Origin of the sequence: Orientia tsutsugamushi str. Boryong (assembly GCF_000063545.1) — a bacterium.
GTDB lineage: Bacteria > Pseudomonadota > Alphaproteobacteria > Rickettsiales > Rickettsiaceae > Orientia > Orientia tsutsugamushi_C.
Window position 1 is genome coordinate 230,687 of the sequence record NC_009488.1, and the last position, 115,343, is coordinate 346,029.

The 115,343-nt window shown below is 29.6% G+C and carries 93 protein-coding genes, 2 tRNA genes, 2 rRNA genes and 32 pseudogenes (2 of these 129 running past the window's edge); 61 read left to right on the forward strand and 68 right to left on the reverse strand.

Annotated elements, in window-relative coordinates; all coding sequences use genetic code 11:
- Together OTBS_RS01120 and OTBS_RS13700 are read right to left on the reverse strand one after the other, a co-directional pair.
- Nucleotides 1-1,628, reverse strand: partial view of a hypothetical protein gene (locus tag OTBS_RS01120; RefSeq protein ID WP_011944352.1) — the 5' portion only. Its footprint begins 415 nt before the window's first position; 1,628 of the gene's 2,043 nt are visible here — the first part of the coding sequence; it begins with the start codon at nucleotides 1,626-1,628; its stop codon lies off the left edge, out of view.
- A gap of 307 nt (nucleotides 1,629-1,935) precedes the next feature.
- Nucleotides 1,936-2,032 (reverse strand): annotated as a pseudogene (locus OTBS_RS13700) (IS5/IS1182 family transposase); the annotation flags it as partial.
- A 3-nt stretch (nucleotides 2,033-2,035) separates the two neighbouring features.
- On the opposite strand from OTBS_RS13700, the pseudogene OTBS_RS01125 reads away from it, so the two are divergent.
- A pseudogene (locus tag OTBS_RS01125) lies at nucleotides 2,036-2,239 on the forward strand (IS5/IS1182 family transposase); the annotation flags it as partial.
- Here the strand turns inward: OTBS_RS01125 and OTBS_RS01130 are convergent.
- The 4 genes and pseudogenes from OTBS_RS01130 to OTBS_RS01145 all read right to left on the reverse strand — a co-directional run.
- A pseudogene (locus OTBS_RS01130) lies at nucleotides 2,217-2,555 on the reverse strand (HD domain-containing protein); the annotation flags it as partial. The pseudogenes OTBS_RS01125 and OTBS_RS01130 sit on opposite strands and share 23 nt — an antisense overlap.
- Nucleotides 2,556-3,003: 448 nt before the next feature.
- A complete protein-coding gene (locus tag OTBS_RS15010; protein ID WP_011944353.1) occupies nucleotides 3,004-4,581 on the reverse strand; it encodes an ATP-binding protein in 1,578 nt (525 codons plus the stop codon).
- A gap of 354 nt (nucleotides 4,582-4,935) precedes the next feature.
- A complete protein-coding gene (locus OTBS_RS15740; protein WP_231965344.1) occupies nucleotides 4,936-5,076 on the reverse strand; it encodes a hypothetical protein in 141 nt (46 codons plus the stop codon).
- Between the two features lie 17 nt (nucleotides 5,077-5,093).
- Nucleotides 5,094-5,645, reverse strand: a complete 552-nt coding sequence (locus tag OTBS_RS01145) for a hypothetical protein (RefSeq protein ID WP_011944354.1) — start codon at nucleotides 5,643-5,645, stop codon at nucleotides 5,094-5,096.
- Nucleotides 5,646-6,120: 475 nt separating this feature from the next.
- Here OTBS_RS01145 and OTBS_RS01150 point away from each other — a divergent pair, with 475 nt between their 5' ends.
- Nucleotides 6,121-6,951 carry a DNA adenine methylase gene (locus OTBS_RS01150; RefSeq protein WP_011944355.1) on the forward strand — a complete coding sequence of 277 codons (831 nt, stop codon included), beginning with the start codon at nucleotides 6,121-6,123 and terminating at the stop codon, nucleotides 6,949-6,951.
- Nucleotides 6,952-7,120: 169 nt separating this feature from the next.
- Here OTBS_RS01150 and OTBS_RS13705 read toward each other — a convergent pair whose 3' ends face one another.
- From OTBS_RS13705 to OTBS_RS01170, 7 genes and pseudogenes are all read right to left on the reverse strand, one after another.
- Nucleotides 7,121-7,273 (reverse strand): hypothetical protein, encoded by a 153-nt coding sequence (locus tag OTBS_RS13705; protein ID WP_157866290.1) that lies wholly within the window; start codon nucleotides 7,271-7,273, stop codon nucleotides 7,121-7,123.
- Nucleotides 7,260-7,355 (reverse strand): annotated as a pseudogene (locus OTBS_RS13710) (IS5/IS1182 family transposase); the annotation flags it as partial. The gene OTBS_RS13705 and the pseudogene OTBS_RS13710, both read right to left, overlap by 14 nt.
- The gene (locus tag OTBS_RS17780) at nucleotides 7,339-8,091 is read right to left on the reverse strand and encodes an ankyrin repeat domain-containing protein (RefSeq protein WP_011944356.1); all 753 of its coding nucleotides are present in this window, start codon (nucleotides 8,089-8,091) and stop codon (nucleotides 7,339-7,341) included. The gene OTBS_RS17780 and the pseudogene OTBS_RS13710, both read right to left, overlap by 17 nt.
- Entirely contained in the window at nucleotides 8,051-8,173 is a 123-nt protein-coding gene (locus tag OTBS_RS17420; protein WP_269763900.1) for a hypothetical protein, read from the reverse strand. Before OTBS_RS17420 ends, OTBS_RS17780 begins: the two co-directional genes overlap by 41 nt.
- Nucleotides 8,174-8,386: 213 nt before the next feature.
- Nucleotides 8,387-9,481: a hypothetical protein gene (locus OTBS_RS15015; protein ID WP_232488839.1), complete on the reverse strand. Its 1,095-nt coding sequence runs from the start codon at nucleotides 9,479-9,481 to the stop codon at nucleotides 8,387-8,389.
- Nucleotides 9,482-9,554: 73 nt separating this feature from the next.
- The gene (locus tag OTBS_RS15020) at nucleotides 9,555-10,088 is read right to left on the reverse strand and encodes a hypothetical protein (protein WP_041621090.1); all 534 of its coding nucleotides are present in this window, start codon (nucleotides 10,086-10,088) and stop codon (nucleotides 9,555-9,557) included.
- A 164-nt stretch (nucleotides 10,089-10,252) separates the two neighbouring features.
- Nucleotides 10,253-10,968: pseudogene (locus OTBS_RS01170) on the reverse strand (conjugal transfer protein TraH); the annotation flags it as partial.
- Nucleotides 10,969-11,539: 571 nt separating this feature from the next.
- Here OTBS_RS01170 and OTBS_RS01175 point away from each other — a divergent pair.
- From OTBS_RS01175 to glyA, 6 genes are all read left to right on the forward strand, one after another.
- Nucleotides 11,540-11,614 (forward strand) — tRNA-Asn (locus OTBS_RS01175).
- Nucleotides 11,615-11,712: 98 nt separating this feature from the next.
- Nucleotides 11,713-11,937, forward strand: a complete 225-nt coding sequence (infA, locus tag OTBS_RS01180) for a translation initiation factor IF-1 (protein ID WP_011944357.1) — start codon at nucleotides 11,713-11,715, stop codon at nucleotides 11,935-11,937.
- 37 nt (nucleotides 11,938-11,974) lie between these two features.
- Nucleotides 11,975-12,580, forward strand: coding sequence for a Maf family protein (locus OTBS_RS01185; protein ID WP_041621091.1), 606 nt, complete (start codon nucleotides 11,975-11,977; stop codon nucleotides 12,578-12,580).
- Between the two features lie 127 nt (nucleotides 12,581-12,707).
- Nucleotides 12,708-13,457 carry a YebC/PmpR family DNA-binding transcriptional regulator gene (locus OTBS_RS01190; protein WP_011944359.1) on the forward strand — a complete coding sequence of 250 codons (750 nt, stop codon included), beginning with the start codon at nucleotides 12,708-12,710 and terminating at the stop codon, nucleotides 13,455-13,457.
- A gap of 100 nt (nucleotides 13,458-13,557) precedes the next feature.
- The gene (gyrA, locus tag OTBS_RS01195) at nucleotides 13,558-16,275 is read left to right on the forward strand and encodes a DNA topoisomerase (ATP-hydrolyzing) subunit A (protein ID WP_011944360.1); all 2,718 of its coding nucleotides are present in this window, start codon (nucleotides 13,558-13,560) and stop codon (nucleotides 16,273-16,275) included.
- A gap of 33 nt (nucleotides 16,276-16,308) precedes the next feature.
- The gene (gene glyA, locus OTBS_RS01200) at nucleotides 16,309-17,589 is read left to right on the forward strand and encodes a serine hydroxymethyltransferase (protein WP_011944361.1); all 1,281 of its coding nucleotides are present in this window, start codon (nucleotides 16,309-16,311) and stop codon (nucleotides 17,587-17,589) included.
- Between the two features lie 687 nt (nucleotides 17,590-18,276).
- On the opposite strand, the gene OTBS_RS01205 is transcribed toward glyA, so the two are convergent.
- The 4 genes and pseudogenes from OTBS_RS01205 to rpmH all read right to left on the reverse strand — a co-directional run bounded on the left by OTBS_RS01205 (nucleotide 18,277) and on the right by rpmH (nucleotide 21,830).
- A complete protein-coding gene (locus OTBS_RS01205; RefSeq protein ID WP_011944362.1) occupies nucleotides 18,277-20,769 on the reverse strand; it encodes a DUF3971 domain-containing protein in 2,493 nt (830 codons plus the stop codon).
- Between the two features lie 190 nt (nucleotides 20,770-20,959).
- Nucleotides 20,960-21,055: pseudogene (locus OTBS_RS13715) on the reverse strand (IS5/IS1182 family transposase); the annotation flags it as partial.
- A 100-nt stretch (nucleotides 21,056-21,155) separates the two neighbouring features.
- Nucleotides 21,156-21,695: a ribonuclease P protein component gene (locus OTBS_RS10120; RefSeq protein ID WP_050897493.1), complete on the reverse strand. Its 540-nt coding sequence runs from the start codon at nucleotides 21,693-21,695 to the stop codon at nucleotides 21,156-21,158.
- Entirely contained in the window at nucleotides 21,696-21,830 is a 135-nt protein-coding gene (gene rpmH / locus OTBS_RS11055) for a 50S ribosomal protein L34 (protein WP_011944364.1), read from the reverse strand.
- A gap of 437 nt (nucleotides 21,831-22,267) precedes the next feature.
- Between rpmH and OTBS_RS18145 the strand changes: the two genes are divergently transcribed.
- Both OTBS_RS18145 and OTBS_RS01215 read left to right on the forward strand, forming a co-directional pair.
- Nucleotides 22,268-22,426 carry a group II intron maturase-specific domain-containing protein gene (locus tag OTBS_RS18145; protein ID WP_080571914.1) on the forward strand — a complete coding sequence of 53 codons (159 nt, stop codon included), beginning with the start codon at nucleotides 22,268-22,270 and terminating at the stop codon, nucleotides 22,424-22,426.
- Between the two features lie 192 nt (nucleotides 22,427-22,618).
- Complete coding sequence (locus OTBS_RS01215) at nucleotides 22,619-23,404, forward strand: cytochrome c1 (protein WP_173361686.1); 786 nt, start codon at nucleotides 22,619-22,621, stop codon at nucleotides 23,402-23,404.
- Nucleotides 23,405-23,912: 508 nt separating this feature from the next.
- Here the strand turns inward: OTBS_RS01215 and rph are convergent.
- On the reverse strand, nucleotides 23,913-24,668 hold the full coding sequence (gene rph, locus OTBS_RS01220; protein ID WP_011944366.1) for a ribonuclease PH: 756 nt from the start codon (nucleotides 24,666-24,668) through the stop codon (nucleotides 23,913-23,915).
- Nucleotides 24,669-24,797: 129 nt separating this feature from the next.
- Between rph and OTBS_RS01225 the strand changes: the two genes are divergently transcribed.
- Nucleotides 24,798-25,394: a nucleotide exchange factor GrpE gene (locus tag OTBS_RS01225; RefSeq protein WP_011944367.1), complete on the forward strand. Its 597-nt coding sequence runs from the start codon at nucleotides 24,798-24,800 to the stop codon at nucleotides 25,392-25,394.
- Between the two features lie 347 nt (nucleotides 25,395-25,741).
- Here the strand turns inward: OTBS_RS01225 and OTBS_RS11065 are convergent.
- Nucleotides 25,742-25,882: pseudogene (locus tag OTBS_RS11065) on the reverse strand (transposase); the annotation flags it as partial.
- Between the two features lie 40 nt (nucleotides 25,883-25,922).
- Here OTBS_RS11065 and OTBS_RS13720 point away from each other — a divergent pair.
- A pseudogene (locus OTBS_RS13720) lies at nucleotides 25,923-26,175 on the forward strand (IS5/IS1182 family transposase); the annotation flags it as partial.
- A 20-nt stretch (nucleotides 26,176-26,195) separates the two neighbouring features.
- Here the strand turns inward: OTBS_RS13720 and OTBS_RS13725 are convergent.
- The 5 genes and pseudogenes from OTBS_RS13725 to uppS all read right to left on the reverse strand — a co-directional run.
- Nucleotides 26,196-26,291: pseudogene (locus tag OTBS_RS13725) on the reverse strand (IS5/IS1182 family transposase); the annotation flags it as partial.
- 241 nt (nucleotides 26,292-26,532) lie between these two features.
- The gene (locus OTBS_RS01230) at nucleotides 26,533-27,165 is read right to left on the reverse strand and encodes a ribonuclease D (protein ID WP_011944368.1); all 633 of its coding nucleotides are present in this window, start codon (nucleotides 27,163-27,165) and stop codon (nucleotides 26,533-26,535) included.
- 6 nt (nucleotides 27,166-27,171) lie between these two features.
- On the reverse strand, nucleotides 27,172-27,471 hold the full coding sequence (locus OTBS_RS01235; RefSeq protein WP_011944369.1) for an FtsB family cell division protein: 300 nt from the start codon (nucleotides 27,469-27,471) through the stop codon (nucleotides 27,172-27,174).
- Nucleotides 27,472-27,478: 7 nt separating this feature from the next.
- Complete coding sequence (locus OTBS_RS01240) at nucleotides 27,479-28,129, reverse strand: phosphatidate cytidylyltransferase (protein WP_041621092.1); 651 nt, start codon at nucleotides 28,127-28,129, stop codon at nucleotides 27,479-27,481.
- Nucleotides 28,130-28,131: 2 nt separating this feature from the next.
- Nucleotides 28,132-28,827, reverse strand: coding sequence for a polyprenyl diphosphate synthase (gene uppS / locus OTBS_RS01245; RefSeq protein WP_011944371.1), 696 nt, complete (start codon nucleotides 28,825-28,827; stop codon nucleotides 28,132-28,134).
- 174 nt (nucleotides 28,828-29,001) lie between these two features.
- Between uppS and OTBS_RS01250 the strand changes: the two genes are divergently transcribed.
- Entirely contained in the window at nucleotides 29,002-30,807 is a 1,806-nt protein-coding gene (locus OTBS_RS01250; protein ID WP_011944372.1) for an ABC-F family ATP-binding cassette domain-containing protein, read from the forward strand.
- Between the two features lie 1,281 nt (nucleotides 30,808-32,088).
- Here OTBS_RS01250 and dnaE (OTBS_RS18150) read toward each other — a convergent pair.
- From dnaE (OTBS_RS18150) to OTBS_RS01260, 3 genes and pseudogenes are all read right to left on the reverse strand, one after another.
- Entirely contained in the window at nucleotides 32,089-34,323 is a 2,235-nt protein-coding gene (gene dnaE / locus OTBS_RS18150) for a DNA polymerase III subunit alpha (protein ID WP_410517958.1), read from the reverse strand.
- Between the two features lie 9 nt (nucleotides 34,324-34,332).
- Nucleotides 34,333-35,793 (reverse strand): annotated as a pseudogene (dnaE, locus tag OTBS_RS18155) (DNA polymerase III subunit alpha); the annotation flags it as partial.
- On the reverse strand, nucleotides 35,783-38,347 hold the full coding sequence (locus tag OTBS_RS01260; RefSeq protein WP_011944374.1) for a valine--tRNA ligase: 2,565 nt from the start codon (nucleotides 38,345-38,347) through the stop codon (nucleotides 35,783-35,785). The pseudogene dnaE (OTBS_RS18155) and the gene OTBS_RS01260, both read right to left, overlap by 11 nt.
- A gap of 29 nt (nucleotides 38,348-38,376) precedes the next feature.
- Between OTBS_RS01260 and OTBS_RS01265 the strand changes: the two genes are divergently transcribed.
- Nucleotides 38,377-39,255, forward strand: coding sequence for a UbiA family prenyltransferase (locus tag OTBS_RS01265; protein ID WP_011944375.1), 879 nt, complete (start codon nucleotides 38,377-38,379; stop codon nucleotides 39,253-39,255).
- Between the two features lie 106 nt (nucleotides 39,256-39,361).
- On the opposite strand, the gene OTBS_RS01270 is transcribed toward OTBS_RS01265, so the two are convergent.
- Nucleotides 39,362-40,090 (reverse strand): hypothetical protein, encoded by a 729-nt coding sequence (locus OTBS_RS01270; protein ID WP_041621093.1) that lies wholly within the window; start codon nucleotides 40,088-40,090, stop codon nucleotides 39,362-39,364.
- 372 nt (nucleotides 40,091-40,462) lie between these two features.
- Between OTBS_RS01270 and OTBS_RS01275 the strand changes: the two genes are divergently transcribed.
- A complete protein-coding gene (locus OTBS_RS01275) occupies nucleotides 40,463-41,461 on the forward strand; it encodes an LD-carboxypeptidase (RefSeq protein ID WP_011944378.1) in 999 nt (332 codons plus the stop codon).
- Nucleotides 41,462-43,350: 1,889 nt separating this feature from the next.
- On the opposite strand, the gene OTBS_RS15750 is transcribed toward OTBS_RS01275, so the two are convergent.
- The 6 genes and pseudogenes from OTBS_RS15750 to OTBS_RS01305 form a co-directional block, all read right to left on the reverse strand.
- Nucleotides 43,351-43,533 carry a peroxiredoxin gene (locus tag OTBS_RS15750; protein ID WP_332370174.1) on the reverse strand — a complete coding sequence of 61 codons (183 nt, stop codon included), beginning with the start codon at nucleotides 43,531-43,533 and terminating at the stop codon, nucleotides 43,351-43,353.
- Nucleotides 43,534-43,639: 106 nt separating this feature from the next.
- Nucleotides 43,640-43,969 (reverse strand): tyrosine-type recombinase/integrase, encoded by a 330-nt coding sequence (locus tag OTBS_RS11080; protein ID WP_080571790.1) that lies wholly within the window; start codon nucleotides 43,967-43,969, stop codon nucleotides 43,640-43,642.
- A gap of 20 nt (nucleotides 43,970-43,989) precedes the next feature.
- A pseudogene (locus OTBS_RS11085) lies at nucleotides 43,990-44,804 on the reverse strand (IS5 family transposase).
- 70 nt (nucleotides 44,805-44,874) lie between these two features.
- The gene (locus OTBS_RS01295; RefSeq protein WP_011944379.1) at nucleotides 44,875-46,074 is read right to left on the reverse strand and encodes a hypothetical protein; all 1,200 of its coding nucleotides are present in this window, start codon (nucleotides 46,072-46,074) and stop codon (nucleotides 44,875-44,877) included.
- A gap of 432 nt (nucleotides 46,075-46,506) precedes the next feature.
- Complete coding sequence (gene coxB / locus OTBS_RS01300; RefSeq protein ID WP_011944380.1) at nucleotides 46,507-47,259, reverse strand: cytochrome c oxidase subunit II; 753 nt, start codon at nucleotides 47,257-47,259, stop codon at nucleotides 46,507-46,509.
- A 154-nt stretch (nucleotides 47,260-47,413) separates the two neighbouring features.
- On the reverse strand, nucleotides 47,414-47,890 hold the full coding sequence (locus tag OTBS_RS01305; protein ID WP_011944381.1) for an RDD family protein: 477 nt from the start codon (nucleotides 47,888-47,890) through the stop codon (nucleotides 47,414-47,416).
- 912 nt (nucleotides 47,891-48,802) lie between these two features.
- Between OTBS_RS01305 and OTBS_RS01310 the strand changes: the two genes are divergently transcribed.
- The 4 genes and pseudogenes from OTBS_RS01310 (at nucleotide 48,803) to OTBS_RS11095 (ending at nucleotide 52,757) form a co-directional block, all read left to right on the forward strand.
- On the forward strand, nucleotides 48,803-50,971 hold the full coding sequence (locus OTBS_RS01310) for a type IV secretion system protein (protein WP_232488840.1): 2,169 nt from the start codon (nucleotides 48,803-48,805) through the stop codon (nucleotides 50,969-50,971).
- A gap of 248 nt (nucleotides 50,972-51,219) precedes the next feature.
- Nucleotides 51,220-51,486: pseudogene (locus OTBS_RS18160) on the forward strand (IS982 family transposase); the annotation flags it as partial.
- A 212-nt stretch (nucleotides 51,487-51,698) separates the two neighbouring features.
- Nucleotides 51,699-51,869, forward strand: a pseudogene (locus OTBS_RS18165) (conjugal transfer protein TraI); the annotation flags it as partial.
- Between the two features lie 64 nt (nucleotides 51,870-51,933).
- Nucleotides 51,934-52,757: pseudogene (locus OTBS_RS11095) on the forward strand (IS5 family transposase).
- Nucleotides 52,758-53,130: 373 nt separating this feature from the next.
- Here the strand turns inward: OTBS_RS11095 and OTBS_RS01330 are convergent.
- A complete protein-coding gene (locus tag OTBS_RS01330; RefSeq protein ID WP_011944384.1) occupies nucleotides 53,131-53,505 on the reverse strand; it encodes a tetratricopeptide repeat protein in 375 nt (124 codons plus the stop codon).
- A gap of 349 nt (nucleotides 53,506-53,854) precedes the next feature.
- Between OTBS_RS01330 and OTBS_RS15755 the strand changes: the two genes are divergently transcribed.
- Together OTBS_RS15755 and OTBS_RS15760 are read left to right on the forward strand one after the other, a co-directional pair.
- On the forward strand, nucleotides 53,855-54,085 hold the full coding sequence (locus OTBS_RS15755; RefSeq protein ID WP_232488841.1) for a transposase: 231 nt from the start codon (nucleotides 53,855-53,857) through the stop codon (nucleotides 54,083-54,085).
- A 25-nt stretch (nucleotides 54,086-54,110) separates the two neighbouring features.
- Nucleotides 54,111-54,203 (forward strand): annotated as a pseudogene (locus OTBS_RS15760) (transposase); the annotation flags it as partial.
- Nucleotides 54,204-54,478: 275 nt separating this feature from the next.
- Here OTBS_RS15760 and uvrA read toward each other — a convergent pair.
- The gene (gene uvrA / locus OTBS_RS01340; RefSeq protein WP_041621095.1) at nucleotides 54,479-57,355 is read right to left on the reverse strand and encodes an excinuclease ABC subunit UvrA; all 2,877 of its coding nucleotides are present in this window, start codon (nucleotides 57,353-57,355) and stop codon (nucleotides 54,479-54,481) included.
- A gap of 428 nt (nucleotides 57,356-57,783) precedes the next feature.
- On the opposite strand from uvrA, the pseudogene OTBS_RS10130 reads away from it, so the two are divergent.
- From OTBS_RS10130 to OTBS_RS01355, 4 genes and pseudogenes are all read left to right on the forward strand, one after another.
- A pseudogene (locus OTBS_RS10130) lies at nucleotides 57,784-58,248 on the forward strand (transposase); the annotation flags it as partial.
- 24 nt (nucleotides 58,249-58,272) lie between these two features.
- Nucleotides 58,273-58,368, forward strand: a pseudogene (locus OTBS_RS13735) (IS5/IS1182 family transposase); the annotation flags it as partial.
- A gap of 23 nt (nucleotides 58,369-58,391) precedes the next feature.
- A pseudogene (locus tag OTBS_RS01350) lies at nucleotides 58,392-58,679 on the forward strand (bifunctional (p)ppGpp synthetase/guanosine-3',5'-bis(diphosphate) 3'-pyrophosphohydrolase); the annotation flags it as partial.
- 50 nt (nucleotides 58,680-58,729) lie between these two features.
- On the forward strand, nucleotides 58,730-59,632 hold the full coding sequence (locus OTBS_RS01355) for an Rpn family recombination-promoting nuclease/putative transposase (protein WP_011944386.1): 903 nt from the start codon (nucleotides 58,730-58,732) through the stop codon (nucleotides 59,630-59,632).
- Between the two features lie 78 nt (nucleotides 59,633-59,710).
- Here the strand turns inward: OTBS_RS01355 and OTBS_RS01360 are convergent.
- The 3 genes and pseudogenes from OTBS_RS01360 to OTBS_RS15025 form a co-directional block, all read right to left on the reverse strand.
- Nucleotides 59,711-59,965 (reverse strand): annotated as a pseudogene (locus OTBS_RS01360) (conjugal transfer protein TraD); the annotation flags it as partial.
- Between the two features lie 346 nt (nucleotides 59,966-60,311).
- A complete protein-coding gene (locus OTBS_RS01365) occupies nucleotides 60,312-61,247 on the reverse strand; it encodes a reverse transcriptase domain-containing protein (RefSeq protein ID WP_173361675.1) in 936 nt (311 codons plus the stop codon).
- Complete coding sequence (locus tag OTBS_RS15025) at nucleotides 61,244-61,480, reverse strand: hypothetical protein (RefSeq protein WP_041621097.1); 237 nt, start codon at nucleotides 61,478-61,480, stop codon at nucleotides 61,244-61,246. The genes OTBS_RS01365 and OTBS_RS15025 overlap by 4 nt, the downstream gene beginning before the upstream one ends.
- A gap of 638 nt (nucleotides 61,481-62,118) precedes the next feature.
- Here OTBS_RS15025 and OTBS_RS15765 point away from each other — a divergent pair.
- Nucleotides 62,119-62,301 (forward strand): ankyrin repeat domain-containing protein, encoded by a 183-nt coding sequence (locus OTBS_RS15765; protein ID WP_332370175.1) that lies wholly within the window; start codon nucleotides 62,119-62,121, stop codon nucleotides 62,299-62,301.
- Between the two features lie 17 nt (nucleotides 62,302-62,318).
- Here OTBS_RS15765 and OTBS_RS13740 read toward each other — a convergent pair.
- Nucleotides 62,319-62,414 (reverse strand): annotated as a pseudogene (locus OTBS_RS13740) (IS5/IS1182 family transposase); the annotation flags it as partial.
- Between the two features lie 130 nt (nucleotides 62,415-62,544).
- Here OTBS_RS13740 and OTBS_RS11110 point away from each other — a divergent pair.
- The 4 genes and pseudogenes from OTBS_RS11110 to OTBS_RS01395 all read left to right on the forward strand — a co-directional run.
- A pseudogene (locus OTBS_RS11110) lies at nucleotides 62,545-62,956 on the forward strand (transposase); the annotation flags it as partial.
- A gap of 555 nt (nucleotides 62,957-63,511) precedes the next feature.
- The gene (locus tag OTBS_RS15770; RefSeq protein WP_050897495.1) at nucleotides 63,512-64,171 is read left to right on the forward strand and encodes a lipase family protein; all 660 of its coding nucleotides are present in this window, start codon (nucleotides 63,512-63,514) and stop codon (nucleotides 64,169-64,171) included.
- A gap of 265 nt (nucleotides 64,172-64,436) precedes the next feature.
- The gene (locus OTBS_RS15775; protein ID WP_232488843.1) at nucleotides 64,437-64,706 is read left to right on the forward strand and encodes a hypothetical protein; all 270 of its coding nucleotides are present in this window, start codon (nucleotides 64,437-64,439) and stop codon (nucleotides 64,704-64,706) included.
- 864 nt (nucleotides 64,707-65,570) lie between these two features.
- On the forward strand, nucleotides 65,571-65,912 hold the full coding sequence (locus OTBS_RS01395; RefSeq protein ID WP_232488844.1) for a hypothetical protein: 342 nt from the start codon (nucleotides 65,571-65,573) through the stop codon (nucleotides 65,910-65,912).
- 36 nt (nucleotides 65,913-65,948) lie between these two features.
- Here the strand turns inward: OTBS_RS01395 and murJ are convergent, their stop codons facing one another.
- Together murJ and OTBS_RS15780 are read right to left on the reverse strand one after the other, a co-directional pair.
- Nucleotides 65,949-67,463, reverse strand: coding sequence for a murein biosynthesis integral membrane protein MurJ (murJ, locus tag OTBS_RS01400; RefSeq protein ID WP_011944389.1), 1,515 nt, complete (start codon nucleotides 67,461-67,463; stop codon nucleotides 65,949-65,951).
- 379 nt (nucleotides 67,464-67,842) lie between these two features.
- Nucleotides 67,843-68,052, reverse strand: a complete 210-nt coding sequence (locus OTBS_RS15780) for a transposase (RefSeq protein ID WP_332370176.1) — start codon at nucleotides 68,050-68,052, stop codon at nucleotides 67,843-67,845.
- A gap of 731 nt (nucleotides 68,053-68,783) precedes the next feature.
- Here OTBS_RS15780 and OTBS_RS01410 point away from each other — a divergent pair.
- Nucleotides 68,784-70,538, forward strand: coding sequence for a type I secretion system permease/ATPase (locus tag OTBS_RS01410; RefSeq protein WP_011944390.1), 1,755 nt, complete (start codon nucleotides 68,784-68,786; stop codon nucleotides 70,536-70,538).
- Between the two features lie 37 nt (nucleotides 70,539-70,575).
- A complete protein-coding gene (locus OTBS_RS01415) occupies nucleotides 70,576-72,120 on the forward strand; it encodes an HlyD family type I secretion periplasmic adaptor subunit (protein ID WP_050897496.1) in 1,545 nt (514 codons plus the stop codon).
- Nucleotides 72,121-72,727: 607 nt separating this feature from the next.
- Here OTBS_RS01415 and OTBS_RS11120 read toward each other — a convergent pair.
- The 4 genes from OTBS_RS11120 to OTBS_RS15795 all read right to left on the reverse strand — a co-directional run bounded on the left by OTBS_RS11120 (nucleotide 72,728) and on the right by OTBS_RS15795 (nucleotide 74,809).
- Nucleotides 72,728-73,550, reverse strand: a protein-coding gene (locus OTBS_RS11120; RefSeq protein WP_157866294.1) for an IS5-like element ISOt6 family transposase whose coding sequence is annotated in 2 segments (ribosomal slippage) — nucleotides 72,728-73,163 and nucleotides 73,162-73,550 — 825 coding nt in all. Because the reading frame shifts where the segments join, the coding sequence is not laid out codon by codon here.
- A gap of 584 nt (nucleotides 73,551-74,134) precedes the next feature.
- A complete protein-coding gene (locus OTBS_RS15785; protein WP_050897497.1) occupies nucleotides 74,135-74,302 on the reverse strand; it encodes a transposase in 168 nt (55 codons plus the stop codon).
- Nucleotides 74,303-74,455 carry a transposase gene (locus OTBS_RS15790; protein ID WP_050897498.1) on the reverse strand — a complete coding sequence of 51 codons (153 nt, stop codon included), beginning with the start codon at nucleotides 74,453-74,455 and terminating at the stop codon, nucleotides 74,303-74,305.
- A 33-nt stretch (nucleotides 74,456-74,488) separates the two neighbouring features.
- Complete coding sequence (locus OTBS_RS15795; RefSeq protein WP_080571792.1) at nucleotides 74,489-74,809, reverse strand: helix-turn-helix domain-containing protein; 321 nt, start codon at nucleotides 74,807-74,809, stop codon at nucleotides 74,489-74,491.
- A gap of 280 nt (nucleotides 74,810-75,089) precedes the next feature.
- Here OTBS_RS15795 and OTBS_RS01440 point away from each other — a divergent pair.
- From OTBS_RS01440 to OTBS_RS01495, 14 genes and pseudogenes are all read left to right on the forward strand, one after another.
- A pseudogene (locus OTBS_RS01440) lies at nucleotides 75,090-75,263 on the forward strand (conjugal transfer protein TraD); the annotation flags it as partial.
- 615 nt (nucleotides 75,264-75,878) lie between these two features.
- Nucleotides 75,879-76,127 carry a transposase gene (locus tag OTBS_RS17425; RefSeq protein WP_269763902.1) on the forward strand — a complete coding sequence of 83 codons (249 nt, stop codon included), beginning with the start codon at nucleotides 75,879-75,881 and terminating at the stop codon, nucleotides 76,125-76,127.
- Nucleotides 76,096-76,461 (forward strand): transposase, encoded by a 366-nt coding sequence (locus tag OTBS_RS17430; protein ID WP_269763903.1) that lies wholly within the window; start codon nucleotides 76,096-76,098, stop codon nucleotides 76,459-76,461. Before OTBS_RS17425 ends, OTBS_RS17430 begins: the two co-directional genes overlap by 32 nt.
- A gap of 510 nt (nucleotides 76,462-76,971) precedes the next feature.
- Nucleotides 76,972-78,504: an Npt1/Npt2 family nucleotide transporter gene (locus OTBS_RS01450; protein WP_011944392.1), complete on the forward strand. Its 1,533-nt coding sequence runs from the start codon at nucleotides 76,972-76,974 to the stop codon at nucleotides 78,502-78,504.
- A gap of 154 nt (nucleotides 78,505-78,658) precedes the next feature.
- Complete coding sequence (locus OTBS_RS01455) at nucleotides 78,659-80,203, forward strand: Npt1/Npt2 family nucleotide transporter (RefSeq protein WP_011944393.1); 1,545 nt, start codon at nucleotides 78,659-78,661, stop codon at nucleotides 80,201-80,203.
- Between the two features lie 449 nt (nucleotides 80,204-80,652).
- Nucleotides 80,653-82,008, forward strand: coding sequence for a hypothetical protein (locus OTBS_RS01460; RefSeq protein ID WP_232488845.1), 1,356 nt, complete (start codon nucleotides 80,653-80,655; stop codon nucleotides 82,006-82,008).
- A 19-nt stretch (nucleotides 82,009-82,027) separates the two neighbouring features.
- Entirely contained in the window at nucleotides 82,028-83,044 is a 1,017-nt protein-coding gene (locus OTBS_RS01465) for a polyprenyl synthetase family protein (protein WP_011944395.1), read from the forward strand.
- 574 nt (nucleotides 83,045-83,618) lie between these two features.
- Nucleotides 83,619-83,873: pseudogene (locus OTBS_RS01470) on the forward strand (conjugal transfer protein); the annotation flags it as partial.
- 1,168 nt (nucleotides 83,874-85,041) lie between these two features.
- Nucleotides 85,042-85,350: a hypothetical protein gene (locus OTBS_RS01480; RefSeq protein WP_041621102.1), complete on the forward strand. Its 309-nt coding sequence runs from the start codon at nucleotides 85,042-85,044 to the stop codon at nucleotides 85,348-85,350.
- A 79-nt stretch (nucleotides 85,351-85,429) separates the two neighbouring features.
- Nucleotides 85,430-85,723, forward strand: a complete 294-nt coding sequence (locus OTBS_RS17785) for a tetratricopeptide repeat protein (protein WP_332370162.1) — start codon at nucleotides 85,430-85,432, stop codon at nucleotides 85,721-85,723.
- Nucleotides 85,675-85,884, forward strand: a complete 210-nt coding sequence (locus OTBS_RS17790) for a tetratricopeptide repeat protein (RefSeq protein ID WP_332370177.1) — start codon at nucleotides 85,675-85,677, stop codon at nucleotides 85,882-85,884. Before OTBS_RS17785 ends, OTBS_RS17790 begins: the two co-directional genes overlap by 49 nt.
- Nucleotides 85,885-85,924: 40 nt before the next feature.
- On the forward strand, nucleotides 85,925-86,209 hold the full coding sequence (locus OTBS_RS17795) for a hypothetical protein (RefSeq protein WP_332370163.1): 285 nt from the start codon (nucleotides 85,925-85,927) through the stop codon (nucleotides 86,207-86,209).
- Between the two features lie 5 nt (nucleotides 86,210-86,214).
- Nucleotides 86,215-86,579, forward strand: a pseudogene (locus OTBS_RS13750) (TraD N-terminal domain-containing protein); the annotation flags it as partial.
- Nucleotides 86,580-86,789: 210 nt separating this feature from the next.
- Nucleotides 86,790-87,758 carry an IS110 family transposase gene (locus OTBS_RS01495; RefSeq protein ID WP_080571794.1) on the forward strand — a complete coding sequence of 323 codons (969 nt, stop codon included), beginning with the start codon at nucleotides 86,790-86,792 and terminating at the stop codon, nucleotides 87,756-87,758.
- Nucleotides 87,759-87,816: 58 nt separating this feature from the next.
- On the opposite strand, the pseudogene OTBS_RS01500 reads toward OTBS_RS01495, so the two are convergent.
- A pseudogene (locus OTBS_RS01500) lies at nucleotides 87,817-88,251 on the reverse strand (transposase family protein); the annotation flags it as partial.
- Nucleotides 88,252-88,304: 53 nt separating this feature from the next.
- On the opposite strand from OTBS_RS01500, the gene OTBS_RS11145 reads away from it, so the two are divergent.
- A protein-coding gene (locus tag OTBS_RS11145) for an IS5 family transposase (protein WP_157866298.1) occupies nucleotides 88,305-89,128 on the forward strand; the annotation gives its coding sequence in 2 pieces (ribosomal slippage) (nucleotides 88,305-88,692 and nucleotides 88,692-89,128; 825 coding nt in all).
- A 23-nt stretch (nucleotides 89,129-89,151) separates the two neighbouring features.
- Here the strand turns inward: OTBS_RS11145 and OTBS_RS11150 are convergent.
- A pseudogene (locus OTBS_RS11150) lies at nucleotides 89,152-89,552 on the reverse strand (transposase family protein); the annotation flags it as partial.
- A 98-nt stretch (nucleotides 89,553-89,650) separates the two neighbouring features.
- Here OTBS_RS11150 and OTBS_RS01520 point away from each other — a divergent pair.
- Nucleotides 89,651-90,566: pseudogene (locus OTBS_RS01520) on the forward strand (type IV secretion system DNA-binding domain-containing protein); the annotation flags it as partial.
- A gap of 8 nt (nucleotides 90,567-90,574) precedes the next feature.
- On the opposite strand, the pseudogene OTBS_RS15800 reads toward OTBS_RS01520, so the two are convergent.
- A pseudogene (locus tag OTBS_RS15800) lies at nucleotides 90,575-90,721 on the reverse strand (transposase); the annotation flags it as partial.
- A 64-nt stretch (nucleotides 90,722-90,785) separates the two neighbouring features.
- On the opposite strand from OTBS_RS15800, the gene OTBS_RS15805 reads away from it, so the two are divergent.
- Genes OTBS_RS15805 through OTBS_RS15815 form a run of 3 tightly spaced genes read left to right on the forward strand, consistent with a single transcriptional unit; the run spans nucleotide 90,786 to nucleotide 91,422 of the window.
- Nucleotides 90,786-90,881, forward strand: coding sequence for a hypothetical protein (locus OTBS_RS15805; RefSeq protein WP_232488847.1), 96 nt, complete (start codon nucleotides 90,786-90,788; stop codon nucleotides 90,879-90,881).
- Nucleotides 90,882-90,925: 44 nt separating this feature from the next.
- Entirely contained in the window at nucleotides 90,926-91,186 is a 261-nt protein-coding gene (locus OTBS_RS15810) for an ankyrin repeat domain-containing protein (RefSeq protein WP_232489031.1), read from the forward strand.
- A 38-nt stretch (nucleotides 91,187-91,224) separates the two neighbouring features.
- Nucleotides 91,225-91,422: a hypothetical protein gene (locus tag OTBS_RS15815; RefSeq protein WP_041621107.1), complete on the forward strand. Its 198-nt coding sequence runs from the start codon at nucleotides 91,225-91,227 to the stop codon at nucleotides 91,420-91,422.
- Nucleotides 91,423-91,542: 120 nt separating this feature from the next.
- On the opposite strand, the gene OTBS_RS17435 is transcribed toward OTBS_RS15815, so the two are convergent.
- The 5 genes from OTBS_RS17435 to OTBS_RS17445 all read right to left on the reverse strand — a co-directional run bounded on the left by OTBS_RS17435 (nucleotide 91,543) and on the right by OTBS_RS17445 (nucleotide 93,440).
- Entirely contained in the window at nucleotides 91,543-91,737 is a 195-nt protein-coding gene (locus OTBS_RS17435; RefSeq protein ID WP_332370178.1) for an AAA family ATPase, read from the reverse strand.
- Between the two features lie 80 nt (nucleotides 91,738-91,817).
- The gene (locus OTBS_RS17440; protein WP_269763904.1) at nucleotides 91,818-92,285 is read right to left on the reverse strand and encodes an AAA family ATPase; all 468 of its coding nucleotides are present in this window, start codon (nucleotides 92,283-92,285) and stop codon (nucleotides 91,818-91,820) included.
- A gap of 80 nt (nucleotides 92,286-92,365) precedes the next feature.
- Nucleotides 92,366-92,704: a hypothetical protein gene (locus OTBS_RS15345; protein WP_193777003.1), complete on the reverse strand. Its 339-nt coding sequence runs from the start codon at nucleotides 92,702-92,704 to the stop codon at nucleotides 92,366-92,368.
- Nucleotides 92,670-93,137, reverse strand: a complete 468-nt coding sequence (locus OTBS_RS13765; protein WP_157866300.1) for a MobA/MobL family protein — start codon at nucleotides 93,135-93,137, stop codon at nucleotides 92,670-92,672. The genes OTBS_RS15345 and OTBS_RS13765 overlap by 35 nt, the downstream gene beginning before the upstream one ends.
- Before the next feature lie 180 nt (nucleotides 93,138-93,317).
- Nucleotides 93,318-93,440, reverse strand: a complete 123-nt coding sequence (locus tag OTBS_RS17445) for a hypothetical protein (protein WP_269763905.1) — start codon at nucleotides 93,438-93,440, stop codon at nucleotides 93,318-93,320.
- A gap of 396 nt (nucleotides 93,441-93,836) precedes the next feature.
- Here OTBS_RS17445 and apaG point away from each other — a divergent pair, with 396 nt between their 5' ends.
- The gene (gene apaG, locus OTBS_RS01540) at nucleotides 93,837-94,262 is read left to right on the forward strand and encodes a Co2+/Mg2+ efflux protein ApaG (RefSeq protein WP_011944399.1); all 426 of its coding nucleotides are present in this window, start codon (nucleotides 93,837-93,839) and stop codon (nucleotides 94,260-94,262) included.
- Nucleotides 94,263-94,647: 385 nt separating this feature from the next.
- Here the strand turns inward: apaG and OTBS_RS01545 are convergent, their stop codons facing one another.
- On the reverse strand, nucleotides 94,648-96,117 hold the full coding sequence (locus tag OTBS_RS01545; protein WP_011944400.1) for a PleD family two-component system response regulator: 1,470 nt from the start codon (nucleotides 96,115-96,117) through the stop codon (nucleotides 94,648-94,650).
- Between the two features lie 366 nt (nucleotides 96,118-96,483).
- Between OTBS_RS01545 and OTBS_RS01550 the strand changes: the two genes are divergently transcribed.
- Together OTBS_RS01550 and OTBS_RS01555 are read left to right on the forward strand one after the other, a co-directional pair.
- A tRNA-Ser gene (locus OTBS_RS01550) sits at nucleotides 96,484-96,572 on the forward strand.
- A gap of 26 nt (nucleotides 96,573-96,598) precedes the next feature.
- On the forward strand, nucleotides 96,599-97,162 hold the full coding sequence (locus OTBS_RS01555) for a UbiX family flavin prenyltransferase (RefSeq protein WP_011944401.1): 564 nt from the start codon (nucleotides 96,599-96,601) through the stop codon (nucleotides 97,160-97,162).
- A 49-nt stretch (nucleotides 97,163-97,211) separates the two neighbouring features.
- Here the strand turns inward: OTBS_RS01555 and OTBS_RS01560 are convergent, their stop codons facing one another.
- The 3 genes and pseudogenes from OTBS_RS01560 to OTBS_RS13770 all read right to left on the reverse strand — a co-directional run.
- Nucleotides 97,212-98,126: a transporter associated domain-containing protein gene (locus tag OTBS_RS01560; protein ID WP_011944402.1), complete on the reverse strand. Its 915-nt coding sequence runs from the start codon at nucleotides 98,124-98,126 to the stop codon at nucleotides 97,212-97,214.
- Nucleotides 98,127-98,138: 12 nt separating this feature from the next.
- A complete protein-coding gene (gene ybeY / locus OTBS_RS01565; protein WP_011944403.1) occupies nucleotides 98,139-98,642 on the reverse strand; it encodes an rRNA maturation RNase YbeY in 504 nt (167 codons plus the stop codon).
- A gap of 350 nt (nucleotides 98,643-98,992) precedes the next feature.
- Nucleotides 98,993-99,088 (reverse strand): annotated as a pseudogene (locus OTBS_RS13770) (IS5/IS1182 family transposase); the annotation flags it as partial.
- Between OTBS_RS13770 and OTBS_RS14840 the strand changes: the two are divergent.
- Nucleotides 99,084-99,281, forward strand: coding sequence for a hypothetical protein (locus OTBS_RS14840; RefSeq protein ID WP_041621108.1), 198 nt, complete (start codon nucleotides 99,084-99,086; stop codon nucleotides 99,279-99,281). The pseudogene OTBS_RS13770 and the gene OTBS_RS14840 sit on opposite strands and share 5 nt — an antisense overlap.
- A gap of 797 nt (nucleotides 99,282-100,078) precedes the next feature.
- Here the strand turns inward: OTBS_RS14840 and ftsY are convergent.
- Nucleotides 100,079-101,017 (reverse strand): signal recognition particle-docking protein FtsY, encoded by a 939-nt coding sequence (gene ftsY, locus OTBS_RS01575; RefSeq protein WP_011944404.1) that lies wholly within the window; start codon nucleotides 101,015-101,017, stop codon nucleotides 100,079-100,081.
- 163 nt (nucleotides 101,018-101,180) lie between these two features.
- Between ftsY and OTBS_RS01580 the strand changes: the two genes are divergently transcribed.
- Nucleotides 101,181-101,516 (forward strand): DUF2660 domain-containing protein, encoded by a 336-nt coding sequence (locus OTBS_RS01580; RefSeq protein ID WP_231965474.1) that lies wholly within the window; start codon nucleotides 101,181-101,183, stop codon nucleotides 101,514-101,516.
- A 259-nt stretch (nucleotides 101,517-101,775) separates the two neighbouring features.
- Here OTBS_RS01580 and virB9 read toward each other — a convergent pair whose 3' ends face one another.
- The 7 genes from virB9 to OTBS_RS01615 form a co-directional block, all read right to left on the reverse strand.
- The gene (gene virB9 / locus OTBS_RS01585) at nucleotides 101,776-102,537 is read right to left on the reverse strand and encodes a P-type conjugative transfer protein VirB9 (RefSeq protein ID WP_011944406.1); all 762 of its coding nucleotides are present in this window, start codon (nucleotides 102,535-102,537) and stop codon (nucleotides 101,776-101,778) included.
- On the reverse strand, nucleotides 102,527-103,222 hold the full coding sequence (locus OTBS_RS01590) for a virB8 family protein (protein ID WP_041621427.1): 696 nt from the start codon (nucleotides 103,220-103,222) through the stop codon (nucleotides 102,527-102,529). Before OTBS_RS01590 ends, virB9 begins: the two co-directional genes overlap by 11 nt.
- A gap of 230 nt (nucleotides 103,223-103,452) precedes the next feature.
- Nucleotides 103,453-103,566, reverse strand: a 5S ribosomal RNA gene (gene rrf, locus OTBS_RS01595).
- A gap of 136 nt (nucleotides 103,567-103,702) precedes the next feature.
- A 23S ribosomal RNA gene (locus OTBS_RS01600) occupies nucleotides 103,703-106,518 on the reverse strand.
- 287 nt (nucleotides 106,519-106,805) lie between these two features.
- Entirely contained in the window at nucleotides 106,806-107,708 is a 903-nt protein-coding gene (gene thyX, locus OTBS_RS01605) for an FAD-dependent thymidylate synthase (protein ID WP_011944408.1), read from the reverse strand.
- 43 nt (nucleotides 107,709-107,751) lie between these two features.
- Nucleotides 107,752-108,255 carry a CinA family protein gene (locus OTBS_RS01610; RefSeq protein WP_011944409.1) on the reverse strand — a complete coding sequence of 168 codons (504 nt, stop codon included), beginning with the start codon at nucleotides 108,253-108,255 and terminating at the stop codon, nucleotides 107,752-107,754.
- A 65-nt stretch (nucleotides 108,256-108,320) separates the two neighbouring features.
- On the reverse strand, nucleotides 108,321-108,905 hold the full coding sequence (locus OTBS_RS01615) for a phosphatidylglycerophosphatase A (protein ID WP_232488848.1): 585 nt from the start codon (nucleotides 108,903-108,905) through the stop codon (nucleotides 108,321-108,323).
- Between the two features lie 158 nt (nucleotides 108,906-109,063).
- Between OTBS_RS01615 and OTBS_RS13775 the strand changes: the two are divergent.
- The 5 genes and pseudogenes from OTBS_RS13775 to OTBS_RS01630 all read left to right on the forward strand — a co-directional run.
- Nucleotides 109,064-109,159, forward strand: a pseudogene (locus tag OTBS_RS13775) (IS5/IS1182 family transposase); the annotation flags it as partial.
- Nucleotides 109,160-109,947: 788 nt separating this feature from the next.
- Nucleotides 109,948-110,398, forward strand: a pseudogene (locus tag OTBS_RS17800) (conjugal transfer protein TraD).
- Nucleotides 110,399-110,495: 97 nt separating this feature from the next.
- The gene (locus OTBS_RS01625) at nucleotides 110,496-110,804 is read left to right on the forward strand and encodes a hypothetical protein (RefSeq protein ID WP_041621109.1); all 309 of its coding nucleotides are present in this window, start codon (nucleotides 110,496-110,498) and stop codon (nucleotides 110,802-110,804) included.
- A gap of 41 nt (nucleotides 110,805-110,845) precedes the next feature.
- Nucleotides 110,846-110,941 (forward strand): annotated as a pseudogene (locus tag OTBS_RS18170) (IS5/IS1182 family transposase); the annotation flags it as partial.
- 206 nt (nucleotides 110,942-111,147) lie between these two features.
- On the forward strand, nucleotides 111,148-112,194 hold the full coding sequence (locus tag OTBS_RS01630) for an AI-2E family transporter (protein WP_011944412.1): 1,047 nt from the start codon (nucleotides 111,148-111,150) through the stop codon (nucleotides 112,192-112,194).
- Nucleotides 112,195-112,203: 9 nt separating this feature from the next.
- Here the strand turns inward: OTBS_RS01630 and hemA are convergent, their stop codons facing one another.
- Together hemA and OTBS_RS01640 are read right to left on the reverse strand one after the other, a co-directional pair.
- Nucleotides 112,204-113,415 carry a 5-aminolevulinate synthase gene (hemA, locus tag OTBS_RS01635; protein WP_011944413.1) on the reverse strand — a complete coding sequence of 404 codons (1,212 nt, stop codon included), beginning with the start codon at nucleotides 113,413-113,415 and terminating at the stop codon, nucleotides 112,204-112,206.
- 32 nt (nucleotides 113,416-113,447) lie between these two features.
- Nucleotides 113,448-115,343: the 3' portion of a S9 family peptidase gene (locus OTBS_RS01640; protein WP_011944414.1), read on the reverse strand. 159 nt of this gene lie beyond the right edge of the window; 1,896 of the gene's 2,055 nt are visible here — the last part of the coding sequence; its start codon lies beyond the right edge, outside the window — the gene reads right to left on this strand; its stop codon occupies nucleotides 113,448-113,450.

A 115,343-nucleotide genomic window follows, 5' to 3' on the forward strand; every position in this document is an offset into this window, starting at 1 on the left:
ATCTCATCACTATTCTTTGCAAGATCACAATCTTCTAGATATAAATCAATATAGTTTTCTATATCACAATCTTCTAGATATAAATCAATATAGTTTTCTATCGGTTGAGATTGATTGGCATAGTCACTTTTTGAGTTAAGTAGTATCATTTCATCCATATGATGTATAGCTTCTAGCTCAGAATCTGATATATCTAATTTTTGACTATCACTATGCGTATTTATCTCATCACTATTCTTTGCAAGATCACAATCTTCTAGATATAAATCAATATAGTTTTCTATCGGTTGAGATTGATTGGCATAGTCACTTTTTGAGTTAAGTAGTATCATTTCATCCATATGATGTATAGCTTCTAGCTCAGAATCTGATATATCTAATTTTTGACTATCACTATGCGTATTTATTTCATTACTACTGTTCTCAATATCATCTTCTCTGTGTTTGTCTATTATCTGAGATTGATTATTATTGATTGTTAAGTTATTTGGCTCTTGACTATTGATTTTTTCGAACTCGCTATTTATGACGTTTGCAAGAGCTTGTTGAGTTGTATTTTTCACACTATATAATTTCCGTTCAAATTTTTCAAAATATCTTAAAAACTCTTTGTCATTTTTATGCGCTTTTCTCATTCCATCAAGAATCTCAAATATTTTAGGAAACAAAACTGGCATCTTAGATCCCATACAACTTAACTTACCGGAAATAGTAGAAAAAGGTATTTCTAAGTCGTATAGGGCTTTTAGTATATCAATATTTGAAGTTAATATCTTTAATGTGTCTGCTAATAAATCTAGATCGATCGTATAACTACTACGCATTATACCTGTAATATTGTGAGCTTCTATTAATCTAACTGGTTGTAGTAATTTTTCTAACTTATCTAACTCTAGCTTGTCAATGAATTTATCCAAATTTTCATTTGAGTAATTGAGTCGCTGATTTTTTTGCAAAATTGCGCTTAAAAAAAGTTTCATAGAGCATGAATGATTTTCTAATTTATTGTTGTTAGTAATATATAGGTACAATGGATTTGGATTCATAATATTATTATCAATATCATCATTAGCACTGTTAATATCATAAGACTTTAGTTTCCCTTTTTTGAGAAAATTCAGAACATACGCTTTTCGTTTACATATTTCTTCATATGTATTTCCTGGCCAATTCTCCATCTTTAGCTTACAACTTTGCAATGTATTTTTTAAAAAAACTGGAGCATTACGTACTGTTTCACGTAACCTACCGGAAATAATAGAAAAAGGTATGTGTAAGTCGTATAAGTTTTTTAATATATTAATATTTGAAGTTAATTTTGTTAATGTGCCTCCTAATACATCTAGCTTGGTTCTATAACTTGTACTGCATACCATATTTGTGATATTGTGAGCTTCTATTAATCTAGCTGGTTGTAGTAATTTTTCTAACTTATCTAAGTCTAGATCGTAAACGAATTTATCAAAATTTTTATTTGAGTAAATATATCTTTCATTGTACTGAAAAATTTGACTTAAAAATTTCTTAGAGCACGGATGAGCTTCTAATGTTTTTGTTCCTAAGTTATCTTTGTTATCAAGATATTGGTTGAAAGTATATAAACTATTTTTTTTTTTTTTAGATGGCATATAAGGCCCTTTTATTGATTCATTAAATCAAACCGCTTCCTATGTACTCATTTTCTAAATAATCAATGATGCAAATATAGCATTACTTGATTCAAAATCAAACAAAAAAAACTAACAAAATTAAATTAATTTAAAGCATCTATTAAAATATCTTAAGTTTTTACGTGGGGTTATTTATATAAACTAGAGTTTGATATAAAGTGATAGGCTGGATAATGACAAGAATAAGAATTATATTTGTAACACAGGATTAGGATAAGAAAAAGTTAAAAAGAGATAACGTACAATAGACCTCTTTCGAAACTGGTTAAGGTAGTTCAAAATTATAAATGCCAGAGATCAAATTAAAATCTAAGACCGAATCTTTTACGTCTATTTCGATATTTATCAGTAATAATTCTAAATTAGCAAAAAAAAGCAAAAAAAATCCTTTAACTAAAAATGATAAAAAGAATAATCGTAGATTCGCAGAAGAAAGGGTTGTAAATGAAAACGTTATTGGTATGCTAAACCTGTTCAAAATTATTGCTGATAAATATCGAAATAGACGTAAAAGATTTGGTCTTAGATTTAATTTAATATCTGGCATTTATAATTTTGAACTACCTTAACCAGTTTCGAAAGAGGTCTAATATTATTACCAAATTCTTGACTTATTATTTCTTTAGTTAGTGTTGTGTCTTCGAGTGTATCATGTAGTATTGCTGTAATAATCGTATCAGTTTCAAAGCTGTAGTTTGCAATCATGAGAGCTACTTCTAATGGATGCATATAATAAGGCTCTCCTGTGTCTCGAAGTTGTTTGTCATGATATTTTTTAGTATAAAATATTGCTTTTTCAACTTTATCAAGATCAATTTCAGCGTTAAATCTTACGTTGATTCTAAACAGCTTATTTAGTAAGCTCTCGCTATAAAAGTCTATCATTTTCCATCTCCAAATAATCTTTAATAAATTATACCATAATTTAAACTTTTTATATACTCCAATCTCAGATAAAAACTAGGAAAGAAGCAAATTAAATTGTAAAATTTTTAATCATTAAAATGTGTTATTTTTGATTAAAAAAGTTGAACTGGAATATTGCAAGTAATGGTTGTAAACGCCAATTTAGGATAAGATAAAATATGAAAGGTAGTGAATAAAAGATATACAAGAGATAATGTATAATTATATATTATCTGTAGTGTCAATTAATAACAGTTTATTTATTGCTCATATTTCTACAAATATTCTTTTTGTTTCTTATCCTAAATTTGTATTTACAGACATGTGATTAATAAATAAACTGTTATTAATTGAAACTATATTTAAAGATATTACATAATATTAATTATATACCTTTTGTATTATGCCTTTCATACTTTTTCTTATCCTAAATTGGCGTTGTAAACTTGTCTTTTTCACTCTCTATTTCCATTTCTCCATTAAGTTGATTAATAAGGTAATTTACAAACCATAATCCTGATTCAAGCATTAGCGGACAGTCTCTTACCAAGTCAAAATCAGCTAATTTAGCTTTTATATTCCCTAATTTTTCTTTTGAAATACCGCTTCCTTTATCGTGTATTCTAAATTGTAGTATGTTATCGCTTTTTATATAATTTTTTATAGTAAACAAATGAACTGTAATTATAACCTTGCAGCTGTGATTAAATCTAATCGTGCTGCCTATTAATTGACTTAATATAGCTTGTAAGTGATCACTATTTCCAATCACAATATCCTTCATTTTGTACTGAAAATTGTAATTGATTTTTATATCTTTCTCTTTTGCAATGTCTTCTAGTCTCCTGACGGCATCCTTTACTAGCTTTTGTATGCTAAATTTTTTTAAACATAAATTTTCATTCTCAATTTCGCTTCTAAGCGTGTAAACTACATCGTTACAGTACTCTTGGAGATTTGCTGATCGATTTAATATTGTTTTCAGCTTATCTTTATTTTCAGAATCATTTAACATGATCTCGCTTGCAAGCCTTACAATTTCACTCGTTGCAATATTAAATCTATATTTGATATTCTGTATCAGATTCACACAATATTCTTTCAATGATTCAGCTACCTCGACCTGATACTTAGCTTTTCTTAACTTTGTTATTATCTCTATATATTCATCGATATTCTCCCTTTCTCCATTTACCAACGTAATTAGCATTGAAGGGATTTGTACTATCCATTGGTTACTTATTTTTTTTTCATAACATTCGCCAAAAGAAGAGTTAAAACTAGTTATTTGAACTTCAAATGCAAAAGTTATGTAATTATTTTCCTCTTTTGCTCTTAGCCTTCCTTTTAGCTGATGTATAAGATGTTTAATAAATGCTAATCCTTCTCCTAGTTCTTGATATGTTACCAAATTCAAATTCTCTAGTTCGGAATTTATTCTTTCTAATTTTTCTTTAGAAGGGCTTAGTACTATATTTTGTACTGTAAATTGTAATATTTCTGAATACTGATTGATGTTAATAGTAATCTTGCTATGCTTACTACTATTTATAATAGCACTACCAATTAACTGACTTATTACTGCTTTTATTCTAAAACTATCTCCAATCAGAACCGTCTTTATATCATTTTGAACATTTAGATTTATATTCTCATTTTCAAAATTTTTCCTCATTCTGATAACAGTATTATTTATTAGTGATTCTATGTTAAATGTTTCAATCCTTATATTTGTTGATGCTATGTATTGTCTAAATAAAAAAATTATTCCATTCAGAGAAGCTATTATATTTATCTTTTTTTTATCATAGTTATTTACGATTCGCCTAAAATATTGTATCCAATCTATGAGTTTTATGCTTACTTGCCCAGATTTTTCCAGCTGACAGTATAGTTTTTGCAATTCTGCATCTACCTGTTTTATTGTTGTGCTATTAATTCCTTCTGTAGATAATTTTTCGGTTAATTTATTGATTTTATTTTGACCTTCGTCTTCAATAGGCATAGAATTCTCCTGCTATTTAAGTTGTTAAATTGCTTCCTAGAGATTAAAAAGAAAATTTTGCGGTTTAAGTTTTAATCTCTATCAGAATATTATCTAAATCTTAAATCTCAGATAATATCAGGTATACAGTATCATTTCGATTTTTATCAGTACATGACTTTTTGTCATAATTATGAAAAATTTTTTCATTTTTTTTTAAAATAGATGCGAAATTATCGCATTGTTATTTACATCTAAAAAAACAAAATATCTTTCAAAATGAGATATACAATTGATCCTGAGTTATAAAAAAAGACTTTGAATAATTTAGTATATTAACTGAAAAAGTTCTGAACTTATCTTATTGCTCTTAATTTAAACATCAGGTTCGAGCACGTCTTTAAAACGACCCATAATATCCAAAATATAAAAATCAAGCGCTGTATTAACTAAGTCAAAATCTTTTTTCTCTATCGAATTAAGATCTTCTTTTATTTCAAGTTGTCCTTGAGCCAATAGTAGTTGTTTGATAATTACTTTTCTTTGTTAATGCAATGATAATACTTTAGTGTGCGGTATAGTAGTTTTTGTTCAAGATCAATTATATTCTTAAAATGTTCTGGTGTAATAAATTCCTGAAAGGGTTTGATACCTTTATTTATTAGCATATTGCTAGAACATTTTTTGATTGGTATTTCAAGTGCTATGGAATGCATTCGTATAATTTTATACATACAAAAATCAAGAAAGTTTTGACCTTTCTTATTCCAAATAAAATCATTTTCATTTATTAATTTTAAAATATATTTTTGTTCCTTTCTGGTTAAGTTATAATTTGGATCAGTTAAATAACCAGTTAAACACTTTTTTTGCTGATTTGTTTTTAAATTAGATTTTATCTTTATAAGATGAGTTATTAGAAGTTGTATTAAATTTTTTTGTTCTGTATGACTGTGCAAGTCATTAAAAAAAGCAAACCATTTTTCCTGTGAAACTGAAAAAATTTGTGTTACTTTATTTTGTTTGTATAGGTTAAACATTCGATAGAACAAGTGTTTTGCTGCGCTTAAGACTTGTATATGCATACTTTACCCTTTAAAATCCCGCATAATATTTAACAATTATATATTTATTATTAATCTTGAGTTATAAATTGAGATAGCCTAAAATAATTAGGCCATTAATAACCATAGCATTACTTTTGCTATTTGAAGTAGCAATTAAAGTGTAGCTAGAGATTCATTTATACCTTTAATAGCAGATTTTGAAGTTTTAATGAAATAACCTCTAGCTAAATATTATCTAAATCTTGAATCTCAGATAATATCAGGTATACAGTATCATTTCAATTTTTATCAGTACATGACTTTTTGTCATAATTATGAAAAATTTTTTCATCTTTTTTAAAATAGATGCGAAATTATCGCATTGTATCTCTAGCTACAAAAATATCATTCACAAAAGGTTTATAAAAAAGTTCTACAACAGTTATTATTACTGGCTTTAAGGCTTATTTTCTGCTATAATTCATAGTAGAGATTTAATTAATCAAAAATTCTTGTGTCAACGGCAATTTCTAATGAACCAAAGCCTTTTCTTCACTGGGTTGGAGGTAAAAGGAGAATTGTTAATAAATTAATAGAGCATCTTCCTTCAGGGCCATACTATAATTACTATGAACCATTTCTTGGAGGTGGGGCTTTATTTTTTCAAGTTAGGCATCTGTTTAAACAATGTTTTTTGTCTGATATTAATCTCGACTTAATTACTAGTTATCACGCTGTAAAAAAGAATCCAAATGAAGTCAACAGATTACTGAATCTATATCACAAAAACCATTCTGAAAATTACTACTATAAAATAAGAGACAATTATTATAGTAATGATCCTAATGATATCACGGCAAAATTTATATATCTTAATAAATACTCTTTTAGGGGAATTTATAGGCTAAACAGAGATGGTACATCTGCTCAAACATTTTCTGATAAGCGATATCTTAAGCTTCATATTTGCTCTAGAATAAATAAATGTAGCAAACTTTTAACCGATGTATCAATTTGCGCTATGGATTTTTCGTTTATAGAACCTAAAAAAGGTGACTTCGTTTATCTTGACCCCCCTTATCACCAATCAGGAGAACGTTTCTATACCAGAGTTCCATTTGATGAAAAAGAGCAAATCAGACTACGAGATTTTGTTTATGAACTAAACAATAAAGGTGTTAAAATTATGCTTTCAAATAATAACACTGCCTTCATTAGAGACATATACAAAGACTTTTTCATCACCCATATTGGAGTTACATACTCAATCAATCAAAAACGCAATCTCGTTAATGAGCTAATCATTACTAACTACATCCTAACTAATTCAAATGAAAACTCTTGATCTTCAATGGCATACCCTAGGTTCAGTACAGCAGCACTTCTGCAATTATTGTCTTTAAAAAATTTGTGTAGTTAAAATAATGCACAGAGTAAGAAGATATTTATAAAAACTGAGAATAAAGTACTAATTTAGAGTTTATATATCAGTTAAAAATAATTCCTTAACATAGTTAAATAATATTACAGCCGTCTATGTCATGCGGTCCCTTTTCACCACATACAGCGCGTTCTACACTCTCCATGAAAATGTGCTCTAAAGGAAAAACAGCTTTATCTACTACTCCTATAATAGACCTCTTTCGAAACTGGTTAAGGTAGTTCAAAATTATAAATGCCAGAGATCAAATTAACTCTAAGACCGAATCTTTTACGTCTATTTCGATATTTATCAGCAATAATTTTGAACTACCTTAACCAGTTTCGAAAGAGGTCTAATTTTAACAACACTGCTAATATCACTGATAATATTACTGCTAATATCTGTATCATCAACAACTTCATGTGTATCATCAACAGTTTTATCTTTTTTATAATATAAGTAATATAAGTAAGTATTTCCTGTGTTGTCTTTTATATCTACATCGGCATGATGAGCTAATAATTTATAGATAGAATTCATATCATGATATTTATCACCATATTTGGCAACACATTCAGCAGCAACATGTAAAGCTGTTTTTCCATTTTTATTTTGTGAATCAACTTTAGCACCATTATTCAGTAGCAATGTAAGAGCACCTATGTTATGACACTCAACAGCAGTATGGATAGGAGCATAGCCAAGGGAATCTTGCAGATCGATGTTAGTGCAATAAGATAATAGATGCATAAGAACATCATCATGCCACTTATGTTTAATAGCAGTATGCATAGGAGTTCCAAAGCAGTTATCTTGCACATTGACACTATCATGATCTGATAGATATCTAACAGTCCATTCGTTATTACACTCAAGAGCAGTATGTAAGGATTTACCTCTCATATCAATATTAACAAGATCATTTTTTAATAAAAATGTAATAATATCTTTTTGATTATATAGTACAGCCCAACTTAAAAAATTTACATGACATAAATATCCATTAATACTTCCATCTTTGCTAAGGATAAGCTTCTTTACTTGCTCTATATCTCCATCCATGTTCAATAGCTTTAAAAGCTCTGTGTCCTACATCTTCTACTATGTTTTTACAATCTGACTTAAGCATCATTACTACACGCATTTACTTTATCTGTATTATAAACTTTTTGTATAACCTCGCTTAGCAGCAAAGTATAGAACAGTAAATAATTATGCATAATTTTCCCCTTTTGAAACCTTTGCAATTTATTAAAAAATTAACCATATGTTTGCAGTAATATAACAAAAAACTAAATAAAATGCAATAATTTTATTCTGAGTAGAACTTTGTATTTCACAGCTATTAATCATTAATCTAACTTTCTACAAACTCAACTAATTCAAACGAAAACCCTTGAGCTGCAAAAGCACGCTCTAGAATGGGTTTAAAATTTGATTTGATATAGCTATTTGCAAAGCTTGTTAGAGCCTTAATGAATATCTTTTTATTAACATTATCTTCATTTACAACTTCTAACTTACTAAACCATAGTTTATCAATAACTTGCTCATATTCGTAATGTTGAAGTATGTATTTTCGTACTTTGAACAATATAGAGTTAGAACTTAGCTCTTTACTAAGTTCTGAAAGGTAATCTTCATCACTCATTTGTTGCTGTAAAATTGCTGTTTTTTGATACTCCGTTGTGTTATTGATAACTTGTTTTGATTCATCAAATGGTATAACTTGTAACTGCTCAATATCATTGCTATGCACAGCTCGTACCTCCTGTAATATCTTGAATTTAATATGATCTGATAGTAAAATATTCTTAATCAACTTGATGTAATATTTGTTTTTAACTGCTGCCCCAAAATCACAAGATGTTAAAATTTGATAAGCAGTATCTGCTTCAAAGACTCCAGCTATTTTACGCTTCAACTGAGCCTTCATACTACGATCTGTATCAGATTCAATATTTGCTAGATACTGTTCTTTAAATCTTCCTACATCATTAAATCGAAAATTTCCACTATTAGCCTGATCAGTAGTTAGTAATTCATTTGCTAAGGCTTTTGCCATATAGTTTAGCACTGCTATCTTATTTTCAAAATAACGGAATGAATATTTATTTGATAACTTCAACAGTAATTGATTTATGAAGTATATGTTGAAGCTTCTACTAGACATACGTTGTAGTATAACTGCATCTTCTGGTGTTAGTGGATAATAATCTGCTAGTCTTTTTCTTTTGGGGCAGCATTCATTCTTTTCAACCTCTGAATTATCGATAATAGCTGGAGTTGCTAACTTACTGTTTTGCTCATAATCATTGTTTGATGGCTTGTCATTACTAACATCACTAAGCTCATAGAAATTCAAATTCTGTTGTTGCTGTTGATCTTCTTTTTCATTTCCTACTAACTCAATTTCTATAAAATCATCAGATTCAGTATATTTAAACTTCAAATTTTGCTGCTGATCTTCATTTTTATTTTGATCATTCTCTACTAACTTAACTTCAGTAGATCTAGATCTATTATTATTTTATTATATCTATATATGTAGCTGCAATTTTTTGCAGGTTCACCTGCAAATTCTTGCAAATTGATGTGAAAATTTCCTTGTTGTAGAAGGACAATTTTTTCTTCTTTTTTTCTTTTTCAGTAAAACGCTGAAAATTTTTTAGAAGTTTTATACAAGGAACATTACGCAACTTAAAATTGTTTTTAATTATTGTCCTATTTTCAACTTCAATGAAACCAGCTTTTTGTAGTTCAACTAAGCATTGCCTAACCCTGCGTTGACAAACCTGCAACTCCTTTTCAAAAGAGTGATAACTGTCTTGTAATTCCTCTATATCATTATTGTAATAGATCTGTAGTTTATATACTATCAATGATAGAAGCTGTTTAGATGTCTTGCTTAAAGCTTTAGCATTATCTCCAATCAGATCTTTCCATTCTGCTGGAACAAAATTTCCAATAAAACGATAAAAAACAGTTGCATTATTGCTACTGTTATTATTAGCAATTTTGCAATTATTGCTTGCCAAATTACGCAAATCTCGCACCATTTCAACCTCCAAAAATGTCAGGTATAGCAGGTGATTTAGGCAATTTTTGCTATCAAAAACCACGTTTTTATCCCGCGTAAATATAGCAATTTAGTAGCTATACTCAAAATTTAACACTCTGAAAGGCTTATAATAACAAGTAGTCTTAAACATTGAAATGTACCAACGATAGTGCCAGTCATAGACATGATTGAATCACGCATATTTGATGGTATTCCAACCTTTGCTGCTGCTTTAGTGAAGATGTTATAATCATCCAGCATAACTCTGAATCCTTATTTTGTGCTTGTCGCAGAGCTTGTTTTTGATCTAAATAATTACGACATTTTTTACCAGCAGCAAAATAATCAAACCCGCTTTGTGACTGTATATCACGGCAAACAGCTTCTCTCATAGCTGAGTTTCTTGGTAAAGCTGTAGCAAATAATGCTTTTGTTAATTCGCAATCTCCTTTAGCAAATTGATTCATCTCCATTGCTAGATTACGTAAGTCTTTGAGAGCATTCTCAATTTGAGAAGCAAAGGTTTTTAATCCTAATGAAAAAGCATAGACTTTAGCTTGAGAACCAATGTTTTTCATCAATTGAACTAATTCTTCTCCAGAAATAACAGAGAAGCTACCAAGATAGGCATCAATACCGCTACAGCTCATGTTTAAAGATGGTGGAGTTATAGCAAATGGCTGAAATGATGTTTGGCTTGTTCTGGCAGATAATCCGCCAGCCGCATAATATCCAGCCGCTTGATCTTGATATGATCCAGATCTTGTGACATTAATACTCATTCCTTGAAATACGTTTTCGATATTCCAAGCTAGTGATACTGGAGCTTGTAGCAATAATAGCATTGTAATGGCATAAACTCTGATTTTGGTGCTCATGTAGTCTCCAATTTATGATAATATCTATCGATTGCTAGAATATTGTCGATAATTTTATCTTCAGAGATTATACTTCTAGCTAAGGTACCTATTGTACTAATGGTAATTTCAAGAAAATCTACTGGCTTTCAATAGATTGGAAAGAAATTATACAAAAAGTTAATAATCTTCATAGATATATTTATATGGTAAATTGCTTGAGCAATATGCCGACTTAATTCTCTCGTATGGTTCTTTGGTAGGAAAAGCGTTTTCAGTGCTTACCTACTAGCTCATATTAGTTTTACTTACTTTTTTATTTTTTCTATTTTTTGATATTAAAATACAGTTGTAATACTTACTCTTTTTACAGTTTGGAACGTTCCTTATATCAAACTCGTGTTAATATCTAATATTAAAATTCAGATTACAATAAGAGCTACAGAATAGTAAAGAATGATGTATCCTTTAATTATGTATTTTTGGCTTCTTACCATATATAACTCTAAATTATTTTTAGCATTTTATAGAATGTTTAATAAAAATACTAGACTTAGATAAAAATATTTGCTATAAGTGTACATAATGCAATTCCTCGGTAGCTCAGTGGTAGAGCAAACGGCTGTTAACCGTTTGGTCGCTGGTTCGAGTCCAGCCCGGGGAGCCATGCGTTACTCATGTTACTTAAAATAAGTAAATACACAAGGTTAATTAGTTAACGTGAAAATTAATTACGGTTTATTATAAATGCATAATAATTGAATTATGGCAAAAACAGAGCCTATTATAGTTACTGGCGAAGTTATTAAAGTTTTGCCTAAGGAAACTAAATTTAAAGTAAAGTTGTCTGACAGTGAGCACATTATTACTGCATACATTAGTGGTAAGATAAGAATGCATCACATTAAGATTATAAGAGGTGATAAGGTAGATGTTGAAATGACACCTTATGATTTAAATATGGGAAGGATTACACATCGTCACAAGTAATTTTAATAGTCAATAATAAATATGCTTGGTATATTCTATGGATTTAATGCCTATTATACTAGCATCTCAATCTGAGTCTAGGTTGAGGTTGCTTAAAAAAATTAACATAGTACCGTCTCAAATTATTCCAGCTAATATTGATGAGTCGAGTTTGCCTGCAGAATTACCAAAAAATTTAGCTTTAAGATTGGCTATACAGAAGGCAGATAAAATAGCGCAAAATATAGAAGACGGATATGTTATTGCTGCTGATACAGTAGTAGCAGTAGGAAGACGTATATTACCAAAAACTATTACAGATTTTGATGTTGAATATTGTTTAAAGATGTTATCTGGCAGAAGGCATAGAGTTTTTACTGGAGTAAAAATTACAAAAGTTAAACATAATAATATTATTGCTTTTAATACACGAACAGTTGAGTCTATTGTAAAAGTAAAAAGATTGACGCCACAAGAAATAGCAACATATGTTGCAACTAAACAAGGATTAAATAAAGCTGGCGGCCATTCTATAGAAGGAATGTGGGAGTGTTTTATTCAATTTATGCGTGGCTCTTACTCTAATATAATGGGGCTACCTCTATTTGAAACAAGAAATATGCTTTTCTCTTTAGGGTTCGATTGCATTAGAAGTAATCAATAAGAATAATTCTCTTTTAAAATTTTTGATTTTAATATACGATATATAATAAATTGTTATAGTTACAAGCATATTCTCAAGTTAATTAAAATAATATATTTTTAATGAGTTTACTATTGTATTAATAATAATGGCAGGTCACTCAAAGTTTAAAAATATTCAGCATCGTAAGGGTGCACAGGATAAAAAGAAAGCTAAGCTATTTGCTAGTTTGATAAGAGAAATATCTCTTAGTGCTAAATCTGGAACAGATATTCAATATAATCATAGATTAAGAGCTGCTATTTCAGCAGCTAAATTTAATAACTTGCCTAAAGATAGAATTGAAAAAGCTATTGCACAGGCTAACAATAAAGACAATTATGAAAATTATTTTGAAATAACCTACGAAGGCATAATATTCGATGGGATTGCAATTATAGTTGAAGCCTTAACAGATAATACTAACCGCACTGCAGCAAATGTTAGGGCTATTTTTAGTAAATATGGCGGTAATTTAGTCGGTACTGGTAATGCTAGCTTTTTATTTGATCGTTTAGGAATTATAAAATTTGAATCAAAAGCTAGTACTAGCGAAAAGTTATTTGATGCTGCTATTGAAATTGGAGCAGAAGATATTGAATTAGATGAAGAATATAATGTTGTATACACTCCAATTAAACTTTTTACTAATATCATAGAAGAACTAGCGCAGCTATTTGGTTATCCAGTTGAGTCATATATAGGCTGGAGACCTAGGAATACAGTTTTAATATCAGATACAGAGAAAGCTCAAAAACTAATTAAGTTAGTCAATGCATTAGATGACGATGATGATGTGCAGCGTTTTTTTGGCAACTATGAATTTTCTGAGCAAATCTACAACAATTCGCTTACCTAAAATGTTTTATTATGAAATAATAGAGTATGCTTTATAACAAAAATAATTTATAGTAGTTTAAGTTACTATCAATATTTTTTAATAAATAAATGTAATTGCTTTGTCTGAACAAGAGTATAAAGAATCAAATATAAATATTATTAGTATAAAAGAAGAAATGCAACGCTCATATCTGGATTATGCTATGAGCGTAATAGTAAGTCGTGCATTACCTGATGTTAGGGATGGATTAAAACCTGTACATAGGCGCGTACTTTATGCAATGTATGAATCTGGCTATCACTATAATAAACAATATCGTAAGTCTGCAAGGGTTGTTGGAGATGTGATAGGTAAATATCACCCTCATGGTGAATTAGCTGTTTACGATTCATTAGTTAGAATGGCACAGGATTTTTCTCTAAGATTACCACTAGTAGATGGTCAAGGTAATTTTGGTTCTATGGATGGAGATGCTGCTGCTGCAATGCGTTATACTGAAGTACGTTTAAAAAAAGTTGCGCATAGCTTGTTAGAGGATATTAATAAGGATACTGTTGATTTTCAGGCTAATTATGATGGCTTAGAACAAGAACCAAAAGTTTTGCCAGCTGGATTCCCTAATTTATTAGTAAATGGGACTGGAGGAATTGCAGTAGGAATGGCAACTAATATTCCACCTCATAATTTATGTGAGGTAGTTGATGCCTGCTGCGCTTATATCGATAATAATAATATAACAATTATCGAACTAATGGAATTAGTTAAAGGGCCAGACTTTCCTACTGGTGGGCAAATTATTGGCACATTTGGAATTAAGTCAGCATATAACACAGGCAGAGGTAAAATTATTGTTCGTGGTAAAACCGATATTGAAAGCGATAGTTTAAAACATGCTATTATTATTACAGAAATACCTTTTATGGTTAATAAAGCTAGTTTAGTTGAAAAAATCGCTGAACTTGTGAATGATAAAAGGATTGAAGGTATTAGTGCTATTAGAGATGAATCTAATAAATCTGGTATAAGGGTAGTAATAGAGCTTAAAAAACATGCTAATACTGATCTTATTCTAAATCAATTATATTCCTATACTAGTCTGCAAACTACATTTAATGTTATGATGCTAGCCTTAGATCAAGGCATACCAAAAACAATGACATTAAAAGATATTATTGTTGCTTTTACTAATTTTCGTGAAGAAGTTATTACTAAGAGAACTATATTTTTGCTCAATAAAGCTCGAGATAAAGCTCATATTTTAGTAGGCATAATTATTGCTGTTAGTAATATTGATGAAGTAATCAAAATTATAAGATCATCTGCTAACTCGGAGGAAGCAAAAAGTAGATTAATGGCTAGAATGTGGAATGTTAGTGATGTATATGATCTTGTGAAGTTAGTTGATGATAGAGCTATTTTAAAAGAAGATGGACAATGTTTTTTAACTGAGCAGCAAACAAAATCGATATTAGAATTAAGGTTACAACGCTTAACAAATACTGAGAGAGGTAAAGTTGAAGATGAGTTAAACAACTTAGTAAAGGAAATTAAAGCATATCTTGAAATTTTGGGCTCAAGGGATAAATTACTTGAAACAATGAAGTTTGAGCTAAATCAAATTAAGGAACAATTTTCTACAGCTCGCCTTACTACAATTGAAAACCAAGAATTTGAGCAAGATATTGAGGATTTAATTCCTGAAGAAGAAGTAGTAGTTACTGTTACATTGGCTGGTTATATTAAAAGAGTTCCTTTATCAACTTATCGTGCTCAAAAAAGAGGCGGAAAAGGAAGAGTTGGTTCATCAGTACAGAATGAAGATGTGATTACTCATCTGTTTATAGAAAATACTCACACTTCTATTTTGTTTTTTTCAAATATTGGGCAAGTATATAATTTAAAAGTGTATAAATTGCCATTAGGCACTCCGCAGTCTAAAGGTAGACCAATTATTAATCTGATTTCTATTAAAGAAAATGAAACTATCACTAATATTATGCCAATGCCTGCAGAAAGCGAGAATGATTCAGAGAAAAAATATATCATCTTTGCAACTAAGCATGGTAATATAAGAAGAAATGATTTATCTGATTTTAAACATATAGCTTCTAATGGCAAAATTGCTATTCGCCTTGATGAAGGCGATAGCCTAATTTCTGTAAAATCTTGCGATGAAGAAAATCATGTGTTGCTAGCAACACAGAATGGTAAAGCTATAAGGTTTCCAGTAAAAGATCTAAGAGTTTTCAAAAGCCGTACTTCCGATGGAGTTAAAGCTATTAAATTAGCTGGAAATGATGCGGTTATATCAATGACTATTTTAAAAGGAATTAATTGTAGTCTTGAGGTTCGAGAAAACTACTTGAATTTACCAGTAAGCAATCGTCTGTTAATTGCTAAAAATAAATTACTACATCCGAGCATCGATCTTTCTAAATATAACTTAACTGAAGATGAAATGTTAACTATGGCTAGTAATGAAGAATTCATCTTGACTGTATCAGAAAATGGTTATGGTAAGTTTAGTTCAGCTTATGAATATCGAGTTACTAAGAGAGGTGGAAAAGGAGTAGCAAATATGAATGTATCATCTAAAACTGGAAAGGTTGTTAGTGTATTGCCAGCCTGTCAAGATAATGAGTTGATGCTAATTACTAGCAGCGGAAAACTAATAAGATGTCAATTAAATAGTGTCAGAATTATCGGCCGTAGCACTAGTGGAGTTATATTATTCAAAACTTCTAAAGATGAAAAAGTAGTATCAATTGATACTATTAAAGATACTGATTATAGTGATGATTGTAGCGATGATGAAAGTAATAACAATAACATCTAAAACTTGGTTATAAGATAAAATTAGAGTTGGTAAATGTGTAAAGAAATATATGATTTAATTGCTAAAGAATTATATAGACAGCAATCAACAATAGAATTAATAGCATCAGAGAATTTTACTAGTAAAGCAGTCATGCTAGCTCAAGGTTCTATTCTTACAAATAAATATGCAGAAGGATATATCAATAAAAGATATTATGGTGGCTGTGAATTTATTGATGAGGTAGAAAGTATGGCTATTGATAGAGTAAAAAAGCTTTTTAAGTGCAACTATGCGAATGTACAACCACATTCTGGTTCTCAAGCTAATCAAGCAGTATTTTTAGCCTTGTTAAAGCCTGGTGATACAATTTTAGCTATGGATTTAAATAGTGGTGGTCATTTAACCCATGGCGCTAAACCTAATATTTCTGGCAAATTTTTTAATGCAGTTCATTACTGTGTTAACAAAGATAGTTATTTAATTGACTATAATGAAGTTGAAATGCTAGCTCAGCAGCATAAACCAAAACTTATAATTGTTGGTTATTCAGCTTATTCAAGAAAGATAAATTTTGCAACATTTAAAGAAATAGCAGATAAGGTAGGAGCATATCTTTTAGCAGATATTGCGCATATTGCTGGATTAGTGGCTACAGAGTATCATTCTAGTCCTATACCATATGCTCATATTGTAACTAGCACTACTCATAAGACTTTAAGAGGTCCAAGAGGTGGATTGATTCTAAGTAATGATGAATCAATAAGTAAAAAAATTAATTCTGCTGTATTTCCAGGTATGCAAGGCGGTCCATTAATGCATGTCATCGCTGCTAAAGCAATTGCTTTCTCTGAAGCATTAATGCCTCAATATAAAGAATATATTAATCAAGTAATGTTAAATGCGAAGGTACTAGCTAAGTTACTACAAGACAGAGGTTATAATATTTTAACAGGTGGAACAGATAATCATATGCTGCTAGTAGATTTAAGAGGAAAGAATATCACAGGACAAGAAGCTGAATATTTACTAGATGCAGCTGGCATTACTTGTAATAAACAAGTAATGCCTTTTGATACTACTTCTCCAACCATTACATCTGGTATTAGATTAGGAACTCCAGCCTGTACTACTAGAGGCTTTAAAGAAAATGAATTTATTACTGTAGGAAAATATATTGCTGATATTTTAGACAATATTGCAATAATTAAGTCTGCAAAAAAAAATGAAGGTATCACTATTACTGAAATTGAAAAAAGTTTGAATAGTGTCATTACTAGAACAAAACATCATGTACAAGAATTATGTAATTGTTTTCCAATTTATACTAACTAGATAGCGCTGACAAACAACTAACTTAAACAACAGCAAGATCCATAAACACAAAGAAAGAAAAAGTAAGCTTAGTCTGGTAACAAAGAAGTGTTGCTATATCTCCATTATTCCATAAGGTATGGTTGAGCAAGGCACAGTAGTTTAGTTACTCCAGTTTCTATCCACAAGCTACATTAAACGCAACATACGGATTTTTCCAGTATTACGCTTTCCTGATAACTTCATATCATTGTTTATAGCCCATCCTAAGTTATTGCTTTCAAAGATCTATAATATCGAATTTGGCAATCATTATATAGCCAAACTACTATAAAACAGTTATAATAGTTTAGCTATCACTATAGCCTAGATAAGTTTTTCAAAAAGTATATAATATAATTGTTTTATAGTAGCTTAGCTATATAACTTTCTTCTACCTCAGGTCTTGTAATTCTATAGACGTTTTTATCATTCATCATTATCCATTGTTGTTGAAATAATGTTATTAGTATGGTGCCTTTTACTCCACAGGCATTACTCTGCTTCATTGTGGATGACTATATAATAATAAAAATAAAAATGATAGATCTAGATCTACTGAAGTTAATTTAATAGAAGATGATCAAAATAAAATGAAGCTTAACAGCAAAATTTGAAGGTAAATATACTTAATCTGATGAAAAACTAAGCAGTATAAAAATCGAAAGATTAAAACTTATTGTTTTGATTGTATCGAGCAGATACTACATTATTTAATATAGGATTAATTCCGTATAAAACAGGAAAACATCTTCCTGCAATATTATAGTAACGTTTATTAGTATCAACAACACCGTAAAGAGTAAAACTTAATGAGCTACCTGTAGCTTTTCCATCCTGGATTTTGATTATTCCATTATCGTAATTAAATTTAGCATACACATTAGAGAAATATACGGTATCTTGTAATGTTACCAAATTAATTAACCCATGAAAAGAAAAAAGAGAAACTAGTTTAGTTAAAAATGATGTTCGTTTAGTAGTAACATTCTTCATTATTAAATTGCCAATAATTTTCTCATGTTTGTCATAAGGAATATCAATTTTTAATATTAATTCACCTTTAATAAGATCTTTGCTAATATTTAATTCTTGAATTAAACTACTAGCGTTTGGTGTTCTAACTTCTAGTTTAGTACTGGTGTCTGTAGTTGTTAACTCAGCAGTTAAATGTTGTTCACCTATCTTAGCTAACAATTGACCAGTCAATACACTATTTATTTTTTGATTTAGTGCTAAATAAAGGTCTGTTAGTATTATATTATCTTTAAGCATTACTTTACTTACATCAAGTATAATGCTACCACTGCTGAATAACTTTAATGCGCTATCTTGATTAATTAAATCCTGTAAGCTAATATTAGACAAATCTAAAATATTTCCCTTAATGTTTGCTATAATCTGATCATCTGTTAAATTAATTTTAACTATAAAATCATTATTTGCATATTTAAAAACTGGGAAATTGAATTTTGCATTTTTCTGATCATAGTTTACAGTACCTTGAATATTTAAATTATTACTGCCACTTAACTGACCAGATAATTGGTATAGGTTCGAATTGATAAATTTAGTTAACATGCGTAATTTAGCCTTTTCACCTGCATTTTTAGTAACTAAGCTATGACAGACGTTAAATCCCAGATTAGTTAAATCATTGTCAATTGAAATTGCAGAATAGTTTAACTTTGATTCAAGCTTAAGGTTGATAATTGCATTTCCATCTATAATTTCCAAAAAATCAGAGTTTAAATCGCTTTGGTTATTTACCAATATAGCAAGATTTAAAGTATCGCAAAAATCACGTTCTGTATCTACTAATGCTTTATAATTTAAATTGCTATTCATATTATTAATTTTACCACTAGCAGTTATCATTACTGTATGACCATCATACCCAACTTCCATTAATTCATAGAATAGCTTAAACTTTTTCTTCAACGTAAGATCGAAGTTATTGATCTGAGTTTTAACGCTATATTTATTTTTGGTATCTGTTGCTATAGGTATTACAATATTAAATTTTGTATCTGCTGTCCCATAAGCTTCGGCTAAATTTATCTCTGTAGATCTTAGTTTATCAAGAAATTTTATAGGAATAAAGCCAATAATTAAATCTTGAACAGGGCCGTTTGCTTTTCCAGTAATGCCTATTTCTGTATTTAAAAATGTACTACAATCTACTTCAATCTGAGCTTCAGTAATATCAGTTGATAATAGTTTTGCTGTTAAGTCTGTAAAATATAACTTATTACCTAAAATTTGAACATTTGATTTAATATTTGTAATTCTAGGAATAGCATCATATTTAATTGAAGCATTACTTATAGTCATTTGACCATACAAACTATGGTCTTGAATTGTCCCATTATTAAAAAATTCCTCTTCTAAGTCAAAATTTACATTAGCATTGGTAATTTCTCCCTGCTCAATTATACTAGTTATGTTTGCCCATATATAGTTATTAGGTAATAAAAAGTTAAACTTTTTACTTATCAGTAATGGTAATGATTTGCTATCTATAGTTCCTTTACATTGAGTAAGAACCCCATCTAAAAATTTAGCTGCAACATTAATATCTAAAATTAATGACTTGCTTCTTCCGTATAATTTACAAGAACTTGTGACTAATGAATTATGTGAATCTACTTCAAAGTTACAGATATTGTTTTTTACCAAATTAGTAAATCTAGAGTCAGTAAGATTTAATATGTTACTTTCTATATTATTAATTTTTATAGTGCCTATATATTTTTTATCGTTGGTCTGTATAGGGTGAATATAGTTAGCATCAAATGAAGCATTGATTAATGGAGTAGGGCTAAGAGTATAATATAACTTAGCATTATACAATACAGCTTGAAATTTTTTTAGCCTATTTGGAACAAAAAGGTCTATGAAATTAAAGTAGATTTTTACAGAATCAATATTGATATTATAGTCTTTATAAATATCATAATTAATGTTATGTAATTCAATAGCACTATTTTTAATGCCTATATCTTTACTTAAAGAATTGATACTAACCTTATACCCAGAAAGACGAGCAGCATAAACTATTATACACTTAAGGCCATAATCAAATATTGTAGTTTTGATCGCTAAAACAGATAATACAATAATAATTCCAAATATCCATAAAGCTTTAAATAGTTTTTTCATTTAATTAACTTTAATAATACATATGTTCGCAAAGGAGTATTTCAGTTACTACTTATAGCTGATTATATGATTTGTAACAATTAAAACATGTTATTGCCTCAAAATTTAATAATACAAAGCTAAAAAAATATAAGTTATGCTGCCCCATACAGTTTAACTGTATATTACAATAGACCTCTTTCGAAACTGGTTAAGGTAGTTTAAAATTATAAATGCCAGAGATCAAATTAAAACTAAGACCGAATCTTTTACGTCCATTTCGATATTTATCAGCAATAATTTTGAACTACCTTAACCAGTTTCGAAAGAGGTCTAATACCTTTCTACTAATAAATTAGAATGTAACTACCTAATTTATTAGTAGAATAAACTTTGAATCAAGTATTTTATATTAAATACCTTAACAATTTTTGAAGTTCATTACTAAGTTCTAAATAACTAACATTAATAAGATGTTTATGAGGAATAACTAGATATGCCCTAGATAATAATGAATTCTTCTTGATAATATTAGATTGTTTGTGGAAGTCACGATTATTAGTTGATTCAATATAATTATTGTTATTATGATTAGTTGATAATGAACAAAGCACAGTATTAGCATTATCTTCCACAGATAAGTATTGACTAATTATTTGCCTCATACAAGCCTTTATTCTACGCTTAATTGTATTTCTTATGACAGCAGTTCGGCCGCACTTTTTACTAACTTTAAGCCCTAAATAAATTTTTCTTGCAAAAATATGAGACAGCCTTTGTGTTATTTTAGCTTTTTCATAAGTTTCTAGAGCTTTTAAATTATCTTGTAGTGAGTGTGATATTAAAATTAAGCTTTTACTTACTAACTTTTTTCCATACTTATTGATCGCTGTAAAAGCAGCCTGACTTTTTAGTGAATCAATAATAAGCTTTTTACGAAGCTTCATTTATGCAGATAACACCCTTCTACCTTTCATACGGCGCCTCATTAACACTCTCCTACCTCCTACACTAGACATGCGCTCCATAAACCCATGCCTTCTTTTTCTAACTAATTTACTGGGTTGATAAGTACGTTTCATAATTTTAACCCTAAGATAATTTTAACACTTTTTTTCTAAGGTTAGCATAAAATATTAATGTACGCAATGGTATAAATTGAGTAACATATATATTTATTCTAAATTTAAAGATCTAAAATTGATATGAGTTGCATTGCTTTCTTATATTTTACAACCTAACAAAATTTCTGTTTTTCTTTTTTAAGTTTGAATTATTTTTTACTTTTGCTTTCTCATCAATGATTCTCTAATTATATCGAACTATGGTTAAATGAAGTAGATAAAATTCTGGAAAGAGTAAAGTTTATAGGTAATATATCTGATTGAAGGCTATAGAAAATGGCAGTGTTGTAATATAAAGCTAAGATAAAAATTATTGAAAATAAAGGCTGAACTAGCAGAATAAAAATAAAATTGGAATTCAGAAGACTTACTACTAGAATGAGGTACAAACTTTTCTGCTAAAAAGACTAAAAGAAATATTCCGCAAGTTTATACCGCAACCAATTAATAGAGTAATACATCTTATCAACACAATATTACATAGCTGGACAAACTATTTTAGGATTAGTAACTCTAGCTGTTATTTTAGGTTTAGATACTACTTTTGTAAATAGTTTAGCATACTTCTTATATAAGAACTGTACTTTACATTAGGTAAATTTAATCAAATTTTTAATTTCATCTATTGTATCATTAAAACTACTTGTAATATTATACGGAATAGTATAATAAGCTATATTTGTTAAGCAATAAGAAAAAAAATATTAACAACTATCTGAAATATATACTTAAAGGTAATGCAGCAAATATTTAAAAAGATTTCTATATGTTTAATAATATTAGTTATGGAACTTATTGTTGTATTGTCAATACAAGCTGAAGCTCTTTCTCCAAAAAAATTAGATTGGCCTTTTAATGGAATTTTAGGCCAATTAGATGTTCAAGCAGCTCAGCGAGGATTTAAAGTATATAAAGAAGTTTGTTCCGCTTGCCATAGCTTAAAATATGTTTCATATAGAAATCTAGCAGATATTGGCTTTTCTGCCGATGAAATTAAAGCTATCGCTAGGGAGTATAATTTTCAGGATGGGCCTAATGACCAAGGGGAAATGTTTGAGCGGTCTGGATTACCATCAGATCAATTTTACAGTCCATTTCCTAATGATAAGGCTGCTAGAGCAGCGAATAACGGTAGTTATCCAGTTGATCTTTCATTAATAATAAAAGCTAGAGAAAAAGGTGCAGACTATGTTTATTCACTTCTTACTGGATATACTGCACCTCCAGAAGAGTTTAAGTTAGAACATGGACTATACTATAACCCTTATTTTAGCATTCAGAAAATAGCTATGCCACCACCTTTAACCAATCACCAAGTTAGTTATAGCGATGGTACTAACAGCAGTGTTGAACAAATGGCTAAAGATATAGTAGTTTTTTTGCAGTGGGCTGCAGAACCTGAAATGACACATAGAAAGTCTATGGGGTTAAAGGTAATTATATTCCTCATTATTTTTTCAACTATATTTTATATTGCTAAAGAAAGAGTTTGGTCAAATATCAAAGATAAACATAAGAATACCAATTTATGATAATATCCCTTTCAAATCTATAGTAGTACGATGCTTACTTGAGTTTTACTCTTTATCTGATGATACTTTCAACTTGAAAGAAAATATAGAACTACCATATTCATACATAAACTTTTTTATATTCACTGCTCTATAACCTCTAAAAATCTTATCTATTAATTAAAGATGCAATTAACAAAGAATTAAATGAAATACTCCTAAATTTACAACAAACTTATACTCTATTTATTTAAGCTTTGTATTGCTTGAATTTATAGATAGCTTCATGCATCTATTTCTTCAAATTCTTCCAAACTTTCTATACTTTTATTGACTTGTAGAAAATTGTACATATCTAATTTGACCTAATTTACTATACATAGCTTTATGCAATCGTTCAAAAGCTTGCATCATCAATACTAATAATTAGACAACTTTACGGCAACAAAGGAGTTTGTGCACAGAAACTACAGATACTATTTGCTATGTCTAAATGCAGAAGAATTTATTCATATTTTCTTCCTACTCTTTAACACTCCTTATTATATCGAACTTTGGTTAACTTAAGCAAGGATTGATTTTGAATATCAAATATATGATTGATAGCTTTTTGAGCAAGCTTTAGCATTTGTATTACTTGTTCATCTACAAAAGCCTTTTTTTCTGCTGCAACTTGTATTTCTACAATCTCTATAATTGTTCCTGCACGCCGAAAAACAAAATTAGCATCTACTTCTGCACAGCTATCTTCTTGATAATCTAGATCAACAATAACTCTACCATTAGATATACCACAAGATATAGCTGCTACTTGATATAAGATAGGATACACTGCAAGATTTTTTTCTTGCATTAACTTATTAACAGCCAAACACATTGCAACATAACCACCAGTTATCGATGCAGCACGTGTGCCACCATCTGCATTAATAACATCACAATCTATTAAAATTTGCCTTTCCCCTAAAAGCTTTAAATCTACAGCTGCTCTCATAGCACGTGAGATTAACCTTTGAATTTCTTGAGTACGGCCAGATTTTCCTTGAATGCCTTCTCGTTTAACACGCTGCAATGAAGAACCTGGTAACATACTATATTCTGCTGTTACCCAACCACCTTGCTTTTTATTCTTGAGAAATAAAGGCAAAGACTCCTCAACAGTAGCACTACATATTACATGTGTATTACCTATTTTAGTCAAACATGACCCTTTACTATTAAGCATTGCCCCAAGTTCTATGCTAATAGGACGCATTTCACTATCTTTTCTACTACATAACCGCATACTAGATTTCTATCCATTTATTACTTGAAAACATGGAATTAAGAAATATATTATAGATGAAGCTTTTTAGCAAATAGAATAAAAATCAGTTATATTATTTAAATTTAATAGTTATTAGGAACAAAAACTATGCAGGACAATCACACAAACCAACATAATAAAGATGCATCAGGTTATGTTGTTAATCAAGATAATGCAGATTCTCAGCAAGTTGATAAAAAATCATCTAATCAAGAAGTATCAAATGATGATATAATTAATAACAAAGATAATGAAATAGCTCAGCTTAATAATGATTTGTTAAGAGCAATTGCAGAAAATGACAATACTATCAAAAGATACGAGCGCCAACTCCAAGAAGTAAAAGAATATGCTATATTCAACTTCGCTAAAGATATGCTTTCAGTTTTAGACGATTTAAGTCTTGCTTTAAGTAATATGGAACAGCAACTTGATAATAGCAATAACCAAGAAAACAACAAAATTAAAAATGCTATTACAGGTATAGAAATGACTCAAAAGAAATTTGGATCCATTTTAAGTCAATATGGTATTCAAAAATTCGAACCTAAAACAGGAGAACCTTTTGATTCTAATATTCACCATGTCATTTCATTAGTTAAAGATACCAAATGTGCTAAAGGTACTGTAGTAAGCGTTATACAAGTTGGATATAAGTTAAAAGATCGCTTACTAAGACCTGCTATAGTATCTGTAGCAGAATAAAAGTAACACAGAAAGTAAAAAAACTAGTTATATTAGAAAGCTATACTCTTAATTAATTGTATATTTAGTGCATAAGTTTATTTTTTAGTATGTTATAAAATTTATATAAGTAGAACATAAAAAACTGAAAAAGAAATAGAAAAATTACTTAATAGATATACCAATGAATAGAAGAGTAGAGTTTAATAAGAACCTAGTACTAAAGAAGTAACCACAGGCAGAATTTAATGATAAAGTTATCTCACTAAGCGTTTAAGTAGTGCTGAAGAGTACTTTTCCTGCAAAAAGCACAGTTCAAGTGATGGCGTAGTGGTTTTGTATAGCAATAACGTAGGAAATAGGTACAATCAGATAAACTGCATTACGTGTTCTACAGACATGCTAATATCTTTGAATTGAGGAGTAACTTTTCTTATTTCATGCTTAATCTTAAACCAATAATGTTCTATAGGATTTAAATCTGAACTATATGTAGGTAAGTAGAGAATGATGTAGAATAGTGTTATAAAGATCTGATTTGAGGTAATAATGAAATTCGATCAGATTAAAGAGTTAAAGGGTGAAAAATTTCGTCGATTAACAGGAGTAATGAAGGAAACATTTTCAAAGATGGTGGATATTTTAAGGAAAGCTGATGGTCCTTAAGAAATCAAAAGGTGGGCGTAAAAATAAGCTCAATTTGTAGGAACAGTTAATGAAGAGTGATATGAATTATGAAGTAGTCTTCATTGATGCTACTGATAGTCCTATAGAAAGACCTAAAAAAAAACAAAAATTCTATTAGACCTCTTTCGAAACTAGTTAACGTAGTTCAAAATTATAAATACCAGAGATCAAATTAAATCTAAGACCGAATCTTTTATGTCTATTTCGATATTTATCAGCAATAATTTTGAACTACGTTAACTAGTTTCAAAAGAGGTTTAATAATAGCAATGTTCAAATATTGATTCAACTCTAAGCTTTCTGTTGTAATAATTCTAGAATAAAACTTGAGGGAGCTGAGATGAAATATAGAAAGCAGTGGATAGATCATAGAGTGAAGAAGTTGAATAAATGTTGTGGATGGAAGGATCGTGGGTATAATCAATCTTCCTTTTATCAAACTCTGGGTAATAAAAGCAATTTTATAAAACACTTAATGACTTAAAATATCTATATCTTGCCAACCAATAACATCAAGTTCAGCCCTAGCTGGTAAAAACTTAAATATCTTTTGAGCTATATCTAATCTATGTTCACGAATTAACATTTCCTCTAGAATATTTTTAATTCTATGCAGATATACTACATCCTTTGCTGCATATTCTTCTTGATCACTAGTTAAACTCTGTCTTCCCCAATCTGAACTTTGACATTGCTTTGAAATCTGTATCCCTAACAACTCTCGGCAAAGATCTTTCAATCCATGAGAATCTGTATATGTTCTAACTAATTTTGAAGCTACATTAGTACAAAAAATATTATTTAAAGTAACACCTAAGTAGTACTGAATTGCTGCTAAATCAAACCTAGCAAAATGAAAGATTTTTGTTCTACTACAGTCCATAAGCAGTTTTTTTAGATTATGAGAGTTATATTGTTGATCTTCAAACTTAACTAAAAAAACTTCTTTATCATCAATATTATCATCTTTGCTTTCTTGACAAAACTGTAGCAAACATAGCCTATCTCGTGCAAAGTTTAACCCCATTGTTTCAGTATCGATAGCTAAATCTCCTGAAATCATTAAATTATCTGGTATATCATTAATAAATATGTGAATTTTCATAATATTTTAATTTGTAGCTAAATCTTTATTAACACTAAATATTTTTTCATTAGAATGAGCTAATCCTAATTTTTTTCTTACTTGCTCATCAAGCATATCTAAATCCAAAGATTGTAGTCTAAGTAAATTAACTCTCTGTTCAAGCTCTAACCTTTCTGCCTTAAGCTTATATAATTTTTTAAGCGATTGATCAACATTATTATTAAATTCAATATATGAAATCAATCCCCTATTACCATAAACAGCATGAAAAGCAAAATAAATCAGCAATCCTATCAATACCACACTAAATAATATTCTTGACATTATAATATCACATCATAACTAGCATAAAAAATAATGGCACAGAAAAGATAATACTGTCAAATCTATCTAACATTCCACCATGACCAGGAATAATATTACCGCTATCTTTTAGATTAGCCTTTCTTTTAAAATATGAAACAAATAAATCACTTAACTGAGCAATAAAAGCAATTATTACACCAAAACTAAATGCATACCAGCATGAATTCATTTTATGCGTTAAAATTGCATCCAAAGCAGTAATATATATTATTAATGCAACAAATCCAGCAGCAGTCATACCACAAATCAAACCGCTCCATGTTTTGTTAGGGCTAATATAAGGTGTTAACTTAGGACCTTGAAAATATTTACCGCCTAACATAGCAAAAACATCTGTACACCATATCATTAAAAAATAGCTAACTAAAGTCATGCCATGCAAAAGTTTGGCATGCATAATAATAAGGCAGATAATTGACATTAGAATTATAACGACACCTAATCCTACTAGGAATGGGTTTTTATAACACATATTAAACCATTCCTGTATCATCACTACTGCTATAATCATCATTAAAATATAAAATAAAAATCTAATATATAATAGGCTTGATAAGAATAATATAGCAATCACTATACCTGATAAAAGCCTTAGTTGATTTTGTGTTGTACTCATATTCAATTCACTTTTCTTGATAGTCCAAAAGTACGCTTACGTCTTAAATAATCTTCCAAAGCTATATTAAAATCAGCTTCATCAAAATCAGGCCAGTATTTATCAATAAAGTATAACTCACTATATGCTAAATGCCACAATAAGAAATTGCTAATTCTTTGCTCTCCACTGGTACGAATTAGTAAATCAATATCAGGCATAGTTGGAGAATATAGATACCTTCTAAATTCTTGTTCAGTTAACTCTTCAGCTTTAATGTTAGAACTTATAATCCTTTTATAAGCATCAATGATTTCAGAACGACCACTATAACTAAAAGCTATGTATAAATTTAAGACAGAATTGTTAATAGTTAACTCTTCCACTTCTTTAATAACCTTCTGTAATTCAAAGTTTAATTTTGTTGTGTTGCCTATTACAGTAAATTTGACACCATAGTCGCAGTAATTTCTAGCATCTGATTCCAAATATGATTGCATTAATGCTTGTAAATAATTAATCTCTAACTGCGATCGTTTCCAATTTTCCATAGAAAATGCAAATAAAGTTAAATGTTGAATTTTATTCTTTATAGCACAATCTACTACTTTTTTAGCTACTTCAACTCCTTTATTGTATCCATCAAACATTGTCAACTCATTAGCTACAGCCCACCTAAGGTTACCATCCATTATTATGGCTAGATGTTTAATTGACATTTTAAACTCCTAAACAACTTTATTAATAGTCAACATTCATATACCAAACAATTAATAAGAATTTTAATTTTATTGCAAATATTCATATTATTTTTTTAATGATATTTGTTGTATAATCAGGCTGCATTAATATTAATTGGCACTTTAAAGTAAACTAACAATCTAAATATTTCAATGAAACTATTACCAATATACTATATCAAGTATGGAGAACTATCTTTCGCTGACCAAAAGATTTTTGATAATTTAAATATTTATTTATACCCTGGTGACAAAATTTGTCTAATTGGTAAAAACGGATCTGGTAAATCAAGTTTAATGAAAATAATTAACTCAGATTATCAATTAAATAAAGGTGAAATATTTCAGCATTCTGCAACTAAAATTGCTTACCTGCAACAAAATGTTGCATGCAACCTATCGCTTAAAGTATATGACTTCATTACACAATCTATACCTAATAAAGAAAATTACTATCAGGCAGAAATTTTTATTGAAAAATTACAAATCAACGCTAATAAAACTTTACGCAAACTTTCCGGAGGTCAATTACGCAGAGTTCAACTAGCGAAAGTTCTAGCTTCGCATGCTGAAATATTATTGCTAGATGAACCAACTAATCATCTTGATATACAAGCAATTGAATGGTTAGAAAGTTATATAAAATCATATAAAGGAAGTATAATATGTATTAGCCATGATAGAGCATTTTTAACAGCAATCAGCAATAAGGTTTGGTGGTTAGATAGATGCATTTTACATCAATCAAATAAAGGATTTCAATTTTTTGAACAATGGCAAGCTCAAATTATTGATCAAGAAGAATCTAATTTAATAAAATTAAATAAAAAAATTAATACTGAGCAACTTTGGCTGCATCAAGGAATTTCTGCTAGACGTAAGCGAAATCAACGCAGATTATCAAATTTAAAAACATTACGAGAGCAATTGAGATTTAGTTCACAAAGATTAGCTAAAGCATCTCAGAAGGTTCAATTTTATCATAGTAATAATGAAAGTAATAAAGCTAGGTTTATTATTAGAGCGGAAAATGTATGTTTTAAATATAATGACCAATTTGTCATTAAAAACTTTAATATTAATATAATTAAAGGTAATAAAATTGGAATAATTGGCCCTAATGGTACTGGGAAATCTACTTTATTAAAACTATTTACTAAAAGTATTAAACCTAGTTCTGGTTTGATAGAACATGGCACTACTTTAGAAATAACTTATTTTGACCAGAATAAAAGCTCTTTAAATCCTAATTATACATTACAGCAAACACTTTGCCCTACTGGAGGAGATCAAATTTTTTTGTCTGACAAAACTATACATGCAGGAGCATATCTTAAAAGTTTCATGTTCGATCCAAAGCTATTATCTACGAAAGTTAGCACCTTATCTGGAGGAGAAGCTACTCGTTTATTATTAGCTAAGGCATTAATTAAACCTGGCAACCTATTGATACTTGATGAGCCTACAAATGATTTAGATATTGACACTATAGAAATATTGCTAGATATATTGTCAGATTATTTTGGCACACTAATTGTTGTTAGCCACGATCGTGATTTTTTGAACAGATTAGTTACCAACACATTAGTATTTGAAGGAAATGGTAATATTATTAACGTGATTGGAGGATATCAGGATTATATAGAACATTACTCTAAGTTAAACCAGCATATTACTAATCCTAAGATAGCAAAAAATAACAAAACAGTAAAACATCTAACTCCTAAACTTTCTACAAAACTATCTTATAAATTCCAGAGAATGCTAGATAGTATCCCTAAAGAAATAACTCAATTAGAAACTCAAGTTGAAGATTTAGAGAAAAAATTAGCTGATCCTAACCTTTATCAAAATAACCAAGATAAATTTTTGCTATTTTCTAAGGAACTTGAAACATCAAAACTTAGAATAGAAGAATTATTTAATACATGGCAAAAAATTGAAAACCGAAATATATAACGCCAGAACGTAATAAGGAAAAGTTATGCATAAGGTATAATCACAAAGGTCTCAAAAAGTACAATATTGCTTAATGCAATAATGTAGTAACTTTTTAAAATCACAGTAACTAGCATCAAAAAATTACTCAAAATCACTAGCAGTTTTTCTTATTTCATTCTTTATCTTACACCAGTTTAGCATGACACAAGAAACTGCTGATAATAAAGGAAAGAGAGAAAATTAGTTTTGAATCAGTATCAAAAGTTTTGGAATAGGAAAGAATACAGTATTGGCATGGAGTAAAAACATATTGCGCCCAAAAGAAGAAACATAGCTCCAACAAAAATCTCTATTGATAAACTATAGTCATTTACAATGAAGTTTGCATATAATATTCTAAAAAGGAAATGCCAAAATCATATAGCCAAGACTTTCGAGATAAAGTAATGAAATATGTTAATCAAGGAAAAAGTTGTAATGCTATCTCAGTAAAATTTGATATATAGTTATTTACAATGAGGTTTGAGCATAGAAAAAATCGACAATAGCATCATAAGATTTACCACCAAATTGAGTAATTTGATGTCTAATCCACCTCTTCATATTAGCCCAAAACTTTTCTATCAGATTTAAATATGGAAAATAAGGAGCAGAAAAATAACTTTATAACCAACAGATTTTATTAATTTTTATCGCTTCTTTCTATGCTCAAACTTCATTGTAAATGACTATAAAAAGAAGATGTATAACAATACAGTGTCGCATATCAATATGAAAAGAGCTGAACGGCTAGGAATAAGCAAGTCTGGTATACAAAGAGCATTAATGAGATTAAATATTACATATAAAAAAAATCTTTAAAACATCTGAATGCAAAAAAGAAGAGAGATTAAAATTTCAGAACAATATAAAAATGCGCAAAGACAAAGGAAAAGTTATTATCTTTACTGATGAGAGCGGTTTTGTTTAATAGCGCGCAAAAAAAGCACGAGATATTACTGCGTGATTACAGCATCCATCAAATAGAACTAATGTTATAGAAGATTAGTAGATATAATAGTATCAATTTTTGACTGTAATATTAATACTCCTATTTTTAACTGTTGAATAGAACAGAATTTAATTCAGAAATTACCTAATAATTCTGTAGTTGTGATGGACAATGCAAGTTTTCATAAAGGACATCATTTAAAAACTATGGATGCTAATTCATTTTTACCTTAATACTTTTTTAATTTATTGTCTAACTTCTCTATTTCTATTTTATTATAGCAAGATCATTATTGTATGCAATGAAAGTTAACTAATAAATTTGTTTAGATTTATTAATTGATCAATAGTTAATGAATATTTCAATTTAATAGTAACAATTACTTGAAACTTTTTATTAAAAAATGGTAATGTCATATCTATCTCAGTATCACCTTTGGTAATATTAGTGCTGGTAATTACATTTATTACTTCATCTAAATCTTGTTCATGATTTATAGTCAATTGCAGGTGTTTATCAAGATCATTTTTAATGGTTTCAATATCTTTAAACTCAGTAGCTACAATTCTAATACCACCTTCATCCTTAAAAACATCACATTGAGCTATCACTAATGATCCTATTTCTAATAGCGGTCCATACTTACGCAATATTTCTTCATCAAAAATTTTTACTTCAGAATTGCCACAACTATCAGATAATTTAATTATATTAAATTTACCTCTTGGCGACATTCTAGAATTTTTTTTCTGCACTATGCCAGCAATTCTAACTGCTGTACTTCCAGATTTTAATGTTGTACTTAAATACTTAGAATTAACGACTCCATGCTTAGCTAAGAGCGATTCATATGGAGAAATTGGATTACAAGTCAGAAATGATCCCAATACTTCAAATTCTTTCATAGCTTTTTCATGCAACGAATATTCAGATATTGGACTAAGCACATCTTCTACTGTGCTAGTAATAAAACTGAACTGATGAATATTCTTTGCATGTTTGCTAGCATAGTTGTTAATACGATCTATGCTAGCAAACAATTGGTGGCGGTTAACTGGTTGCTGAAAATCATCAAAACAGCCTGCATATATTAAGCTTTCAAATACTTTTCTACTAATAGAATAAGAATCAGTTCTTACAGCAAAGTCTAAAATAGTTTTAAATTCACCTCTATGTAATCTTTCTTCAACTATTATCTTACCTATATTAGGAGTGACATTTTTGATAGCCCCTAAAGCAAATATTATTGCATTATCTGCTGATATACTAAAATATTCTTTAGATTTATTTATATTTGGAGGTATAACCTTTATACCTAATTGTTTAGCTTCTTGAATAAATAAATCTATTTTATCTTGATCATTAATATCAAGGTTTAAGCAAGCAACTAAAAATTCTGTTGGATAATTTGCTTTTAAGTATGCAGTTTGGTATGAGATTACTGCATATATTGCAGCGTGAGATTTATTAAATCCATATCCAGCAAATTTTTCTACTTCAGCAAAAATACTTTCAGCTTGGTTTTTACTAATACCATTTTCTATAGCTCCATTAATAAAAATTACTTTTTGATTTTCCATTTCAGATTTAATTTTTTTAGCCATAGCTTGACGTAAAAAATCAGCTTTACTAAGGGTATATTTAGCAAGAACCTTTGCTATTTCCATTACTTGTTCTTGATAAATAATGGTCCCATAAGTTTCTTTTAAGATAGGCTCAAGTTTTGAATGTAAATAATTAGGCTTCAATCTACCATGCTTACAATCAATATATGTTCGAAGATTATCCATTGGACCAGGACGATATAATGCGCCAAGAGCAATCAAGTCTTCAATACAGTCTGGCTTCAATCTCTTTAAAGCATCTTGCATACCTGAACTTTCAAACTGAAAAACACCTATAGTATTTCCGTTAGAAAGCAGTTGATAAGTTAACTTATCATTAAACTCTAAATTATTGATTTCAAAATTAATATTCTTATTTTTTAATAATTCTAAACATTTTGAAATAATTGTAAGAGTCTGTAGGCCCAAAAAATCAAATTTGATTAGTCCAGCTGCTTCTAAATATTTCATTGAATATTGAACTACAGGAATATCTGAATTTTTATCTTTATATAGAGCTATTGTGTCAATTAAATTTTGCCTACCAATTACTATACCAGCAGCGTGTACAGAAACATGACGATGTAAACCTTCTAACTCTAAAGCTGTTTTAATAACATCCTGAATTTGAGCTTTGCGGTTACTAATTAAATCTTGATATTCATCATGCATTTGTTGAAATTCTGATGCTAAGCTATCTAAATTCAATTTTTGGCAGTAACTAATTACCTTCTGATAAGTAGATTCAGACTTGATGATATCTATATAATCTTGTATATCTTGCTTGTTATCAAGTTTCTTGATTAAATTTAATTGCTCATCTTTTATATTAATATTATTAAGTATTTGTTGAATTTTAATATAATTTTGACTTTGCCACTTATCTAAGAGTTTTAAATATCGAGTATCTACATTAATTAATGCTTCAAAATTATACAAATCATTTCCTGTATATGCATTATTAAGTTCATTAACTTTATCAATAGCTTCTTGTAATGTCACAGGACGTACTGCATTAAATGGAATTAATGAAGTAATATAATTAGCATAATTATAACCTAATCCTAGTGCACGAGCTACGTCTTTTACTACGGCTTTTGCTTGCAATTTCCCAAAGGTAATAATTTGCCCTACTTTACCCTCTCCATATTTTCTTCTAACATAATTAATAACCTCGCCCCTTCTTTCTTGACAAAAATCAATATCAAAATCAGGCATTGATACTCTTTCTGGATTTAAAAATCGTTCAAACAACAGACCAAATCTTATTGGATCAAGATTGGTAATTCCTAGTCCCCAAGCTACTACTGAGGCTGCTCCTGATCCTCTAGGATTAACAGATATATTATTTTCTTTACTCCATTTTATAAAGTCAGAAACTATCAGAAAATATCCAGAAAAATTCATACTGCAAATAATGCTAAGCTCATAATTCAGCCTATCAAAATATATTTTTTTTTTATCTTCAAATTCAGCAGTTGAATAATTTTTGAATTGCAGCTTTAACTTTTGAGATAATCCTTCTTCAGACAATTGTCTAATAAGTTTATTCTCCTCATCAGCATCTTTAGCAAATTTAGGCAATAATGGTTTTTTAGCCTCTAACATAAAAGATATGCGCTGAGTTAAATATACTGTATTTTCAATAGCTTGCGGTAGATCCCAAAATGTTTCAATCATCTCATTCTGAGACTTAAAATAACATTGATTATTTATTTTAAACTTATCAATTTCAATATTTGGATTGCAAATCTTCATTAATACTTCATGTGTAGCGTACTTTTCTCCTTCATCAAATAAAATATTATTTGTTGCTACTAAAGGTATATTTAGTTTTTGTGCTAACTGAACATAGCTTTTTTCAATAGCATAGATCTGTTTGCTAGTAATTCTGTTAATTTCAAAGTAAAAGCGATTACCAAATATTGTTTTGAATTTTTTTGCATAATTTTCTGCTAACACAAAATTTTTTTCAAATAACAAATTGCCAATGATTCCGTAAAAATAACCAGATAGAACAATAATACCTTCATTATAAGTAAATAAATCATCTAGCGTAACATGATTAATAGTAGTTCTATCGTTTTTAATATAAGGAAAGCTTGCTAATTTAAGTAAGTTTTGATACCCTGCTTTATTTTGAGCAATTAACAATATCTCGCTATATTTTGGACTGTCATTCTGACCATAATATTGAATATTTAATATGATACCATGAATTGGTTGAATACCTTCCTTAGCTGCTGCAAGAGCAAATTCTAAAGAACCAAATAAGTTGCTCTTATCAGTAAGAGCTACTGCTGGCATTTCATCTCTTTGAGCAAGAGATAATATTTTTTGTGTTGATAAAGTACTTTCCAACAATGAGTAAGAACTTTGTACTCTTAAATGAATAAACTTAGCATTCATGTTTCATTGACCCAGGATAAACTATATTAACTGTAATTCCATCCCCAGTTATTAAATCATCAATAGTAGTAAAATTAGTAACAATTGAAAATTCATTACTGTTGGTTACCAACTTCAAATCATCTACAAGATCACTTGGTAATTGCTGATAGCTATCACTATCATATTTTACTTGTAATAATGATATTGGGGCTTTTACTGATAATTTTCTTGCTGATTTTGATTTTCTTACTAATGTGAGAATATTAATAGCTAGATTTCCTGTAGTTAAAATTAACTCATCGTTATAAAAGTTTTGCGCCAATGGCCATTTATTACTGCTATGAATTGAACCATTGCATAAATTATTGGATTGATAGATAGCTGCATACAACTCTTCAGTAATAAAAGGCACAAATGGAGCAAATAGCTCTAAAATAGTTTTTAATCCCCAAAATACACTATAAATTGCACTTTTTTGATATTCGCTGCTATGATCATATATTCTTGATTTAACTAGCTCAAGATAGTTATCACAGAAGTCTTTCAAGAAAAATTCTTCAACATATAATCTAGCAGAAGCATACTCATAATTGTTTAACAAGTTTGATGTATTGTTGACTGTATCTTGTAATTTACTTAGCATCCATAAGTCAGTAGTACAGCTTATAACCTTTTTTTCAACGCAATGCTTAGCTGATATCAAGAACTCTGCAGTAAGTTTGCCTGTAATATGCTGCAGAATAAATCTAGCAGCATTCCATAATTTATTTACTAATTTTTTACCAATGCCAATAACCTGTTCTGATACTACGCAATCATGTCCAAGTTGAGAAGTTAATGCCCAATATCTAACTGCATCTGCTCCGTAACGTTTAATTAATTCAGTTGGTAGTATAATATTTCCTTTAGATTTTGACATTTTTTTTCTATCATCAGCTAAGCACCAACCACTTATCATAATTTTAGACCAAGGCAAGCTATTTTGATGTAAATAAGATTTTACTATAGTATAAAAAGTCCATGTTCTAATTATCTCATGAGCTTGAGATCTTAAATCAGCAGGAAATAGTTGATTATGTCTAGTTGAGTCAATAGTTAAATTAGATGAGATACCATGGCTAGATAGTTGTGGAGATAATGAGCTTGTAGCCCAAGTATCCATAACATCAGAATCTGGAATTACTTCATCTTTACTGTACCCAGCTGGCAAATCATATAATGGATCAACAGGTAATTGAGATATATCAGCAAAGATAATTTTGCCTTCCTCACCTTCTCTCTTTGAATACCACACAGGAAATGGTATGCCAAAGTAGCGTTGCCTACTAATACACCAATCCCATGCTAAACTATTAATCCAATTATCAAGTTTAATCTTCATGGATTTTGGATACCACTCTAATTCTTGTGATTTTTGTAGCAAAGCATCTTTATGTTCTACAACTTTGATAAACCACTGAGGCGCCATAATTATCTCTAGTATAGCCCCTGATCTTTCCGCTTGCTTAACAGTTTGAGATATCTGTTCCTGTTTTATAATTAGTTGATTATGATGTAATAACTCTACAACTTTGTTTCTAGCTTGGGCAATTTTCAGGCCAGTAATTTGATTGTAATATTCTGTAAATTTTTCTTGATTTTGACTACTAACTGTAAAGTCTAGAGGTTTAACTTTACCATAATAATCAATAATAATTCTAGTAGGTAGATTATGTTTTCTCCACCATGCAACATCCTTAGTATCACCAAATGTACAGCACATTACCAATCCACTACCTTTATTTATATCTACTGTTTCCTCTGCAAGTATTGGAACTACTGACTTAAATAATGGAGTAATAGCAAATTGGTTATGCAAATGCTGATATCTGATATCATTTGGGTTAAAAAATATAGCACAACATGCAGGCAGCATTTCTGGCCTAGTAGTAGCAATTTGTACCTTTAGTTCACTGTTCATAACTGCAAAAGCAATGTAATACATTGATGTTATTCTTTCCTTATCTTCAACATCAGCTTGAGATAAAGCAGTTTGATCAATACAATCCCACAATACTGGCTGATGATTGCGATAAACTTGATTTTTATTAACCAAGTCAAGAAATGACATTTGTGATATTTTACATGACAATGAACTAATGGTTTGATACTTTAATGACCAATCTACTGATAGCCCAATTGCATTTAAAAATTTACAAAACTCTCCTTCCTTTGCTATTACAACTTCCTGGCACATTTTAATAAAATCTGGTCTTGCAATATTAGAAGCACGGACATTTTTTATTTTTTCAACAAATCTTTCAGTAGGTAGACCATTATCATCAAAACCAATAGGAAAAAATATATTTTTTCCCAGCATTCGTTGATATCTAACAATACAATCAAGTTGAATAAAACTCATTGCATGCCCTATATGCAAATCACCAGAAACTGTAGGTGGCGGAGGATCAACAATAAACGTTTTATCTTTTGGAAGAGTAGAATTCCATTGATATATATTTTTTTTCTGCCAATCATCTTGCCACTTTGGTTCATTTTCTAAATAGTTGTAATTTGCTGACAATTCGGCCATAATTTTCCTTTACATTTGATAGATAATAAATGACTACTTTTTTAAGAATAATATACCAATTTAATCTTTTAATAAAGCTATCTCGTTTAAACAATCCAGTTGGTATTTTTTTGTTATTTTTTCCGTGTTGTTTTGGAATAGGATTAGTTTCATTAGAACAAGTCAAATATAACAGTTTAGTTATTCTTTTCCTTGGTAGTATATTAATGCGTAGTTTTGGCTGCATAGTAAATGATATTGTAGATAAAGATATTGACTGTAGAGTTGCTAGAACTAAACTTCGCCCACTTGCAAACAATCAAATAACAGTTACTAATGCAATTATATATCTAATGGTTATCTCAATGGTTGCGTTAATGCTACTAATGCAACTATCAAATTTAGCTATTTTTTTAGCTATTTTAGCATCAACATTAATCTTTATTTACCCATTTATGAAGCGTATTACTTATTATCCTCAAGTTGTTTTAGGTATTATTTTTAATTCTGGCGCTTTGATATCTTATGCTAACGTCACCAATAATTTAACTATAGCAAGTGTTGTAATGTATATTGGCTGTATTTTTTGGACTATTGGTTATGATACAATCTATGCCTTTGCAGATGCTGCTGATGATGAAAAGATAAAGGTTAAATCTTTAGCTTTAGTGCTTAAAAATAACAAGTATAAGCTATGGATTTTAGCATCACTATATCTTACATTTATCAGTATGTTCGTTGAATCGATATTATTATCTGCATTTAAATTATCAATTTTTGCTGTGCTGTTTATAGTTGCTGCTACAGCATTATTAATGTGGCAAATTGTTACATTAGATGTTACTCAACCACTGAATTGTTTAACACGGTTTAAAGCAAATACTATTGTCGGGTTGTTACTTTTTATAGCTATGATTTTGCTACAATAACACAAGTTTGATATAGAAATAGGCTTTGTTCAAAAGTTACTTCAAAATTGCTTTTTTAAAGCCAATGCCAAAGCTTTATTCCTAATGACAATAATAAAAGATAATATTAAACAGACATTTCTACTATTGTTTCAGCCCTAGTGGCTCCATAGGGTTCCTCATACATATGTTCAGTATTATCATCGTAATTTGTATCGTTTGTAACTTTTTCATCAAAATTAGTAGGATTACTATTTTCATCTGTGTATTGTTTAACAACAACACAATCATTCTTTTTGCTTCTTCTACAGAAAAACCATCCTATTAAAGAAGTTACAATAACACCTACTGCTATTCCTGCTACTGTACCTGCCACTACTGCTGTAGTATTTTCATTATCACTGTCATCCATCATGTTGATATTTTTTACTATCAAGTCAATATCACAGTCTGCTATTATTTTACACACACCTTTACTCGATTTTTGAAGTCTATCATATAAATTATTATTATCTCTGATATTATTAAATAATCCAGTAATGACTATATCTTTACCATTTATTCCCGATGTAAGATTACCAGGCACAGTTAAACTTGCATAGTCAAGACAAATTTGTTTCCCACAATTTTTAACCTGATGTAAAACTTTAACACCCTTATAATTATAAAGATCTTCAAGAGGATAATAAATAAAAATAGACTTACAAATTTCGTAATATTTAGTAGCATTATTGGTGGTTTTAATGAATAATTCAATAGCTCTTGGACTAAGAAGACAAGCCTTTACGTGAGAAAAAGTAGAATTACTTGTAACATTGTTAACCATGCTTACTACAGCACTATAAATATCTTTCATTGTAATCACCCTATTTAATTAAATAACTTTAATAACTTTAATAACTTTAATAACTTTAAGTAGAGGATAGTATACCAATATTTAATAAGTGTCAATGATTTTATTTTAGTTGCTATTTTAATAGCACGATGTGAAGCATCTCTATATCTGCATTTATTAGATTCAGACATTATTTGCACTGGTTCTTTCAATCTTTTTGTTAACAGAGCTAAACTATATAGTTATTATTGTTGACCTTTTAATTGTTATATAATATGTTACTAAACAATTTAATGTTTATAGTGTATTTAGTTGCGCACTTTGAAATATTCAAATTGAAATATTCAAAAATAATTTTTAAAGCTCAAAGATCAATTTTATAAAAATATTCTAATGCGTTTTATTATTCTTCTTTTTTCTTTTGTAGTTGCAAGTGTAAGCATTTGCTTTGCTATACCAGATACAATAATTGATGTCATAGCACCAAGTTCTAAAGGTAGTGAATTAAATCTACAATTAATAGAAGATTACTTAGAATCTATAGGTGTAAAAGCTAATGTTCCAGAAAATATCTACAGTGACAATGAACCATTGTATTCTAATACAGATGAGTTTAGAGCTGAAAGTTTAGTTAAAGCATTAACCAATCCGAAGAGTATAGCTATTTGGTGTATTAGAGGAGGAAGAGGAGCTAGTAGGTTAATTCCATACCTGGAAAAGCTACCTGACGATGTAAAAAAGAAGATTGCGCAAAATAAAAATAGAAAAATCCTGATGGGCTTTAGTGATGTTAGTGTTTTACATATTTATTTACAAAATAAGTATGATTGGAGCACTTTGCATTCTCCAATGCTAGAGCAGATAGTAGACAATAAAATATCTCAGGATTCTATTGATAAATTAGAATTATTAATCTCAGGATACCGTAATAATATCAAATTCAATCTAAAAATGATTGACAATGGTATTGAATTAAATGATGGTATATTAGAATCGAAGGTTGTTGGCGGTTCTATATCATTAGTTAGAGCTAGCATAGGTACATGTTGGCAAATAGATACAAAGGATAAAATCCTATTTTTAGAGGAGGTAGAACCTGACCCAGCTCTACTAGAGATGAGGTTAGAACATTTAAAGCAAGCTCATATTTTAGATGAAGTACAAGCTGTAATTTTTGGTGATATACTATGTACCAATGATGAACAGTTACTAGAATTAGTTAAGCATAGATTTGCTCAAAGCGTAAACTTTCCTGTATTTACACTAAATGGCATTGGGCATGCTCGTACTAATTACCCTTTACCTCTTAATACTCGAGCTGTCATTAATCATATTAAAGGCAATCGTTTCTCTATGACAGTAGATATGCCAGCAGAATGGCGTAGAAGATAAAGTGTTGTACTAGAGGGTTTTTGTTTTCTTTTAAAAGGAATTAGGTCAGTTATTCTATGATTATGTTCTTTTTGATATCATGATTTTGCTTTTATAGCTTCTGTTTCTTTTTGTAATTTTTTCCAATCATATATTTTTCTATTAATTTCATTACTTGTTTTCTTAAATCATACGGATATGATGCTTCCATAGTTTTCTTCTATTTGTTTTATTTTTTCTTTACTATATATGGCTATGTGAGGTTATATAGCAAAACTCTATAAGCCAATTATAATAATACAATGTTAAGATATAACGAAAAAGTAATTAGTATGAAATATACTATAAATTTTTGGAAAAAAGGCTCTGAGCAATAAAGAAAAGAGAGAAAATTAGTTTTGAAGAATCAGTATCAAAACATTTTTGGATAGGAAAGAATACAGTATTTGTATCGAGTAAAAACTTTGATGATGAATACTACTATATTCATTAATTAAGAAATATTTCTAAGCAGCATTATCAACTATAAATTCAAGTTATTGGATTAAAAATTAGCATTCCAACTAGCCAAATATTAGACATAAATTCACGCTATATTTCTGTAATTGACATCAAGATATTATTGTCATATTGACAAATAATATTAATACAGCTACCGTTAAATTCGTGTATCAACTTAAATGAAAATAAACTACATAGCAGCTTTTATAAAGCTTATAAAGCTCTTAATAACTCTTACTCTAACTTATTTCTTCTAGTTAGTTAAATCAGCTTAAACATGAAATGTACCTGATTGAAATACCAATCATAGAAAATTGTACTATAGTTATTAACAAAGAATAGTTATTAACAAAAAATGTTGTCGTCAAAGCTCAATAGTTTTCCAATCTTGGCTAATATCTTTCTGTACTATGTTATAGATATCTGGTTTGCAAAAATTAGCAAAGAGAACTTAATTGAACAAACAGAAATAGCGAGGTATTGCAACGATATGGTATTTGTTTTTGAAAATGAAAGCAGATGCGAAAAGGTTTTATGATATGCCTAAAAGGTTAAATAAGTATGGGCTAAATATAAAGCTAAATCACAAATGATAAAATCTGGTAGAGACCATGCTGCAAATTTAGCCAAACAAGGCAAGAAGATTATAAGCTATAATTTTCTTGTATTTACTTGCTATTGAGCTAAATCAAGATTTGGCATAACATGGAGACTAAAATATACCACAAGGAGAGATCGTTTTACCGAAAAACTGAAAGGACTGAGAAAATATTTGCGTGTTCAGCTAAATCAGCAATACAAAACACAGACATTATCACAAGTCATTAGAGTTATTATGGGATGAATTAACTATATAAGTTCATTTATCAATCAAAAAGTACATAGGCAATATATAACTCTGGTTTAATAAAATGGGAAAACGTAAGATAAATTGACAAAGACTAACCAAGAGACTTAAAAGTGTTAATTTTCCTAAAAATTGAAAGATTATCTCAACGTTTTAAACAACAAATCAGGCATAAAGCTTATCTTGTTTTTCGTGAGCAGACTGCGGTAATTTTGCAAATCAGGTTCTGAGGATGGACCTAATTAAGCGATTGGTTAGGTCTACTCACATAGAATGAGAAATATAATGCTAGAATTGATGCTAAAGGTGATTATGCACAAAATCAAAAATTAGCAAAAAATATTCCTTTAATCTGGATTAATCATCTATTTTCTTAAGTAGTGTTTTTTACCATATTAAGTACTTCATCACTATATTGTGTTATGTTAACCTTTGGCCATATAGCAGCAATTTTTGCTTTTTGATTGATTAAAAATGTAGTACGGCTAATTGCTAAAAAGTTTTTTTAAACATCGATTTTTCTTTTAAAACTCCATAATCTTCAAATATCTTCCCAGTTTCATCATATCCTAAATTTTAAACAGAGCTTATCTTTAAATTTTTGATGTGAAGCAATATTATCTTTTGATACACCAAGAATTATTGTGTTTAATTTATTGAATTCAGAAATAGCTTCATTAAATTTCTGTGCTTCAATTGTACATCCAGGAGTATTATCTTTAGGATAAAAGTACAGTACTAAAATAAATTTTTACCTTCGTAATGACCTAGATTTATAATTGAATTACTAGTAGTAATCATATTAAAGTCTGGTGCATCATCATTAATTGTTAAATTCTTCATGTTTAGTCTCATAAATTGGAGCACTTATCAATTTCATTAGCAAATTTTTGTATTGCATATCGTACAATATATATATTAAGATGTGTATAAAATTTTGTTGATTGAGAGTCATTATGATTTAACACTTTGCCAATTATAGTTATTGATATTCCAAAATTTGCCATCCAACTACCAACAGTTCTTCTAAGATCGTGTATCCTTAAATTTTTTAATCTAGCCCTTTTACAAGCTTTTTTCCATGCTATATTTATGTTCTTTAAATGTCTACTATTTCCTCTTTGTCCAGAAAGTACACAATCACTTTCTGATGAATATGGATACTGTTTTAATTTTTCTATTAGATCTCTTTCGAAACTGGTTAAGGTAGTTCAAAATTGTAAATGCCAGAGATCAAATTAAATCTAAGACCGAATCTTTTACTTCTATTTCGATATTTATCAGCAATAATTTTGAACCGTTTTAGCATACCAATAACGTTTTCATTGACAACTCTTTCTCCTGCTAACCTACGATTATTTTTTTATCATTTTTAGTTAAAGGATTTTTCTTGCTTTTTTTCTTTGGTAATTCAGAATTATTGTGAATTTTTTGTATACCTTGATATCCTGTATCAGTAATCGCTTTAACCTTAGAATGAATAAGAATTTTGGATTTCTTAAATAATCTAAAGTCATGTTTTTTACTGTTAGAAAAATCTGTACATATTACTTGGTGCGTTTTATTGTCTGCCACTATTTGAGTTTTTAGTGTATGCCTTTTCTTCTTTCCTGAATAATAGAATTTTTGTTTTTTTAGGTCTTTCTATAGGACTCTCAGTAGCATCAATCAAGACTACTTCATAATTCATATCACTCTTCATTATAGCTTTACGACCTGGAAGAGCAAAGTTTGGGTGTTTAACTAGAGTGTCTTCTACCCATTTTACGGCTTTATATGCTGAACTTTCACTAATCCCATAGTTCTAGCCTATATGGAAATAAGTACGGTATTCTCTAAGGTATATCAGCAACTGTTCCTCCAAATTGAGCTTATTTTTGCCTACCTTTTGATTTCTTAAGACCATCAGCTCTCCTCAAAAAAATATCCACCATCTTTGAAAATGTCCACTTCCTTACTCTTTGTTAATCGTCGAAATTTTTTATCCTTTAACTCTTTAATCTTACCGAATTTCATTATTACTTCAAATTAGATTTTTATAACACTATTCTACATCATTGTCTAGTTTCAAAAGAAGTCTATTATATTAATCAACCTCTGCATTCAAGTCAATACATGCACCATTAATTTGGTTACAACTATCAGTAGATGTATAATTATAGCATATAAATGAAGTTAAACTTGGGTTTGATGTTTCATGCAGTGGATTTATTATATCACTGCATGCATAAACACTATAGTGTACGAACGACTGTAAGCATTCTTCCGCATTTTTATGTTCTATAATAATACCATCATTACCTGTAGAACTGACATTTTGTAATTTTTCTTCTTCAGAAGCATCTAATTCTACTATATCGTCACCCCAATGTTTTACGTCAACTACTTCACACTCTTCAAAATTACTCAAACCATGAGAATGAGCCGTTATAGATACTTTTTGAAGTAAATTAGATGCTTTGTTAATTGTGTTAGATACTTTATGAAATGCATACGATATTTTGTTAAATCCAAAACTAGAAGCTAGCATGTTTCCTGCTGCATCAAATGGCTTGCATAATTTTTTAAGATTATCTGCAGCCCAGCTAATATAACCATCATTATTAAAAACCTTTTTTTTTGGTATTACTAACTTTGGTGGTTCTGCAGCAAACTGATCATTAGCACTGTTTACAAGATTTGGCACTGCATTAAAAACTTTGCAATGCTTAGCCAATGAATAAATTTTTTCTCTGTCTGCAGTAGAAAAATATTTATTTTTAACTGCATACTCTACAACTGGATTTGAGCCTGGATTGTCAAAAGTACGAGATTCAATAAATTCAAGATTTCGAGATACAATCTCAGCAGCCGTTAAATCTGAAACCACTGCTCCAAGAGAATGACCGCTAGTACTATATTTATAACCTTCTACACCAATCTTGGCGACTATTTTATCAATAAAAGCTTTCATTGGCTTTATCTTTGAAATATCACCATGCATATACACACCTTTTAGATCATCTCTCAGATCGTTTACATCTTTAACATCTGTACCTGCAGTAGCAACATAAATTTCATTGGTTTCTTCATTAAGAAAAGCTACTGCTTTGTAGCCATACATATTAGTATCTTTATAATCTGCAGAATTACATAATATCTTCCACCCTGTACCCTTAATTGCTGCTTCAGTTTCTTTAACTCTTTCACCATAAGTAGAATAACCAACTTTATAAGCAAGCCTAATAGCTGAGTTTATAAACTTATGATTACAAATTGTTGATTTTAAAGATTGATTAATAGGCATATTTTAAATAATGTTTTGTTTGTTAATAATTTAGTTGTTTTATTACCCATATTACGAGTAATTCATAGTTTAATATCACAAGCGAAATATATCCATTATTTTCTTTTAAAATAAGTAAAAAAACTTAATTAATGTATAAAAGTCGCATATGGTTCTTATGCCTTTAGGCTGGTTTTTTTATCCATTAATTCTAATACTTCTGCCTTATTAAATCCTGAGTTTGATATAAGGAAACAGGTTAAAGTATATTTAGAATAAGGATGACAAGAATAGATTAACACGGATACCGTATTAAGAATCAAGAAAAGAAATAATAATTTTATAAAAAAGATGTAAGTTTTTATAAAATTATTATTTCTGATGAATTGAAATATTGGGATTAAAAGGATAATTGTTCTTCAAGACACCATAAATAATATTACATAACATTAGTTATTCTGCAAATTTTTGTTTAGCTGTTTTGATCCAATCAGTAAATTCTTCTTTTGAAACTACTTCAATAGCAATTGGCATAAATCCATGATTTACTCCACATAGCTCTGAGCACTGTCCATAATATACTCCTTTTTTTTGTACTTTAATCCACGTCTCATTGATTCTTCCAGGTACAGCATCAATTTTAGTACCAAAAGCTGGGACTGCAAAACTATGAATTGCATCACCAGCTGTGATAATAAACCTAATCCAGGTATTTTCAGGTATAACTAATCTATTATCTACTTCTAGTAATCTTAAATCTCCTGGTTTTAGCTCACTATCATCAAGGATATTACTATTAAAGCCTATATTATCATGGTCTGGGTATTGATAATGCCAGTACCACTGATATCCTACTACTTTAATATTCATTTCTATTGGTGGAATTGTTTCTATATTGTATAATATTTTAAATGATGGTACTGCAATAATAACCAGCAATAATGCAGGAATTAATGTCCATATTGCTTCTAGTTTGTAATTAGCAGAAAACTGCATTGGTTTTGGATGAGATTTTGAATTAAATTTTGTACATATATAGATAAGTAGCCCTAGGACAATTAGTACTACCATAGCTAATATAATCAAAACAAAATCATGGAGACCACGTATCGATGACATTGCTTCTGTTACTTGAGGCTGAAAATACATCTGCCATGCTTTAGGAGCGTTAGAGTATATTGGTGTGTTGTAACTTAGTATTAACAATAGCGCTAGTAGTCGTGCGGGTGATAGTAGTAACAGATATACCTCAATTCTAAAACTTCTATTTATTAATATTTCAACCTTTATCAGCTATCTGAAGTGCTGACGCAACCATAATAAAGTATTTTTTAAATTAATTAAAGTAAAATTATTTACCTTATATTTTTATAATAGTTGTACCAGCAATTTTATCATGCAATCCTCTGTGATGCTTATCAAAAGGTATAATAAGCAAGCTAAATATTCCTAGTGAATATCCAAAGAATCTTTTTACATATTGAGATTTAGTAGGCTTAGTAAACGTATCGCTGTCGATGATTTTGATTCCCATTAATAATTTACCTATGGTGGTATCAAACTTTATCCAAAAACCAACGAAATATATAAATAATATTGCTATAGAAACTAAACTGCATTCAAGGCAATAAGTAATATTTTTAGGTAAAAAAAAGAATGCTTTCAGTTGTTCTAGATTTAGGGTAGTAATATCAGGTAGATACAAGTCATTTAAACGTAATAGATGATCACATACATATTGTCTAAATGGGTGAGAAATTGTTCCGATGATACATGTATCTAATTGTAGGGCAAGTAACCGTGGCATTAGTTTAACATAAGAATATTGCTTTTTCATGCTACTATATATTTAATATTATATTATGATTTTAACTATAGCATTATATTAATAAAGTGTAAAAAATGTAAGCCTGAATTCGTTCAATAAGATATCTTTTGAAACTACTTTTTGAAGCTCAAATTCATATAAAAACCAGAATATTCATTTTGTGAGATGCTGCAAATAATTAGAATTATGATTTAGGAAGAAGTTGAAAACAATAAGACAAAAATTAGGCTATGGCTATAGATAATATGGTAAAGATAGAGAACTGAGCTGTTGTTACATATAATCATCTAAAACAGCAGAAACTTTATTTGGTAAGCTGTTATATAATTTTATTTTTTTATTTGCAGTTTTTTTAGCAAAACTAAAATTAGAAATGCGCAACTAATGTGATCAAATTGCACTCTATAACAAAACATATATGAGAATGACGTATAAAAAAACTCAACATACCAAGAGTATAGAGCCTTATGTAGATTGCAGAGATGTATAAAAAGCATAAGCAGAGAGGTTATATGCTATGTAATAGAGCTATGAAAATTGCCTTCAAAAGATTGCAGACTTTATGCAGATAAAGAAATGCAACACTATAGTAAATTATATTGAATTAAGATATGAAATTTACTATAAGGTAAAACTAACAATGCATTTTATGCAGAAGTCATGGCAATATTTATTCATTGTAATGTGCTATTTTAGTTGATTTGGCTAAACATGATATCTCTTTTCTATTATATTTTGTTTACTGCACTCTTTTAATTATTCTGCAGCTCCTAATTCTATATACACATCATTTTGCATGAACTCATTACACAACAGTAACAAATATTATATTTAGTAACAACGTTCTTTTTGAAATAAATAAAACTTTATTGTATGATTCTACATAATTTCAGTGAATTTAATACTCGCAATTTGAACATAATGAATCAGCAAAATACATTATTCTTAAAGTTTCTTGTTGGTATTATACTATTCTGCTCTGTAATTAGTTATAGTATAGCTGAATGTATAGATGCTGATGATTTTGGATTTCCTATAATTGCTATATCATCAAGATATGATACTAAGCAGCTTACTGGACAAAAAGATAACCAAGTAGCACCTTGGATTGATAGTAAGCTTTTAGTTAATGGGAAGCCATTGGTTGTCATGGTTAAACATTGGAATTATCATGAATATGATAATGATATCAGTCATCTCTCAGCTTGGTCAGCATGGTATGGAACTAATAAAAATAAACATACGCTTGCTAGCATTACAAAAAGATTTCCAGAATGTAGGTTTCGCAATAATAAAACTTTTTCTGATTCATATGATGATAATGATGATATACCAGTTATTAATCCTCCATGTTTATTTAAACATGGTATTGGCCTTTATGCTTTGATTGCAAAGCCTGGTGTTGATCCAAACGCTAATGTTCATTCTCAATCGTATGGTATTCCAAAAAAAACTATTAATTTTCATGTAGGCCAAAACTACCTTAGTTCTCTTAATTCTACTGAGTTAGACTCAGGTTTTTTGGATACTACACCTGATGGAAACATAGTCAAAACTGGAGGATATTTTCATAAATATCAGGATCAGGAGGCTGAACAGTATGTTGGAGGAAGATTGTATTTCAAAATCCTAGATAGATTTTATGATGACAATAATGGACAATATAAGATTATTATTAAGTCTGGTGTTGGAGATGAAAAAGATTCACCAGAAACATTTCTTATAAATATAGTTAAAGAAATGCTATTTGGTAACAAAAAAAATCAAAATAAAAATGGAATAATTCAAAATCTCTTTATAAACATTCTCAAAAATCCAAGCTATAAAATAGTTGTTAACCTTACTTTGATATTATTTATCGCATTTAGTGGGCTAGCTTTTTTAATAGGTAATATTAATATGACTGCTCATGAGTTAGTACTTAGAACAGTAAAAATTTTGGTAATATCTGTTTTGCTGAATTCTGATACAGCTTGGAAATTTTTCTATGATTATCTATTCTTTATTTTTGTAGATGGCCCTCAATTTATTATTAAGACTATCAACGAAGCAACAGCAATAGGACCAGGATCATCAAGCATATTAGGGCTAATGATTGCTCCTCATACTTTAAAAAAGTTATTTTCAATACTATTTGTAGATTGGGGCGGGTTTATTTACATTATTTGTTACTTAATATTATTATACTATATCTTCATAATTAGCTTTAAAGCAACAGTACTATATCTTAATGCTTTAATTTTGGTTGGTATAGGAATAATTGTAGGTCCTGTTTTCCTCTGTTTTGTTTTATTTCAGTTTACTAAACCAATTTTTGAAAATTGGATTAAGCAACTAACTATATATGCTCTTCAGCCAGTGATATTATTTGCTGGCATCGCGTTTGTAGGAATGTTTATCAGACATGAAATATATGCTTCTCTTGGTTTCAGAGTTTGTGAAGTGCCTTTTCCTCCTATTGCTAACACATTAATAAAAATTATTAGCGGTGATAGCTCTAAAAAACAATCGCTCTTAAATTTATGGTTTCCAGCTCAGGTACTTAAGAAAACCTTATTATTCAGTCAAAAATGTGCTAATATACCTGTACCTGAAGATCATATTGTATATCGTGATCAAAAACCATGGCAATGCAGTGATGGAATATCTGGTAATAGCAAGCAATTAATTACTTCAACAGATCCATCAAATGAAAAGCACTGTTCCGCATATGAATGTAAAGCGAACCGTTACGTAGAATTACCATTTTTAGATCCTAATATCAATAAAGATAGATATAGAATAAGAAACTTTTTTGCTGGTAATTTCGTGCAGTGGGATAGCTTATTACTACTTGCAGCTTGTGTATTTTTACTTAGCATGTTTAATGATAATGCAATAGCACTTGCAAATTATATTAGCAGCGGAGGAGATAGATCATCAGCTAGCGAAAAATCAACTACAGCAATAGTATCAACAGTAACTCCACCATCACCAACAACATTCATACCAGCTGCATTTAGTAAAATTGGTCAACAACGTACCAAAAATAGTAACTCACATTCTAATTCTAATAGTAGATCTGGAATTAATACAGGACCTAAAAAATAATTTGGTTATTTTAACCTAAGTTTGATATAATTAATAGATCATAGACGAGGTAAAGAAAGGAAAAGATAATTTAAACTTAAAAAAAGTGAAACAGAAATTTGCTTATGTTTAAAAACATAAGCAAGCAATGCAGAGAGGACATTAGTGTAAAAATATATAACATACCTATGACAAGTATGATAAATATGGAATAATGTATTATAACAGTATACTATTTAATAGATAATTTTTGGAAGATATATCAAGAGCTGGAAAGAAAGAGATTAATACCAAGTAATAATCCAAGAAACAGAGATAGAAACTTATCACTAGCTGAGTTATTAGCAATAGTGATATATTTTTATTTATCTTTATGCAAGGATTTTAAAAATTATTATCTATATTACGTGCGTTATAAGTATAAAGGATACTTTTAGTTTACGTAGAATAATACAACTGTAGCTTAGAATGTTGCTGCTACTAGCTGTATTATAATGCATTATATGAAAAGAGAAGAAACAGGTATATACCATATCTACTTCAACGTTTAAAATTACTGTGTTATTATAAGGCTTTCATAGTATTAAATTTTGAAATGTAAGAAAATTATCCATCATTTACAGCGTTTGCAAAAAATTCAAAAAGAGAAATTACAGGAGTACAGGCTGTATATCTAAATTCAGAAACAGGATATAAGGCAGATATTTCAATTAACAGAAGGTCATTAGGTAAAATCAGTGGATTGTTCATAACAATCGCAAAACGAAATGCAGATACCCTAATATAACATTATAGCAGAAGGCGCTGAAACAGCATTGAGCTTACAGCAAGCGCAGGCATTAAAGGCAATATCATTGCTAGTGTAGGAATTATGAATTTGAAAAATCATTCACCATTTCAAGGTAAAAAAATCATCATTAGACTTCTTTCGAAACTATACAATGATGTAAAATGGTGTTATAAAAATCTGATTTGAAGTAATAATGAAATTAGATCAGATTAAAGAGTTAAAGGATGAAAAATTTCGTCGATTAACAGTAGTAAGGAAGGGAACATTCTCAAAGATGGTGGATATTTTGAGGAAAGCTGATGGTGTTAAGAAATCAAAAGGAGGGCGTAAAAATAAGCTCAATTTGGAGGAACAGTTATTGATGGCCTTAGAATACCTTAGAGAATACCGTACTTATTTTCATATAGGTCAGAACTATGGGATTAGTGAAAGTTCAGCATATAAAGCTGTAAAATGGGTAGAAGACACCTTAGTTAAACACCCAAACTTTGCTCTTCCAGGTCGTAAAGCTCTAATGAATAGCGATATGAATTATGAAGTAGTCTTGATTGATGCTACTGAGAGTCCAATAGAAAGACCCAAAAAAAACAAAAATTCTATTATTCAGGAAAGAAGAAAAGGCATACACTAAAAACTCAAATAGTCGTAGCCAAGGAAACATGCCAAGTAATATATACAGATTTTTCTAACGGTAAAAAACATGACTTTAGATTATTTAAGAAATTCAAAATTCTTACCAATCCTAAGGTTAAAGTGATTACTGATACAGGATATCAAGGTATACAAAAAATTCACAATAATTCTAAATTACCAAAGAAAAAAAGCAAGAAAAATCCTTTAACTAAAAATGATTAAAAGAATAATCGTAGGTTAGCAGCAGCAAGAGTTGTGAATGAAAACGTTATTTGTATGCTAAAAAGCTTCAAAATTATTGCTGACAAATATCGAAATAAACGTAAACGATTCGGTCTTAGATTTAATTTGATCTCTGGCATTTATAATTTTGAACTACCTTAACCAGTTTCAAAAGAGGTCTAATATCTTCTTTAAAAAGAGGCTTATCAAATAAAGCTAGATGTACACCTTGGATAAAATACACTAATCTTTGCAGTTTCAATTGAGTTATTACATCTCCTGCTTCTCTATCAACCAATACCAGAAAATAGCTAGCAACATCAAAACAACTCAATAACTCACCTTTTTGTTGTATAGTCATGATTTTATTATTATATCTTATGACTATTTTATAATAATTTGTATCACAAATAAATCATGATAATGCTTTATAATACCTGCAATTTTTCGTTTGAGTATATTTATTAACTTATATGCTTCTACATTATTAGGATCATAGCTAGATTACAACTTTCTATTGCTTTCTAAAGCTGTCCTAATTTACCTCTAAACAAAATCCTTTATTATAATTAGCTTCTGCCAAATTAGGATTATACTTAATAGCTAAATCAAAATTTTCTATCGCTGCTTGCTGTTGTCCTAATGAATCTAAACAAATCACTTTATTAATATAAGCTTCTGAATAATTAGGTTTGTACTTAATAGCTAAATCAAAATTTTCTATTGCTTCTTGATATTTGTTTAACTTAAGAAATGAAATTCCAACATAAAAATGTTTTTCTGCTAACCTGGCTTTATCCTGCATTAAAATTTCTGATGTAACATGTTGATTGTTGTTTCGTTTTGATGCAATGGCTGTATTTAACAGTGTTAATAATAAAACAGCTGTTATATATTTTACAAATTTCATATGATTATTAATTACCCTTTAAATTTTTGATTTTGGCTACCGAACACTAAATAATTACTAAATTATAGGTATTACAATTAATCCTTCTTTTATATTTTTTTTCAGTCTTATCAATAATACTATCAGAAATTTTATTAATATTCTTTATTTTTTATTATTACAACCAGTTATAACAAATTATGTTGCATTTAAATACATATATGGTAAAGGCATTGATATAGAATACCTATATGGAAACAAAGCCAGAAATAAGAGAAAAATATCAACAAGTGATAATCTATACCGAAGGAAAACTTAGTATACATAGATGAAAGTGGCATTGAAATGTCCATATGCAAGGATAGATAGATTGCGGAGCAAAAAAGGAACTCATGTGAGCAGCAAAAAGAGTGGTAAATATTATGAATGTACAAATATTATAGCTGGTTATGTAATCACATCTATGATATTCAATGCTTCATGTAATACAAGATTATTTGAAGCTTGGGTGGAGCAGTTATTAATTAAGGAATTAAAGCCTGCTCAGTTCATAGTAATGGATAATGCAGCATTTCATAAATCAAAAAAACTAAAGAGTTAATAGAGTCTGTTGGTTGTAAAGTTATTTTTTGCCACCTTATTCTCCAGATTTAAATCCGATAGAGAAGTTTTGGGCTAATATGAAGCGGTGGATTAGACATCAAATTACTCAATTTTGTTAAATCTTATGATGCTATTATCTCTTTTTTTTATGCTCAAACCTCATTGTAAATGACTATAATATACAAGTGTTATAATGCTGAATATTCAGATTATTAAGTATGGTATTATGAAAGAATATTTGTAGAAATATGAGCAATAAATAAACAGTTATTAATTAAAACTACAGATAATAATTATACATTATCTCTTGTATGCCTTTTATTCACTGCCTTTCATATTTTTCCTTATCCTAAATTGGCGTTTATTATAATATTAACTTAAGCTGATAACTCTACTTATTAAAGTATTCTCTTAAATATATTCCTGTAATACTTTGATCATTAAAAGATACTTGCTGCGGAGTACCAAAGGCAACTATTTCTCCTCCTTGATCACCACCTCCTACACCAACATCTACTATATAATCAGCACTTTTAATAACATCCATATTATGCTCAATAACTAATACAGTATTACCATTATCAACTAACCTATGCAGTATTTGTAATAGCTTATTAACATCTTCAAAATGTAATCCTGTGGTTGGCTCATCTAAAATATATAATGTTTTTCCAGTAGAACGTTTTGACAATTCTTTTGCAAGTTTTATGCGCTGAGCTTCTCCTCCTGAAAGTGTTGTAGCTGATTGTCCAATTTTAATATATCCTAAACCTACTTCATTTAATGTTTTTAATTTATCACGAATATGATGAGCTTTATCAAAAAATGTTATAGCATTATCAACTGTCATATTTAGTACGTCAGATATAGACTTTCCATTATATTTAACTTCTAAAGTTTCTTTATTATAACGGTTTCCATCACACACATCGCACTTTATAAAGATATCTGGTAAAAAGTGCATTTCTATTCTAGTTAACCCACATCCTTCGCAAGCTTCACAACGGCCACCATTAACATTAAATGAAAATCTGCTACGTTTGTACCCTCGAGCTTTAGCTTCATGTAGCTCACTAAACCAATCGCGGATATAGTTAAATACTTCAGAGTAAGTAGCAGGGTTAGATCTTGGAGTCCTGCCAATGGGAGATTGATCAATATTGATCACTTTATCTATATTATCTAAGCCTATAATATCAGTATACTCTCCAACAAACGTTTTAGTATTAGGTTCAAGTTTTTTTAAAATTGCTTTATATAAAGTATGAATAATGAGTGTTGATTTTCCGCTACCAGAAACTCCAGTTACTGCTGTCAAGGTACCAAGCGGTATTCTTACATCAATATTTTTTAGATTATGAGATCTAGCTCCTTTAAGCTCAATAAATCTATTATTGTCCCCTGTTCTTACGTTACTTCGAATAGAAACAAATTTTTTACCGCTTAAATATTGCCCAGTAATACTGTCAGGAACATTGATAATATCATTGACTCCACCTTGAGCAACTATTTTTCCGCCTTCTGTACCAGCTCCAGGGCCAACATCTATAATATGATCAGCTTCTAGTATTGTTTCTTTATCATGTTCAACAACAATAAGACTATTTCCTAAACTTTGTAAATTTCTTAGAGTAGAAAGTAACTTCTTATTATCACTTTGATGCAACCCTATAGATGGCTCATCCAAAATATACATTATTCCACTCAAACCTGACCCTATTTGTGATGCTAATCTAATACGTTGACTTTCTCCACCAGACAGAGTAGTAGATGATCTATCAATTGTTAAATACTCTAAACCTACATTCTTTAAAAAAGATATCCTATCCTTAATTTCTTTTATAACTAGCTTTGCAATAATTTTATGTGTGTCTGTTAAACTATGCTCAAGGTTAGCAAACCAATCATAAGCTTCAGATACTCTCATCTTTGCAACTTCACTAATATTAAGATTAGCAATCTTAACACATAATGATTCTTGAGTAAGTCTGTCGCCACCACATGCTCTACAATCTCCTTCAACCTGATAACGTAACAACTCATCTTTTATCCACTGAGTAGCAGCTTGACAATATTTTTCCTCTAGACTAGGAATTATTCCACCAAATGGCTGAACAACAACCTTAGGCTTAGCTTCACTATTATTATACATAAACTTTATTTCTTCATCACCTGATCCATAAAATAAAACATTTTTAACTTTATCACTTAAACTTTCAATAGGATCATCAAGACTAAAGTTATAATGTTGAGCTAAAGCATTAAAAGTATCTTTAATAAAATAAGAATCATTATTAGCCCATGGCAAAATTGCCCCTTGAGCAATTGATAGTGAACTATCAGGCACAATTAGCGCAGTGGAAAAAAACATCTCCTTGCCCAATCCTTTACATGTATTACAAGCACCAAATGGACTATTAAACGAGAACATACGAGGCTCAATTTTTGGCAACTGAAATCCTGAAACTGGACATGAGTACTTTTCTGATAAAACTATAACATCTTGGTTCTGAAAACTACACTGAGTATTATGGTTCTGCATGGAAGTTGAAGTAACTTTTTTAGCATAAATTATTCCATCTGATAACTGCAATGCTGATTCTAAACTAGAAGTTATTTTGCTACGTAACGTGTTATCAATAACTAATTGATCAACGATAACTGAAATATTATGCTTTTCGTGCTTGTTTAGTATTGGCAAATTATCTACTTCATATTCATTGTCATTAATTATTATCCTTGAAAATCCTTGTTTTTTAAATCTAGATATTTCTTTATTGAATTTGTCTTTATGAACTTGAGTAATTGGGACAAGAATATCAATTTTAGTGCCATGAGGCAAAGCACACATGATGTCTACCATCTCGGAAATGGTTTGTCCTAGAATTGGGGAATTAGTAGCTGGTGAATATGGTATCCCTATTCTAGCAAACAGTAAGCGTAAATAATCATATATTTCAGTCATGGTCCCAACTGTAGATCTAGGATTACGAGAAATTGTTTTTTGATCTATAGCAATAGCTGGAGAAAGACCAGAAATAGATTCAACATCTGATTTGTTTTGCAAAGAAAAGAATTGCATATTACGCACTGGCCAACCTGCTAAATAACTTCTTATAGACTCAGCATATATAGTGTCATATGCTAAAGATGATTTTCCAGAACCACTTAATCCAGTAATAACTACTAATTTATGTTTAGGGATATCTATATCAATATTTTTTAGGTTATGCTCTCTTGCGCCCCGTATTTTAATACAATCAGCCATGCATATTTTTAATGTTTCGCAATAACTCAGTAGCAAATAACATATATTATTTAACTATAGCCGCAATCATAATTATAATTGACTAAATAGTCAATTATAATTATGTGGTAACAAAAAATAGCTTTTAAAAGCTAGGTTAAGTATAATACTATGTTTAAACTATAATATGATAGCCTTAATTTGGAAAGGCAGTTAAGTTACACAGCTTATGTTATTGTTAACTTTAAACAAATAATGCTGAATTAGAGATAAGTCTGAAGAATAAGTTGGTAGATATAATAAATTACATTATACAGATTCTATTGTATACTTTAACTATAAACGCCAGATTATGATAAGTAGAAATATGAAATGTAGAGAATAAAAGGTATACAAAGAGAGAATGTTGAGTTATAAAAAAAATTTAAATAAACAAGGAATAACCCAACATGAAAAAATGTATTATAACAGTATACTATTTAATAGATAATTTTTGCAAAATATATCAAGAGTGTGAAAGAAAGAGCTTAATACCAAGTAGTAATCAAAGGAAGGGAGACGGAAAGTTGTACTTAGCTGAGTTATTAACAATAGCGATATATTTTTATTTGTCGCCATGCAAGGATGTTAAAAATTATTATCTATATTACTTGTGTCATAAGTATAAAGAATACTTTTGTTTACCAAGTTATAGTAGAATAATACAACTGTGACCCAGAATGTTACTACTGCTAGCTGTATTAATGCATTATCTGAAAGGAGATGAGACTGGTATATATTACATCGATTCTACAAAGTTAACAATTTGTCATAATAAACGTACCTCCAGCAATAGAGTTTTTAACAAAATTTCTAAAATTAGTAAAAGTAGTTATGGCTGGCTCTTAGTCTTTAAGCTTCATCTTATAATAGACCTCTTTCGAAACTGGTTAACGTAGTTCAAAATTATTGCTAATAAATATCAAAATAGACATAAAAGATTAGGTCTTAGTTTTAATTTGATCTCTGGCATTTATAATTTTGAACTACGTTAACCAGTTTCGAAAGAGGTCTAATCAATAATATTGCAGAGCAGGTTTCAGACTTCACAAGGGTTAGAAATAATAAGAAAATTAGTGCTATGGAAATGATACAAATATTACATAGCCAAAATAAAACAGAATTATTACTGATCAAGCTTTTTGATAGATTCCATAACATTACAACTATATGCATCAAACCTCCTCAAAAAAGACAAGAAATCATACTAGAAACGCAGCAAGAATTTATACCTCTTGCTAAGTACCTTAAATTACAAGAAGTTGCCATAGAGCTAAATAAATACTGTAAGCTTTATGCTAGCTAATAAGTTATTTTGTTGTATAATTTAAAAAGAATAGAAAATATGAAAAATATATGCATTTATCAAGATTTTTAGATCCAAAGAATGATGTAGCATTTAAAAAGATATTTGGATCAGAAAAAAACAAGGACATACTAATACATTTTCTGAACGATATATTATTGTTTGAAGGGAATAGAGAAATAACAGAAGTAGAGTTTTTAGGTACGATATTAGACGCTGATATAGCGTCCAAAAAAGAATCAATAGTAGATGTTTTGTGTAAAGATAAAAACGGAGCGCAATATATAATAGAAATGCAAGTAGATCCTACACAAGGATTTGAAAAAAGAGCGCAGTATTATGCAGCAAAAGCATATGGTAGGCAACCAAATAGAGGAAAGGAAGGAAAATACTCAGACCTAAAGGAAGTTATATTTATAGCTATAGCAGATTATAAATTGTTTCCAAACAAAGAAGACTATATATCAAGGCATGTAATATTGGATAAAAAGACATATGAGCATGATCTAAAGGACTTTTCATTTACCTTTATAGAATTACCAAAATTTAAAAAAAATAGAGTGGAAGAGTTAAGTGATATAACAGAGAAGTGGTGCTATTTTTTTAAACATGCAAAAGAAACAACATTAGATGGATATCATAAAATAATAGGTGAAGATTTAATAATCAAAAGAGCGTATGAGGCATTAGATCAGTTTAATTGGAGCGAAGACGAACTAATAACCTATGAACAAGAGTTAAAGCGTATATGGGATAATAAAGCAGTAGAAGATTATAAACTCGAACGCGCTAAAGCTGAAGGTAAAGCTGAAGGTAAAGCTGAAGGTAAAGCTGAAGCAAAAAAAGATTTTGCAATAAAATTATTGAAATCTGAATTATCAGTTGAGACAATTGCTGAATATACGGATTTATCAATACAAGAAGTATTAAATTTAAAAAATAGCGTAAAATAATAAGAAATATACAACATACAAAATTTTACCTTTAATGTGTTGTATGCTATTTCTATTAAATCATATAGATGCCTTATATCACACTACAAGTTCTATACTATACTGAACATTGAGAAGGGTATTCTTTAAGGCCTCAATATCTTTAACATGGCCGCACCATTCTTGACGAAAGCTATTCCATTTTAAGCCATGAAGGCGAATGTGGCGCTTAGTGTTTTCATCTAGTTCAGAGGAAAATTTTAAAATCACAGCAGCTTTATTTTGCTGTTCCTTATCAAAAATATTTTTACCGATTGTAGTCCAATGATTCTGAACATTTGGATGTAAAGATAGCTGGTTCAAAAAAAAGTAGCGTTATTTTTTGAACTCTAAGATTTATGTGAGTAGACCTAACCAATTGCTCAATTAGGCCCCTCCTCAGAACCGGACTTGCAGAATTACCGCATCCGGCTCTCAAAAATAAGATAAGCATTATGCCTTATTTGTTGTCTAGAACATTGAGACAATCTTTCCAATTTTAGGAAAATTTACTCTTTTAAGTATCTCGGTTAGTCTTTTCCAATTCATCTTACGTTTTCCTCCCATTCTATTAAACCAGTTATATATTGCCCGTTTACTTTGGTTGATAAATGAACTTACTCGTCTTTTGTTATCCGATATACCATGATAGTTGATCCATTCACCTAATAACTCTAATGACTTGTGATAATGTTTGTGTTTTATCTTGCTTGTTTAGCTGAGCACGCAAATATTTTCTCAGTCCTTTCAGTTTCTCAGTAAAACGATCTCTCCTTGAGGTATATTTTAGTCTCCATGTTGTGCCAAATCTTGATTTGCCCCAATAGCAAGTAAATCCAAGAAAATTATAACTTGCGATCTTCTTGTCTTGTTTGGCTAAATTTGCAGCATGGTCTCTACCAGATTTTATCATTTGTGATTTAGCTTCATTGATATTTAGCCCATACTTATTTAACCTTTTAGGCAAAACATCATAAAACCTTTTCGCATCTGTTTCCTTTTCAAAGACAAATACCATATCGTCGCAGTACCTCACCATTCCTGTTTGTCCCATTAAGTTTTCTTTGCTGATTTTTGCAAACCAGCTATCTATAACATAATGCAGAAAGACATTTGCCAGAATTGGCGAAACTATTGAGCCTTGACGACAACCTTCTTTGTTAGTAACTATAGTACCATTTTCTATGATTGGTGTTTCAATCAGTTTCATAACTAGTCTTAGAAACTTCTTGTCAGATATTCTCTTTCTTAGAAATTCCATCAACTCGCAATGCTTAATTGTATTGAAACACTTTGTTATATCAATCTCTACTATAGCCCCTTTATTGAAGTTATACGTAAGTCTGTTTAACTCCCTTAAAGCATCGTGTGCATTTAATTTAGGTCGAAATCCATAGGAATACTTTAAGAATATTGGCTCAAACACAGAGTTTAATATCTTGCTTACTGTAGACTCGATTATCTTATCTTCAAAACATGATATTATCAAAGGTCTTTTGCCTCCATCTTCTTTTGGAATTTCTGTTATTCGTGCAGGTTTAGCTTGATATTGCCATTTGCGAATTTTAGTAAGAAGCGAGAGCAGATTTGCTTTCAACTTCTTACCATATAATCAGCTTTGGTTATACCATCTATTCCTATCGCTTTCTTGCTATCGAGTTCCTTATATTGTTCTTCTAACATCTTTAAATCAATGATATGTCCAAGATTATTAAACTTTATGTCTTGATTTAGATTATTAAACTTTATGTCTTGATTTTTCGATGATAGCAACTTTATACGCTCAAGTTTCGTTAACCATGTATTTCTGTCTATGCTGTGTACAGCCATTGTTTCCCTCTTGCATTCTTACTTTTCTGCTAACCCTTTGCTCCACCCACATTACTAGGTTTCATCACTACTATGGCTAACTCAGCCATCCTTACACCATCTCCAAAGCCTTATGTTTCACCACTTGTACTTTGAATACTTACTTAATTACGTAAGAGTTATAAGGACTTCTCAAGTTGTGTCATTAATCTTTACAAACTCGCTGACGCCTGCGACCCCGGTGGTTGAAAATTTTTGGGTTTTTTTTTACTAGTTTGACCTCCAATCTTCTTTTGCCTACTATGTGCTAGAACATATCGGCTTCCACTACATCTCACTTTCAGGGCTATCACGTTCACCATTTGGTTTCGGCTCGAATGTTTCACTGTCTACGCTTTACTACTGTCGTTACCTTCAGCAGCACAAGACTCGCTATATGGTGGATCTAGCTTCTCCTTCCATAACTGGACTTTCACCAGTAAGATTAATTCACCTTTTCTTGACGCACACACAATTCAAGTATATTATGAATTTTTTGAAAAATATCCTACCTATTGCAATGATCATATAGCATTACTGTTAAAATATAATGCTGATGTGTAAATATCGAGAATAATCAAGGTAATACACCTTTATCTGATGCTGTTGAATGCAGATGTATAGAACCTTTAGAAATTATGCTAAAACATAATTCGAATAGTATTAATAAAAAATATGATGAAGGAGAAACACTACTACATATTGCTGTTCGTAATGAAATCATAGATGTTATACAGCTTTTGATTGATTATGGAGCAGATATTGATGCAAAAGATGATAATGGCATGATTCCTATAGATTAGACTTCTTTCGAAACTGGTTAACGTAGTTCAAAATTATAAATACCAGAGATCAAATTAAATCTAAGACCGAATCTTTCACGTCTATTTCGATATTTATCAGCAATAATTTTGAACTACGTTAACCAGTTTCGAAAGAGGTCTATTATGCTGCTAAAATAGGTAATGCAGATGTATTCAATCTTCTAACTGAACAATCGGGTCCCATGGTATTAGGTTTTAACAGATAACTAATATGTTAATGCTAATAATAAAGGCGAAATAATGTCAGTTAAATTTACTAAATGCAATAAAAAGCGACCTATCTGTAGCTCCACCTATTTTTAAAGGCTTATCTGATAAATTGTTTGCTGATAAAGCTTACATATCTAAAGCATTATTTCATCAACTGTTCTCCAGTTGCTAAGTTTATTTACGATTCTTCGTAAAGATATGCAAACACATTTATTAGACATAGATGATAAGCGTTTATTAAATAAACGTTCCTTAATTGAATCTATCTTTAATATACTAAAAAATATATGCTTTTGAGCATACTAGACATCGTTTTCATCTTAATTTCTTTGTTCATATAATTGCTTCTCTTGCTACTTATTCTATCTCTAAACTTAATTCCTATCTTTTCTCCTCTTCTTTCTCTTCACTCAACTTATCCTAAATTGGAGTTTGTACTTCATTATATCTCTATATTACACTCAGGATACTATAGCAGTTTTTAATATATTCTTTCTTTATTCTTAATCACTTTTTCTATTTTTTACTATTAAATAATAGTTGTAATATTTATTCTTTCTACTATCTGATCTGTTTCTTACATCAAACTCAAGTGTTTCTTTAATATATCTCTTGCCTTTTCTTTTTCTGATATAACTCTCTGTTTGATTTTTTCTATATCTTTTTGATGTACTTGCATAAAGATTTCCTTCATCAAGATATTCTGAGGATATTTGATATTGCAAATAAAGTTAATAAATTTGTACTAAATAAAAGTTTTGAGTTGATAGATGTAATATTTAATACGGCAAAAGTATTAGAAGTCCAGCTAAGAGCATAAAAATGAAATATATGCGACTTTTATACATTAATTAAGTTTTTTTATTCATTTTAAAAAAACTTAATGGATATATTTCGCTTATAGTATTAAACTGCAAATTACTTGTAATATGAGTAACAAAACAACTAAATTATTAACAAACAAAAAATTATTTAAAATATGCCTATTAATCAATCTTTAAAATTAACAGTTTGTAATCATAAGTTTATACACCAAGCTATTAGGCTTGCTTATAAAGTAGGCTATTCTTCTTATGGTGAAAGACTTAAAGGGACGGAAAAAGAAATTAAAGGCATAGGGTGGAAGATATTGTGCAATTCTGCAGATTATAAAGATACTAATAAGTATGGCTACAAAGCAGTAGCTTTTATTAACGAAAAAACTAAAGAAATTCATGTTGCTACTGCAGGCACAGATCCTAAAAATGTAAACGATCTGAGAGATGATATACAGGGTGTTTATAGGCATGGCGACATTTCAAAGATAAAGCCAATGAAAGCTTTCATTGATAAAGTAGTCAATAATCTTGATGTAAAAGATTATAAATATACTACTAGCGGTCATTCTCTTGGAGCGGTAGTTTCAGATTTAACAGCAGCTGAGATTGTATCTCGAAATCTTAATCTTGTTGAATCTACTACTTTTGATAATCCAGGCTCATATCCAGCATTAGATTATGCAACTAAAAATAAATTTTTTCCTAATGAAGCTAGAGAAAAAATTTATTCACTTGCTAAGTATTGCAAAGTTATTAATGCAGTACCAAATTTGATAAACGAAACTAATGATCAATTTGCTGCAATCCAACCACAAAGTTAGCGCTACCAAAAAATGATTTTGGCAATGGTTATATTAGCTGGATGGCAGAAAATTTTAGAAAGTTATGCAAGCCACTTAGTGCAACAGAAAACATGCTAAATTCTTATTTTGGATTTAACAAAGTATCGTATGCACTTCATAAAATGTCTGAGACAATTAACTCAACATCTGATTTATTAAAAAAATATCTATAACAGCTCAATCTCATGGGTTGAGTAATTTTGAAAACTGCAAAATACTTGATGTAAAGAATCGTGGCAACAATGTGGTAGAATTAGATTCTACTGAAGGAGATAAATTACACAACGTTTATTCTACAGGTAATGATGGTATTTTGGTAGAACGTACAAATACTGAAGAAGAATTAAAATCATTCGTAGTTTATGGTACTTATAAGTACTGTGATATACAAACACCAGTTTATGAAGCAGAACACCAAAGTTTACCTTCATTTGTATGCTATGATCCTGCATCTAATGATGGGTTTAACCAAATTAATGGAGTATGTACTGACTGGAGTACAGAGGTTGATTAATATAATGTTTTTGTAGTTTGGATGTAAAAGTATTTCTATTTGATATAGCCAATTAATAGGAGTTTGATAGAAGAAATTAGCTTGTATATACATCAAGCTAATTTTCTACTTTCTTTAAGCTTGCAAGATAAGTTTTCTAGCTAGTATAATAGACTTGTTTTGAAAGAAGTCTATTATACCATAGTTTAATCTAGACAGTTTGCTAATTTGTGGGCTCTGTAATTTATCATATCTACCAACTTATGCAAATCAGTATATACATTGTTGCTGGATATGTTTTTTACTCTCTTTCTTTCATTAAAAAGAGTTATTAAAGACTTCTATTAATTATGCAATCTTTGTTCCGTAAAATTGGAACATATCAAATTATTTTTTAGAATCTTATCAATCTTAATAAGACTTCTTTGTTTTTACCTTCTCGTCTTTCGTTATCGAATATAACATGATAGTTGATCCATCTCCTAATAACTCTAATGACTTGTGATAATATTTGTGTTTTGTCTTGCTGATTACTAATTTTTGCAAACTAGATATCTATAACATAGTGCAGAAAGACATTAGCCAAGATTAGTAAAACTATTTTGAGCTTTGACGACAACATTCTTTGTTAATAACTATAGTACCATTTTCTATGATTAGTGTTTCAATAAGATACACTAATGTTTTTACTGATAGCTATAAGCTGTGCAGTTTTATATAATAATTCTAAGAAAGAAAATTCGCTTCTAATATTGAGTAATGTGTGCCATAATTATTACGTTAAATAATATTTAGTGTTAAAATTGCAAAGTATTATTAAGAGTTTATATAAATTTAAGCAGTATCATGTATTTATACGAGGTTTATTACAATCCAAATGCAAAAGTGCATCAGGTAATATTATCAAGGCATGGCTTTTCTATTAAAGCAGCTATATTTAGTTTTCTATGGGCTGGATATCATGGTATGTGGTATATATTAATATCAGGAATACTAATCAATTCTATTATAATATTTGGAATAGATAATCCAATTATGTTAACTTTAGGTCAAATAACACTAGTTACTATGTCTATATTTTTTGGTATTTTTGCTAGTGATATTCTAACATTTTATTTAAATATTAAAGGTTATCAACTTTATGATATTGTATATGCTAACTCAACAATTGATGGAGAATATAAGTTTTACAAAAAGCTTTTGAGAAAATATACAAAGCAAAATTAGTGGCCACACTTGCTATTATATAAATTATACTTAAACTTAACCTTTATATAAAATATGGTGTACTCTTAATGTAAAGCAAGATACAAGGTATACCAACCCTCCAATAGCAATACATATTAACAATGAAAATATCTTAAATAGAAGAGTTGTTTTATTATACAATACAACATTATTTAAGTAATAAATAGTTATAGCCATAATTACACAAGATACTAATAACTTTAAAATAAAGACAGCTGTTGCTTTTGTAAGCTTGTAATAGCTAAACTTATTAGCAGCAATTAATACAAATATAATATTAGTTAATAGCGATATTGCATTGCTTAAAACAATGCCAATATAATCAAAAAACTGCGCAAATAATATGCTAAGAGTTATATTTAATAAAGATGAACATACAGCAATTTTCATAGGTGTTTTAGTATCACAATTTGCATAGAATGCTGGAGTTATAACCTTAGCGAGAATATATGTTGGTAATCCAAATGCTGAAATAGCAATTACTAATGATGTCTTTTGAGTATTTTCTTGGGTAAAAGCTCCATGTTGATAAACTAATTCAGCAATTGGATACGATAACATTCCAATTACAACAGCAGCAGGTAATGCCAAAAAACAACTAATATTGATTGTTTTTTTTTGTAATATAATAGCTTTATCAACTAATCCTTGTTTATATAGTTTTGATAATTCAGGCAGTAAAACTGTATTAAGACTTATTCCTATTATGGCTAAAGGTAGCTGATATATTCTATCTGCATATGATAAAATTGATATTCCTCCTGAAAAAAAACTAGATATAATCTGAGAAATGAGATTACTAATTTGTGATACTCCAGAACTTAACATTGAATACGCTAGGTTGCTACCAAAAGATTTTATATTTTTATCTGATCTATCAATCCTAAAAAACAATCTAATGCCAGCTTTTTTTAAATTAATATACACAAACAATACTTGTATAAGGCCAGCTATAATTAGCGAACAGCAAATTGCTACTTTGGAGGAAGCAAAGTTGCTGCTAAGATATGTACCAGCTATAATAAGTATGTTTAATAAAATTGGAGAAAATGCTAAAACTGCAAATTTACCGACTGAATTTAACATTTCTCCAATGAAAACGACTATTGAAGCTAAAATAACATAAAAAATAGTTATCCTACATAATAATACTGTAACCTTTAACTTATTTTCTACAGTATAAAAACCAGGAACAAATACAAACATAATATACGGCATGATAAGCTGAATAAATATAACAAGTATAATTAGCAAAATAATAAGTATAGTAAAAATACTGCTAGCGAATTGCTCTGCTGATTTTTTTGAATCTATTAATTTTGTGCTAAAAAACGGCACAAAATTGTAAAAGAATGCCTTTTCTCCTAAAGCAATACGTATCAAGTTAGGAAACTTTAAAGCAAAAAAAATACTATCAGATAATTCACTAACACCAAATAATGAAGCAATAAAAAGTTCTCGCAGAAAACCTGAAATCCTTGAAAAAACGGTTAAAATTGCTACTCTGATACCAGATTTTAATAATCTCAATGCTTAACCATGAATTATGATTTGATAAACAATTATTTAAATTAAAATAGCAAACTTGATTTTTAATCTTTAAAAATTAAAACAACTTCATAATATCAGAAATTTTAGAAACCGCAATATTACTTATTTTAAATGTGATATCAAGTTTATCAAACAAGTGTGGTATCATTTGGTTTGTGATAGGAAAATCTAGACCAAAAGATAAGATAGTATTTATTGATGAGTCTGGAATAAAAGATAATGCATGCTGCAACTATTGATTGAGGCTCTATAGGTAAAAGTTTTTCTGAGCAGTTTGTATAGCTAAACTAGTATAAAACAGTTACGTTATATACTTTTCGAAAAGAGTGTCTCAGTCACAGTGATATTTCATTCTGCTTTATTTAGTTTGAAACAATTTTTTCTTAATAGACTTTAAATCAGGAGAATAAGAAGGTAAATACTCTAATATATGTCCATATATATGTCCATCTTTTTCTATCATAGTTTTTAAATGAGGACTTGTATGATAACTTGCATTATCAATCACAACTATAGAATTATTAGATAATTTCGGAATTAAATTCTGTTCTATCCAAGAGTTAAAAATAGCAGTATTAACATTACAGTCAAATTGATAAGTTTAGCAAAGATTTATCTACTAATACTACTATAACATTAGTTCTCTTTGACAGATGCTAATTATAAACACCGTAACATCTCATGATTTTTGCCGCATATCAGTGAGTTCTATGTGTAATATGAATAAAACCGTTCTCAGCCGCCGTAAAGGCAATAACTTTTCCGTTGCCTTTGTACATTTTTATCTTATCTATAAACTATGTTGTGAGCAATGCATACCTTTTATGTGATAAATTTATCGCTTTTCTGCAAGTAAAATGAAATATATTTCCAATAACTAGTATTAGAAGTTGTTTTTCCTAATGATTGACATAACATTATGCTACACTTATTAGTTTTAACAAGAATGAGTTAAGGGAGTTGAAGGATTTAACTAAAAATGGAATTCTGTACTAACAAATAATGCAGTTACTGTGATGTAATGATATTGGCGATATCATATATGTTAATTCAGTAACTTAAGTTGCAGAATATACAAACTAATGTTTAGCATTTCAATCTTACCTTATTAATCAATTTTTAAAACAATATAGTTTATGCTGTATTTTTATGTCTAAAATGCTAGTTTTTACTATAAGAATACACAATTTATGAAAAATAAATTTGTGTTTTGTATTAATAAAATATAAGCTTATGCTTAATAATTACTATGATTTAGAAAAATTGTTTTAAGTATTATAATTTTAACAAGGTATTTTTATGAAACAAATTCCTATAATAAATAAGTTTGTTCAGGAATTAAATCCTTTTCAGGAAGCGCTAGAGAAGTGTAGGTTAGCTTTTTATATAATATTTTGCTTTGCATTTTGTATCAATATATTAATGCTTATTACGCCATTATATTCATTGCAAGTTCTTGATCGTGTAATAGGTAGCGGTAATATTGAAACGTTGATTATGTTATCTTTAATTATTGGTACAATTTATTTTGTTCATACTTTAATGCAGATTGCTCGTTCGTTTACTATGATTCGCATTGGTATATGGCTTGAAAACAATATTTCTCCAATGCTACTTTCTCACTCTATTGCATCATCGGCAATACGGCAGTCATTATCTACTGGGCAATTATTACGTGACTTTCAGTTGGTTAAGAATTTTTTAACTAGTGTAGGATTAAATACTATACTAGATGCTCCGTGGACCATTCCATATGTTATAGTAATTTTCATGATTCATCCATACATAGGTTATTTAACAGTTGTTGGAGGAATTCTGATTATTATACTTGCTTTTGTTAATGCAGCTATAACTAATAGGAATTTAGGTGAAGCAACTGAATATTCTATTAAAGCATTAAATCAGGTAGAAATTGCTAATCGTAATGCAGAAGTTATTGAAGCAATGGGAATGATGAAAAATGTTAGCTCTAATTGGAGCAAAATTAATCAGTTAGCGTTATCTAAGCAAACGTTAGCTAGCTACCGTAATGGTATTCTTTCTAATATTTCTAGATTTGTTAGATATATAATGCAAATGTGTGTTACTGGAATTGGAGCATATATTGTAGTCAAGACTGGAGGACGAGAGATGTCAACTGGAGGAATGATTGCTAGTTCTATCCTTGTTGGTAGAGCTCTTGCTCCTGTTGACAATGCAATTGAGTTATGGAAACAAATTAATAATACTCTTAAAGCATATAAAAGAATTAACGATTCTTTTATAGTATCTAATTTACGTGATAAGGCTATGCCTATGCTCAAGGTAACTGGTAAGCTTGATGTTGAAAGTATTTCTTTCTCTATGCCTTACTTAAATCCTACTACTAAGCAGGTAGAATATAAACCAATTTTAAAAAACGTAAGTTTTGATTTAAATCCAGGTGAAGTATTAGCAATAATCGGCCCTAGCGCTGCTGGGAAAACAACTCTGTCTAGGCTTTTAGTAGGAGTTTGGAGATGTAGTTCAGGGGCTGTAAGGTTAGATAGTGCTAATGTGTATGATTGGAATAGAGAAGATTTTGGTAATCATGTAGGTTATCTTCCTCAGGGTGTTGAATTATTTAGTGGCACTATAAAACAGAATATTGCTAAAATGAGTGAAGAAATTGATCCAGAAAAAGTAACAGATGCTGCTTTAATGGCTGGAGCACATGATTTAATTTTAAAATTTCCTAATGGTTATGAAACAGATATTGGTATTGGAGGGTCAAGTCTTTCAGGAGGTCAAAAGCAGCGTATTGGTTTAGCTAGAGCTTTCTATGGCAATCCTAAATTTATAGTATTAGATGAGCCTAATGCTAATCTTGATGAAGTTGGAGAACTAGCTTTATCAAACGCTCTACAATTAGCTAAACAGAAAGGCATTACAGTTGTAGTTATATCGCATAGACCTTCTGTATTATCAGTAGTGGATAAGATATTAGTATTGCAAAATGGAACAGTAGCTGTCTTTGGAGATAGAGAAGAAGTTATGAATCAGCTTAATAAGCATAAACTAAGTATTCATAAATAGGATAGTAATATAATTAATTAAAGATTTGGGTAAAAAAATGTCTCAGCTTTGGAATGATAATAATAATAATAATGGCATAAAGGGAATAATACCTAAAATGTCGCCTCAAGACCGAAAAAATATAATGGATGTGTTATTGCAAAATCAGCAAAAACAACAAAAACTAGAAAAGAGTAAATGGCTAAAATCATTGCTTAAAGCAATATTGTTGCAGTTAACACGATTAATTTATGGTATAGGTAATGCTGTAGATAGCTTTATTAGTTTTATTATTAACTCAAAAGGTACAGCCAAAAATATTGTAGTTCAGACTGCAAGAGGGCCAATATTGTTTGGAGTTTGGGTCATGATTATTTTTATTGTAGTAGGTGGTTTATGGAGTGCATTAGCTCCACTTGACAGTGCTGCAGTAGCTGTTGGAACTGTGATATCAAGTACTGAAAATAAAATTATACAGCATCAGGAAGGTGGTATTGTTAAAGAAATCTTTGTTAAACAAGGAGATTACGTTAAGACAGGTAATCCTATAATAGCATTGGATGATACTAAAATTAGAGCTAGTGTAGAAATTAAGCTAGGTCAATATAGAACATTATTAGCTAATCAGGCTAGGTTAACTGCTGAACTAGAGCAACAAGAAGAAATAATATTTTCTGAAATTCTGGTTAATAATAATCATATACCAGAAGTAGCAAAAATAATGTCAATTCAGCAGCATCTATTTCAAGCAAGAAAGAAAGGCTTAAATGCAAGAATCATGCAATTTGAAAAAAGAATTGATTCTTTAGAAGCTAAAGTAGTAGCATCTAAAAAGCAGCTTGAGTATGTTAGAAAGCTTATTAAAAACGCTGAAAGCCTAATTGCTCAAGGCTTTGGACAAAAAACAGAGCTGGATAAATTGTTGGTTGAAGAATCAAGCTTGGTAGGTAATATCATAATTACTGAACTTGAGATAAACAGTACTCAGCAAGATATCGAAAGAACAAAGTCTGAAGCAATAGATCGTACATTATCTGAACTTAAAGAAGTTGAACATGCTGTCATTGAAGCTCAAGAAAGCTATAACTCTTTGATTGATATATTAAGCAGAACCTTAGTAAAATCTCCAGTTGATGGTATAATTAAGGTTTTGGATGTTAATACTAAAGGTGGAGTTATTGGATCTGGACAAAGGATTGCAGAAATTACACCTAGTAATGATTCTCTAATAATTAAAGCTAAAATTCCTCAAAAGAATATTGATTCAGTTAAGGTAGGATTGAAGGCTAAAATAAGATTTGGTGCTTTCAAATATAGAACTACACCAGTGTTTACTGGTAGGATAGTGCTAGTGTCGCCTGATACAGTTCAAGATCAACAATCAGCAATGCAGTTTAATAATGCAATGATAGGTGATACCTTTTATATTGCTAAAATAGAAATAGATATGGATGAATTTAATAAAGTAGCAAAAGTTCAAAAATTAAAACTTTTTCCAGGAATGCAAGCTGATATTCAAATTATTACTGGAACTAGAACTTTATTAAGATACTTGCTTGATCCAATAACTGATAACATGTTTAGAGCATTTACGGAGAAATAAAAAATGCCTTGGTGTACCTTTTGTTTTATAAGATGAATTACTTTTCTTTCATGTTAGAGCTGATTTTTAAAATTGGCTCTAACCCTTGGTTAGCAAGTAAGGTAGCGAGTTTTTTTACTAATAAATCTACTGTCAGCAAATATGTATCATTTAAGTTTGAGTACTAAATATTCTACTACTGTTCTATCATTAACGTTACCAGTAGTTAGAGCAAAACTCACAATCTCTCCTTGATGGTTAAAACTATATGCAGCTTACATTCGAAAACCATCCTGTAGAACTCTTACCAATCAGAGCTATATTTTGAAATGTTTTATGCTTATAAATTCTCGAATTATCATACAAGAAGCTTTGTTGAGTCAATATAATATTTTTCTGTTTTTTTTGCTGATAAAGATTGTAATAATAGTAGCATCGTCATAAATGTCATAGAGCCATCAACTCTATAAATCTGTTATAGCTTACTATCTTTGAAATGTCCTTTCTATAATGTTGACTCAGGCAATATAAATAAAAGTCTTTAAACATACGATAATGATTTAATTGTAACATTACCATTATTGTAATAATTTCCGATAAGCTTATATTAGACCTCTTTCGAAACTGGTTAAGGTAGTTCAAAATTATAAATGCCAGAGATTAAATTAAATCTAAGACCGAATCTTTTACGTCTATTTCGATATTTGTCAGCAATAATTTTGAACCGTTTTAGCATACCAATAACGTTTTCATTGACAACTCTTTCTCCTGCTAACCTACGATTATTCTTTTTATCATTTTTAGTTAAAGGATTTTTCTTGCTTTTTTTCTTTGGTAATGCAGAATTATTGTGAATTTTTTGTATACCTTGATATCCTGTATCAGTAATCGCTTTAATCTTAGGGTGGATAAGAATTTTGGATTCCTTAAATAATCTAAAGTCATGTTTTTTACCGTTAGAAAAATCTGTACATATTACTTGGTGTGTTTTCTTGTCTACCACTATTTGAGTCTTTAGTGTATGCCTTTTCTTCTTTCCTGAATAATAGAATTTTTGTTTTTTTAGGTCTTTCTATAGGAGTCTCAGTAGCATCAATCAAGACTACTTCATAATTCATATCGCTATTCATTAGAGCTTTACGACCTGGAAGAGCAAAGTTTGGGTGTTTAACTAAGGTGTCTTCTACCCATTTTACAGCTTTATATGCTGAACTTTCACTAATCCCATAGTTCTGACCTATATGAAAATAAGTACGGTATTCTCTAAGGTATTCTAAGGCCATCAATAACTGTTCCTCCAAATTGAGCTTATTTTTACGCCCTCCTTTTGATTTCTTAACACCATCAGCTTTCCTCAAAATATCCACCATCTTTGAGAATGTTCCCTTCCTTACTACTGTTAATCGACGAAATTTTTCATCCTTTAACTCTTTAATCTGATCTAATTTCATTATTACTTCAAATCAGATTTTTATAACACCATTTTACATCATTGTATAGTTTCGAAAGAAGTCTATTACAACTTATTTTACGCTTTTGTATAGTATTTGAGGTAAATTTAGATAAGGTGAATTAATCTTACTGGTGAAAGTCCAGTTATAAAATGAGAAGCTAGAGAGAATCTTGTGCAGCTGAAGGTAACGATAGTAGTCAAGCATAGACAGTGAAATATTCTAGCTTGAAACCAAATGGTAAACGTGATAGCCATGAAAATATGATGTAGTGGAAGCTGATATGCTCTACCACATAGTAGCAAAAGAAGATTGGATGTCAAACTAGTGAAAATTCAAAAATTTTCAACTACCTGTGTCACAGGCATCAGCTAGTTTGTAAAGATTAATGATGCAACTTGAGAAATCTTTATAATTCTTAACTTAATTAAGTAAGTATTCAAAGTACAAGTGCTGAAACATGAGTCTTTGGAGATAGTGTATAGTCATTTACAATCAGGTTTGAGCATAAAAAAAGAGACAATAGCATCATAAGATTTAACAAATTAAGTAATTTGATGTCTAATCCACCGCTTCATATTAGCCTAAAACTTCTCTATCGGATTTAAATCTGGAGAATAAGGTGGCCAAAAAATAACTTTACAACCAACAGACTCTATTAACTCTTTAGTTTTTTTCGATTTATGAAATGCTGCATTATCCATTACTACGAACTGAGCAGGCTTTAATTCATTAATTAATAACTGCTCCACCTAAGCTTCAAATAATCTTGTATTACACGAACCATTGAATATCATAGGTGCGATTGATTTATTATTAACATAACCAGCTATAATATTTGTACGTTCATAATATTTACCACTCTTTTTGCTGCTCACATGAGTTCCTTTTTTTTGCTCCACCATCTATCCTTGCATATGGACATTCCAATGCCACTTTCATCTATGTATACTAAGTTTTCCTTGAGTATAGAACTTATCACTTGTTGATATTTTTCTCTTATTTCTGGTTTTGCTTCCATGTAGGTCAACGTTTTTTTTATAACTATAGCCAAATTTTTTTATGTAATAACTTGCTCCTCTTATTGAAATTTTAAAATGCTTTCCAGCTTGTGCAAGAGTTACATTTGGATTTAGCAAAACGTATTTTTCAAATTCTATCTTATCTATTTTTCCTTTTTTGCCAGGGCGTGATCTTTCTTTATAATGACCTTCTGATTTATATCTTTTATACCAATTTCTTACTGTGTTTGCTGCTATATCAAATTTTACTGAGGTAGCATTACAACTTTTTCCTCAATTAACACATTTCATTACTTTATCTTGAAAGTCTTGGCTATATGATTTTGGCATTTTCTTTTCAGGATATTATATGCAAACTTCATTGTAAATGACTATAATGAAGCTTCTTCTAACCTTGGAGTCACGTTTTTTTGACTATAATTATTTGATGTTGGTTTAGCAGGTGCAGTTTTTTCTTTACTGGGATTTCATTTTGATATATTCTTGCCTGATTTTTTTATCTTTCTGAATTACTAATATGGCAAATCTTATGCAGCAAAAAATTACTCTCCAACAAAAAAAGGCTAAGCTAATCATGGATGATGTTAATCTCAAAATTAAAGAACGTAAAATGCGTACTCAGCGTCTTATCGAAATGGGTGGATTAAAAGTTGCTAAGGCTAAGCTTGATCACTTATCAGCAAATACTTTATAGTCATTTACAATGAAGTTTGCGTATAAAATATCCTGTTGGTAAATTTTATGATGCTATTGTCGCTTTTTTCTATGCTCAAACCTCATTGTAAATGACTATATTAGTTTCTCTGGATATACAACCATACGTGATGCTTTGGCATCATACGGCTCAAGCTTCTTTAAGCTCAATTTCTGTTGAACCTATTTAATATGTAAGCAAACGCGTTGTAAACGCCAGATTAGGATAAGTGGAAATATGAAATGTAGAGAATAAAAGGTATACAAAGAGAGAATGTTAAGTTATAAAAAAATTTAAATAAACAAGGAATAACCCAACATGAAAAAATGTATTATAACAGTATACTATTTAATAGATAATTTTTGCAAGATATATCAATAGTGGGAGAGAAAGAGATCAATACCAAGTAGTAATCAAAGGAACAAAGATGGGAAATTGTCCTTAGCTGAGTTATTAAAAATAGCGATATATTTTTATTTATCTCCATGCAAGGATTGTAAAAATTATTATCTATATTACTTGAGTTATAAGTATAAAGGATACTTTTGCTTACCAAGCTATAGTAGAATAATACAACTGTGGCCTAGAATATTGCTGCCATTAGTTGTATTAATGCATTATCTGAAAGGAGAAGAGACTGGTATATATCACATCGATTCTACAAAGTTAGCAATTTGTCATAATAAACGTACCTCCAGCAATAGAGTTTTTAACAAAATTTCTAAAATTGGTAAAAGTAGTTATGGCTCATTCTTAGACTTTAAGTTACATTTTATAATCAATAATAAAGGCAAAATAATGTCAGTTAAAATTACTAAAGGCAATAAAAGTGACCTATCTGTATCTTCAGTTTTTTTCTAAAGGCTTATCTGGTAAATTGTTTAGTGATAAAGCTTACATATCTAAAGAGTTATTTCATCAACTGTTGACCAATGGTTTACGTTTATTTACTAATCTTCGTAAAGGTATGAAAACATATTTATTGGACATGCAAGATAATCGGTTATTAAATAAACTTTCTTTAATTGAGTCTGTCTTTAATGTACTAAAAAAACATATGCTTTTAGAGCATACTAGACACGGTTCTCCTCTTAATTTCTTTGTTCATATAATTGCTTCTCTTGCTAGTTATTCTATCTCTAAACTTAATCCCCATCTTATCTCTTCTTCTTCTTCTCCTGACTCCTTATCCTAAAATTGACGTTTTGAAAAGCAATAACTGAAGATAAGCTATATGTAATGATACGAAGTTATCAGGAAAGCATAATATAGTAAATCCGTACGTTACGTTTGGTGATTCAGAGATAACTAAACTACTGTACCATAACTTGATCCTACCTTAGGGAGACCAGAGATATTGCAATATTTCTTTGTTACACGACACAGAGTTGTGTGTATTTTGTTTCAAAAAAATTTTTCTATAATATTAAGTGCTTTTCCTTTTTTCATATAGAAGATTTTTAACATAACTCTCAAAAAATATCTTTCTATCAGAGGTAAAATAAGAGCTATAGAGATAAAATATGTATAATATTAAAGCATGTTTTGTTTATTCTATTCTGTCGTTACAAACAATGCATTATTCACTTTTATAATAAGTTATGTATTTGGTTGATAATAAATTTTATTATTTATCATAATTGACTTGAATAAATAAATTCATATGATAATAATTGCTAAGATTTAATTCTTCAAACTATAAAGAATGAACTCTTACTATTTATTGTGCTATCTTCTTTCATGGGCTGCAATTAGAAGCTCTATGTCTTTTAATCTCAGTAAAATATTTAATCATATATGGCCGGTACATCGATGTGAACTGCCAAGATTTTTACTGATGACTGCTTTAATGTTTTGCATACTTTTGATTCAAAATTTAATTAGAGCTTTAAAAGATAGTATAGTAATTACTATGATTGGTGCTGAAACCACTTCTTTTTTAAAAATCTGGGGTGTATTACCAGCAGCATGCTTAATGACAATAATTTATATTAAATTAGTCAATGTTGTTAAGAATGAAAAAGTATTTTACATCATATTATTAACATTTTTAACATTTTTTTTTGTTTTTGGATTTATTATTTTTCCAAACTACCAATACTTACATTTAAATGATCAAAGCATTCAAGCTCTAGTTTCTAAATTTCCACATTTTCGCTGGATTATCTTAATGTTGGCAAAATGGAGCTTTTCACTTTTTTATATTATTTCTGAATTATGGCCTAATGCTGTTTTTGCGCTATTATACTGGCAATTTGTTAATATGGTAACTACAGTTGAGCAGTCAAGAAGATTTTATGTTTTATTTAGCTTATTTGGCCAAACTGGGTTATATATTTCTGGTACACTGATATCCTTTTTACCCTCAATGAGTAACTACTTTATTACTCATTATGATTTACAATGCAGTAAAACTACTGTTTATATTCAAATTATAATATCTATTGTTTTACTACTAGGTAGTCTTTCTATGCTTATTTTTGCAATATTAAACGCTTACATAATTAAAATTGATGATGTGAGTTTTAAGTTTAAGTCTAATAAAATGTCAATATTAGATGGCATAAAAACAGCACTTGAATCTAGATATATTAGGCTTATTATTACATTATTAATATGTTATGGCATAGCTATTAATTTAGTTGAAGCACCTTGGAAGTATAAAGCTGCTACTTTATATCAAACCCCAGAAGAATATAATGCTTTTGTTGGTTCTTATTTAAGCTATACTGGTATTTGCACTATACTGTTTGTTTTAGTCGGATCAAATATTGTGAGATATTTTGGGTGGAAAACAGCCGCAATGATTACTCCTATTATGTTATTTTCAACAGGTACAATATTCTTTATAACTTCAAGCTTTAATACTTCATTTCCTTTGTTTGAGCTAATCTGCCCTGCAATTGATCCACTTAGTATAGCAATTACCACTGGAGCAACATTAAATATTTTAACCAAGTCTAGTAAATATACTTTCTTTGACTCAACTAAAGAAATGGCATATGTTCCTCTTGATAATGAGTTAAAAAGTAAAGGCAAAGCTACAGCTGACGTAATGGGAATAAAACTCGGTAAATCTGCTAGCGCATTAATTCAATCATTAACTTTTACACTTATTCCTACTGCTACTTACCAATCTATAACTCCTTATTTAATGTTTATATTTATAATAATATGTATAGTATGGATGTGGGTAATTAGAGAATTAAACAAAGAATATTTAAAGTTAATTAGCTAATATGCACTAGATATACTTATTTACACCATTACTTTTATAGTTTAATACTATAAAACACCAATTTTAGTCGAATATATCTTATAATTTTGATTTTATTTGTTATGTGTTAAAAGTGAATTTTCTTCTTGTTGCTTTATCAAATTGATTCAATATAATGCAAAAAACTAACATTTTAAAAAAATTTACAAAAGCTCTATGGCCAATAGAACTTCATGAAATGAAGCTATTTATGCCAATGGCTTTAATTATATTTTGCCTATTATTTAACTTTAGTGCCTTAAGAGCAATAAAAGATAGCTTAGTTGTACCTTCAGTAGGAGCTGAAGTTATTAGCTTTCTAAAATTATGGTTAGTGTTACCTTCAGCAATTATATTCACTTTAACATACGTTAAGTTATCTAATAGTTACTCGATGGAAAATATATTTTATATCATAGTAACATTTTTTTTAATATTCTTTTTACTATTTGCTTTTATTGTTTATCCAAATGAAATGTTATTACATCCATCAGAGGAGCTAATTAAAGAAGCAATATATAATTATCCGCATTTACAGTGGATTATTAGAATTTGTGGAAAATGGAGTTATGCTGTGATGTATATTATCTGCGAACTATGGAGTGTCGTAGTGATTAATCTGATGTACTGGCAATTTGCTAATAATATGTTTAATATTAAAGATGCCAAAAGATTTTATCCAGCTTTAGGCATGATAGGTAATTTAGGGCTAATTGTTGCTGGTAATGTATTAATAGCATGTGCCAATAATTCAGAAATCTCAATAGCATCAGATATATTTGTAATCAATAGCGACTGTGCTAAAAATTCCGAAGCAATTTTTAAACATATTGTTATTGTTGTTACGATTTTTGGAATTATAGCGATTCTTACCTTTAAGTACTTAAATAACTTAGTATTAGGTAAAGCTGTTATAATGCATAACAAAGATAATCTAATGAATAATCTTAAGCTATATAATCATGGCACAACTAAATTATCTTTAAAAGATAGTATAAAGTTAATTTTAAGATCTGACTATATTAGTCGAATAGCAATTATGGTAATTTGCTATGGTTTATCAATCAATATTTTGGAAGGCCCATGGAAAGCTCAAATTAAAGAACTATATCCTACAACGCAGGAATACATTACTTTTATGGGCAAGTTTAATGTTGTTATGGGAATATCTTGTGTTATGTTTATGGGAATGAGTAGTAGTATATTACATAAATTTAATTGGTTATTTCCAGCTCTGATTACTCCTTTAATTATCGGAGTGACAGGTATAATATTTTTTCTGTTAATAATTACAGGAGAAACTGCAAGTACAATTTTTAGCACTGTTGGTTATAGTCCTATTTATTTAGCTGTATTAGTTGGAGCATCGCAAAATATTTTAAGTAAATCAAGTAAATGTTCCTTATTTGATGCAACTAAAGAAATTGCATATATTCCACTGGATATTGAAACAAAAATCAAAGGAAAAGCTGCAGTTGAGGTAGTAGGAGCAAAACTTGGAAAATCAGGCGGAGCATTTATACAGTTTTTAATTTTAACATTGTATCCAGAATCAACCATTAGCTCTATCTCGGCAATTTTAATGGGAGTATTTATACTAGTAGTTTTAATTTGGTTAATTGATGTTGTAAACCTTTATCATAAATATGATGATTTACAACAATTTATGGAAAAGAAGTAATGAGAAAAGTATATATAATTTTAATTACAAGCATTGTAGTACTATTACTTTTGCTTATTAGTTGGTATGCGGTATGGGAAATATTGGCTAATCGAATCACTAAAACATATGGAAAAAGAGATATTACAGTATATCAACAAGATAGCACTTACTCAACTATTAGCTTTTCAACTGTTAAAGCAATCACTACGCCTCTTAGTATAGGATTCGATGTTTTAGGTGTTACTATCAGTAGTATATCCGATAGTAACATATCTGAAATAATAAAATGCGATTCACCAATTAAAATAAGATATAGTTTAGCATCTAAAATTTTTTTAATAGAGTATAGTGGTCAATGTTACAGTAAGCAGACATATGACTCGAAATCAAGTTTTAACAATAATGTAGTTAAGATAGATGCTACGATATCTAGCGAATTAAAATTGTCAAAAAGACTATTTCAAATATTGAAAGAACATAATGCATTTGAATTAATCAATTATCTAAATCATTTTAAGCTTAACGTTAGAGAGTTTTCTGATTATGATAATGTTAAAAATCTACTAAAAAATAAAATACTAAAATCGTATTTTCACATTAGTTTTGATAATCATCCATATTATTACAGTGTTGATGATCTTCGAAATGATATACCTAAAAATTATGCTATAGATAGCAAAATTACAGTAGATCATATGAATTATTCATTTTCTCCTTGGAGTTTTGAGTTTAAATCAACTTTGGATTTGTTATTACCGAAAGTTTCTTGGTATTCCATAACAAAAAATATAGAGCAGAATAGTTTTAACGGTCAATTAAATATTGAAAACCTATCTTATGAAGATGATAAGCTGGCAGTATCTAGTAAAATAGATTATCAAAACTTAGCTCATATAGAAAATAAAAACAATAAATTAGCGACCTATTCTATTTTAAATATCAAGGATAAATTATCTTTTATTAAGATTTTACTGGCTAGTATTTTAAATATAGATGATGAAGAAAAAACAAATTCTGATATTACTGCTATATTACAGAAGATGGAAAATTTTGATTTTAAAACAGCAATGCAAAACATAGCTTTTGTATATACCGATAATGATATGTCATTACAAAAAAAAGAATGTTTAGCAAAATTAGATTATTTTGATCAAATAATTAATACAATTGCATTCCCTAATCAAATAATGCTAAATCTGGATTTTGAATTATTATCTAGTAGCAAGAGTAACATATTTAGACTTAATTTCTTAAAAATATTATTAAATGATTTTGGAATTGATATCAAAGACTCTCTCTATGACACAACAAATCCAAGGTTTATCACTAATTTTTATCTGCTAAATTTTAGAGATTTAGTAGACTTTATTATTGACTTTTACAATATTAAAACAATTATTGAAAATCATATTAAACTAAATAGTAAAGAAAACAAAATAGATGAAAATATACTGCAACAAAATCAATTAGTTGAACTTAATAAAGATATTTTAAAGTCGTTTTTATCAAAAATTTCAAAGCCATTACATGGTTCACCAAATATTAGAGTAATCAATTGTCATTATGATATATCTAATAAAATAAGAATTGGTAATTTAGACTTACTGGCAATAAGAGGTATGTACTATAGAACACTATATAATCAGGTACGTGAAATAATTACTAAATCTTCTACTCCTAGCAAACTAATACTAAAGTTTTTACCTCAGCTGCAGCAAAAGTCTGACTTAATAGATAAGCTAAATCGTTCTCCAGAAATTATTACACAAGAATTATGGATGGAAGTTTTAAAATCATTGTTAGAAGCACCAGCATGCCAGTAGAATTTAAGTATATAAGTGTATGAACTTAAAATTCAGTAACAACTGTAATAGCTTTATCGATAAATTAAGTAATTTTCTAGATAAAGATATGTCTGAAGTAAATAATGTTATATTAAACTGCATTTCTTCATCTCAAGAGCAATTAATTTATGAAGTTGGGACATATTTTTTTAATGCAGGAGGTAAAAGAATACGTCCTATGTTGACTATTATTATCAGTAAGTTATTTAATTACCATGGACTATCTCACTATTATCTAGCTGCTGCTGTTGAACTTATTCATTCAGCTACCTTGTTACACGATGATGTAGTTGATGAAAGCAAAATGCGCAGATCACATCCTACTGTTCATCTTAAATGGGATACTAAAACCAGCATATTAATTGGTGATTTTTTATTTAGTCAGTCGTTTAAGTTAATGATTAAAAGCAATTCTATAAGAGCGCTTAAAAGTTTTTCGTTGTCATTTAACACTATTATTACAGGAGAAGTTAAACAGTTAACACAATTACATAACCAAAAAATCATTACTGAAGATGAGTATTTTAGAGTAATACAAGCTAAAACAGCAGAACTATTTGGTACTTCATGCGAAATTGCTGCTATAATTTCTAATCAAAGTGCACCAACATGCCTACTAGTTAAAACATTTGGCATTAAATTAGGGCTGATTTTTCAAATAGTAGATGACATATTAGATTATTTTGGCAACTCAGATAGTTTAGGTAAAAATGTTGGAGATGATTTTATGGAGGGAAAAGTAACATTACCAATAATCATGGCATATAATTGCGCTTCTTCACAGAATGAAAGAGATTTTTGGCATAGAATATTCTTGAATCGAGAACAAAAAGAAGATGACTTTAAGCACGCTTTAAGTCTTTTATATACACACAATGTTTTAGCATTAATAAAACAAAAAATTTCTCAATTAGAACAACAAGTATACGATATTATTACTAAGTTAAATATAAGTTTAGAATATAAAAATTACTTAGAAAATCTAACTAAATATATTATTAATAGAATAAAATAATTGTTAGTCTAGTAAGTAGACACACGAGTTACAATTATACGCCAATAATTAGAAACACATCGTGTTTAATTAAGAAAAGAGAGCTGCAAAATATAACCATTCACATGAACTTGTTGTTATAACGCATTGATATATAGCATATAACATGTCTATAGGTAAAGGTGCAAAGACATATCAAATATAAAGAAGAAGAAAAGTTAATTTTTTATCAACTTCTACACTTTATAGAACCTACTATTAACCTATGTTAACTTTTATTAATATTTATAATCAATCTTCAATTTTAACTATAAATATATAGTCATTTACAATGAAGTTTGAGCATAGAAAAAGCGACAATAGCATCATAAGATTTACCAACATGATATTTTATACGTAAACTTCATTGTAAATGACTACATTTGCAATATTTGTCAATATAACAAAAAAATTAAAGCAAAAAGTTGAAAATAGGTTGAAAAAAATTTAGGAAATTAGGAGCAAGTTTTCAATCTAGAGGTTAATCTAATGATCAAAAAACATACGCAGCCTGGGATTGATAAATGATTTTCAAGTTATATGTATTATGAACAAATTTGTTGATGAAGATTGGAAACTAAATTTACTGCAATCTGTACATTCAAATCCTCAGTATTATAGCGAAATAGCTATTTACAGCCCTAATGTTTCAGGTGTTATAGGCAGATTATTAATGATTGATCCATTTACTCTACTGTTAACTTCGACGAATGCTAGAGATTATCAGGCTATAGAAGACTATATGGCTAAGGGTATGAATGTCAGTGAAGCAATTAATCATGTGATAAGAGAACGAGAAATAATTCCATGAAGCGCCAAGTAGGAGTATAGGCACGCTCTTTGCTTTATTCGCTGTTGCTTATCAACTAAGCGATACAATCGCTAATTCTTTAAAAGTGATTTGTTGAACCAAATGCAGATGGAATTTCAGGAAAAAGTTAGACAAAAAATCATGAGGCCAGTACCAGTAAAAAATTTGACTAAAGCTACTGAAAATAAAACGCGAGTATATGATTTTACCTACGTTTAAAAGGATGACATTAAGACAAAAAATGGTATAATAATAGTAAGGAGAGGAACTAAAATAAATCCTTTGGAGATGATGAAGATCAGGTTGCTTGGGCAAAATCAAGACCAGGAAAGATAGTGTTAGTTAATGGAAATCCTATTGAACTAAGCAATCTATTAGGCCGGCATGTATTCTTCGATCAATTGGGTTTTTTGAGTACGAAGTTTAAAATACAAGCTGTGCCAGCCACAATTCAACAAGAAAATAATGTGCTTAAAATTAGCGAAATAAGCACCCCATGAAAACAATATAACATATACTTGAAGCATATGTTGTAAATAGTATAACTCAATATACTAGTCAATTCAACTTAAAAGAAGGTTTTATATGAAAAGTTGGAAATTACAGCAATTAGAAAAAGATCTAGTAAAAATATTCAATCATACGCTTATAAGTGGTGAAATACAGGAGATAGTCAATCTAGTAGTAGCGATAGTAAAAGTAGTGGAACTAGTGCTAGTATTGGTTGTGGCGCTTTTTGTGCTATAGGTGTAGTTGAAGGAGCACACAAATATAATAATGAACAAGGTAACTCAGTAAATCAGCAACAATCACATAGTAAGACATTATCAAAAATTCAAAGTGCTGTTAAAGAAGGAATACTTAGTACTACAGATAGTGAGATACAGTCATTAAGTGAAAATTTTAGTGCTAACCTTTTTGAACAGCAATCAATTGGGTAAGAGATAGCTCAAACTAAACAAGAAATGGAGCAACTGAGTTACAGCATGAATTATGTATCCCAAAAACTCTACTACTATTGATCGTAATATTAATGAACTTGTATTAAATGAAATTATGGCTCGAAATCCTGAAATAACAAGCAAGTAGCAAGCAGCTAGATGGATAAGGTAGAAGCAGAAAAATTGCTTTTGATGTTGCTAAAATCAACAATGAAATACCTGAAGATTTGAATGATCATATTAATGCTGGCAACTTTTCTACTAAACGAGATATACAAGAAATTTTTAATAAAAAATCTGAGGAGTTAAAATGTCAAAACGCTAATTATATAAATAATAAGGCTTATAATAATAATATAGAACAAATTTTTAGTGATAACGAAAAAATAGAGAATCTTAATCGAATTTCTGATAATATTAAAAATGAGACTCAAAAAATACAGAAAAAGTTTTCTGATACTACTAATTCAACATTTTTAAGGGCTGGTAAGCAAGCTCTGGAAAATTTTGGAATAACGAAAAAAGATAAAAGTTAAAGGTATGTTGGATTTATGAAAAATATATATAAATTAGCTATAACAATAATTTTACTGCTAATGCTTTTAAATACAGTTATTGCAGCTGAAAAAAAACAAGCTAATTCAACAAAATAGCATTAAAGACGAAAATGTTTTAGCTAAAGAATATTCAAATATTGGAAGTTCTTTTTTAAGGCTAAAAAAATATCAAGAAGCAATTAAAATTTTTGATTTGGCTATTAAGTACAGATCTGATAATCCAGAAGCTTATTATAACAGAGGTACAGTATTAATGAAGTTAGGCTACATTCAAGAGGATATTGAAAATTATGATATAGCTCTATTAGGTACAGACCAAATTACTCAGAAGCTTATCATAATAAAGGGTTAACTTTATCATTTTTAGGACAATTGCAGAATGCAATAGAACATTTTGATTTAGCTATTAAATATGATCATAATGATGCAACAGCATACTGTAATAAAGGTTATGTGCTAAGTATGTTAAAAAAGTATCCAGAAGCAATAAAAAAGCTGCAATTTAGCAATTAAATATGCTCCAAATTGTGCAGATTCTTATTATATCAAAGGAATGGTTTTTGAGAAATTAGGAAAACATCAAAAAGCAATAGAAAACTATGATATAGCTATTAAGTACAAACCTAATTTTGCTGAAAATTATCTTGAAAAAGTAATTTCATTAGTAAGTTTAGGACAATACTCAAAGGCTAAGGAGAATTTTAACTTAGCTATTAAATATATGCCTAATCTTATAGAAGAATATAAACTAACAATTAAAAAGTTAACAGAATTTGAGAATTTTACTATTGCAAAAGACTACGAGCAAAAACTACAGATTTTGAAAAAATACTCTTGAGATAGATGAATTTTCAGAATCAAGGTAATTTTACTAGGGGATCGCAGTTATTTGCCCATAAGTTAAGAATGTTTGGGCAAGGTAGTACAAATGTTTTTACAATTGGGTTAGGATTATCGATATTATGGATTATATGTCGATTATATCAAAAACTTTTTTTGAGCAGTTTGTATTATTTTGTAATTGAAAGATATGTGTAGCTTAAGTTAGCAATTGGTGAACATTTTTATGATATCGATCAAATTTTGATTCTAAATGTGATAAGTTGCTTAATCCTTTGGAAAAAAATAGTGAGCAGTGGTTGCCTTGGAATGATTGTTTTGAAGCAGCTGATTTTCATGATATAGCTAGTAGTTTTAGTAATTATACTCCTTGTATGATAAAAATAAGTGAAATTGCAATAAAATAAAAGATTATAGCAATAGCACAAAAGAAAGCTAGTATACAGTTATGCTCCTAAGGCTACTAGCCTGAATTTTAGATAAGTAACTATCTTTTTTAACTAAAAACCGGACGGTATTCTTAGGCAAAAAAGCCTGTATTTACAAGGTTGGTTTTGAGATATTTAACATAAAATTTGGTGATTATGAATAGTATAATTGTAGGAATTGATATTTCTAAAGAGACATTTGATGCCGCTGTGTTAATTAATCATAAAGTTCAAACAAGAAAATTTAATAATAATTCTGAAGGATTTAACAAATTAGTAACATGGTTAAAAAGCAGAGAAACTGGACATGTTTGTATGGAAGCAACATGTATCTACTGGAAAAGCTTAGCGAAATATCTGTACGATTATGGCTATAAAGTGAGTGTAGTAAATCCTGCTCGTATTAAAGGTTTTGCAATGAGTAAACTTAGTCGTACAAAAACAGATAAAGCAGACAGTGTATTAATAGCAGATTTTTGCAAAGCAATGAAACAGGAAGCATGGTATCCACAGCCGCATTATATTCAAGAACTACAGCAGCTGGTTAATCGCCTGAATGTTTTAATTAAGCATAAAACACAAGAAACAAATAGATTAGAAGGAGCTTCTAAAGCAATTGCTAATAATATTCAAATGCACATTGAATTTCTTGAAACACAAATTAAAGAAATTGAACAACTAATCAATGACCATATTAAAAATAACAAAGATCTTCACAATAAAGCTATGTTACTTGAATCAATACCAGGTATAGGAGCAAAAACACAAGCTATAGTTCTGGCTTTTTTAGCAGATATTGAGAAATTTAGTTCTGCTAAACAAGTTGTAGCTTTTGTAGGTCTTAATCCTAAGCATCGTCAATCTGGTAGTTCTGTGCGTGGCGCTAGTAGAATCTCTAGAACTGGTAATTCAGATCTACGTAAGTCTTTTTATATGCCTGCTATGTCTGCCTTAAGACATAATTGTATTATCAAGCATTTTTCTCAACGTTTATCTAACACTGGTAAACCCAAAATGCTTATCCTTACTGCTGCTATGCGTAAGTTACTACATATTATTTATGGCGTTTTGAAGCATAATTCTCCTTTTAATCCTAATGTTTCAATCCAGCAAAAATAATAATTTTATAAAAACTTACATCTTTTTTATAAAATTATTAGACCTCTTTCGAAACTGGTTAAGGTGGATCAAAATTATAAATGCCAGAGATCAAATTAAATCTAATACCGAATCTTTTACGTCTATTTCGATATTTGTCAGCAATAATTTTGAACCGTTTTAGCATACCAATAACGTTTTCATTGACAACTCTTTCTCCTGCTAACCTACGATTATTCTTTTTATCATTTTTAGTTAAAGGATTTTTCTTGCTTTTTTTCTTTGGTAATGCAGAATTATTGTGAATTTTTTGTATACCTTGATATCCTGTATCAGTAATCGCTTTAATCTTAGGATGGATAAGAATTTTGGATTCCTTAAATAATCTAAAGTCATGTTTTTTACCGTTAGAAAAATCTGTACATATTACTTGGTGTGTTTTATTGTCTACCACTATTTGAGTCTTTAGTGTATGCCTTTTCTTCTTTCCTGAATAATAGAATAGACTTCTTTCGAAACTATACAATGATGTAAAATGGTGTTATAAAGATCTGATTTGAAGTAATAATGAAATTAGATCAGATTAAAGAGTTAAAGGATGAAAAATTTCGTCGATTAACAGTAGTAAGGAAGGGAACATTCTCAAAGATGGTGGATATTTTGAGGAAAGCTGATGGTGTTAAGAAATCAAAAGGAGGGCGTAAAAATAAGCTCAATTTGGAGGAACAGTTATTGATGGCCTTAGAATACCTTAGAGAATACCGTACTTATTTTCATATAGGTCAGAACTATGGGATTAGTGAAAGTTCAGCATATAAAGCTGTAAAATGGGTAGAAGACACCTTAGTTAAACACCCAAACTTTGCTCTTCCAGGTCGTAAAGCTCTAATGAATAGCGATATGAATTATGAAGTAGTCTTGATTGATGCTACTGAGAGTCCAATAGAAAGACCCAAAAAAAACAAAAATTCTATTATTCAGGAAAGAAGAAAAGGCATACACTAAAGACTCAAATAGTGGTAGACAAGAAAACATACCAAGTAATATGTACAGATTTTTCTAACGGTAAAAAACATGACTTTAGATTATTTAAGGAATCCAAAATTCTTATCCATCCTAAGATTAAAGCGATTACTGATACAGGATATCAAGGTATACAAAAAATTCACAATAATTCTGCATTACCAAAGAAAAAAAGCAAGAAAAATCCTTTAACTAAAAATGATAAAAAGAATAATCGTAGGTTAGCAGGAAAAAGAGTTGTCAATGAAAACGTTATTGCTATGCTAAAACGGTTCAAAATTATTGCTGACAAATATCGAAATAGACGTAAAAGATTCGGTCTTAGATTTAATTTGATCTCTGGCATTTATAATTTTGATCTACCTTAACCAGTTTCGAAAGAGGTCTAATTTTTGTTTTTTTTATGTCTTTCTATAGGAGTCTCAGTAGCATCAATCAAGACTACTTCATAATTCATATCGCTATTCATTAGAGCTTTACGACCTGGAAGAGCAAAGTTTGGGTGTTTAACTAGTGTATCTTCTACCCATTTAACAGCTTTATATGCTGAACTTTCACTAATTCCATAGTTCTGAACCTATATGAAAATAAGTACGGTATTCTCTAAGGTATTCTAAGGCCCATCAATAACTGTTCCTCCAAATTGAGCTTATTTTTACGCCCTCCTTTTGATTTCTTAACACCATCAGCTTTCCTCAAAATATCTACCATCTTTGAGAATGTTCCCTTCCTTACTACTGTTAATCGACGAAATTTTTCATCCTTTAACTCTTTAATCTGATCTAATTTCATTATTACTTCAAATCAGATTTTTATAACACCATTTTACATCATTGTATAGTTTCGAAAGAAGTCTATTATTTCTTTTCTTGATTCTTAACACGGTATCTAAAATTGATGACTTTTTTGCTAAAAATGCTGAATTAGTCTTATCTGAAGCGTTGAAGCTATATCAGGATGACAAAGAGATATCATAAAACTAATTCATACAATCATTTACTCTGATAATAGACAATTTGCAAAAGCTTTTAGAAACACAGCTGTATCAGGTATTATAAGCGAAAGCGCTCCTGAAACTTCTGCAGGAATTCAATCTACTCTTGGAAAAATATTACTTCGCTACAATATTTAAAGCCTGGAGGTAGTTTTAGCATAAAAGAATGGTTTAGTAATTCAAATGAAACTGGCTGGCTATTTATCACAGCTAATCCAAGTCAAAGAGCTACTTTACAGCTACTTATTTCAGCCTGGATAAGCATAGCTATCAAGGCTTTGATGTGTAGAAATCCTAATCATGATAACAAAAACATGTGGTTTATACTTGATGAACTGCCAGCTCTACAAAAAGTTTCGTCTTTACCAGTTGCTTTAGCTGAAAGTAGAAAGTATGGAGGCTGCTTTGTTGCTGGATTGCAGAACATTCATCAATTAGAAGCAATATATGGGGCTGCTGAATGTGCTTCTATGCTTGATTTGTTTAATAGTAAATTTATTTTTCGAGTTAGCGATCAGGTTACAGCTTATAAATCAGCATTAACACTAGGTGAGCAAGAAATTATTGAAACTCAAGAAAACTTGTCATATGGCTCAAATACTATGCGAGATGGAGTAAATATGAATAATGTTGAGCGTAAAAAGCTTTTAGTTATGCCATCTGAAATTATGAACCTACCAGACCTAACTTGTTATGTAAAGCTTGCTGGTAACTTTCCTATCACAAAACTAACTATGCAGCTACAAAACTTAAATATAGCTTTTGTTTTGGGATATACATTGCTCAAAAAACTTAAGTTAGTGGATTATTAATTTAAAAGTTAATAATCCATGTTATTTTTTACATTAACCACTTCTTCTTTTGATAACCCAGTAGTTTCAGAAATAAATTCAACTGAAAAGCCAGCTTTTAATAAGTTCCTTGTAAGCTCTTGTGCAGCTTCAGCTCTGCCTTTAGCTATGCCTTCGTCATATATTGTGCAGCAATTGTTCCCATAATCCTTTGGATATGCAGATATTGTAGAGCTTTTATTGAAGCATAGTTCTGATGTTATTAATTTACTTAATCAGAATAAATGTACAGCTTTACATTATGCTGCTTTGCATGGTAACATAGGTAGAGTATAAAGTTACTGTTAAAGTATAATTCTAAAATTAGTAATTTACAGGATATTTGTGGAAATACTGCTTTGCATTATGCTGCTGCCAGATGTCACATAGACAGTGTAAAGCTTTTGTTGAATCATAATCTTGAAATTGAATTACAGGACTATCTTTATATTGATATTATTAATAATAATGCATTAAATACATATGAAAAAGAAGTGGTTGAATTATTCATAACTCATGCTGTAAAAGACACTTTAGTAAAGATATTAACTCAAAAATTGTTACACAGAATACAAATTTTATACAAAATTCACCAAATTTAAACGAATTAGCTCAAAGATGTGAACAAGAAATACAAAAGATGCAAAATATTAAGATTGGTAGCAGCAATGAAACTATATATAGTATGTACTTATTACCAAATAATACTAACGTACTAGCAAGATATTCAAATAATCTTGAAGTCCTAGATTGGTATAAAAATTCTAAACAAGAATCTCCTATATATGGACCTGAAATCGCAAGAACAATTAAGAATGGAACCAATAGAAAAAATTAGTCGACATCTTTATTACGTACTGTAATTACCAATTTTTCATGTGGTTTAAACTTGCTTAGACTCCAGTTGTATATTAACTTACTCATTGAGTCCTGCAACGTATTATCAAACTTAACGCAGTTATTTTGCCTCAGGTAAGGTTATACCGCTTAAAATATTACTCTCAGCAAACTTCATTGCTACCTCTCTGCTCCAGTTTTCACTTTGTCTTCGAATATTCACTAAAACATGTGAACCGAAAATATTACTCAGAATCTCAAACATTCCGCCTCTTTCTATTGAAGCTAACTGCTTTTCATCCCCAGCGAGTATCAGTTGACAATTATTGTTTCTAACTACTCTAAATAGCTCTGCCTAAGCTTTAGTACCTACCATTCCAGCTTCATCTACTACTATTAACCTATTTTGCATAAAAATTTTTTTCGATTATACAAAAATCCCTTTACTGTATAGACATCTGTATAACCTTTGTTCTTCAGCTCTGATACTGCCTTATGAGTGGGAGCAAGGCCAATAACTTTTTGTCTACAATTTGTTGCAAGCTCATACGCTTTTGCTAAAACATAAGATTTTCCTGTACCAGCTCTTCCTCTTAAGACTTTAACTCCACTAGTGCTAAGCAAAATATGTCTTAGAGCTTGTTTCTGTTCTTCACTAACATTTGTTAGTCCTTCTATATCGCTTTTAAGATTGTAAATATCGTTGTAATAAACCTGATCATTGATTTTATTAGCTATTCTGATTATTCTCGTCTCCTCATTTCGAACCTCAGTTGTAGTAAAATATTTGCTACTTTCACCATCATCATGGTATAACTCTAGTATTCTATTTGAACTAAGTACTTGCTGAACTAACAGTTTCATTTCTGCTTTCGCTGAATATATGGTATATCTTTTACTGCTTTTTCGATATCCTGCTTAAGTAAAAATAGATTTGTAATGTGTTATAGAGAATCCGTTATTACATCAGCATCCTTAATAATTTTTAAATTAGCCTCTTTACGTAACTCATTTTCATTTGCTGCTTCATTAATTAAACTTCTAATTCTAGTAGGCACAATATGCTTTTGCAGCACTGCACTTATCTCGCCAACTCTATTTGATAAGCCTAATTTAGCGAAAAACGCATTAATTATTTCTTTTTCATGAATCATCTCAGAATCTTGAATAACAAACTTTTTGCCATTAACTGTTCTGAATTTAGGCTCTAAGTCAACAGCTTTAGCTCTCAATTCTTCACCATTCTCTTTAAATCTTCTTGGTAGTAACCAATATATGTGCATGCCAGTTTTTATCTCCTGTATGAGGCTTATGAATATCTCTATCTGCACTCCAAGACCATTTTGCACAACATTCCATTGCATCAACTATTTCATGTGTAATCTTTATTCTATCTTCTAAATTCAACTCCTTATCGTCTGGCAATGCTATTACTATATCCTTCAACAACTTACTATTTTCTCTTTTTTCTGTTCGTTCCACCTCATTCATTAATGTTTGAATATTCTTGAATTTTTGATTTACATAAGCTGGTATCAGTACTGTATGATATACGTTATCTTTCTTACGAGAGAAGTTATACCTTATATTTGTCTTCTTGTTTTTAACAATAGTTCTTGCATTATACACTGCCTTACAACAACTATTACATCCTTTACTTCTACTTAAAAATTCAATCCTTGCAAACTGTATCGCCATCTCAACACCAATTCTCACCTTAGTTTTTTAAGTTAGCATGATTTTTTTGGTTTTGCTAGCACAAACTGCTTTTTGTTAACACTAGATCAGCTAATGAGTACTCATTTTTTAGCATCGCTCTTTATGGAGCGCATATTGCGTATAAGCTTATTCTTTAATAAAGCTTCTAACCTTGGATTCACGTTTTTTTGACTATAATTATTTGATGTTGGTTTTTGTCGGTGCGTTTTTTTTCTTTACTAGAATTTCATTACCATTTGAAAAATCTGTACATATTACTTGCATTACTTTCTTATCTATTTCTCTAAAAAAATCTGCCATCTGTAGCCTATTTTATTTGCTGATACTTCTGTATAATATATATTTTTAAAATCTCTGCATGCATTATCTATTACTCTAACTTTCATTCATACAGCTACTCTACTTTTTATTTCTCTACTTAATCAAAATATATATTTTCTTGAAACTATACTATATCATATTAATAACTGAAAAATTATATTATACAGTTATTAATATGATAATAATGATATAATGCAATTAAACCCTAAAACTGATAAAGTTAGATTATATCAGAACTATTGCAATCTTATTCTGATTTGTTTTTTACTTTAAATGTGACTTTTTGATGTTTTTGCATAAGTTTTGTCAATTTTTTAGTAGTTTAATTAAATTATATTATTATTATTTTATTAGTATCATTGAAATTATAATATAATGAATATAGAGAATCATCAATTTAATGGATTTCATGCTTTAACAGCTGATATATTGGTAACTGTAAGGCCAGCTTTTTATCCTGAAGCATCTAATAGATTACGTTCTATATATGTATGGCTATATAATGTCCGAATCAAAAATTTAAGACAGAATCCTGTACAATTATTAAGTAGATATTGGCAAATATATGATTCTAGTAGTACAGTTGAAGAAACAGAAGGAGAAGGAGTAGTAGGTCAGCAGCCTGTCTTAAATTCTATGGAAGTTTTTGAATATGTAAGCCAAACCAGGTTATTTACTAATTCTGGTCTTATGAAAGGAAAATACACTATGCTGGATAAGTCATCTTTGGAAAAATTCAAAGTTACAATACCAACTTTTTCATTTGATGTCGACCTATTAAATCCCAAGTTTAAAAACTAATATAACATGATCAGTTGTGAGATATTAATATTTTCTTGTTGCAATCATAATTATTTTAGGTAACATTAGCGTATGTTTGTCACTTTTTAACAATTCTAACTCCAGAATAGGATAAGTGAAAGTATGAAAAGTATAATACAGAATGCCTACAAAGAATAATCAGTTATTAAGCATCGTTTTTATAATATACTTTACAAAGTGTAACTACCTTCCAGAATTAAGCGCTATATCGAACTCTGGTTAAAATTAACTTAATATACTCAAAATTAACATTATACAAAGTTTAATCTTTTACTTAATCTTAATGCTTTTTGATATATGACTTTATGACTTATAGTTAACTTATGACTTATAGTTAACTTTGGTCAATTTGTTACACTTAATTTTACCTAAATAGAGCCCATACTTGATTTCTACCATAATGTTTGGCATTATAAAGTGCTTTGTCAGTTCTGCTAATTAAAGCATTAGCATCTTCTGGTGGATCGTACTCAGTGATTCCTATTGATATAGTTTGCTTAAGTTGAAGTTTTAGATTAGAAATGATAAAATTGTGTGTTTCAATTTTAATTTTAATTCTATTTGCCAATGCTATTGCCTTTTGCTGATCAATATCATCATCGTAGATAGTAATTATAAACTCTTCCCCACCATATCTTGCAATTAAGTCAGTAACTCTGATATTAGTCTCTATAATTTTGACAGAAGCCTTTAATACTTCATCACCTACTTGGTGTCCATAAATGTCATTTACCATTTTAAAATGATCAAAGTCTATCATTATTAAAAACAGTGACTTATTACTGTCTTTAGCATCATTAATAAGTTGATTAATATGACTGTCAAAGTATCTACGATTAAAAATATTAGTTAATCCATCTTTTGCTGCTAAGTTTAACCTATTATCTAGATCTTGCTTTAGTTGATCTTGATATTGTTTACGTCTTAATTGAGTTTTAATTCTTGCTAGTAATTCGTTATTGTCAATTGAGTAAGGAAAGAAATCATTTATTCCCATTTCTAATCCCTTAAGTAGTTTATCAGTACTAATATCATCATGATCTCTGTTTTCCAATGAATCTTCAGTTAACAGTATAAATGCTGATTGCTTTAATTCATCTTTAGACCGTAAAATTGCATATACTCTTAATGGATCTTCTAATATAATTTGGTTATTAATTATTAACAAATCTGGAACCAAGCTAGTAGCTATTTTCTCTAAATCTGTTAATAACTTATTTTTGTTATCTGTATAATTTATACATTCAAATAACTCAACTTTTTTAGTAAGGCATGTTATTATTTCTGAGATGCGATTGAACCATATAGCATCATCATCGATAATTAAAATTGTACTATTTGAAAAATCATTACTTTGTTTAAAACCAAGTGTAGTACCAACCTTATTAGCGTTAAGAAATTCAGAATCATTATTATTAATTTGATTGTAAGTTATGCTGCGAAGTTTTATTTGATTAGAAACTGCCTTCATACGCACTAATGATTTTACTCTAGCAAATAAAGAAATATCTTCTATTGGTTTAGTTAAAAATTCATCTGCTCCACATTCAAGACCTTTAACTTTATCCTCAATATCTGATAGCGCAGTTATTATGATTACAGGTATATGAGCAGTATCTTGATTAGACTTTATGGCTTTGCAAAGTTCAAAGCCATCCATACCTGGCATCACAATATCAAGTAATACAACATCTATTTTAATAGCTTCAAGTATTTTAATAGCTTCTTGTCCATTAGCAGCGGTGTATACAGTATAATATTCTGTTAATAACTTTGTTTCTAAAAGCTTTCTATTATATTCTAAATCATCAACAACAAGTATTGCAGCAGTCATACTACAGAAAGAAATAATGGCATTGGATCATGATATCACTATTGGTACTATCATTCTACTACATTAACTATATAATAAATATTACGATAATAAATATAATACATTTAATTACATGTGTAAGCTAAATTAAGTATTTTATAATTAATTTTATTATTGTATGATATTACTTTTTATTGTATATTTTAGCACAATTTAAAGATAATATAAGGTTTTTTATATTTAATATTAAGAATAAAACAACAGCAATTTTTTTATGTACTAACATATTATGTATTACATGCTTAATATGCCAGTTTACATCAACATTAAGCAATTAGTCTCTTTTCAAAAATTAGCAATGAGTTTTATTTACACTATATTTCAAATGGAAAAGTGGCCGAGTGGTTTAAGGCGCATGCCTGGAAAGCGTGTTTACGTTAACCGTATCAGGGGTTCAAATCCCCTCTTTTCCGCCATTTATCATTCATTATAGTATATAGTAATGTATAAACAAAATAATATTGTTGTTGCTATTACTGGAGCATCTGGAGCAATATTTGGTATTAAAGCTCTTGAGTTGCTAAAAAATCATGGTATTGCTACTCATTTAATTATCTCTAAGGCAGCTGCATTAACTATCTCAATTGAAACTAAGTTTACGATTAAGGATGTTATAAAGCTATCTACTTTTTATTATAAAAATTCTGATATTGCAGCTGCAATATCTAGTGGGTCATTTAAAACTTGTGGTATGATTGTTGCTCCTTGTAGCGCTAAAACGTTAACTTCCATTGCTCAAGGATATGAAGATAATTTAATTGTAAGAGCAGCATCTGTTAATCTAAAGGAAAGACGACGCTTAGTATTAATGTTTCGAGAATCTCCATATCACATAACACATTTGGAAAATATGAGCAAAGTAACAAATATTGGAGGAATAATAGTACCACCTGTACCTGCATTTTACAATAAACCGGCAGATATTGAAGATATTATTGAATACTCTGTTGGCAGAGCACTTGATTTATTTGACTTAGATATTAACCTTAATAGGTGGAAATCATAATTTTCCAACAGTTTGATATTTTATGTTTGATAAATGTAAACAATAATAACTATAAGATATTAGATTTTTCGTAATCTTGAATAGTCAATTTAATTTGTTTTAATATACGAGGAGTAGCATCAACAATTTCAGCTTGTATATTTTTGTTAATGTTTACAACAAAACCTACAGATGGCATATGTCCTATTCGAGTAAGTACTAGGCCACCAATAGTATTACATTCATCTTCTTCTTGTTTTAATTGAATGCCGATAGCTTTTTCTAATGTTTCAATTCTTACTCTCGCACTTGTAATAATAGTTTGCTGATCAACTACTTGATATATAAATTCTGGCCTTGCATCAAAGTAACTACTATCTTCCTGATCAATGCCATCAAATATTTTTTCTATAATATCTTCAGTAGTTACTATGCCATCTGTTCCACCATATTCATCAACTACTATTGATATATATGTTTTTTTTCTTTGCATAACAGATAGCAAATCTAGTACTTTCATTGATTGAGCAGCAATAATAGGTTGGCGTAAAATGGAATTTAATGTAAAGTTCTTATCATCCAGCAATATAGGCAGTAAATCTCTTATATGTACAAACCCAAGAATAGTATCAAGATTATTCTCATATACTAATATACGAGTATGATAAGTATGAGTAATGATTGATTTTAACTTATCAAGAGTAAGTGGTAGTTTAATTGCTTTAATATCAGATCTAGGTATCATGATCTCTTCTAAGCTTTTGTTATAGCATTTTAGGAAATTGCTGAGTAACATCTGCTCTCTTATAGACATCTTATTACCATTAATTTCAAGGTCCTGAATAATATGATATAATTCCCTATACTTAGCATTATACATAAGCCGAAACCTGCTTAAAATTTGGAAACACCAGTTTTTTAATGCTGTTATATAATAGGCAATAAAGTGCTTTTTTGCCTTTTTATCTAAAGGTTTAAGTTGCATCAGTTATACTTACTAATATGGTGATGCTATACTAAATTTAGCAAGTAAATTAACTTCTAACTCTTCCATAATTATAGCTTCACTGTCGTGTTGATGATCAAACCCTAGTAAATGTAATATTGCATGTATTAGCAAATGAGTAAAATGGTTAATAAAAGTTTTTTGTTGTTCTACTGCTTCTTTAGAAATTGAATTATATCCAAATGCAATGTCTCCTAAATAAATATAGTTATCCTGTATGTCTAAAGTAGATAAATTTTGCCAATCAAGAACTTGATCTGGAAATGATAGAACATTTGTTGGTTTATTAATTTTTCTATGAGTAAAATTTAAGTTCTGCATTTCATGATCATTAGTTAATAAAATTACAACTTCAGCTTGCTGAACTAACTGCAACTTCGCAAAAACGTTATGACATAGAGTTGTTTTTATAATTTTTTTTACATAACATAAGTTAATTTCATTATGATTGTTCCAGATTGGATGTTGTCGAATAAGAGCAGCTTTAATCTTCATATAACTGTTAGTTTTCTAACTATAATAATGCTAACTTAAAATATTAACCATATATTGTCATTCTAATATAAATTAATGAAAATGAAAATAGTTATTTAAATTTTGCTTTTGAAGCTAGAATAAACATTGTATGTTGACAGCATAGCTTAAATTTGGAAAGGTAGTTACAGAATGTAAAATGTAAAAGATAGCATCAAAAAAGTCATGAAATAAGTGAGCTACTTTATGTATTTCATTTTTAACTTTAAACCAATAATATTAACACTTTTTTTATAGAAAAGCACATGTATCTAATTCAACTAATGTTATTAACAGTAATCATTGAGATAATAGACCTCTTTCGAAACTGGTTAAGGTAGTTCAAAATTATAAATGCCAAAGATCAAAATAAATCTAAGAACGAATCTTTTACGTCTATTTCGATATTTGTAAGCAATAATTTTGAACTACCTTAACCAGTTTCGAAAGAGGTCTAATGAAAAAATAAAGAATATTGATAAAATTTTTGATAGTATTATAGATAAGATTAAAAAAATACAACAATATAAAAGAAAATTTAATTATAACACTGCTAATTCAGTAATTATTTGGCTGTCAGTAGCTAATCAAAAATTTAAAGTGCAATTAATAATCATATGAAATATATAACAGCTGTTTTATTATTAAGATTGTTAAATACAGCTATTGTATCAAAAAAATAATCAGCTCATACAACAGAAAATGAATGCAGTATAGAACCATGATAGCAGAAAAAATTTAATATTGAAATTTTAGTTTTTGAGTTAAACAAATATCAAGAAGCAATAGAAAATTTTCATTTAGCTATTCAGTATAAACCTAATTGTGTAGAAGCTTATTATAATAACATAGTTTGTTTACTAGAATTAGAACAATGTAAGGCGGCAATAGAAAATGAACAGATATTAAAAAGTAATCTTGATTGATAAATTTTCAGAATCATGAAAATTTATTTAGAGCATTGCTACTATCCTGCACCAACATTCTTAACTTGCATGTAAGAAGATAGTGACAATGCCTTAAACAATTTGGCTAGGATTAGCGCTATTCTGGATTATATGATTACTATATCAAAAGTTATGCCTAAGTAGTTTTTATTATTTTAAGATTGAGATATATAGCCTAATTCACTAATGTAGTTTTTATAATTTTATTTTTTTCTCTATTATATCTACTGAACTTATGCTATGAGTAAATGAGAAATAATAACTTATGAATATACAAAGTTATTGAGTTGTTTTGATGTAGATAGTGATTTTCTGGTATTAGTTTTGCAGAAGATGCAATAACTCACAATTAAAACTGCAAAAACTAGTGTATTTCACCTAAGTATTCATCTTCAAAAACAAAATAGTATGCAGTTTTTTTTGCAAACAATTACAATTTTTCTTTGTACTTTTGCCAAAAATATCTCTTCTCTACATATTTTTATTCTTTTGTGTAAGCCCTGCTAATATTGCATTTACAAAATCACTAGCATTAAATTCCTTAATATCATCAATTTGTTCCCCTATACCAATAAAATAAATAGGAATTTTAAACTTTTCAGCTATCCCTACAGCCACTCCTGCTTTTGATGTACTATCAAGTTTTGTAATAATTACTCCATCTAATAATACAATATCTTGAAATTGCTCAACTTGAGTAAAGGCATTTTGCCCATTAGTAGCATCTAGAGTAAGTAAAGTATAACATACAGAACTACTATGATACTGATTAATAACCTTTTTGATCTTTTTTAATTGATCCATTAAATTTTTATGATTATGAAGTCTACCAGCTGTATCAATAAACAATATGTTAATTTTATTATCTATTGCCCAACTAACAGCTTGATATGCTACACTTGCAGGATCTGCTCCTGGATTTCCTTTAAATAGATAGCTACCTGACCTATTTGCCCATACTTCTAGCTGCTCTGTTGCTGCAGCCCTAAAAGTATCACAAGCAGCTATAGCTATTTTTTGTCCTTGCAAGTTATAGTAATGTGATAATTTACCAATAGTTGTAGTTTTACCATTACCATTAATTCCACATATAATCATTACATTAAGTACATCTGGCTTAATATGTAGTTCAGGATTTCCGTTTGGAAAAGCAAATTTTATAATTGATTTTGCTAGCTCTGATTTAATATCATCTAACTGAATATTCTTATTAAATTTAATCGTTTTAAAATTTTCGATAATATTATTAGTAGCTGTAACACCAAAATCAGCACTTAATAAAACCTCTTCTAGCTGTTCAATAGATTCTTTGGTTATAGTTTTTTCAGAAAAAAGTTTAGTAATTTGTACTGTAAGCTTATTAGTTGTCTTGCTAACAGCTGCAGTAAGCTTATTAAGCCAGGATGACATAAATTTCATACCTTGTTTTTTATTTTAGAATTTTTATACTATAATATATAAGCTTTTATAAGTATAAATTCAAATGAATCAAGTAAACAACAAAAGAGCAATTTAAACTATGCTTAATCATCTAATTTTATCTATACCTTTAGTTATTATTACGATTGCTATATTGATTTACAAAATACGAAAATCTAAACAAAGCAAAAACAATTATATACAACGAGGAGATGCAATAGCACAAAAGGATTATGCTCAAGCTAGATCTGTAGTGCACAAGCTATCTTTGAAACAGCTAACTGAAATGTCTTGGCAATTTTTATATGATATAACCAAGACAATCTTAAAAAGATTTAGTCGTGAAGATCAGGAGGAGGTCATGAAGATAGGTAGCAAGTTGCATGAAATGGGGGTGAAGTATGAGCATCAAATAACTAATAACATTATCTATCAACCTCATCAGAATATTGCAGTTGAAAAAACTACCAACAGAGGAAAAAGTCATTAAATTTATTACACCAATCTGAAGTTTCACAATCAAGGTAGAATAGCCTTTATAGCTCTTTTTTTCCTATATACAAATAGGACATATATTCTTGTACTTCTTTTGTGTATGCAAAATGCTTTTTTAAAAAAAGACCTCTAAAACGCGATAAAAGGTTATAACATTACCACAACTATAACTGTAACTGTTTTTTTTTACTAAAGTTAATATCTTAACAATTTAAGCTATAATCTCCCAAATAGTTGTTGAGTATTAAAATTAACTACTTTGATAGTAACGCTTCGTTAAATACATATACTACTTTTTTTCCTAATCTTAAAGATAATCTAAGAGATACTTGTTCAACAATCATCAAGTTAGGATTTTTAGTACTTATTCTAAAATTTACAAGCGACTCTTTTTTCCTATCATCTACTATATATACTGTTGGCATTACAACATTTTTATCTCTAAAATATATATAAGTAAAATCTCCATCATCAAAAATTTTTATTGGTGCTATTTCCTGATGCCCACTAATGGTATAGTAAAAATTATAATTTTCCGGGTGAGATAAATCTACTTCTGAAGTTAATGATACTAAATTTGTACTATTACTCTTCTCATTGTCAGGATATAAAAATTTTACATTAAATATCATGTTAGAATCATTAATATTTTGTACTTCCTCAGCATGTAATTCAAAAAAGTAAGTACGTTTGTTAGTAATAAGAAGCATATTAGTAGTAGCATCATCCTTGATAGGTTTTATAAAAATTCTATTACCGAATTCTTGAATAAACCATGCATTTGGATCTCCCATTGATAAATTTACAATTTCTTCACCTTTATCAAGCTCTATACATCCTTGATAGTTATAATACCCAGTAAATTTAAACACATCATTTGGACTATAAGTCATTACTCTTATTCTGCTATCAATAGCTGTAGGCTTAGGTTCCCTAATAGCCATCGCTCTAAACGGCAACATTATAATAGTTAATAATATAATAAAAAAACTAATCTGATTATTGCTATTTCTCATTATTATTCTGTAGTAATGTTATTTTATAATCTGTTACAAAAAATTTAAAAATTGAACCAGATGCAGCATTTAAATTAACTTGATCTGTTTCAAAAATAATGTTTGCTTTCCACTTCATATCTTCAACCATATTACCTTTATCATCTATGGCACATGAGTGAAAATATACAGCTAACTCATCATTATTAAGAAATACTGATGACAAAATCTTAATTTTACGCTTAGCAGTCTTTTGATATCTTAATACAGGAGACTGATAGTTTTGAAGACTCATATAATTAACAAATTGTCTAAATATTCCTCGCGTAGATCTATTCTTGATATATTGAAATTGACTAGCAAGTTGATTGTAGTTATAACTTTCACGTTTTACAACATAGCTTTCAGCTAAAATTTTTACTATAGATTGAAGTGGATTTTTAAGTACTTGATCTGCAGGAGTTATTTTTGCAGCAGCATTAAATTTTTCATCTACTGAAATAATATATTTTAGTGATTGTGTAACAGGCAGCAAGCTATAAACATTAATTATACTCAGTACTATTAATAGCAATAATAACGCTAGTATAATAAATACTACAGACCGATGTAGAAATGGATAAAGATACTTAGCTTTATACCACCTATAAGCATCTTGAAAGTATTTACTATTTTTAATATCAACTGCTATTTCACTATTATCCATTAGCATTATATTTTTAGCTAAATTTTAGCATACTATCATAGATATTTCAAAGTTTAATAACTGATTCGTTAAAAAGAAACATCATTACTACAAAAACTTTAATAGTGTTGCTAATATAATATTAATATAAGGTAAGGTACAATATTTTATTGAATGTTATTTCTAATGCTAGTAGATAAAATTTACCTAAATTAATAAGGATTACAGTAACAAATGAAACTACATATCAAGCCTGGCAGCAACTTACTCTCCCATGTTTAAACACAGTACCATCAGCATTATGAGGTTTAATGATCGAGTTCGGAATGGGATCGTATGTGTCACTCATAATTATAACCACCAAGCCAGACATATAGGCTATAGTTCCTATACTATAGCTTAAAAACAGTTTAAAATAAATAAAGTTACCAATATCGTACTGTACACAAATATATTAACATCAAAAACAACAATAGAATTAGCACTGTATACAATTTCAGAGTAATTAAATCAATCAAGCTATTAGTACCAGTTAGCTCAATACGTCACCGTACTTACACACCTGGCCTATCAACGTGGTAGTCTTCCACAGCTTTAATGGGGAGATCTAGTCTTGAGGCAAGCTTCCTGCTTAGATGCATTCAGCAGTTATCTCTTCCGTACTTAGCTACCCAGCTGTGCCGCTGGCGCGACAACTGGTACACCATAGGTACGTCCACCTCGGTCCTCTCGTACTAAAGGCAGGCCCTCTCAAATCTCCAACACCCACGGCAGATAGGGACCAAACTGTCTCACGACGTTCTAAACCCAGCTCACGTACCACTTTAATCGGCGAACAGCCGAACCTTTGGGACATTCTCCAGCCCCGGGATGTGATGAGCCGACATCGAGGTGCCAAACGATTTCGTCGATATGGGCTCTTGGAAATCATTAGCCTGTTATCCCCGGAGTACCTTTTATTCGTTGAGCGATGGCCCTTCCACTCGGGACCACCGGATCACTATGACCGACTTTCGTCTCTGCTCGTCTTGTCAGACTCGCAGTCAGGCTAGCTTATGCCATTACACTCAACAGTTGATTTCCGACCAACTTGAGCTAACCTTCGCGCGCCTCCGTTACTCTTTGGGAGGCGACCGCCCCAGTCAAACTACCCACCATGCACTGTCTTGATTCCTGATTCAAGGAATTCAGTTAGATATCAAAAATTAAAAGAGTGGTATCTCAAGGATGGCTCCACAATAACTGGCGTCACTGCTTCATAGCCTCCCACCTATCCTGCACATTTAACTTCTAATACCAATACAAAGCTGTAGTAAAGGTTCACGGGGTCTTTCCGTCTAACCGTGGGAACTCCGCATTTTCACGGAGAATTCAATTTCACTGAGTCGATACTGGAGACAGCGGGGAAGTCGTTACGCCATTCGTGCAGGTCGGAACTTACCCGACAAGGAATTTCGCTACCTTAGGACCGTCATAGTTACGGCCGCCGTTCACTGGGACTTCAATTCAGAGCTTGCACTCCTCCTTTTAATCTTCCAGCACCGGGCAGGCGTCAGACCCTATACCTCGTCTATTGACTTTGCAGAGTCCTGTGTTTTTATTAAACAGTCGCTACCCCCTAGCCTGTGCCACCTATAATTGGTTGCCCATATATAGGTCATCCTTCTTCCAAAGTTACGGATGCAATTTGCCTAGTTCCTTCAGCATCGTTCTCTCAAGCGCCTTGGTATACTCTACCTATCTACCTGTGTCGGTTTCCGGTACGGTCTTAAATAAGAGTGCTATTTCCTGGAAAATATTAACTGCATAGACAATCCATTAAGCCTATACAATGTCTTACTTTCGTCACATCTCTTAGGTTCAGGAATATTAACCTGATTCCCATCAGCTACGCCTTTCAGCCTCACCTTAGGAGCCGACTAACCCTGCGCAGATTAGCTTTACGCAGGAAACCTTAGATTTTCGGCGAAAATGTTTCTCACATTTTTTATCGTTACTCATGTCAGCATTCTCACTTCCGATACCTCCAGCAGACCTCACGGTCTACCTTCACAGGCTTACGGAACGCTCCGCTACCACTTAATACCATTACAATATTAAGTTCGTATCTTCGGTACATAGCTTTAGCCCCGCTACATTGTTGGCGCAAAAAAACTTATCTAGACTAGTGAGCTATTACGCTTTCTTTAAAAGATGGCTGCTTCTAAGCCAACTTCCTAGTTGTTTTGGTCTTTTCACATCCTTTCACACTTAGCTATGATTTGGGGACCTTAGATGACGATCTGGGCTGTTTCCCTCTCGACTATGAACCTTAGCGCCCACAGTCTGTCTGTTATGCTATACTTTATTGACATTCGGAGTTTGATTAAGTTTGGTAAGCCTGTATGACCCCCTAGCTTATTCAGTGCTCTACCTTCAATAACAACCACATAACGCTCTACCTAAATAGATTTCGCGGAGAACCAGATATATCCGAGTTTGATTAGCCTTTCACCCCTAGCCACAGCTCATCCCATAATTTTTCAACATTAACGGGTTCGGCCCTCCAGTAAATATTACTTTACCTTCAGCCTGGCCATGGCTAGATCACTCGGTTTCGGGTCTAATTCATTAAACTTAATCGCCCTATTCAGACTCGCTTTCGCTACGCCTACACTTAACAGCTTAAGCTTGCTTAATAAATTAACTCGCTGACTCATTATACAAAAGGTACGCCGTCACAAGATACAGTATATAACCATATAATATAATTGATTGCTCAACTAAAACCATACTATCATTAACATAACCTGCTCCGACTGGTTGTAGGCATTTGGTTTCAGATCTATTTCACTCCCCTAACCGGGGTTCTTTTCACCTTTCCTTCACAGTACTAGTACACTATCGGTCGCTAGAGAGTACTTAGGCTTGGAGGGTGGTCCCCCCATCTTCAAACAAGATTTCACGTGTCTCGCCTTACTCAAGAGTATTAAAAATTTTTACCTATACGGGGCTATCACCCTATATTGCTAATCTTTCCATATTATTCTAGTTATTTTTCTAATACTACTGGCCTGGTCCGCTTTCGCTCGTCACTACTAACGGAGTCTCAATTGATGTCCTTTCCTCCAGCTACTAAGATATTTCAATTCGCTGGGTTTGCTTTATATAACTATTTTATTCATTATATAATACTTGATAAATCAAGTGGGTTCCCCCATTCGGAAATCTCCGGATCAAAGCTCATTCGCAGCTCCCCGAAGCTTATCGCAGCGTATTACGTCCTTCATCGCCTTCTAGCGCCAAGGCATCCACCGAATGCCCTTTTGTTATTAATTACTTGAAATTACTTGATTGCATACAGAACTAATTCTAAAAATTGTTTTGTATCTAACAGTAAATTTTTTTTGTGTTAGTTATTTATATTGGATAACTTTATTTACTTATTAAACAGCTACAAGATATAAAGATACTTTATTACTTGCTTCTTCACACAGTTATATAGTTTTTTTGTTTTATGTCAAGAAGTATTCTTATTTTTATAATGTTTTTTCTCACTATTCACATTTAAAATTCAATTTAATCTATAAAAACAGCATTTATTAATTCCATATTCAATAATACATTAACTATCTCCATTAACTATCTCCATTAACTCTTCCCATTCTCTTTTTGAAAGGTTACTATCCTCCATACTAACCTTTTCACCTTTTATCATTTTTCTAACTACTGCCAAGCCTCCCTTTGATATTAATGCTGAATGCAATATATAATCTTCAAATGCCTCAAAACTATAAGGAACCCAAAGCTTTACTATATCAATCATCTTTTTTGCATAAGCTCTAATTTCATATTGAGAATGTTTACTTCCTCTTAAGGATAGAAAATGTAATAAATTATGTAAGTTCACTTTCCAATACCACTCAGTATAATAATTTAGAGGCAGATTAATTCTAGCCAACTCTCTTGCAATCCCTACGTTTTCAGAATTTACTATATGCCCTTCACTATCTTCATTAAGCATTTCTTCATAGTGTTGATAACATCTTTCAGCATCGCTCTTTAATATTTCTAAAACTCTCATTGACCACTGCTCAGATATTACCTCTTCTGACCTACCCTGCTTATTAGTTTTTGACTGAGGAGTTATATCCTCATTTCTTGGCAAATAAAACTCTTTCGCTAAAATAGAGTAACGAGCTGAATATTCATTAATACTTGCTGTACGATGTCTGATCCATTGACGTGCTACAAAAATTGGCAGTTTAATATGAAACTTTATATCACACATCTCAAATGGTGTTGTATGTCTGTGTCGCATTAAATATCTTATCAATCCTCTATCTTGAGAAAGTTGCTTCGTTCCACGACCATAAGAGACTCTAGCAGCTTGTACTACTGAAAAATCATCTCCCATATAATCTACAACTCTTATAAATCCATGGTCTAATACTTTTATTTCATTGTATAATATTTCTTCTAAAGCATTAACACTACTTCTCTTAGTAGTACTTTTTTTCAATTCCATTAAATTTATATCCTATTAGTTTAAATTACTTAATTATTAAAGATTATTGTAGTATATTACATACATAATCTCCCAGTAACTCTATAGCATACTGGCACGCTTGACTACGAACTTGATGTCTATCTCCATTAAAATTTTTTTTGTAGCTTTTAGAATTAGTCCCACATATTCCAAAATAAACTAGCCCTCCTTGCTTTTGTTCTGGTATACTGGAAGAATCAGCATTACCAGTAATTGACAAAGCAATATCACTTTTAGTAACTATTTTACAATTCTCAGCCATAGCAATAGCACATTCAGCTGATACTGAACCATAAATTGATAGAATATGTTGTGGTAATCCTAGCAATTTTACTTTAGATACATTAGAATATACTATGAAGCCAGAATGAAAAATCTTTGAAGCGCCAGAAATTGAAGTAATATAAGCAGCAAGCATTCCACCAGTACAAGATTCAGCAGTTGATATCAATAAGTTGTTGTTTCTTGTAATTAATAAGTCATATATTTCTCTAACTTGAGCAATTACTGCATCATCCAACTGCATAAATTATAAATTTATTTTTAATTCTATAAAACAAAAGTAAAATATTGATTATCGACTAGTATCATCTAGAATTTGATAAAAATGTATACCATTATCGCAGCCATTAATCCAGCAATAATATCATCTAACATTACTCCTATTCCATTTTTAAGATTCTGATCTATAAAACCTACAGGCCATGGTTTAACTATATCACACAATCTAAAAAATAATAAGGACAATATCAATAAAACCACTAGATTATAATTCTTAAATTCCTTAACATAATTTATATCACATATACTGCAATAATTGTTTACAGAAACTACAGTGCATCTCAGTAACTCTACTAAAAACATTAGCACTGAATTGGCATTAATATGATTTATTAACTGCATTACAAGTATAATAGTCAGTATTTGCCCAGCTACTTCATCAATAATAATTTCCCCAGGATCATGTATCCCATAGTATCCAATATATATTTTGCAAAAAAAACTACCAACAATAAATAATACAACTGCAATAGCAAGTAATGTTATATTAAATTGATAAAATTCGTATACAGGTAAATATCTATATACTAATAAACTTAATGGAAAAGCTACTATCGAACCTAATGTACCTGGAGCAAACTTAACCTTTCCTAAATAAAAAAAAGTTACTACCAATTCTGCAATTTTAATCATATATAGTTTTTATTCATCCAAAAAGTATTTATTATTCATGCTTTAGCTCTAAAATCAAAATCTAAATTCACAACACCTTCCTTAAAAATCTTATATGACAAAAAGATATAATAGACCTCTTTCGAAACTGGTTAATGTAGTTCAAAATTATTGATGATAAATATAGAAATAGACGTAAAAGATTCGGTTTTAGATTTAATTTGATCTCTGGCATTTATAATTTTGAACTACATTAACCAGTTTCGAAAGAAGTCTATTATATATTATATATTTAGATCTTGATTTTTGCTTGTGTTTTTTTTATTATATACAGGATTTTTATCTAATAATCCACAGTCTATAGCCTTATTGAATATAGGACTTAACAGTTTTAGAATATTGTTTGCTGTTACATAGTGCTTTCTTTCTGTTTTATTTAATCAAAAATTTTCTGAGTATCTTCTCTGATAATCTATGATATCTTTTTATTGTATAAAGATGCTGCATACTTCTTTACTCTAAGAAATATTTTTAAGCAACATTATCAACTGAATGCTACTCTAACCTTATCAACTATAAATTCAAGTTGTTGGATTAAAAATTAGCACTCCAATTAGCCAAATGTTATACATAAATTTGCGCTATATTTTCACAATTAACATCAAGATATTATTGTCATATGACAAATAATATTAATACAGCTACAGTTAAATTTCGTGTATCAACTTAAACGAGAATAAACTAAATAGCAGCTTTTATAAAGCGTATAAGGCTCATAATAACTCTTACTCTAACTTATTTCTTCTAGTTAGTTAAATCATCTTGAACATGAAATGTACTATCACAGTACTGTTCTTATGGATGGAAAGCGCTATCTAGCTTACCTGCCAGCTTAAGCTTATTCTTTAATGAAGCTTCTAACTTTGAATTCACGTTTTTTTGACTATAATTATTTGATGCTGGTTTGGTAGGTGCGTTTTTTTCTTTACGTGATTTTATTTTGATATATTTTTCCTAATTTTTTTTATCTTTCTGAATTACTAACATTGCAAATCTTATGCAGCAAAAAATTACTTTCCAACAAAAAAGCTAAGATAATCATGGATGAAGTTAACCTCAAAATTAAAGACCGTAAAATGCGTACTCGACGTTTTATTGAAATTGGAGGATTAGTTGCTAATGTTAAGCTTGATCAGTTACCAACAAATACTTTATTTGGTGCAATTGTTTCACTAAAAAAAACTTTAACGTAACATCCAAATGTTCAAGATTATTGGACTATGGTTGGTAAAGATATTTTTGATAAAGAACAGCAAAATAAAGCTGCATTGATTTTAAAATTTTCCTCTGAACTAGATTAAAACACCGTCACATTCGCCTTCATGGCTTAAAATGGAATAGTTTTCGTCAAGAATAGCGCGCAGTTATGTTAAGGATATTGAGGCTTAAAGCATAGCCTTCTTAATATTCAGTATAAACTAGAGCTTATATCTTAGTTTTTTAATACCTATACAACAAATACAGCTTGATAATTCAGCTAATGTAATTTATAAATCAGGAATGTAATACAATTTTTAAATATATAGGGTGGTTATGCGAATCAGTGATACTAGTGATTCTATCCAAATCTTGCCTAACAGCAATAATTTAGCTGAATTAACAAATTTAGTTTACAGTTATATATTTAACTATAGCAAACGAAATGTATATACACTAATAAATTTTGATTGTAATATACTAAGATCAATAGTAGATAAGCATTATATATTATCATCTATATGCCAAAGTAATAAAACTAACTTAACTATTGTATATAATAATCAGAATAAAGGGTTACAGGAACAATTAGATAGCTTAACTCAACAATGTTGCAACAATCTGATAGTAGAATTAATTTTTTAGATGGTGATATATTAGGCCTCTTTCGAAACTGGTTAAAGTAGTTCAAAATTATTGCCGATAAATATCGAAATAGACGTAAAAGATTCGGTCTTAGATTTAATTTGATCTCTGGCATTTATAATTTTGAACTACTTTAACCAGTTTCGAAAGAGGTCTAATAAAATTAAACTATCAAAAATCAATTAATCTTGATAGTATCAAGATTAATTCCATTAATTTTATTAATTTGCTATAGTATTACCTTGTAATTAAAAATGCATTTCATTCATGGTAAAATTTTTCTTAAACTATATTCCTCATTTTACAATTCAATATTACTTAATTAACTGAAGATCATTGTTATATGATAGTAAAAACAAATAACTACATACTGTATTTTATAATTACAGCAATAATATTATCGTTATGTTATTTTTTAATTAATATAGCTACTCCATTTTTAGCAGCTGCAGTTTTAGCTTATATACTAAACCCAATAGTAGAAATATTACAAATAAAACTTAAATTATCACGAAACTTAATAGTATCCATAGTATTTGTAGTATTTTTAACTATTCTAATTGTAGCAGCACTATTACTAATGCCAATTATCTATAAACAAGCAGCACTATTAGTTGCCAATATTCCAGCATATAGAGCAACCATACAAAGCTTTATAGAATCTAATAACAGTATTAACAATCTTGACCTTAATCATAATATTAAACACATACTTACTGAAATAATAAATAGTTGGATTCTGATAATAACTCATATTTTAAATCACGCTTGGCAATATACCATTACTACCATACATAGCGTTGTTACAGCAGCATTTACTGGTATATTACTATTTTATTTTCTCAGAGACTGGAAGCTAATTATCAATAGCTGCAAGTCTATACTTCCTCAGCAAAGCCTTTCATATATTAATAAAATAGTTAATAGCATAAATACTTCGTTATTAGCATATGCTCAGGGACAACTAAATACTTGTCTAATATTATCAATTTTTTATAGCATCTCACTATTATTAATTAATTTAGATTTTTCTTTAACTATAGGATTATTTTCTGGTACTATAATTATAATACCTTTAATTGGAACAATAATCTCAACAAGCATAGCATTAATAACATGTTTTTCTCAATTTGGTTTATCGTTCAAGTTACTTTATGTAATTATGATTTATATCATCAGTCACATTTTAGAAAGTCACTTTCTTACTCCTAAACTTATAGGCAGCAAAGTTGGCTTACACCCTATATGGATATATTTTTCAGTATTAACCTGTAGCTATTATTTAGGATTTACAGGAATATTTTTGGCTATTCCGTTGGCTATTATAATCAAAATTATATGTCAAACAATAATAGATACTTATAAGTTAAATAACTTCAATTATAAATAAAAAGCTATATCATCTCAATGCTGCATATATGTTAAGATTTAATAATATCTGTTTTAAAGCTACTGTTAAATTATGTATCATTCCGTCAGTATGAAATGGAGTAGGAGTAATTCTCAATCTTTCTGTACCTCTTGGCACTGTTGGAAAGTTAATAGCTTGAATGTATATATTATACTCTTCTAATAAGATTTGAGCAACTCTTTGCGTTAACACTGGCTCACCAATAACTATAGCTATAATATGACTATTATTAGTCAAATATCTTATTCCAGCACTTGTTAGACTATCCTTTAACTTAGCTACAGTTTCTTGAAGTTTAAGCCTTTCTTTATTAGACTTCATTAAATATTTTATACTAGTCATAGCTGCACAACTAATTACTGGAGGTAAAGCCGTTGTAAAAATAAACCCTGATGCTGTTGACCTAATAGCATCAATGATATTACTATTGGCTGCAATATATCCTCCAATTGCTCCATAAGCTTTAGCCAAATTACCTTGTATAATATCAACCTGGTTAAATAAACCAGTTAATGTACATATCCCAGAACCATCATCTCCATACAATCCAACGCTATGCACTTCATCAATATATGTTAATGCATTATACATCTTAGCTAAATTACAAATCTCTTTTACGGCGGCAATAGTTCCACTCATAGAATAAATCGCTTCAAATACAATAATTTTTGGCTGATTTATTGGTATAGATGATAAAATTTGTTGTAAAGATTGCATATTATTATGGAAATAAATATGTTTTTCTGCTCTTGAATTTCTAATACCTGCAATTATGGATGCATGATTATATTCATCAGAAATAAATACCAATCCAGGAATAATTTTAGCTAGAGTTTGTAAAGTAGTATCGTTTGCAACATACCCAGAAGTAAATACTAAAGCTTTCTGTTTTTTATGTAATATCGCTAATAACTCTTCAAGCTCAACTATAGCACTATTATTACCACCAATATTTCTAGTTCCACCAGATCCTACTCCCATTTGTTTTACTGCTAAAACTGCTGATGATAAAACTTCAGGATGAAAACTCATTCCTAAATAGTCATTAGTACACCATATTAGAACTTTTTTCCCTGTTTGTGCGCAAATATTATAAGGAAACCACTTAGTAGATTTTTTAATACAAGTAAATTTTCTATATCTTCCTTCTAATTTTATGCTATGTAAATGATTATCAAAAAAATTATTATAACTTAGCATCTTATATTAAATAAATTGCATCTTCTAATTTGCTATAACAAACTTAAAATAAAGCAATAATCTTGTGCTTGTTCTTTTAAATAAGCAAAACGATCACTAGGCCCACTATGACCTAAATTCATATTAGTTTTAAAAATTAGCTTATTGCTATCAGTTTTTAATGAGCGCAATTTAGCAACCCATTTTGCTGCTTCCCAATAACCAACTCTTAAATCACTTAGGCCAACAGTAACATATATATGTGGATAATGCTGAGCCTTTATATTGTCATAAGGTGAGTATGATTTAATATAATCAAAATATTCTTGCTTTTGTGGATCACCCCATTCATCATATTCACCAGGAGTTAGTGGCAGTGAAGAATCAAGCATAGTATTTAACACATCTACAAATGGTACATGTAAAATTGCTGCTTTATACAATTCAGAATTAGTATTAATAACAGTTCCTATTAATAAACCCCCAGCACTACCTCCACCAATTATAATATTACATTTGCTAGTATAATTATTTTCAATTAAATATTTACTACAACAGATAAAATCTTCAAAGGTGTTCTTTTTTGTTAAAAATTTAGCCTGTGTATACCAACTATATCCTAAATCATCTCCTCCCCTAATATGAGCTAGAGCATAAACAATACCACGATCTACTAATGAAAATATATTACTGTTAAATGAAGGATTTAGAGATATGCCATATGAACCATATCCATATAAAAACATTGGATTGGAACCATCATGCTTAAATTTAGACTTTTTATAAATTAGAGAAATTGGTATCAAAGTACCATTATTATTAGCATGTACTCTTTCAACTTGATACTCTTCAGAATTAAATTTTCCAAGAACCTCATTTTTTTTTAAGATATTTAGCTTACCTAAAACTAGATCATATTGATAAACTATTTTAGGCTGTCTTAGAGAAGAATATTCAACCCTAATATCATCCTCATCAAAATTACTAGTATAAGCTATAGCTGAAAAAGCTGCTTCATCAAAGTTTAAAGTTTTAATTTCATTATTTATAAAGTTTAATATTTTAATTGCGCTAAGACCATTGACTTTATATGTAATAATTAAACAACTCTTAGAGACATCAAATGATTTTAAATATTCATTCTCATTAAATTCAAGAAAAGTTTTCCAATATCTTTGACTAGGATTCTCTACTTTAGTCACTACAAGCCTAAAATTTTCATTTATATCGTTAGTTAAAATAAAAAACTCTCCATTATAATGCTCCACATCATATATTACTTTAGGCATACGGGGCTGAATTATATAAGGAACTAGGCTTGTATTTTCAGTACTAACAAAATAATATTCATTATTATCATGACCTGATGATTCAATAAAGAGATATTTAGCATCACTAGATTTTTGAATAATAAGATTATATAAAGCATTACCTTCCTCGAAAATCAGTTGATCATCTTCTGTGTTACAATTAAGTTTATGAAAGAACACTTTATCTGAACGCCAATATTCATTTGTTTTAGTATAGAAAAAACCACAAATAGCTTCATGCCATACTATGCCTCCAATAACTTGAGTTATTTCATCTGCTAAATAAGTATTAGTCTTAAGATCAAGCACTCTAATCTTATAGCGCTCACTACCATCATAATCAACTGAATAAGCAACATAATTATTATCTGATGATACACTAAAAGTACCAACTGATACAAATGAGCAATGCTCAGCTAATTCATTTACATCTAATATTATTTCTTCCTGAGCATTAATACTACCATATTTTCGACAAAAAATTTGATATGCTTTCTCAGCTTCTGTTCTGATATAATAAAAATAATTTTTCTTTTTGGTATATGCTGACTGATCAGTTAGTTTTATTCTAGACTTCAACTCCTCATATATTTCAGTAATCATTGGCTGATATTTACTAAAATATGCATCAGCATAATT

What these genes read in the sequence shown, in the direction of transcription:
- OTBS_RS01310 (WP_232488840.1), top strand. Translation starts at nt 48,803, where the DNA reads ATGAATCAGCAAAATACATTATTCTTAAAGTTTCTTGTTGGTATTATA.
- virB9 (WP_011944406.1), bottom strand. Translation starts at nt 102,537, where the DNA reads ATGAGAAATAGCAATAATCAGATTAGTTTTTTTATTATATTATTAACT.
- ftsY (WP_011944404.1), bottom strand. Translation starts at nt 101,017, where the DNA reads ATGTCATCCTGGCTTAATAAGCTTACTGCAGCTGTTAGCAAGACAACT.
- OTBS_RS01590 (WP_041621427.1), bottom strand. Translation starts at nt 103,222, where the DNA reads ATGGATAATAGTGAAATAGCAGTTGATATTAAAAATAGTAAATACTTT.
- OTBS_RS01260 (WP_011944374.1), bottom strand. Translation starts at nt 38,347, where the DNA reads ATGGCCGAATTGTCAGCAAATTACAACTATTTAGAAAATGAACCAAAG.
- OTBS_RS01295 (WP_011944379.1), bottom strand. Translation starts at nt 46,074, where the DNA reads ATGCCTATTAATCAATCTTTAAAATCAACAATTTGTAATCATAAGTTT.
- OTBS_RS01545 (WP_011944400.1), bottom strand. Translation starts at nt 96,117, where the DNA reads ATGACTGCTGCAATACTTGTTGTTGATGATTTAGAATATAATAGAAAG.
- OTBS_RS01330 (WP_011944384.1), bottom strand. Translation starts at nt 53,505, where the DNA reads ATGAAATTTGTAAAATATATAACAGCTGTTTTATTATTAACACTGTTA.
- OTBS_RS17795 (WP_332370163.1), top strand. Translation starts at nt 85,925, where the DNA reads ATGGTTTTTGAGAAATTAGGAAAACATCAAAAAGCAATAGAAAACTAT.
- OTBS_RS01265 (WP_011944375.1), top strand. Translation starts at nt 38,377, where the DNA reads ATGACTACTTTTTTAAGAATAATATACCAATTTAATCTTTTAATAAAG.
- OTBS_RS01230 (WP_011944368.1), bottom strand. Translation starts at nt 27,165, where the DNA reads ATGAAAATTCACATATTTATTAATGATATACCAGATAATTTAATGATT.
- OTBS_RS01610 (WP_011944409.1), bottom strand. Translation starts at nt 108,255, where the DNA reads ATGCAGTTGGATGATGCAGTAATTGCTCAAGTTAGAGAAATATATGAC.
- OTBS_RS15815 (WP_041621107.1), top strand. Translation starts at nt 91,225, where the DNA reads ATGCAAAATATTAAGATTGGTAGCAGCAATGAAACTATATATAGTATG.
- ybeY (WP_011944403.1), bottom strand. Translation starts at nt 98,642, where the DNA reads ATGAAGATTAAAGCTGCTCTTATTCGACAACATCCAATCTGGAACAAT.
- OTBS_RS15020 (WP_041621090.1), bottom strand. Translation starts at nt 10,088, where the DNA reads ATGGTGCGAGATTTGCGTAATTTGGCAAGCAATAATTGCAAAATTGCT.
- OTBS_RS17425 (WP_269763902.1), top strand. Translation starts at nt 75,879, where the DNA reads ATGCATTATCTGAAAGGAGAAGAGACTGGTATATATCACATCGATTCT.
- OTBS_RS01145 (WP_011944354.1), bottom strand. Translation starts at nt 5,645, where the DNA reads ATGCATATACAAGTCTTAAGCGCAGCAAAACACTTGTTCTATCGAATG.
- hemA (WP_011944413.1), bottom strand. Translation starts at nt 113,415, where the DNA reads ATGCTAAGTTATAATAATTTTTTTGATAATCATTTACATAGCATAAAA.
- OTBS_RS01250 (WP_011944372.1), top strand. Translation starts at nt 29,002, where the DNA reads ATGAAACTATTACCAATATACTATATCAAGTATGGAGAACTATCTTTC.
- OTBS_RS10120 (WP_050897493.1), bottom strand. Translation starts at nt 21,695, where the DNA reads ATGAAGCTTCGTAAAAAGCTTATTATTGATTCACTAAAAAGTCAGGCT.
- OTBS_RS01190 (WP_011944359.1), top strand. Translation starts at nt 12,708, where the DNA reads ATGGCAGGTCACTCAAAGTTTAAAAATATTCAGCATCGTAAGGGTGCA.
- OTBS_RS15790 (WP_050897498.1), bottom strand. Translation starts at nt 74,455, where the DNA reads ATGGTGGAGCAAAAAAAAGGAACTCATGTGAGCAGCAAAAAGAGTGGT.
- OTBS_RS15025 (WP_041621097.1), bottom strand. Translation starts at nt 61,480, where the DNA reads ATGGCTGTACACAGCATAGACAGAAATACATGGTTAACGAAACTTGAG.
- OTBS_RS15010 (WP_011944353.1), bottom strand. Translation starts at nt 4,581, where the DNA reads ATGCCTATTGAAGACGAAGGTCAAAATAAAATCAATAAATTAACCGAA.
- OTBS_RS01305 (WP_011944381.1), bottom strand. Translation starts at nt 47,890, where the DNA reads ATGAAAAAGCAATATTCTTATGTTAAACTAATGCCACGGTTACTTGCC.
- OTBS_RS01205 (WP_011944362.1), bottom strand. Translation starts at nt 20,769, where the DNA reads ATGAAAAAACTATTTAAAGCTTTATGGATATTTGGAATTATTATTGTA.
- OTBS_RS01555 (WP_011944401.1), top strand. Translation starts at nt 96,599, where the DNA reads ATGTATAAACAAAATAATATTGTTGTTGCTATTACTGGAGCATCTGGA.
- OTBS_RS01455 (WP_011944393.1), top strand. Translation starts at nt 78,659, where the DNA reads ATGCAAAAAACTAACATTTTAAAAAAATTTACAAAAGCTCTATGGCCA.
- OTBS_RS17445 (WP_269763905.1), bottom strand. Translation starts at nt 93,440, where the DNA reads ATGGCAGATTTTTTTAGAGAAATAGATAAGAAAGTAATGCAAGTAATA.
- thyX (WP_011944408.1), bottom strand. Translation starts at nt 107,708, where the DNA reads ATGGAATTGAAAAAAAGTACTACTAAGAGAAGTAGTGTTAATGCTTTA.
- OTBS_RS01465 (WP_011944395.1), top strand. Translation starts at nt 82,028, where the DNA reads ATGAACTTAAAATTCAGTAACAACTGTAATAGCTTTATCGATAAATTA.
- OTBS_RS01415 (WP_050897496.1), top strand. Translation starts at nt 70,576, where the DNA reads ATGTCTCAGCTTTGGAATGATAATAATAATAATAATGGCATAAAGGGA.
- glyA (WP_011944361.1), top strand. Translation starts at nt 16,309, where the DNA reads ATGTGTAAAGAAATATATGATTTAATTGCTAAAGAATTATATAGACAG.
- uppS (WP_011944371.1), bottom strand. Translation starts at nt 28,827, where the DNA reads ATGTCAATTAAACATCTAGCCATAATAATGGATGGTAACCTTAGGTGG.
- OTBS_RS01270 (WP_041621093.1), bottom strand. Translation starts at nt 40,090, where the DNA reads ATGAAAGATATTTATAGTGCTGTAGTAAGCATGGTTAACAATGTTACA.
- OTBS_RS17440 (WP_269763904.1), bottom strand. Translation starts at nt 92,285, where the DNA reads ATGAAACTGTTAGTTCAGCAAGTACTTAGTTCAAATAGAATACTAGAG.
- OTBS_RS01240 (WP_041621092.1), bottom strand. Translation starts at nt 28,129, where the DNA reads ATGAGTACAACACAAAATCAACTAAGGCTTTTATCAGGTATAGTGATT.
- OTBS_RS01275 (WP_011944378.1), top strand. Translation starts at nt 40,463, where the DNA reads ATGCGTTTTATTATTCTTCTTTTTTCTTTTGTAGTTGCAAGTGTAAGC.
- rph (WP_011944366.1), bottom strand. Translation starts at nt 24,668, where the DNA reads ATGCGGTTATGTAGTAGAAAAGATAGTGAAATGCGTCCTATTAGCATA.
- OTBS_RS17420 (WP_269763900.1), bottom strand. Translation starts at nt 8,173, where the DNA reads ATGCGTGTAGTAATGATGCTTAAGTCAGATTGTAAAAACATAGTAGAA.
- rpmH (WP_011944364.1), bottom strand. Translation starts at nt 21,830, where the DNA reads ATGAAACGTACTTATCAACCCAGTAAATTAGTTAGAAAAAGAAGGCAT.
- OTBS_RS01355 (WP_011944386.1), top strand. Translation starts at nt 58,730, where the DNA reads ATGCATTTATCAAGATTTTTAGATCCAAAGAATGATGTAGCATTTAAA.
- OTBS_RS01625 (WP_041621109.1), top strand. Translation starts at nt 110,496, where the DNA reads ATGCGAATCAGTGATACTAGTGATTCTATCCAAATCTTGCCTAACAGC.
- OTBS_RS01235 (WP_011944369.1), bottom strand. Translation starts at nt 27,471, where the DNA reads ATGTCAAGAATATTATTTAGTGTGGTATTGATAGGATTGCTGATTTAT.
- apaG (WP_011944399.1), top strand. Translation starts at nt 93,837, where the DNA reads ATGAATATAGAGAATCATCAATTTAATGGATTTCATGCTTTAACAGCT.
- OTBS_RS01560 (WP_011944402.1), bottom strand. Translation starts at nt 98,126, where the DNA reads ATGCAACTTAAACCTTTAGATAAAAAGGCAAAAAAGCACTTTATTGCC.
- infA (WP_011944357.1), top strand. Translation starts at nt 11,713, where the DNA reads ATGGCAAAAACAGAGCCTATTATAGTTACTGGCGAAGTTATTAAAGTT.
- OTBS_RS01410 (WP_011944390.1), top strand. Translation starts at nt 68,784, where the DNA reads ATGAAACAAATTCCTATAATAAATAAGTTTGTTCAGGAATTAAATCCT.
- OTBS_RS01630 (WP_011944412.1), top strand. Translation starts at nt 111,148, where the DNA reads ATGATAGTAAAAACAAATAACTACATACTGTATTTTATAATTACAGCA.
- OTBS_RS15770 (WP_050897495.1), top strand. Translation starts at nt 63,512, where the DNA reads ATGCCTATTAATCAATCTTTAAAATTAACAGTTTGTAATCATAAGTTT.
- OTBS_RS15345 (WP_193777003.1), bottom strand. Translation starts at nt 92,704, where the DNA reads ATGCACATATATTGGTTACTACCAAGAAGATTTAAAGAGAATGGTGAA.
- OTBS_RS01450 (WP_011944392.1), top strand. Translation starts at nt 76,972, where the DNA reads ATGAACTCTTACTATTTATTGTGCTATCTTCTTTCATGGGCTGCAATT.
- OTBS_RS01225 (WP_011944367.1), top strand. Translation starts at nt 24,798, where the DNA reads ATGCAGGACAATCACACAAACCAACATAATAAAGATGCATCAGGTTAT.
- uvrA (WP_041621095.1), bottom strand. Translation starts at nt 57,355, where the DNA reads ATGGCTGATTGTATTAAAATACGGGGCGCAAGAGAGCATAACCTAAAA.
- OTBS_RS17780 (WP_011944356.1), bottom strand. Translation starts at nt 8,091, where the DNA reads ATGGATGGAGATATAGAGCAAGTAAAGAAGCTTATCCTTAGCAAAGAT.
- OTBS_RS01185 (WP_041621091.1), top strand. Translation starts at nt 11,975, where the DNA reads ATGGATTTAATGCCTATTATACTAGCATCTCAATCTGAGTCTAGGTTG.